Genomic DNA, 91435 nt, shown 5'->3' with positions numbered 1-91435 from the left:
ATGATCAGAGAGATAGATAATTAACGCGTCCTTGTCTTCAAAGAGTTTAAAGATTTCTTCTAAAACATGATCGGTGTAGTAAAGTGAATTGACATAATCAGCTACGATCTGTTTGTCTTTCTCATCTTTGATGTGCAAGCCTTGGTAAGGAATATCTGCCGGGGTGAACTTGGCATAAGCTTTGGGGAAGCGTCTATTGTAGATGGCATGGCTGCCAAAGAGGTGGAATACAATAAAATTTTTAGCGGTGAGTTGGGGTTGCACATGATCTTTAAAGACCTCTAAAGTCCACCCATCTTGGGTGCTGTTTTGGATATCAAAAGTGCCATTTGCCCAGTATTTGTGGGTAAATGGGTGGGCTACAAAGGCAAAGACATTGTTTCTGCTTAAATCATCTTGCGCGTCAATCCAAAAAGTTTTATAGCCTGCCAAATTAAAAATCCTGCCTAGGTTTTTTTGTTGGAACCAAGGGATGGAATGATGCTCCATGTCGGCGTAATTGAGCAGTGTTTCAAACACACTATAGGTGTTAGCAAAGGCTGAGATCACATCATCAAAGACAAATAAATTTTGTGATCTCTCTCTCTTTGCTCTTTTTTTTTACTAAGGCACTCAAAAAGGGCGTGTTGGGCACGCCATAGCCATAAACCCCCATAAAATTCCTAGACGCGCCTTCGCCGATGATTAAGACGATATTAGGCACGCTACTAGAATCTATACCCAAGTAGTCCTTAGGGTAGCGTTGTTTAAAACTCTGGTAAATGGCTCTGCTTTGCTGGTTTTTGAGATTTTCAACAATGGCAGAAATCTCTCTGACTATAGGAATGACTCGTGTTGTGATATTGGGATCGATAAAAACCCCATGCAAGCCTTGTAGGTAGTAATTGCTCAAAATATGCGCCCAAAATAACACAAAAAGGGTTACAAGTGTTTTGAGGTGTTGGCGCATGGATAACACCCATTCAAAGCGCACAAAATACAAGAAACCCACACAAACAACTAAATACCCCACAATAAAGCCCATGCGAGGCAAGACCATGCTAGATAAAAACTCTTGGCTTTCTCTGATATTAGTGGCTAATAGCGTGCCCACTAGAGAGGGGGTAAAGCCCATGTGGAAGTAGTAAGAGGCAAAGAAATCTATAAAGTTAAGACTCAAGCCCAAAACCAACAGCATGTTTTTTAGCCATTTAGCCAAACTTTGAGGCTTGATAAAACTCAAGAAAAAATAAAATCCATAGAACACCAAAAACCCATAAAAGGCTACTTTGAGCGCGTGCCAAAGGAGCTCTCCCCATGTTTGCGCCTCTGCAGAGAAACAACTCGCCACCACCGGGGCTAGCCACATCAAAAAGAAGCGGTTATCTAAGCGCATGTCTACACCTCAAAGCGTCTATCATTTTCATAAGCGTGATCCATCATATTGCTCAGTTGCAAGATTTGGCATGAACCCTCCAAGAGATCGAAAATCCTAAGCAAACCATGCAATTCGCGGTGATAAGCCACAACTCCACACCCCCTGATAAAGATATAGGGTTGCGCGCTCTCTTGCAAATAACGCAGAATATCCGTAGCAGCGCGCCCCTGCCAATCCTTGTAATTCTTAGGATCGTAAATTTCTATTTTTTGTCCCAAGAAGGCACACCCCAAGTAATCTAGGGGGATTAAATGCGTGTGGGTGAGAGAGTAGGCGATAGCATAGGGGGGGCGCGCGTAGGCGATAAAGCGGGCTTCATCAAAGTGTTGGTAAATGCGCGCGTGGATGGGCGTATCATTGCTGGCTTCTTGCCAGCGGTAATCTGGAATATCTTGACAAACCACTAGAGAATCCGCGTCTAAATTGTCCAAAATGGCATCGCGCTTGTTGATCACAAAACGCCGCGCGCTCACCCGCGCAGAGATAGAGCCCTTGAAGATGCCAAATAGCCCCTGCCTAAACATGGACAGCGACATCTTATGCAGTTGCTTCAATAACAAGCCATCCACTTCGCGCACTAATACATTCACGCCAAACCTTTAAAATACAGCCAAGCTACATCGCCCGGGTTAACCCCAAGCGGAGCGCGCAAGGCTAGAGTTAAGGTGTGCGCGTCTTTAGCCAGCACTGTGGTTAAAGAGCCCTGCACATGGAGCTGATCTAAGAGCATCTCAAAAGTGCCCACCTCACAGCGGTGCACCCCTTGATGGGCGCGTATGAGCAAGATGTGATCGGCTAGGCTGTAGGTTTCATGCAAATCGTGGGTAACTAATAAAGTGGTCAGCTTGAAATGCACGCTTAGGTGTTTGAGTTCATGTTGTAACTTGGCACGCGTGGGGATGTCTAGCGCGCTCAAGGGTTCATCTAAGAGCAATAGCGCGTTGGGGGTTTTCAAGGCGCGCACCAAAGCGCGTGCCAGAGAAACGCGCTGGATTTGCCCGCCTGAAAGGGTGTTTATAGAGCGTTGCAACAAGCCTCCAAGCCCCATTAAACCCACCACTTCCTTAAAAATGCGCGGATCGTCATTCCCAAAACAAATATTGGCGCGCACATCAAGATGGGGGAAGAGCGCGCCATCTTGGAACACAAAGCCCAAGGGGCGTTGCTGGGCGCTTAGACAGAATTTGTTTTGGGTATCTAGCCATAGCTGACCCTTAAAGCGCAAAACTCCCACATCGGGCAACTCTAGCCCAGCAATGAGGCGCAAAAGCGTGCTTTTTCCCACTCCAGATGCCCCAAAGAGCACGCTAATTTGCCCGCAAGGCAGACTGGCGCGCACATCTAGGCAAAAGGGACCTTGCGCGCCCATGAGCTCTTTTTGTAGCTGGATTTCTAGCACTTGGCAGGCTTGATCAAACTAGCAAGCACCCCCGCGCCCAGCACGCCCAGCACCACATAGAGGCTAGCGCTAGGACCAATCTCCAAACCCACCCCAAAGAGATGTTTGCTTGCCCCTAAAATGAGCTTGAGGCTAATAAAGCCCAGCACCACGATCACACTCTTTTCTAAATACACCAAATAGCCCTTCAACACTTCTAGAACAAAATACAGACTACGCAAGCCCAAAATGGCAAACATCATCGCGCTGTAGATGATCAAAGGTTCTTTACTCACCGCGATCACGGCAGGCACGCTATCAAAGGCAAACATCACATCGCTCAACTCAATCACAGCCAAACATAAGAACAGGGGTGTGGCGATGTATTTAGCTTTGGCATAGGCACTTTGGTGGTGCAAGTCGCTCACTTCCTGTCCCTTTAAACCGCGCTCTAGTGCCCCCAAGCGTTTTCTGTGGATGAAAAAATCATGCCCGACTAGCTTGGGGTAGACCGGGAAAAATTTATAAACCAGCTTGTAAGCTAGGTGTTCTGAGTAGTCCTCTATCTTTTCTTCCTCTTGGGCTTGGTTTTTGAGCATCACCACACAGCTATAGCCCACCAGCACCCCAAAGAGAATTTCCACATAGGCAGAAAGATGCAAGAGCCCACTTCCGATCAACACAAAAATGAGCCTAAAGATAACCGCGCCTAAGATGCCATAGTAAAGCACGCGGTGGCGATAAATTTCAGGCACATTAAACCACGCAAAGATCGCCATCATCACAAAGAGGTTATCCACAGAGAGGGCTTTTTCTAACACATAGCCGGTTAAAAAGAGCGACATGCTCGCTTTGCCATCATGCCAGAGTAAATAAAGCGCAAAGGCTAAAGCCGTGCCCACCCAAAAGAGCGACCACAGCCCCGCGCTTTTCAAGGTGATCTCTTGATCGTTTTGGTGTGCCTTGAAGTCAATGATTAACGCGGTAAGCATAAAGGCTAAAAACACCAACACATCTAAGCCCATTTTAGGCCCCCTGTGCGTCCAAAAACGCCCCATCGCTAAAGCTATTGGCGTGCAGATTGCAAAAGGCGTTTTTGAGTGAAGTGAAGAGAGTGGGGTTATCCCTCTCCATTTCTTGTAAAAAATGTTTAGTGGCTAATCTAGCAATGGGGGGTTTGTCTGAATCGGGCTGTTTAGCCGGGCAGTTGCAATCCGGGGCGGTGGGGATATTTTGGGAGCGCACAAAGTCAATACTCTGGCGTTCTCTAATGTGAATCAGCGGGCGGATCACAAATAACCCATTTTGGGCCTTGTAAATGGGGGGCATGCTACGCAAGCTCCCATTGTAAGTAAAATTCATAAAGAAACTCTCCACCGCGTCATCTAGGTGGTGGGCGATGGCTAGCTTATTATAACCCTGTTCCAAAGCGTAGTTGTAAAGCACCCCTCTACGCATGCGTGAGCAAAAACTACAATAAGAGCTTTTTTCGCGCCGTTTTTCTCTAATGGTTTGGGCGATATTGGTGTAGAGAATCTCATGAGGAATTTTTTGTTCCACACACAGATCACTAAGCCATGCTAAATCTTCTTTCAAGCCATAATGCACCGTGGCAGCCTTGAAGTCAAAAGAAAAAGGCGCATGGGCTTTCATGCGCGCGAGCAAGCAAGAGAGCAAAATCGAATCCTTGCCTCCGCTCAAACCCACTAAAACGCGATCACCTTCATTAATCAAATTGTAAGTGGCGTTAGTGCGCCCCACAATGTTTAAAATTTTTTTGCTAATGCTATAAACCATTCTAGCCCTTTAAAGCGGAGTGAAACCCCCTCCCACGCCCACAAGATTATAGCAAAACTCCAACAAAATGGGGATTTGTCGTTTGTTTAGCCTTAAAATCCACAGCTTCGATCGCCATAGTGGCAACGCCATCCAAGGCTAGGGCTTTCTAAAGGCTACGGACGCATCTATGATCTCTTCTTGGCTGAGTAAAGAGGCATCGTATTTGACAATGATGGTGTTTTGGGTTTCATTGACATACCACTCAATGATGCCCGGTATTTCTTCCAAGGCGTTGAATTTTTCGCGATCAAAGGCATCTAGAGGGAAGTAGACATTTTGTTGTTTGTTGGGGTTGTTCAAAGCCAACACCAATGCTCCCCAAAGCACGCACACCCCTATGACAATGCAAGCGGACATCTTCACGCCTAGGTAAGTATAACCCATGCCCCCAAGTAACCCCCCAATAAAAGACCCCACATAGCCATAAGTTACAAAGAGTCCCAAGACTAGTCCGCGTTGGTGCGCTCTAGCAAATTTGCTAGCTAGAGATTGCATGATGGGCTCTAGTGTGCCAAAGCCCGCAAAAAAGACCATGATCCCCACAATAAATAGCCATTTTGTGGGGGATTGGGGGTTGTGATCGGCATAGCCCAAGCATGCATAAGCGATCAAAAACAAGAGCACCCCGGCCAAAAGCACCCCCTTAGCCTTGCCAAATTTTTCAGCGATGATGGCCGCTGGAGCCATGCTCAACATGCCCAAAAACGCCCCAGCGGTGTAAATCTTCCAAAGCGCGCTTTTATCCATTTTAAATTCATGCACAACTGCCAAGGGGATCAACACAAAGATCAAGGTCATCAAGCACTTCTCAAAGAAGGAACAGCTACTGATGATGAAAATATTCTTATCTTGGAGCACGGCTTGCAAACTGGGCTTTTCTTTGAGAGCGTAGAGGATTTTGGGCGCGTTGGGCACTTTTAGCATCAAAGCCATCGCCCCCAAGCTCAATAGCGCGGTGAGTAAGAATAGCCACTTAACCCCAAAAGCCATACCCACACTAGGACCTATCACCATCGCAACCGTGAAGCTCATAAAAATCCCCGCGCCCATCAAAGCCATCGCATGCGTGCGCTGTTCCTCAGCCACCTCATCAGCCACCATCGCGCTCAATACCCCCCCCATCGCCCCCATCCCCTGTACTAACCTACCTGCCACCAGCCAAGTGATATTGGAGGCAAAAAAGCAGATTAAAGAACCTAGCACAAAAACCCCCAAGCATCCTAACACCACCGCCTTACGGCTATAGGTGTCGCTTAACATCCCTATAGGGGTTTGAAAGAGGATCTGGGTGAAATACGCTCCTCCCACAGCCAAACCCATCATGAAGGCACTGGCTTGGAAATGTGTAGCATAAAGGGCGATCACGGGCAAGACGATGAACAACCCTAGAAAACGCAAGGAAGACACAAGGACTAAGGGCAGAATCTGTTTTAACATAGTAAACCTTCACATCAAGGACTCGGGCTAAAGACTTGTTGGCATGCGTCCTTTTTATGCTCAAACACACAGGCGCGCTGGAGTTGTTCAAAAGCCTTAGCGCGCTGGGCGTGGCTGTTTTGTTCTATTTGGCGCATTTGGTAGCTATAAACCCCATAAAAGGCTATCCCCGCCACCACAACAAATAAGAGATCACTCCCTCTAATCTTAGGACAAAATTTACACGCCATGCGCCCCCTTTTTTGCTACTATAACATAATCAAATGACTATAAGGAGTGTTTTGTGTTTAAAATCATCACCGCCCCCTTGGATTTCATCACCAAGTATTTTAAAAGCCTAGTGTTTTTAAGCGTGTTAGTCTTTTTGCTTTGGGGGGGCAAGCACGAGGTCCAACCCCCCCCTAACTTAGCTGCCATCCACCTCTATGGACCCATTTTTGAAAGTGGGAGTTTTCAAGAACAAATAGAGGCGATCCTAGATAACCCGCATATTAAGGGCGCGCTCTTGGTGATCGATTCGCCCGGGGGGAGCATTAGCGCGAGCGTAGAATTGAGCGACTTGATCGCGCGTTTGAACAAAGAAATCCCGGTGGTGGCTTATGTGCGCGGGGTGATGGCTAGTGGGAGCTATTATGCGGGCATGATGGCGCGTAAGCTCTACGCTAATAGGGGCGCGCTCATTGGTTCCATTGGGGTGATCTTTGAGGGCGCGGACATTTCAGCCTTAATGGATAAACTGGGGATCAAAACCCAAGGGATCGCCAAAGGGCAATACAAAGAGGTGGGCACTTTTACGCGCCCTTGGACTCCCCAAGAGAAGCAATACCTAAGTAACTTGCTAGAGGCGCAATACCAAATGTTTGTGAGCGATGTAGCAAAAACTAGGCATTTAGACCCCAAGGACGCGCCTAAATTTGCTGAGGGGAAAATCTTTAGCGCTAAACAAGCCCTAGATCTCAAGCTCATTGATCAAATTGGCACTTACCAGCAGGCAGTAGCGGAGTTGCAAACTCTTAGCGGGGTTAAAAAACCTCTTTGGTTACAAAAGGACAAGTGGGAGGTGTTTATGGACAAGGTGTTAAAATCCACCAGCCAAGCGCTAATCCAAGCCTTGGGCTACCAAGTGCGCTAAAAGCTATAGATGTAGCGCAAATACATGGAGTATTGCCGTCTAAAGGTTTCGCTCAGAGTGTAGAGGTCGCCATTTTTGTTAGCGCTCCCCTTGTAGTAGAGATTGGGGAGTGTAGGGATTTTGATTCCAAACTCCACCCCGTGGTGCTGGATAATATTGGTGCGAATCCCCACATTAACCAGAAATTGGAAATGCGTGCTGTTGACATGGCTTTTAAGCGGACCGGTGGTGATCAAACTGGCCGGATTGATAGCGCCATTGGTGCCCACTGCAGGTCCGTTGTAATTGGCTTGGCAGGGATTACCACTATCGGGGATATACGCACATTCACCATCCACTGTGCCGATTAAATAGCCCTGATTGAGCCGGCTTACCTTATTGGTCGTCCAAGAATTGCCCGCAAACTGCACCCCCACAAAAAAGCCCAGATCCAATTTGTCCTTATTGATGATGTTGAAGAGCATGTCCGTGCCCACGCCATAGGTATACATGTCCACCTTGTCGTGGTTGAGGTAAAACACGCTGGTGTAGTTAGAGGCGGTGGCGTTGGAGAAATTGCTATGCCCGTAGTCAAAAAAGCCGTAATAACGCAACCCAAACCATTTTTTCTTCCCAAAGAATTGTTTATAGCCCGCAATCACACCCAAGCCAAACATGGGCTGGTTGCGTCCGGAGTTAGTGGCGTTGTTACTGAGCATGGTCAAGTCCGTCCACTCCGCCTTACAATTCCCCGGGTTACAATCATTGGCTCCCACTGTGGGCACGCCATTATCATACCCCGTATCTGGTTTAGCTGCGCTGAGTTTCACTGTGCCCTGGGGCACTTGGAAAAGATGCCCGTTTTTTTCTCCCACTAGCTTTTTATCTGCCCGCCCCACTTCTAGACTAATCCCTACAAAGGGCGCGTTTTTCTCGGCATGCCCCAACGCGCACAGCCCCAAAAATAGCCACATTCCATAGGGCATGCTCGTTGATAATACTTGTAAAGGTTTTTTAACTACCAAAATCACTACTATTCCTTAAATAAGTATTACAATAAAGTATTTTTTATTATAGCAAAACTTTCTGTGGGGATCAAGTTCAAGGGGTTTTTAGGCTATAATGGTGTTTATTTCAATGATGGGGTTGTGTTATGGAAGCGCTTTATCCTTACGCCTTGTTGGTGCATTTATTTTGCGCCATTATTTTTTTAGGCTATCTCTTCTTTGATGTGGTGATCCTCTCGCGCGCTTTGAAGTTCTTTGCGCCTGAGTTAGCCAGCAAGATCGAACAAGCGATTGGATCGCGTGCGATCAAGATCATGCCCATTTGTGTGTTGCTCCTCTTGCTGACAGGGGGGATGATGTTGAGCAACTATGTGGGGGGAGAAAAAGGGTGGCTAGAAACCCCTTTCCAGCAACTCCTGCTCTCTAAAGTCGCCCTAGCTTGTGTGATCTTCACTTTAGTGATCTTCTCTTTGGCGTGTAAATTCCTCAACAAGCCCAATCCCCTAGCCCCCATTATCCACCCCCTTGTGTTGATCTTGGGTGTGGGGATTGTCGTTTGCGCGAAATGGATGTGGTTTGTTTAATTTTGTGCTTGGTTATGGCTTTAAGGCGTATTGGATAGGCATCTACAGGCTTGGTTATCCTATTTGGTGGTTGTTTGCCCCTTTGCCCGTGGGGTTAAAGACTACCCAAGGAAGGCTTGCTCGATGCGATCGCATAATAGGTGGATGAGCAAAATGTGCATCTCTTGGATTCTAGGCGTGTCGTTACTGGGCACAACCAAATGGCAATCGCACAGCGCGCGCATTTTACCCCCCTGATTCCCGCTTAAACCCACAGTGCCCAAGCCCAACTCTTGAGCCTTCTGCAAGGCTAGTAGCACATTGTCTGAATTGCCACTTGTAGAAATCCCCACCAAGTAATCCCCCTTTCTACCCAAGGCTTCCACTTGGCGCGCAAAGACCGCGCTGTAACTATAGTCGTTGGCAATGGCGGTGAGCGCGGAAGTGTCCGTGCTCAGGGCGATGGCTGCTAGCCCCTGTCTTTGGGCTTTATAACGCCCCGTTAACTCCGCGGCAAAGTGTTGTGCGTCCGCTGCGCTCCCCCCATTTCCACAGATCAAGATCTTATTGCCCCCCTTGAGGGCTTCTATGAGCAAGAGCACAGCCCCCTCTATCTCTGCGCCTAGCGCGTTTAAAGTGTCTTGGGCGGTTTGGATATGGGCTAGGAATTGGGTTTGGATGAAGGTTTGCATACAAGTCCTTGGATTTTTTGCATAAGGCGGCTACTAGACCTGCCCTCCAGCGTATCGATCAACACCACCTCATCAACTAGATCGCTCCCCACGACTTCTTTGCCTTGGTAATCCCCCCCCTTAACTAGGATGTGGGGCTTTAAAGCTCGAATCAACTCCAAGGGGGTTTTCTCTTCAAAGATCACCACAAAGTCCACGCATTCTAGACCGGCCAACACAAAGGCGCGATCTTCTTGGCGTTGGATGGGGCGCTTGGGACCTTTGAGCGCGCGCACAGAGGAGTCGCTATTCAAGCCCACCACTAGAATGTCCCCTAGTTTCTTGGCTTCTTGCAAGTAATACACATGCCCACGGTGCAATAGATCAAAACACCCATTGGTGAACACCACGCGCTTGGGCTGTGCGCCATGCAAAATATGCCCTAGCGTGGCGCGATCTAAGATCTTTTGCCCCTGGTAGTAGTGGCGTTGCAAGAATTCTAGCACTTGCGCGTAGGTGGCATGCGCGCTCCCCACCTTGCCCACCACCACCGCCGCGCTCGCGTTAGCAAAGGCGCAAGCTTGGTGCAGATCAAAACCTAGTGCCAAACAAAAGGCTAGAGCAGCGATCACGCTATCCCCTGCCCCACTCACATCATAGACTTCTTTGGCAATGGTGGGGATTTTAACTAAATTGCCATGATCTAAAAAAGCCATGCCCTGCTCGCTTAGGGTGATAAGCGGGATGGTGATGTGGAAAGTCTGTTTAAAATGCTCTAGGGCTTGTTGCAGGCGCGCGTCATTGTTGATCTCTAAACCCGTGGCGATCTGGGCTTCCCTTTTATTGGGGGTGATGAGAGTGGCGTGGCTGTATTTGGAATAATCCTTGCCCTTAGGATCGCACAAAACGGGCTTGTGGGCTTGGTTGGCTAGCGCGATGAGGGTTTGGCACAAGCGCGCGCTGAGCATGCCCTTGTTGTAGTCAGAGAGCACCAACGCGTCCGCTTGGTCTAAAAGCGCAGTGGCGATTTCTAAAATCTCCTGCTCTAAAGCGGGGCTAATGGCATGCCTGCTTTCTCGATCCACGCGCAACACTTGTTGCTTGGAAATCATCACCCGGCTTTTTTTACAAGTGGGGCGCTCAGGATCAACTAACACCCCTTGGGCGTGGATATTAAGCTGGGCTAAACGGGCTAGCAACCACACTTGGGCTTCATCAGCCCCCACCACCCCACACACACTCACACGCGCGCCCAAAGCGACCAAATTGTCTGCTACATTGCCCGCCCCGCCCAAACGATAATTCTCTTCGCACACCTCCACCACTTGCACGGGGGCTTCAGGAGAGAGTCGCTCGCTAACCCCCCACACATAGTGATCCACAATAATATCCCCAACCACCACAATATGGGGGATTTTAGAGGGTTGGAAACGCAGGTTTAACATGCGTGTTGCGCCAACGCGCGAATTGTAGGGATATAAGCCTTAATTCCGGTTTGCAAATTGTAGGCGGGCTGGTAGTCTAAAATCTGCTTGGTGGTGCTAATGTCTGCGCAGGTATGCGCTTGGAAAAAGGCGTAGGGGTTTTTGATATAGCGCACCTTGAAGTGGCCTAATTCTTGTTGGAGTAGGTGGACGACTTCATTATAGCTATGGCTATTCCCATAACCCACATTGTAAACCCCGCTAGTCAAGGCGCACATCGCCTTGACATTGGCTTGAATCACATCTTCAATATAGACAAAATCGCGTTGCTGTTCTCCAAATTCAAAGAGTTTCACCTCTTGGTGTTTGAGGGCTTGCAAACCTAATTGCAAGATCATGGACGCGCTCTTATGCTTGTAAAACTCCCCAGGACCATAGACATTGAAATAACGCAGACCCACAATGGGGGCACCAAGCCCACAACGCCCGCTTAACACATGCCTATCCATGCACAGCTTGGAAAACCCATAGACATTCTCGGGCTCTTGACCCTGCCCAACCACATTGGGCGCGGGAGTGTTGCCATAAACTCCTGCTGAAGAGGCGTAGATCACGCGCGCGTTCTTGCTCTTGGCGATCTCTAGCAAGTCTAAAAAGGCTTGGTAATTGGTGCGCAAGATCAAACTCTGGTTAATATTTGTGGTGTCAGAAATGGCAGCTTGGTGGAAGAGATAATCAAAGTCTAGCTTGGCTATGCGATCTAAATCGCTTGTGATGTCCGCGCTTAGCACCTCCCCTTTAAAATGCACCAAATTTTTAAAATGCCCTAGACTCGTGCTAGGGGGTGTGTGTTCTCTAAATCTATCTAGCACCACCACTTGCGCCTTGGGGTGGTGTTGCTGGAAATAAAGGGCTAGATTGCTCCCTATAAAGCCCCCCCCGCCCGTGATGAGAATGCGCGCCCCCGCCAGAGTGTCAGAAATATAAGCCATGCTAATCCTTTGATTCCATTATAACATGCAAACACCACCAAAAAGACACCAAGATTTTTCCCATGTCCGCCCTAAACTGTTCACATGTTTTCACATGTGTTCTCATAAACGCCACCTAAACAGCCAAAATACACCCCAAAAAGCCCTCTAAAATCCCCTAAAATTTCTTTTTTTGTGCCAACATGTGAATATTCTAGCCTTGTTTCATCCCATGCCAAAGTGCCTAAATTACGCGCTTACAAGGACTTTTTCACATATTCACGCCCTCTACTACTACGACTATGTTAAATAATATCTAGGCTTTTTGCAACTACTAAAGCCAGCGCAAAGCCGCCATCATGGCTGATGCTCACATGCAAGCTTGATACCCCAAAGGCGCGCATTTTCTCAGAACTCAAAGAGATGCGTGGCGCGCCCCTATGATCCTTGTCAAGATGGATGTCTAGAAAGCCTAGCTGGGCTCCAATCCCCACGCCTAGAGCTTTTGCGCAAGCTTCTTTAGCCGCCCATGCTCCAGCCAAAGAAGCGGGTTTTAAAAAAAGGCTTTGTTCGCTAGGGGAGAGGAATCGGTTTAAAAAGCGTTGTTGGTGGCGCGCTAGGGCTTGGCTAACACGCGCAATGGAGATGAGATCGATACCTATCACTGGATCACAAAATCGGTAAAAAAGACATTTTTCACAAAACCATCAATGAGGAAGCTGTTGAGGTTGCTACGGATTTCTTCTTTAAGTTTGTTCTTGCCCTTCAAGGTAGAAATTTCCTCCATGGACTTAGAGGAGAGAATCTCTATGATCGTGTCCTTAATAGCGGTTTCTTTCACCTTCACCTCTTCTAGCAATTTGGGATCGTTGAGCTCTAAAGAGATGCTAGCCTTGAGATAACGCCGTCCATTTTGGCTGATTAAATTCACCACAAAGGGTCCACTCAAAGGATAGAGCGGACCTAGGGAAAGATAATCTGAGGAGCGCACCATTAAGTTATTCCCTCCCTCAGCCTCCCCACCCATGGGTGTGTTATGCATTTGTTTGTTCCCCTGTATGGGGGATTGAGCAGGGGGTTGTTCTGCGCTCTTGCCCATAAATAAGATCACAATCACGCCCACCAAAATGAGCATGACCAACACCGCGCCCATCACCACAAACAACATCGCCTTGCTTTTCTTAGGCGCTTTTGCTTCTTCTGCCATGCCAATCCTTTCTAATTGTAATAACTCAAAGTGGTTCGCCCAAACTTACAAGACTTGATTATACTCAAGCTAGCCAGTTTTGCAGGCACATCCGCGCCACTTTGGTGTTCCAAGATCACTAACGCCCCCCTCAGGGCTAAATGCGCTAGATTATCCAAACAAGCTTGGAGCGCGCCAAAAGGGGGGTCTAAATAGATAATGATCTGGGGCGCGCTCAAATGCGCTAAAGAAGAGCCTAGAAGAGCCAACCCATCGCCCCGGATTGCGCGCGCCTTGAGGGGCTGTTTATAGCGTTGTTTAAAAGCGCGCAAATTGGCTTGCAAGAGGGCAAACACTTGCATGTCTTGCTCAAAAAATAGCGCCTCTTGTGCCCCGCAACTCAGAGCCTCCAAACCCACGCTCCCACTCCCTCCAAAGACTTCCACAAAAGCGCTAGAGGCAATGCAGGGGCGCAAGACATTCAAGAGCGAAGATCGCACTAGGGCTTTAGTGGGACGGCTAATGCTCTTGGGGGGCAATAACAAGGGCATGCCCTTACACACCCCGCTTAAAATTCTAAAAGCAGGCATTAGGGGCGGTACTCTTGGATCAAATCCAAAAGCTTATGGGTGTATTCCCCTAACAAGGCTTGCACCCTGCTCTCCAAACTCTGGGCTTGGGCTTTTTGGGTGTAGAGTTCTTGCAAGGATTCTAGCAGACTCTCGCGCGTGAAAGGCACACTGACATGCGCGCCCTCTAGCGAACTGATCAAAAAAGTCGTCTTCACCGGTTTATCCACAGGGTGATCGCTCAAAATGAAGTCGCAATGCTCTGGGGCGCACAAGAAATCCTGCAAATAGGATTTAAGCACACAGCCTAAGAGCAAAGAATGGCAATCCAGGGCTATTTTCATCTCTCTTCTTTTACGCGCGTTGTGCTATTATTGCATATCTTGAGTTTGAAAATGCTTACCAAAGGCAAAGCGCGTGCAAGAACACATCCGCAATTTCTCCATCATCGCCCACATCGACCATGGCAAGAGCACCTTAGCTGATTGCCTCATTAGCGCGTGCAACGCCCTAGATGCGCGTGAGATGACCCACCAAGTGCTAGACACCATGGAGATTGAAAAAGAGCGCGGGATCACGATCAAAGCCCAATCGGTGCGCTTGCGCTATTTCTTCCAAGGCGTTAATTACATCTTAAATCTCATAGACACCCCCGGGCATGTGGATTTTAGCTATGAAGTTTCGCGTTCCTTGCACGCATGCGAGGGGGCTTTATTGGTCGTGGATGCCACCCAAGGGGTGCAAGCCCAAACGATTGCCAATGTCTACATCGCCCTGGACAACCACCTAGAAATTCTACCCGTGCTCAATAAAATTGATCTGCCTAATGCCGATGTGGAGGCGATCAAGCAGGACATTGAGGACACGATCGCGCTAGATTGCGCGCAGGCGTGCTGTGTGAGCGCCAAAAATGCCATAGGCATTGAGGCGTTGCTAGAACAAATCATCAAGCTAATCCCCCCCCCAAATGGGGACCCTAGCGCGCCCACAAAGGCTCTCATTTACGATTCGTGGTTTGATAATTACTTGGGCGCGTTAGCTTTGGTGCGCTTAAAAGAGGGGCGTTTGGAAGTGGGGCAGGAGGTTTTAGTGATGGGCGCGCAAAAACGCCACAGCGTGCTAGGGCTTTACTACCCCCACCCCCTGCACAAAACCCAGAGCCCTAGTTTGGAGTGCGGAGAAATTGGCATTGTCGCTTTGGGTTCTAAGAATCTCACAGACATCGCCGTGGGGGACACCATCACGGACGCTAACAACCCCACTGCTAGCCCCATAGAAGGTTTTATACCCGCTAAACCCTTTGTCTTTGCCGGGCTTTACCCCATTGAGAGCGATCAATTTGAGAACTTGAGAGAAGCCCTTTATAAACTCCAACTCAACGATGCAGCCTTGCAGTTTGAGCCAGAGAGTAGCGCGGCTTTAGGCTTTGGCTTTAGGGTGGGCTTTTTGGGCTTATTGCACATGGAGGTGATCAAAGAACGCTTGGAGCGCGAGTTCAAATTGGATTTGATCGCCACAGCGCCCACGGTGCTCTATGAGGTGCATTTGCAAAACTCTCAGGTGTTGCTGGTGCAAAACCCTAGCCAACTGCCCCCTGAGGGGAGTATTGTCTGCATTAAAGAACCCTTTGTGCGCGCCCATATCATCACGCCCAGTCTTTATTTGGGCAATCTCATCAACCTTCTTAGTCAAAGACGCGGGGTGCAAGAAAAAATGGAATACCTGAATCAAGAACGCGTCTTGCTCACCTATTTGATCCCCAGCAATGAGATCGTGATGGATTTTTATGACAAACTCAAGTCTTGCACAAAGGGCTATGCGAGCTTTGACTACGAGGCTGCGCCCTACCAAGAAGGGGACTTGATCAAGCTAGACATCCGCGTGGGGGGGCAGGTGGTGGACGCGCTCTGTAGCATTGTAGAGAGAAGTAGGGCTTATGAAAAGGGCAAGGCTTTAGTGCAGAGCATTAAAAACCTCATCCCCAGACAACTCTTTGAAGTCGCTCTGCAGGCTAGCATTGGCAATAAGATCATCGCGCGCGAAACGATCAAGTCTGTAGGTAAAAATGTAACAGCTAAGTGCTATGGGGGGGACATTAGCCGCAAGCGCAAGCTATTAGAAAAGCAAAAAGAAGGTAAAAAACGCATGAAAGCCATCGGAAAAGTGCATCTTCCCCAAGAGGCGTTTTTGGCGATCTTGAAAATTGATTAAAGGAGTTTTTGATGTGGCGTTATCTTCTCTTATGCGCGCCTTTGAGCCTATGGGCTGCTGAATCACACCATTGGAGCTACCAGCACCCTAGTGCCCCCAGCCAATGGGGGCATCTGCACAAGGATTACGAATTGTGCAAAAGCGGGAAAAACCAATCCCCCATTGACATAGAACACTATTACAACGCCCCAGATAAGGAGAATTTGGGGGTGTTTTACCAAGCGGACGCTAGCCCTATCTCTTTGGATTACTCACACCACACCTTCGTAGCCAAATTCAACTCTCCTAAAAACCATGTGATTTATCGCGACCATGTCTACAACTTGGTGAATCTGCACTTCCACACCCCGATGGAATTTAGCATCCACAAACAACGCCAACCTTTGAGCATGCATTTGGTGCACAAAGACAGCAGTGGGCTCTTATTGGTGCTAGGGATTGGCTTTGAGATTGGACAACCCAATGACTTGATCGCCCGGTTACTGGAGGCTTACGCGCACAAGCAAGTCCCTAGCGATTTAGATTTAGAAACTCTATTGCCCCCCAGCATTAGTTACTACCACTTCAATGGCTCGCTAACCACTCCCCCCTGCACGGAGGGCGTGGCATGGTTCATCATTGAAGAAACCTTGAGCGTGTCCCAAGAACAGCTAGAAGAGTTGCAAAAGATCATGCACTACATCAAAAACCGTCGCCCTCCCCAAAAGGATTACAATAGCGTGATTGTCAAAAGCTCGGCGATCTTGCGCGAACCCTAAGATCTTTGCAGGCGCGCATGCGCGGTGCTTGTGTTCCAAGCGGTAGCGCGTTTTGGTGATCGTTTAATAGATGTGCTAGTCAACAAAACCCCTATTTAGCATAACAACTCTAGGGATTCATTCCTACTAACAAGGCTTAAGTCCTTAAATTTATTTATATTATAATGCCAAGTTTGATCGGCTCAAAAAGGGAAAGAATGCTAAGAGGGATTGTGTTACTCTTGTGTGTGGCTGTGTTCTCCTATGCAAAAGGGTTCAAGGATTACATGCGCTATGATTTGGGCTTTCATCTCTTCATCATGGATCACGAGGGTTCCACCACCTATTGGCCCAACACCAACACCACTTTAAGCACCCGCCTAACCCCTGAAGTCGGGTTCGCCTTTGATTTGGGGCGTGTGGAGCAAAAACTCATGGTTGGGGCGTTCCTCTTCCAAAATATCCACACCTACCAGATGAACTTCCCTAGCAAATGGGGACCTACCATCTACTACCAAGCCCGCGCCAAGTCTTTTAATTTCTATGGGGGGATTTTCCCTAGAAAATACCTCATTGGGCATTACCCCTTAAATGTCTTTGCGCCTTACTACTGGTTCTCTGATCCCAACGCGCGTGGATTTGCCCTGCAATACAACCCCCCCTCCAACCCCTATAAAGACACCCGCATAGAGGCGGAGTTTTTACTAGATTGGTTTGGGGGGAATTGCTACACCTGTAAATACGGGCGCAACGCGCTAGGCAATGGCATGGATCGCTTCAGTTTTATGGGAGCTAGTGAGCTCTCCACTTTGCAGGGGTTTTTGAAAATTGGGGCTAATGCGGAGTATTTCCATGTAGAAGATCAATTCTTGCTCAACTGGCCCCACCCTGTGAGCGGGATTAGGCATGGTTCTATCTACTTGCTGGATCGACTCTACTACCAAGCCTATGCTAAAAGCGATCTGCTCAATAGCGCCCCCTTTATGGAGGCATTGAACTTCTCTGTGGGCGTGTTGGGTAATTTAGAACGCCTGCGCCGCATCGGTATAGCCGAGCCCTTTAGAATCAGCACGGGTTTATTTGTGGAGAGTCATATCCAATTTAAGGGCTTTGGGATAAGCGATCTCTTCTTTGCTAGTAAGCATGGGGAGGATTTCTACTATAGCAAATACGCCCATGTGAATCTCATCTGTTCGAAAGACTATTGCCCCACCCCCATTTATCGTGGCGTGCCTTTTTTTCAAGCCCCCCTTTACAATCGTCTGGATATTTACTACGAGTTTAAAAGCTCTTTTGCTAAAATCCGCACCCAATTTGTCTACAATCTGATGAGCGACTATGCCACCACCCAAGATTCCTACCAAGTTTACTTCACCGTGGCACTAGATAGCTACGATCTGCTCAATTTCATCTTATCCAAGGTGCATAAATAAAGCTTATCAATAGAAGCGCATTAACGCCGATTTAGAGTCAAAGTAAGGAGGCGTGCATGTCCTATGTTACCGGCAATGTTACCCATGTCAACCAGAATGCCCCCTTTGGCTCCATTGTCTACCAGAACGCTTTGCCTAAATCCGATCAAGAAAACCACAAGGAGTTTTTAGAACGCTTGCAGGTGGTGCAAGAAACCCGTGCCTTAGAAAAGAATAAGGCAATCCATCGCGACAAGGATCAAAGCCCCCCCCAAGAGCACAACCCCCCACCCCAACAACAGAGCGATTCGCGTTGTATGGGCGACAAACAGCATTGCTACCACGGGCATTACTATAGCGATCGCGCTTTGGAGCGCGCCTTGCAAAACACTCAGGAGCTAGAGGGCTTTTTAGAGCCCCATGTCTTAGATGTCATTATCTAAACGCGCGTGCCTTAAGTTAAGATTTGTTACAATGGCGCGCGCATGGGCGGTGGTTGCTTTGGGTGAAACCAAAGAGGAAAGTCCGAGCTACCTAAGACGAGATTCCATTTAACAAATGGCTAGCGTGAGCTAAGGGAAAGTGCCACAGAAACAAACCGCTCTTTTAGAGTAAGGGTGAAAAGGTGGGGTAAGAGCCCACCGCACCCCAAGTAATTGGGGCTGGTCTAGGTAAACCCAATCTGTAGCAAGAAGTGCATGGTAATAGTCTTAAACAAAGCACTTCGCATGAGGTGGGTTGTAAAACCCATCCTAGATAAATAACCACCCACGACAGAACTCGGCTTATGCCCATGCCCTTTTAAGAAGGATCGCATGCACCAAAGCGTTTTACTCCAAGAAGTGATTCACGCCTTCGCCCCCCTAGGGCGCGTTGAAAACCCCCTTTTGATCGACTGCACCTTGGGTCTGGGCGGACACACTCTAGGGCTATTGCAAGCCTACCCGCATTTGCGCGTGGTGGGCATAGATCGCGATTTAGAAGCCCTGGATTTAGCCAAAGAACGCCTAGCAGATTATACTCCCCGTTTTACATACCGCTATGGTGCTTATAAAGACATCATCGCCACCTTGATCCAAGAGGGGGTGTGGGCGCGCTGTGATGGGGTGTTAGCCGATTTGGGGGTGAGTTCTTTACAGCTGGAGAGCAACACGCGGGGTTTTGGTTTTAACGCGCCCACTTTAGACATGCGCATGGACACTAACGCCTCTTTGAGCGCGCGCCAAGTGATCAACCACTACAGCCCCTATGAGTTGGAATGCGTGCTAGAGCGCGCGCAGGTGCGTGGGGCTAAAAAGATCGCCTCTCTCATCGTCCAAAGACGGCACAAACGCCCCTTTGAAGAAGCCAAAGACTTAGCCAGCTTTTTAAGCGCGCACCTAAAACGCCACAAACACCACCCCGCCACTCTCGTGTTCCAAGCTATCCGCCTAGAAGTCAATGACGAAATGGGGAATTTGTGCGCGCTCTTAGAATATGCCAAAGGCTTACAACACGCATTACTAGCCATTATCTCTTTCCACTCCTTAGAAGATGGGCAAGTCAAGCACGCCTTTAAAAAATTCGCGCTAGAGTGCGGGACAAATTTAACCAAAAAGCCCATCACCCCCAGCGCGCTAGAATTGCAACAAAACCCCAGAGCCCGGAGCGCCAAAATGCGTATTTTTCATTTTCAAGGTTATCCATGGAAGCCCTAGAACATACAGAAGAGAGGCGTTTGCGCGCTAGCGCACAAGAGAGAGACGCGCTATTTAGCGATCAAATCCGCGAACACCAAGGTATTCCCATCGCGTGGTTGCTCATAGCGATCGTGGGGTTGATCTTATCCCTAGTGCTGTTCGCGCCCAAGATTTACCTGACTAACAACATCTACTACACCAGTCGCGCGATTCAAAAGCTCAAGGGTCAAGAAAACCTTCTGCAAGAAGAAAAACGCCAACTCCAGCTGGAGTTAGAACAACAACGCTACAAATACACCATAGAGAACATGCCCTAGCCCCCCCCCAAAGGGGTTTAGACTTTATAAGGTCTAAAATCCCTGTAAAGATCGCTGGCTTTGTCAAAAAAGCGCGCGTTTAAGGGGTGTAACTCGGCTCTGATCTCTGCAGAGGTTGCCTTGTCCAAATTGTCCTTATTGCTTTTAAACACCACGCTATAGCCAAAGAAATCCAGCATGGGCTTGAGCTCAAAATTAGCGGTGATCTTTTTTAAGTTGCTCGCAAAGACGATGAAGTGCTGTTCATTGTCCATCGCCAATTCTAAAAACGCCTGCCATTTGGCTAGACCGATTTTTTTGCTATGCAAGTCCTGTGCCTCATCTAAGGAGTCAATGAGGATGAAACTCCCCGGGGCGATATTTTCCTCAAAGAGTTGCGCGCTGGTGTGGGTGGCTACAATGCCATAATCTTGCAATTCTGCCATGCGCACGGCAATTTGCTTGCTGGCGTTGTAGTAATAAAGTTTCTTGCCAGTTGTTTGCAAATTTTTACCTAGAATTTTTAGCCAAGTCATTTGGGCTTCTAGGTCATGGCTTACCATGAGTAAGTGCGCTTGGCTGGTGTTAGCAAACTCGAGCATAAATTCTTTTTGCTCATAATCCACATCTACGCCAAGTTGCAATGCCCACCCCTGCACTTTTAAATCTGTGGGCATGCTAATGGGAGTTTCCCCATTGTAAAGCTTGTGGGGCACTTTTTGCGTGCCTTGTTCTAGAGCGGCTTGGTTGGTTTTTTGGATGAAAGCGGGCAATTTTTCATTAGCCGCATAGGGGATTGTCATAGACACATGGTAAATAGGATGCCCGCCATTGTCATTGTAAATCCCCTCTGGGCTTCCTTTAAGCGCGCAAGCGGCATCATTGGCTAAAACCGATAGGCTATCCTCTGCGTCCATCGCTAAAGCCACGCGGTTACCTATTTGGGCTTTCATAGATGTTGGGATCGTGGTCCCGCGCATGGTTTGGGTGGAAAAGATCAAATGGATACCATAGCTACGCCCCTTTTTGAGCAAGGCGTTGAGCAATTGCCCCACCCGGTCGCTTTCCTTACCCATGCCCTCTGCAAAGAGCACTTGGAATTCATCAATGATAACGACCATTCTTGGCATGGATTGCTTGGCGTTGTGGCGGTAGCCCTTAAAATCCTTGACTCCGCTTGTCTTAAACAATTCCGATCGCGCGTCATCTCTGCATTGAGCCACTCTAAAAAAGTGATCCCATAGGGCACAGAAGATTGCACACTCACTAACATGGCATGTTCTAAAATGGGGTTAGCATAGGCGCTAAATTCCACGCCCTCTTTGTAGTCCAACAAGAAGAGGCGCAATTCATCCGGGGAGTAATAATAGGCTAAGTTTTGGATTAGCACATTCAAAAAGTTAGACTTCCCGCTCCCACTACGCCCACACACCAAAGTGTGATGCTGGGTTTGATCGCCCCCAATCTCAAAGAGCACTTCTCTATGATCGCTATCCCAGCCAATAGGCACACTCACAATAAAGGTGCTTTCTTTGCTCCAAAACTCTTGGGGTCTTTGCAACGCGTCTATCTCGCGCTTCACTTGCTTGCGCTCAATGTAGTATTGTTGCACGGCGTGCGCAAAAGCGTTTAAATGTTCTTGTGCCACGCTAAAATCATGCACCACTTGCAAATTGAGTTGTTCTAAGTGGGGGGGCAGGGCTTGGAAATTCTGCGCGTAGTCGTGCAAATATTGTTGCAAGGCTTTTAGCCCTACAGAGGCTTCGCCCTCTTGCGCGCTGTAGATAAAGCATAGCACCCCATTAGAGGGTCCATAACGCACAATCTTTTGCAAATAGTGCAAACTCTGGCTATCTAGGGCATCTACTCCGCTTAAAAACAAGGCGCGCACTTCTAAAATGTCCGGATTATTGCGGTTAAAATGCATGAAGTCCTTGTAGTTGGCTAATTTTTCTTGTAAATTGGCTTTCAAGTAGCTATAAAGACTTTTTAAAGCCTCTTTGATCTCATCGCCCTCTGTGAGAATCTTTTGTTTGTAGATAAAATCGTTGTCTTTTTTGAGCAGTCTGCGCGCCAGCGCGAACAGCCCTCCTAGACTGAGCGCGTCCACTAGCACCACTTCTAAATGCGTGAGGGGCACAGCTGAGATCAAGCGCATCAACGCCTCGCGCATGAAACGCGGGGTTTGTTCGCTATCTCCATAGAGGGTGGGGGGTGGGAAGGCATAGGATTTGGGCACATAAAAGGGTTCAAAACTCTCATGGGCATGCCCATCGCGCACTTCATACAAGCCCACGGCTAAAAAATCTGGGTATTGCTTGCCATGGTTGGCGTGCAATTCTCCGCCTAGCTGGGGCTGGATCGCGCGGATTTCTTTAATGCGATCTTGCACCTTGTGTAAATTCTCCTGAATCCTAGACATGGGCGCGTTTTCAAAGCGCACGCTTTTAAGAGCTAGGTCCAAATCTTGTAAGAGAGTGTCCATGTTAATCCTTATGGGTTGATGCTTTGGGCGCGTTTGACCAAATCCCTAGCTTCCTCTAGGCAATTTTCAATGATCTGTTTGGTGTTGCGAATCTCATATTCCAAATTTTCCAAGTGGTTTGTCAGGTTGCACATGGGATGAAAGACTTCCACACTCAGCTTATGCCCTAACTCATCGTTCATCGCCTCTAAAAATTGACTCTCCAAACTCTGTAAAAACAAAGTGATGCCATCATAATGCATGGATGCCTCCTAGCTCTCTAGCTTTTTGACAAACATTTCAAAGACCAATAGGGGGGTTTTGGTGTAAGTGTCTGTGTCTAAGAACAAGACCTTTTGGGTGTTGTTGTCTAGCAGATAATACCCCCCATACCCATCGCTCCCAAAGACGATCTCGCCCTCTTGCAAATGCTCCTTGAGCGCGTCCATGAAAAACACAAACAGACATTTTCCCTCCGTGTTGAAGTCCAGCACATTTTTGAATTGGTAAGTTTCTTTGCCAATAGAAAAACTGCGCTTGGGGGGGATCGCGTTGTTAGTTTGCTTGAGGAATTCTATAAATTCCGGGCTAAAGCTCTGGTGGCAAAACTCCTGCGCGGCTTGCAAACCCTCCTCTTGCAAGGGGATCACAAAATCCCAATTTAGGTATTGAGCTGTGTTGCTATTTGTTGCCATAGGGGGTATCCTTTCGTGTGGGGGACTTTGAGTAAAATTTCTTCGCGCACTAATTGCATCGTGCCTAAAGGCGGGTTGCCATCAAAATGCCATAAATAACCCTTAGGGGTGATGCCCTTGTTGATTTGTAATTGTTCTTCCTCATTAAAGAGTTCTTGTAAAGAAGAGCGTTCCTCTAGGGCTTTTTGCAAGGCTTTAAGCGCGCGAAAGACCAGCATAGGTTTTTCCTCGCTCAAGTGATCTAAACCTATGGTGGTAGAAAACACCGCAGGGAATAAAGGCAGATTTAGTTCGCTAAAGCCAACTTGGAGGGTATTATCAGGGCTTGTGATAAACTCCTGCTTGTGCTCCTCTAAAAATTCTTGATACTTGGCATTGGCTTCTTGGATTTTGGCTTCTTGCAAAGCGGGTTCTAGCTGTTGGTGCAATTCTGCCAAACGATCCAAAAGGGGTTGTAATTGGGGCGGGGGGATATTGTATTGCTCCTCTATAATGCTAGCTGCCTCATTGGAACGCCGACACAGCTCATTGTGTTCCTCATCATAGGCAAGCAATAGATTCTTGCTTTGCTGGTAAGCCTCCTCTAAGATTTGGCTCTCGATGCGCTTGATCTGCTCGGTGTAGATTTCTAAAGCCTGCTCTAAAAGGGCGACTTTTTCCTCCCATTGTTTGCGTTTATTGGTGGCTATGGTTAGGGCGACTGTGGCTGCGGCTACAGCCGCCATAGTCCAAGGTTCTGGAGTTAGCCAAGCCAAGCCAAGCAAATATTTGCGATACTCCTCAGTTTTTCTAGCATCGGCTAGCCCCGCCCTAGCCTCCTCTAAAAGCTTTTTAGTTTCCAAGCACTCCTTACAGATCGCCTCGTAATACTCTTGCAATTCCTGCAAGAAGTTACGGGTTTTTTGGTGTAACCCGTCCCTAAAAAAGCGCACCTGCGTGATGACTTGGCGCACCTCTTGGGTATTGACTTGGACTGGCATGCTAGCGTCCTAGATAATCTCTGGCTTCTTGAATTTTGCGTCTAAGCCAGCGCACCTGTTCGGTCGCCTCCGCATCAAAGCGTTTTAAAAACACCTCCAAATCCTTAAGCACTTCCTCAAACTCCAAATATTTGGGATCAGCCCAAGTATCCCCTAGCGCGCGGAAATGCGCGTTGAGATCATTAACCATGTCGTTGAGATCGTCCATGAATCGTTGCAGATGGTTGGTAAAATCCTCTGTTTCCTCAGGGTTGATAACCGCTTGTGCCATTGTGTTCCTTTGTTTTAAAATTTTCTTATCCCGCCCAACCGCCCACTTATTTATAGATTGTCCTCAGATCCGTGGGGCTTGGTGTCCCCCTGAGTGCTAAACTTCCTGTCCACTTGGCGCGCAGGTTGCACCGGTGTTTCTGGTTTGGGCGCGCGCTTGCCTTTTAACGCGTTCTCATAGGGTTTGAGATTCTCTTGGTGGAATCTTTGGATGCCACTAAGGTCTTTGGGCTCTTCTTCTGGCTCCTCTAAAGGGGCTTGGGGCGCGTTCTGTTTGCTTAAATCCACATTGGTAGAAAGCCACAAAGCACCATCTTCTAGTTTGTTGCCCGCAAAATCCTCTACACTGCATGCCAAATGGCAATCCATGTTCAAGAGGTCTAGCACCACGCGCACACTCTTAGCGTCCCATAGACTTTCTTCCAAGCGTTCTTTAAAATGGGGACTTTCAAGCACGATGGCGTGTTTGCCCACTTGGTTGAGCCAAGCAAAGGCGTAATCTTTGGGCACGCGCGGGTCAGTAATGTTGTAGTCCTCCTCGAAGGTTGCCCAAAAATTGGGCTCAATGTCCTCAAAATGCGCTTTTTGGCGGTTGAGACTCACGATGCCCTTGTTGGTGTGTCTAAAGACACACACGCGGTTATCCACCAATACAAACATATAAGCGTATGGCATGGTCGCTCCTTAATCTAAATGGATGTCTGGGCTTTCAAAAAGCAACTCCCCATCGCCAGAGAAAATGCCCACCTTGAGCGTGCTCGCGTTCAGCGCACAAATTTTCACCCGATGGGTTTCATCGTAGTAGCGATCGAGGCGCACAGAACGCCGTTTAGCCTCGTGAATGGGGAAATCGCTAGAAAAGGCTTTGGGTTTGTCGGTGTAATTAAATTCCAAAGTGTCCGCCATGACATAGTCTAAAAAGTCCACCCACTCGCCCACCTTAATGCGATCACGGCTGATTTCCACCTTGAACAAGCCGTAATCATCAATGCCCAAGTGGAATTTGAACTTAGGTCCTTCCTCTGCCTCTCTTTCTTGCAAGACGCGAATCCCCCTTGGACGCGGGCGGCTATCCAGCAGTCCAAAAACCACACCGGTTTTACAAGTGGGTTTGAAGTGGCTTTTTTGCTCTGGAGCTCGACCGGTGAGTTGCTTGATTTTTTCATCAGCTTCAAGCGTGCCTAAGGGTGGGTAGAGCTCAAATTCCATTTCTTCGCTTTCTTGTGTGCCTACCACGCTTGCTTGGTATTCCTTGTAGCGCGCCTTTTCCTTTTCAATGTGTTCTAAAAACAGCTCTTTGACAATGGGCGAACGGCTCGCATTCCCGCCTAAGAAAATGTGCAATTTGTTCAATTTTTTCATCTTTTTGGAGGCAAGCTCTAGGGCGTGGAAGAAGTTATCCACTCCCTTGCCAATCTCCTCTTTGAGAATGTGGAGCAATTTGGTGTAGTCAATTTTGAGATCGATCACATCTCTAGCCCCATTTTTGTTTAAGAGTTGGATTTTTTTGACCTCCTCCTCTTGTTCGTCGTCCAAATGATCCTCTTGCAAGCTCTCTACAAAGACACGCAAATGTTCCACCAAGTCTTGTAAATTGCGCTTGCCCTCGCGCGAATTGTCTAGTAACCCCCTGAGTGCTGCGCTATCCACGCCCTCGTAATTGGGGGTGGCAATTGCGATCTGCTTGTTTAGCAATTGTGAAAAGTTTTCGGGTTCTTCAAAGACCTTAGAAGCAAGCAATTCTAAGAGATTTTCCCCACCTAGGTATTTCATCCCCTCTGCTCCAAAGTGGGAGATGTCAAAACCAAAGGCTTTTTCTGCGCTTCTCTCCCAAGTGCCAAAGTCAAAATCTGTTGTCCCGCCCCCAAAGTCAAAGACTCCGTAATTGACAATACCACAATCTGGGCGCGCAAACCCAAAGGCTTGTAAGGCAGTGATCGCATAGGCAGCTGGCTCACTAGCCCTAAGCTCCACGCTCAATTGGTTGGTGTTTTCATCAAATACCCCTTTTGGCAAGGATTTCCTCAAGCCCTTTTCAAAACTTTGGCGGATTTTTTCGGCTTGCTCCTTCTCGTATTTAACCGGGTAGGAGAGGAAGTATTTCAAATGCACCCCGCTGTTCATGTTGTTGATGTAGCGCCCCAAAATGTAGGCGTAAAACTCAATGGGGTTGTTATTTGTGCACGCCATAAAGCTCCCTAAATCCCATGTGCGCCCATCGTTAAGATACTCCAAATCTTTTAGGCGGATTTCATAATGCGCCGTGCCCGCCCATTGTTTGAGCTTGTAGAAAAAGCGGTAGTAGTCATTCCCCGCTGCACGCTTAAACTCGTTAAAGGCGGTGTGGGCGGTGGTAAGGTCTTCTACCTCTGTAAAGGGGCGGTGTTCGAGCGCGCCATAGTCGCCTAAGAATTTTTGGTGGTGGCGGAACTCAATGATGGTGGGGTTTTCAAAATCCTTATCGCCCACTTCTTTAAAGGCTTCTTGCGTGCCAATAGAGATAAGGGTTTTTCTGCCCGAATCGTCCAAAAACGCCGCTGTGGTGCTCTTGGTGCCAAAGTCAATGGCGACTTCGCTATGTTTGATATCCACGCTAGGGTGGCGCGCGTTGAGCTCTTTATCCAGCTCAAAGTTAATCGCCTTGTTTTTCTTGTTCTCTTGTTCAAAGGGGTAAATGTCCCAATGCCCTTGGTTGGGGTCTTCTAACAAGGATGGGGAGTAGGGGTGCATCCCAATGGCGCGCCAATCCACCTCTAAAAGCCACTTATTAAAATCTTGGGTGGGGATGTGGATAGTGGCGTAGTGGGTGATTTGCTCTAGCGTGTCTACAAATTTCTTGGAGATAAAGGGGGTTTTGCCCCTCTCCCATGTTTGCATTTCCTTGATGTAGCTCAAAAACTCAGGCGATCCCACACAATCGTCCTCAGGCTTGACGCTGGAGATGAGTTTTACTAAGCGCACAAAGCGTTCTCGCTCCTCATCGCTCAAGTCCGCTTGAAACTTGATATAGCCCTCTTTTAAATCCTGCACTTTTCTTTGTGCCTCGGCTAACGCGTTTTTCAAGTCCTGATTATGCGCTTTGGCGATTTTCCTAAATTCCTTAGCTAGGGGGTGGTTGCTGGGCAGTGCTAGATTTTTAACACTCACTCTTGTTTTTATGCTCATGGTTGTCCTTTGTGTGTTGTTTTTATCGTGCCACGCTCACTAAGCTAGTGTGCTTGACCTTGCCTTTTTGCTTATAGCCCTGAAAATGCACCTTAGTGATATTGCCTTGGGTGGGCATACTCTGATCGACTTTGCCACATTGCTCGGAATTATAACGATCCCCCTCTTGCACCCTCAGGCGTTCCAAACCCATTTGCTCGCCCACTAATTCAAAGAGAATGTCAAAAAAATCTTGGAGCTGGGGATTATCCAAATGCCCCTTATTCTTGCTGTATTGATCCTCGATCTGAGTAGCCAGCATATCTAGGGTAAAACCCAAATCCTTACAAACCTCGTAGAGAAATTCCTTAAAATGGCGCGCCACTAGGGAGGGGATGGAGCTTTGCTTGGCGATTTCAAAGAGATTTTTGAGGGGCTCAAAATCCTTATACGCCTCTGCTAGCGCGCGCGCGTTGGCGACTTCTTTTTCTTTGGCTTTGAGATCTTGTGTTTTCTGATCTAGTTGGGTTTGCAGGGTGTTTTTGTCGCCCTCTAGGGTTTTATAGTCGCGATCGCGTTGCTTTTTTTGCTCTTCCCAGCCATCGCGCTGGCGTTCTGCTTCCCTTTTTTGCGCCTCTAGCGTGCTGTAGTCGGTTTTGGCGGTTTTGATTTGCTCTTGAAGTGTCTTAATCTTGCTAGCGCGCTCATCCAAATCACCCTCTAGCCTTTTTACCTCATCGCGTGCGTCTTTTAGTTCTTGTGTCAGTGCGCTAACCTTATCCCCTTTTTCCTTCCAATCCTTGCACTCCCCCTTGAGATCCTTGATCTCTTTCTTGAGATCTTTGATCTTGTCCTTGAGTTTGCGCTTTTTGTTTGCCATCTCTTCCTCCTCTTGATAGGACACCTCTAGCTCTGAGGCTAGCTCCCCCAACGCCTCTTCTAGTGCCTTTTGGTGCCTGCGCGCCTGCTCGCTCTTTTGGTATTTAAACGCCTCTTGAATCTGCTCGTTTAAATCCTTTTTTTTTAGCTCCTCGTCCAACCCTAAGTCTGCTAAGATGTCTCCAATGGCGTTATAAGCGCTTTGGAGTTGTTTAGAGAGAGCCCCAGAGCGTTCATTAGCGCGCTCCAAGTCTTTTTGCAGCTGTGTGTTCTGCGTAACCGCGTTTTGGTGTTGGGGGTTATGCAGAATGTCTTTTCCCATAGCCTGCGTGTCTATTGAGTGTTTTGACTCGGGTGTTTTCTCATTGCCATTGTAAAGTTTGCTGGTCTTATGCACGGTGGCATCTAAAAAACCTTGTCCATCATCAATATGTAAAACCACTTCGTAGGTAGCCATTTGTTTCCTTTCAAATTGAAGTTTTGCCTTTGCGTGTTGCTGTGTTCTAATTCATGGATTCTCCTTATTGGCGCGGAGTTTGCGCGCAAGTAAGATCAAAGGACCACACCGGTGATCGGGGATTTTCTCTCCCTTAATGTCTTTAGGGATTTCTAGGGCGTTGCGCTTGAGCGCGGGGTTTGTTGGGTGCGTGTGCAATTGCAAAGACGCGGGGATTGCCTTAGCAAAGAAGTAAGCTAAGGCTTGGTTAAGCTCCTCTAGCTTGAGATCAAAACGGGGCGCAATGGCTAAGTGGCTAGGGACTTCTAGGGCTTGATCGCTTAAGATCACAAAAGCATGCGCCTTTTCAAGCTCTAAGCGCGCCTTTTCTGCCAACCACTCCCAAAAATAGGGCTTGAAGTCCTGCCACAAACTGTCGTGCCGACTCAACGCCTCAAACCCCTCTGGATTAAACACCCCTGCTGCGATCCTGGCATTTTCACACACGATTAACAAATTTGCCATGTGTTCTCCTTCAATAAGCTATTCACAACTCCACCCTTTTACACGCGCTGAGATACTTCCCACTCTCTAATCCCTCTTGTGTAGCGACCACAAATTCCAAAGCGCTAGGGCTCACCACACGCACAAATATAAAGGCTTGCGCGTTAGCGACATCTGTTTCTAGGCTCTTTTTAGAGATCGCCCCATCGTTGATACTCAGACTTTGCGCGCTCGCGCTGGCTTGGGAGGTGTAGTAGAGTTCAAAGTGGCTCTCAGACGCGTCTAAGAATTTCACCCATGTTTTATACGCCTGTTTTCTATCCAGCAGAATTTCAAATTTCTCTTTGCGCGCCCGACCCACATAGTATTTAAAAGCGATGTTTTCTTGGACATTGTTGTCAATAACTTGGATTGCCCCGCCTTTGCGCGCCCTAATAAGCCCAAAGGCGACACCCGTTTTGCCATTGGGTTTGTCTAAATCCGCGCTCTCTAGAGGTTTATGCAAGATAAAGCTAAAACCATCTTGGGAGAGTTGTGCGATCTTTTTCAAAAAGAGTTCCTCCACAAAAATAGATTTGCTGGAATTGCCCGCCAAAAAGATGTGTAAAGCGTCGATGTCCATCGCCCCATCGCCCCCTTGTTCAAAATACGCCTCCACCGCAGCCACAAAGTCGTAAAAGAAGTTCTCCACCCCTTTTCTAATGCGCTCTTTAAATAGGGCTAGCACCTCTGGCGCGCTGAAGTCTAGGCGCACTCCTGCGCTTTGTTGCCCGTAGCGATCAAAGAGATTTAAGGACAATTCGCCCTCATCCTCAAAGTCTTTGCCCTCCCAAAGGGGGCGTAATTTCTCCATAAGGCTCTTGGTGTTGGTGTGCGCTTCTTGGGAATGGTTGATCAACACTTCAGCGCCCAAAAACCCCTCTCCCTCTGCAGGTTTTCTAAAGGGAATTTGTTTCTCTAGCAATAAATCTTTATTGCGTTTAAACACCTCAAAGCTGGCTAACTCCAGCAAGTTTTCCCCACCCAAGTAGCGATCTCCTCCACCTCCAAAATGCTCCAAAGTGTAGTCATAGCGGCTATGTGCGTCCGTGCCTTGGAACAAACCAAAGTCAAAATCTGTAGTCCCGCCTCCAAAGTCAAAGACTCCATAGAAAATACGCTCATTTTCACTTGGATCAAAGCCATAACCCTCTAAAGCCATGATCGCATAGGCGGCTGGCTCACTCGCGCCCGCCTCTACTTTAAGTTGCTTGGCTATGCCTTGATTGTGCAGGGCATTAGGCAAGGATTTGGCTAGCCCTCTTTTAAAGCTTTGCAAAATCATGTTGCGCACTTCTAGCTCGTAAGTTACGGGGAAAGAAAGCAGGTAATTTAAAAAAATCCCATGGTGTTGGTTGTTGATATAAAGCCCTAGATAGTAGGCGTAAATCTCAATAGGGTTTAAATCCTCTCCCTTGATCTGCAAACTCCCCTTCACTTCAAAATGCGCCTTTTGTTTGTCTAGAATCTGGAGTTTCTCATATTTATCGCCCGCCCATTGTTTGAGCTCGCTTAGATAAGCGTTATATTCATTAGACCCACTCCCCAAAAACGCGCTATAGGCTGTGTGTGAGATATTGACATCGCTCCATTGGGTTTTAGGGCGACCCGCTTGGGATTTGTAGCTTTTAAGAAAAGCGCTTAAATTGTTAAAGCTAATGATGGTGGGGTTTTCATACTGGTTTTTCTCAACCCTAGCAGAAAAATCCCCCAAGCCCACGCGCATAGGCAGGCTTTGGTTTTGACTTTGGCAAACCACCACACTGCTAGTTGTCCCAAAATCAATCCCCACCACACCTTCTTTAATATCTGCTTTGGGGTTTCTAGCCATCAAGGGGGGTTCAAGGTTGAGGCGCACCTTACCCCCCTGCAACAAATACGCCATATCCCAAAGCTCCCAAGAACCCCGATTGGCATCGCTTAGTATTCTGGGGTCGTATTCTTGGATATCCGCGCGGCGTGTATCCGCGTTGGTGAGCGCGCGCACAAAAGTATCAATCTCCCCCCTTGCTAGGGGATCGTTTTCATCTACACAGAGGGTTTTAATCGCCCTAATGGTTTTCTTGGCATCCTTGCGCCTTTTGTAAAACTCCGCCCCCATGCCTAGCACAATTAATGCCCCCAACACCCCTATCACGATTGTCCAAAGTTTGAAGATGAGGGTTAGGATAATCGCTACACTGGATAAGCCCACTAAGGCTGTTGCGACTAGCAAAAAAATCTGTTCCCCTGATGAACCGCCGCTCTGTTTACTATCTCTAAGCGCCTCTATAAAAACCGCCTTAAGTCTTTGTTGCAAATTCCCCCTCTTTGTCTTGGCTAATTTGAGCGCCACCATCACCGTTGCAACACCCAAGATTAATGTTAAAATGAATAGTATCCACATGCGCTCTCCTCATACTCTCACTACAGAAGCCCTTTTGACTTCTCCACTTCTAGAGTGCCTAAAGCCCCGCAGCAGCACTTCCACGACCGCCCCGCTGGCGTTGGTGCTAGAGTGGTGGCGTTGGTGCTTGGTGGGGTCGTAAGCTTGCCCCACTTCCAAAGGATCTAGCTGGTAGGGGGTGGCTTGTGCGTAGTAAGCAAAGAGGGCATAAAAGATTTCTACGAGAGTGTGCGCGCCCTCTGTGCTTTCTTTAAGCGCGTTATTGGTGTAATCCCAAAGCATTTCAATGTTTTTACCCTGAGTGCCAATGACTAGAAAAGCAAGCGGATCGCCCTCATTGAAGAGATTGCTAAGTCCTTGTTTGAGCGGAGCGGGCAAGGTCAAAAAGAGTCCGTAGGCTTGGATTTTGTGTTTTTCTAACTCTGCGTGGGCTTGATCTAATGCCTCCTTAGTGCGCTCTAATTGCGCTTGGGCTTGATCTAACGCCTCTTGCATGTTTTCTAATTGCGCTTGTTTTTGTCTGTGCGCTTCTTGCAGGGTGAGCAAGTCTTTTTCTAAAGTGGCTAGCTGGGTTTTATAGCCTTGTAATTCCTCTTGCACCTTGTGTATCTCTTGGCGCGCTCTTTGCTCTTGTTCTGCCATGTGTGTTGCATTGGTTTTTTCTTGGCTTGAAAATAGATTTTTAAAACATTGGATAAAACATTGAAACATCGCTTCTTGCACCTCTTGATCTTGGAGTAGGTCTAACACTTGGGTTTTTAGGGGGTTTTGCATGCTTATCCTTTATTGATGATGCGGATGCCATTAAACACTTCTTTGGGCTTACCCGGGGTGTTGTGGCGCGCAGGGGTGGGGGGCGTGGATTTGAGATCTTCTCTAAAGGCGATCATCGCCTTTAGAATGCTGGTTCTTTTAATGCCTAGAATCTGGTGGCGCAGTTGTTGCGCGTCGTCTAGGGAAGCGCGTTTATTGCCATGCGCGCTCTCGTTGCGGATACTTTGGAAAGTGCTAATGGTGTCTACAAAGGTTTTAGAGAGAAAGAATTTCAAGGGCACGGGCAGATTAGCGATCAAATTCCTCATCTTGTGTTGAGTCAAGATGAATTTATAGGTCCCCAGATTGGGTTTATGGTGTTTCAAGTCGCTAAGGATGTAGGTCGTGCTTTGCACCTGGTAACCCAAGCCCAAAACCCCTGAATCCACAGATGCCAAAAATTCTACTAACTCCTTAAAAAAGGCGTAGATCTCTTGCTCCAAGACTTTGGAATACTTGAGGGTGATCGTGCTAAAGTCATATAGGGGGTCTTGCTTATTGCCCTGAAACTCTAGCTCAGCGTAGATGATATTATCCAAGCTAGCATGGTGGAGTTTGTAGGCGCAATCCCCAAAATTGAGCGCGATTAGGTGATTTTTCAGGGTTAAAAACTCCTGACTCTTAAAGACATTGGGGTAAAACTTCTGGGGGCTCTCAAAATAGTTTCTCTCTTGTTTCATCTCTATGGACAAGGGGTAATCATAGTCATTGCCATAGATTCTAAAGGTGTGGTTGCCGTAGTTGGGGGTGGTAAAATTGGGTAAATACGCATCGCGGATGGTGATAAAATCGTTGCGTTCTAGTTCGCATAAATCCGTGATGATGAACCACGCCTCCACAGCGTAATTTTTCTCTTTATAGTAGTTTGGGGCGCGCACCTGCCCTAATTGCCTTTGCACCGCCTCCACCTTAGCCACAAACAAGCTCGCGTAATTCGTCAAGAAGAGCTGTAAAACATTGCTAGGGCTGGTGTTTTGGTAAATGCGCTGTAGGGTTTGGGGGAATTTGTGTTCCTTGTCCTTGGATTTAGGGCGAATCTTGCCAAAGGCAACCTTGCCATCTTGCTTGAGAATATCCAAGTGCAATTTAATCACATCGTTTTGGTAATAGTCATTGTAGAGAATGAGAAGATTTTGCATCAAAAATCCTAATAGCCAGTGTTTGCTAGATGATACCTAAGTGCTGCGACAGCTTATGTCGCTAGAATAGCTTTTTGTGGAGGAAAAGAATGAAAGACCATGACAAATTAGCCACGCGCCTCTCCCAAATTTTACTCAAGATCAACCAGGGCGAAGTCTTGCATGTGCGATCGCTCGCCCAAGAGTTTGGCGTGAGTGTGCGCACGATCCAGCGCGATCTCAACCGGTTTGCGCCCTTGATCGTTGGGGGGGGGGGGGAAGTACCTTTCTTGTGATAAATTAGGCAGACTTCCCCATAATGCCATGTTATCCCTCATCACGCTCAGTGGGGCGCAATCGCTCTACCCCAGCCTAGAACCCCAATTTTTAAACGATCTTCTGCAAACCCCCCAAACCCTTGTTGTGCGCACGGATTTTGAAGAGATCGCCAGCGCGCAGCAAAGCTTTATGGCGATCAAAGAAGCGATTTTGCAACACAGAGTGCTATCCTTTAGCTACAAAAACAAGCCCCGCCAAGCCAATCCTTACAAACTCCTCAATAAACATGGCATTTGGTATTTGCTAGCGGAGGAGCAAGGTTGTTTAAAGACCTTCACCCTCAAAAAGATCAGCGCGTTAGAGGTGTTGGACGCGCGTTTTAGCCCCCAAGCGCACACCCTAGCCCAGCTTGACAAACACCCCGGTTGGTTTTGCCAACACCCTATCAAGGCGACTTTGCGTATCCAAAAAGCCGGCGTGCCTTATTTTTTACGCAAATGCTTTTTTGCCCACCAAGAAACATGTCTCTTAGACAATGGCGATTTAGAAGTGTCTGTGCGTTGCGCGTATGAAGATGAAATCCTCAATTTCATTAGGGCTTGGATTCCCTACGCCAAGCTCTTAACCCCCAAATGCCTGCAAGCCAAGCTGAAAGCCCAATTACAAGCCTATTTACAAGAATTAGACCCCTAGGATTTCAGGCGTTTGATCTTGGCTCCCAAAGCGCGCATTTTGGATTCTAGATTCTCATAGCCTCGATCCAAGTGGTAGATGCGGTGCACCCTAGTTTTGCCCTTAGCCACCAACCCAGCCAACACCAGCGCGCAAGAAGCCCTCAGATCGGTCGCCATCACATCAGCCCCCATGAGTGTGCTCCCCCCCTTGATACGCGCTAGCGAACCCTTTAAACTAATTTGTGCGCCCATGCGCTGTAATTCGCTCACATGCATAAAGCGGTTTTCAAAGAGTCGTTCTTCAATCAAACTCCCCCCATTGCACTGCGTGGCTAGTGCCATAAATTGGGCTTGTAAATCGGTGGGGAAACCGGGGTATTCGGTGGTGATGATCTCAAAGGGGGCGCGTGTGGGAGCGGGAGATATGCTAATGCTGTGCTGGTTGGGGCTTAATTCTTGGACATCTAGTTTAAAGCCAATTTCGCTAAGTTTGCCCAAAATGGCTTCTAGATGGTGGGCGTTGGCGTGCGCGCAACACATGCTAGAATTGGTGATCGCCGCTGCGCATAAATAAGTCCCGCATTCAATGCGATCGGGGATGATTTCTATGGGTTTAAAGCTTAGATTCTCTTGCTGTGTGCCCTGTATACTAATTTCGCTACTCCCCGCCCCGCTAATCTCCACCCCTGCGCTTTGCAAGAACGCACAAAGTTGCACCACTTCGGGTTCTTTAGCCGCGTTGATGATCTTGCTCTCTCCTTTGGCTAGCGCGGCAGCCATCACAATATTTTCTGTGCCCGTAACGCTGATCTTATCAAAGATAACATCGCAACCCTTGAGCCCGCCCTTTGCCTTGGCTACAATATAGCCCTGTTCGATATGGATGTGCGCGCCCATTTTTTCTAGGGCTTTCAAGTGTAAGTCCACAGGACGCGCCCCAATGGCACACCCCCCGGGCAAACTCACCTTGCACTTCCCAAAACGCGCTAAGAGCGGACCTAAGACCAAAATAGAAGCGCGCATTTTGCGCACAATGTCATAGGGGGCTTCTAGGTGAGAGATATGGCTAGCGTCTAGCTTGAGGCTGTGCAAATCCTCCCAATGCGTTTGCACGCCCAAGTGTTCTAAAAGACTCACCATCGCGCGCACATCGGCTACGGCGGGCAGATTTGTAATGTGGGTATGCGCCCCGCCTAGTAGAGCGCAGGCTAAGATAGGCAAAGCGGCGTTTTTAGCCCCTGAGATCGCCACACTACCGCTTAAGGGTTCTTGCCCCTTGATTTCTAAGTAGTCCATTTAGTCCCTTTTCTTGTGTTTGAGCGCAAGACCTATGGTGTTGGCGATGGATTTAGCCAGCTTGGGGTTGGCATTTTCTAGATCATGCCCGAATTTGATCGTGCGATCGATGTCTAGGTATTCGCTCCCTGCAATGTCTTCTACAAAACCTAGCCAATCTCCCTCTTTGACATTTTTAGGCAGAGTGTTGTAGTAGCGCGTAAAATTCTCTAAGAGCACCTCAAAATCCCCCTTGGTTTTTAACATTCTAAAATTGCTAATGAGCTCGCTTAAAGAGGGGAGCTTGGCGCGGGGGGGTGGGGGTTGAGAATAGGTGTAAACCAGCCCGATAATAAAGACGGGAAAAGCCAGAAAAAACCCCGCACTCCAATAGATCGCATAAAACCACAGATCGCCCATTAGGCTTTCACCCATTGGTAAAAATCATTCGTGGCTTGCACAAAGCCATCCATGCTCCCACAGTCGTAGCGCGCGCCCTGAAACTTGTAGGCTAAGACTTGTTTGCGTTGGGATTGCTCCAAGAGCGCGTCTGTGATTTGGATTTCTTGGTTTTTACCCGGCTTGGTGTTTTTAAGCACACTAAAAATATCCGGGGTTAAGATGTAACGCCCGATGATGGCTAAATTGCTGGGGGCTTCTTGGGCTTTGGGTTTTTCTACCATGTCCATCACTTGGTAAACCCCATGGGCGATCTCCTGCCCCTTGATAACCCCGTATTTATGCACCTCTTCTAGGGGCACCTCCTCAATGGCGACAATACAGCATTGGTATTTGGCATAGAGTTCTACCATTTGGCGCAACACGCCCGGACCTTGGGAGTTGATGCATAGATCGTCTGCTAGCACCACACAAAAGGGCTCATTGCCAATGAGGGTTTGGGCTGTGTAGATGGCATGCCCTAGCCCCTTCATTTCGTGTTGGCGGGTGTAGGAAAACTTGCAGGCTTGCATGATCGCGCGGATACTCTTTAGGTATTCTTCTTTATTTGTGCCATTGATCTGGTGTTCTAATTCGTAACTGATGTCAAAGTGATCTTCAATGGCGCGTTTGCCCCTCCCGGTTACAATCGCCATCGTGTCGCACCCTGCCTCTAGGGCTTCTTCTACGCCATATTGGATCAAGGGTTTATTCACAATGGGCAACATCTCCTTAGGCATAGCCTTTGTGGCGGGTAAAAAGCGCGTGCCATAGCCCGCAGCAGGAAACAGACATTTTTTAATCATGGTTATCCTTGTGTTGGAGTGTGTCTTGGAAAAAGGCGTTGAGATCAAGGGGCTTGGCATGGGGAGCAAAAATGCGCTGGTAGATGATGTAATTAGCCATCACCTTTTGCCCGTAAATGCGTGTTTCTTCATAGGGGATTAATTCCATACTCAGCCATGGTTCAAACTTGCCGGGTTCAAAAAAATGCCTTTGATTCAAAAGCCGTCTGAAAAACCCGGGACCGGCGTTGTAGCAATAAGCCACAAAGAGAGGGTGTTTAAATTCGGCTTTCAGATAATTGAGGTAGTAATTGCCAAAGGGAAGGGCGATCTTGGGGTTAAACATGTCGGTGAGCTTAGTGGGACCCACACCCATTTTCTGGGCAAAATTGGGCACATTGAAGGGCATGATCTGCATTAAACCTAGAGCATAAGATCGCGAAATCAGCGCGGGCAAGAGCAAACTCTCTTGGCGCGCGATGGCGTAGGCTAGCGCTCTCTCTTGCAGAGAGCCCCAAGTAATAATGTGTTCGTAGGGAGCTAAAAAGTAATGCTGTTTGGGGTTGTAACGCCCTAAGAAATAAGCTAAATGGGGGAGGGTTTGGGGGGTTTTTAGACTCTCTAGTCTTTGATTGCGCGCGGGACCCTCTGGCATCGCCAAAGTCTTGTCCTTAAAAATTTGCCAAGCAAAGGGGTCGCTGATGTCAAAGGGGGGCTTTTTATGGCGGGCTTGCAGGGTGGTTACTAGCTGGTAGACTGGGGTTTTGTGGAGCTTGAAGTTAGCATAGAGGCTAAAGAGATTGGGATTATCGCTTTGGCTCAAACTCTCTAAAAGCGCGGAGTCTTGGCTGACTAGGTATTGCCAAAAGAGGGCTTTATCTTTGAGAAAGGGGTTAGTAGCCAAGTAGGCGGTGCGTTTGAAATAATCCAGCGCGCGCTCTTCTTTGTGTTGCACAAGCGCGTTGATCCCTAGCACAAAAAAGGTTTTGTCATCACTATTAGTGATATGGGCTTTGGCTAGAGATTTTTTAAAGCGCAAAAAGCGCGCGTCCATCACGATGCGCTGGATAATTTGGTTGAGTTTGGGGTCGTTTTGGTTGATGAAAGATTCGAGCCATTCGGGGCTAATGTGGTGGTCTAAGAGTTGGAGGCGTTGTTTGTAGGGCAGGGCGTTGTAAATGAACACCAAAGTGGAAACACTGCTTTTAAACAGGGCTTTTAAAATGTCATGCTGGAGTAAAATGCCAATGGAGGTGTTGAGTTTGGGGTAGTCTTTGGCAAGCTTGCCTTGCATGAGTTGCAATAGCGCGTGTTGGGATTGATCTTTGGCGTTGCTAAAGATTTTAGAAACACTCAAACCCAAGGCGATGCAAGAGGCATCCTTTAGGGCAAGCTCTTTGAAAGACAAGAGACTACACAAATTGGGCACACCTAAGCTTAGCGCTTTTTTAGCGCGCATGGCTTCTTGGATCGTTGCACTCTTGTAGGTAACCAACTTGTAAGCCACCTTGGCTTCTTGGGTCGTGGTGCTCTCTTCTTTAAGAAACATCCAAATGTAAAAATCGCGCGCGATGCCCGCTGGTTTGTTTTTAAGAAACTCTAGGCTTAGAGTTTGCGCGCCTAAACAGCCACACACACAACACACACACAGGACTCTAAGCACGCTCACCCCCGCGCGTAAAGGAACAGGACTTTTACCACAGTCATGTCGATAAATTGCAAGGCGATGACCACGGCTAAGGGCGAAAGATCGATTCCATTGAAGAGCAAAAAGGGCAACCACGATCGCACCTTAGCAAAGAGGGGTTCAGTGAGGCGGTAGAGAATCTGCACTAGGGGGTTATTGGGATCGGGTTTGATGAAACTCAAAATCGAAGCGATGATCACCACCCAAGTATAAATGGTGATCAGGCTGTGCAAGATGGTAGCCAGCGCGCCTAAGATAGTGTCCACAACCATTAAGAATCCTTTAAGATCAAAATTTCGGAGGCAAAGGCGCGCACAAAGGGGTAGAGCAAGCGCAACTCCAAGCCACAGGCTTGACCGGTGAATAAGATACGCAAGGGTTTGAAAAAATCCTTGCCCTTAAGTTGGCTAGCCTGCATAGCCACTTGCTTAAAGTGGGCAAAATCCTCTAGCTGCGCCAAGCTTAAAGTTTGCAAGGCTTTATAAAGCTTTAAGCAGGGATCATAAAAATTCTCCCCCTCATAGTCTTTTTGGATGTCTTTAGGGCTAAACATGGCTTCCAGCTTGCTTTGCAATTCGCCCACAGTGCTCGAATCCTCTAAAAAAAGGCGGGCTAATTGGGCTTTATTGGGGTGGTTGAGTTTTAATAGGGTTTGGAGTTCTTGGAGGTCTAGGTTAGCTAGGTGCTTGTGGTTAAGGTGGCGCAGATAGGACAAATCAAAGCGCGCGTTTGTTTTACTCAGTTTGCCTAGTTCAAACCATGCGCAACTCTCATTAAGGCTAAAGATGTCTTTAGGGGGGCTATAGCCTAGCGCAATGAGATAATTGGCTACACTTTGGGGCAAAAAACCCTGTTGCAAGAGCCACACCACGCTAGAGGCGGCATCGCGCTTACTCATCTTTTTGCCCGTTTCGTGGTTGAGAATGAGGGGCAAATGCGCGTAGGCGATCTGCGTGTAAGCAACCCCTAAGACTTGGGCTAGGGCTTGTTGGATGAGGATTTGCTTAGGGGTGTTGCTAATGTGATCTTCGCCTCGAATGATGTAGCTAATCTTGTAAGTGAAATCATCGCACGCGCAGGCGAAATTGTAAGTGGGGGTCTTATTAGCGCGCAGGATCACAAAGCTGTCCAATTCATGGGGTTCAAAGCTAATCACGCCCTTGATTTGGTCTGTAAATTTGAGCGCGCGCATGCTCCCCCTCAAGCGCACCACTGGGTGGGGGTTACTTTTTGCTTGCAAGAGCGCCCATGCGTCATGGTAGCGAAAGGGGCGTTTTTCTTGTATGGCGCGCTGTTTTTGATCCTCTAAAAACTCTGGGGTGCAGTGGCAATAAAAAGCCAAGCCATGTTCTAAGAGTCTTTGGGCGTAGTCTAAATGTGTGGGCAAGTTTGCGCTCTGGTAGATGAGTTGATCCCAAGAAATCCCCATAGCCCTTAAGAGATCTAAGATTTCTTGGTCCTTATGGGGGATATTGCGCGCGGTGTCGGTGTCTTCAATGCGCACCATCAAGGGGCGCTGGAGTCGTTTAGCGGTGATAAAGTTGAGCAAGGCGGCGCGCAAATTGCCAATATGCATGTCCCCAGTGGGCGAAGGCGCGAAACGGAGCATTAAAAGCCTTTTTTGCGTAGAATTATAGCCACTCTTGTTTATTACAAACTTGAGAAAACCTACAGCTTGAGATTTTTACTCGCTAGATTAAAAGGAAGATCATGTTTTTAGAACGCATGCACCCGCAAAATTTTGCCTTAGAGTTAGAGCATATCGGTCCACACCCCACCGGGCAAGCCATCATGGCGCAAAAAGCCCAGCTCTTGGCGTTCAAAATCACTAATTTGCCCTTGAGCGCTGCTCTGAGCTTGAAACAAGAAGCCTTGCGCGTGGGCGCGGAATTAGCCACCCCCAAAGATTGCATCTTGGCTAAAAAGAGTCATTACACTTGCTTATTAGTTGGCACTACCGATCAGTTAGAACGCTTGCGCGCCAAGTGCGCCACCCAAGCCTTTGGGCTCAAACGCCTAGCGCATGCGCTCCAAACCCATTTGCAGGCTAGTTATCCTAAAACGCCCGCGCTCATGGGTGTGATCAACCTCACTCCCGATAGCTTTTACCCCCATAGCCGCCACAACACGCGCCAAGCCCTAGAAACAATCTACAAGTATCTAGAACAAGAAATCCCCTACATTGACATCGGAGCGGCTAGCTCACGCCCCTTTAGCGCGCGTGTGAGCCCCCAAGAGGAGATCGCGCGCTTGAAAGACATTTGTCTAGAAATTAAAACCCAAAATCTCACCCAGCGCGCTCTATTTAGCCTAGACACCTACAACCCTAAAAGCGCGGATTTCGCGCTTGGTTGTGGATTCCAACTCCTCAACGATGTCAATGGTTTTAGAGACGAAGAGATGTGCTTGGTGGCGCAACGCTATGGCGCTAAGGTGATCTTGATGCACTCTTTGGGTGTGCCCATGGATATGGATTGCTTTGCCCCCTATACCCATCTGTTTGAAGAGATGGACGCGTTCTTTAGCGCGCAACTAGCGCGTTTGCAGGAATATGGAATTGAGGACATTATCTTAGATGTGGGGATTGGCTTTAATAAAACCACCGCGCATAATGTAGCGCTCATTGGGCATTTGGAACATTTCTTGCGCTTTGGTTACCCCCTACTCGTGGGGGCGAGTCGCAAAAAATGTGTGGGAGAAATTTGCGCTAGGGAGGTGGAACAAAGATTGGCAGGTAGCCTAGCCTTGCACCTAGTGGCTTTGCAACATGGGGCTAGCCTTTTGCGCGTGCATGACACCCAAGCCCATTTGGACATGCTCAAAATCTACCAAGCCTTGCAAACAACCAAGTTACCATAATAAGCATTGGGCGCGCACAAGGGGGGATCGCACGCAATTTTGCATGGGACTTAGGCAAAATCTGTTAGCATGCCACTATCTATTTTAAAGGATTATGATGGCAGAGCAAAAGGGCAAATCGCTCAATTTATTTGACATCCGTTGGATGTGGTCTATGTTTGGCACCGCCATCGGGGCGGGGATTTTATTCCTACCCATTAAGGCGGGCGCGCATGGCTTTTGGCCTGTGGTGGTGATGGCGATCCTAAGTTTCCCAATGACTTGGCTTAGCCACCGGGCACTAGCGCGCTTTGTCAACGCCATAGGCAACCACGACATCACCCATGCTGCTACTTATCTAGGCAAGAATGCCGGCTTTGTCATCACCTTCATCTACTTTTTTACCTTTTACCCGATCTGCCTAGCCTATGGGGTGGGGATCACCAACACCGCCGAATCCTTTTTTTCCCACCAGCTTGGTTTGCACTACTTTGAGCACAACCGCTTTTTTCTAGCCGAACATTTGGTGAGTGGCATGATCTTTGTGATGATCTTTAGCACCACTGTGGTAACGCGCATCGCCAATATCTTAGTCTACCCGATGGCTCTGATTTTGCTCTTGTTTTCCTTTTATCTCATCCCCTATTGGAAAAGCGCGATGCTAAAGGAAATTCCGGGTTTTGGGGGCTTTTTTGCAGCGCTGTGGTTCACTTTACCCGTCCTAGTCTTTTCTTTTAACCACAGCGCGATCATCTCCACTTTCGCCCAAGCTATAGAACGCCGTTATGGGGAGCTCAAGCACTTTAAAACCAACCAAATAGAATTACTCAACACTTCCTTTTTGCTCTTTTTTGTGATGTTCTTTGTCTTTTCTTGTATTCTCTGTCTAGAACCCGCCGACTTCATCAAGGCTAGAGAGCAAAATATCCCCATTTTGAGCTATTTTGCTAACACCCTAGATAACCCCATTGTGGGCTACACCGGTCCCATCGTGGCGTTTTTAGCCATTAGCACTTCTTTTTTTGGGCATTACTATGGGGCTAAAGAGGGGCTTAAGGGGCTGGTGGTGCAAAGCTTTTTTAAGCAGAAACTTAGCCCTAGCCGCCACAAGCAAATTGATGTCAGCGTAACTTTGTTTCTATGGATTAGCATTATTCTAGTTTCTTACTACAACCCAAGCATTTTAGGTTTCATCGAGAGTTTAGGCGGGCCGGCGTTAGCGACCATCACCTTTATCCTACCCATTGTGGCGATGTATAAATTGCCTTCCATGGAATCTTTTAGGAATCCTTGGGTAGATGGTTTTTTATTGATCGTGGGGGTGTTGACCGTGCTCAACGCGATCATCGGTCTTATAGTTAAGTGATCAAAGGAGAACAGATGGATATCCAAACCCAACAAGGGCTCTATGCCCAATCTATGACCTCTATCTTTAAAATTGGCATTGGTCCTAGCTCTTCGCACACCATAGGACCTATGGACGCGTGCGTGCGTTTTTGTGCGCTTTTGCAAGATCGAGGCTTGTTGGAACGCGTGGCGCGCGTCCAAGTTACCTTGCATGGTTCTTTGGCTTTGACGGGTAAGGGGCACTTGACAGATTTAGCTTGTTTAGTGGGTTTGAGTGGGATTAGCGCTAGAAAAGTGAGCGTGGCGCAACGCCAGCAGATCGTCCAAAGAGTGCTTAAAGAACAAAAACTCTATTTAGCCCAGCACCATGATATTCCCTTTGACTTCGGGCGTGATATTCTCTTTGAGAACAAGGCGTTAGCCTTGCATGAAAATGGCATGGTGGTGCGCGCCTTTGATGCGCAGGGGCAGGAGTCGATCCAAGAAACCTACTACTCCACAGGGGGGGGGTTTATTTACACCCAAGAGGAATTGAGCCATAGAAAATCCAGCCCCGCCCACGCCAAACACACCCCTTTTGACTTCAATAGCGCTAAGGAATTAGAAGCCCTATGCGCCACGCACCATTGCCATATCGCCCATATCGTAGCCCAGCATGAAAGCGCGCTATTTGGTCTAGACTACGCGCGTGGTTATTGCCTAGAAGTCTATGAAGCCATGTTAGCCTGTTATGAAAGTGGGGTGCATGCTAAGGACAAACGCCTCCCTGGGTGCATTGGCATGGAACGCTTGGCACCTAATATCCAAGAGCGCATGGCTAAACGCGCCGATGTTAAAGACCCTCTAGCCGTGATGGATTACATGACCATGTATGCGCGCGCCATTAGCGAAGAAAACGCCTGTGGTAATAAAGTCGTTACCGCGCCCACCAATGGCTCTTGTGGGGTTGTGCCTGCTGTGTTACTCTATTGCCAAAACCACATCAAACCCTTGAGCCAAGAAGAGATTGTCAATTTCTTGCTCACATGCTGTGCGGTGGGTTATCTTTACAAAAAAAATGGCTCTATTAGTGGGGCGGAAGCAGGGTGTCAGGCTGAGGTGGGGGCGGCTTCTTCTATGGCGGCTGCTGGATTTGCCTTTGTGATGGGGGGTGGAGTGCACCAAGTCTTAAGCGCAGCCGAAATTGCGATGGAACACCATTTGGGACTCACTTGCGATCCAGTGGGGGGGTTGGTGCAAATCCCTTGCATTGAAAGAAATGTCGTAGGGGCGATCAAAGCCGTAGCAGCCGCGCGCTTGGCTCTAGAAGATGGTTACCAAGCCAAAGTAGGTCTTGATGAAGTGATCTTAACCATGTTGCAGGTGGGTAAGTCTATCGACTCCAAATACCGCGAAACCTCACTAGGGGGTTTAGCGGTGAATGTGCACATCCCTAGATGCTAGGGGAGGGGGTGTGCTAACCTTGTTTAAAGATGGCTGACACCAAAGATTTTTTGGGCGGAGGGAGTCCCTTTGATTTCTGTCTTGGCGACCACGATGGGGTGCATACTAAAGATTTGGAAATCTTTAACTTGGGGCTCTTGATGGGATGAATGGGAAGTCTTGAAGCTGGACACCGCGCTCACGATTTGGTTGAGAATCTTGGCATCAAAGAGCATGGGGCTAGGTTTTCCGCTTTTGAGAGCCTGCATAGTGGGGGCATTCACCAAAACATTGTCAACAACAGAAACAAAGTTCGGCATTTGGTTAATAAAGCAAGGATCGCTAGCCACATTGTTAGCCGATACCCCTTTGTGCTCGTGTTTGGGTTTTTTCCCTGCTTCTTGCCAAGCGATCACCATTTTTGACATGTTAGGAGTCATGTCAGAAACAATTTGGTAAACACCATGCAAAGCTGTGCCTTTTTTGATGAGCACCGTTCCACGCGCGTCTTTGACATTCTGCGCCACCACACAAGAGATTTGCCCGTTCACCTCTGGAATGGCTTTATCGCCAAAATGGCAACTAAAGCTTGCGCCCTGCGCGACCACAAAGTCTTTAGGGCTGTGGCTAGGCGCTGCCAAGCAAAGAGAGCCAAGCAAAGAGAGAGCTAAGATAGATTTTTTCATCGTGTTTTTCCTTATTTTATTGTCGGGATGGCATACCGACATCATCGCCACCCCTTCTTGCGAGTGCGCCAGCGCACAGAGCGTTGAACCAATGCCTAGTCAAGGCAAAAAAGCCAAGAAGCACCAAAGCCTCTTGACAAAAAGAAACCCCCAAAAACGCGCCCCCATCTTTGGAGCGCAAAAGCCACTTGTTCTAAAAAGGCTCACAAATATCATAGCACACAAAGATTAATGGATTTATAGATTAATTTAAGAGATTTTGAGATATTTCTATACATGCCTAAAATCTCACTTGTGAATCTTACACTCATTATTATGTTAACATGCAATAGTCCCGCAAGAGTGCCAAAAAAAAACGCGCACGCAAACGCGTGGGGCAACCAAAGAGGCTTGAGATACCAGTGCCCTTAATCAGCAAGCAGAGAAAAATCAGCCCCCAATGATCAACTTGGTTAATGTTTTGTGAAAACCCCCGCGCACTTTAGCGGTAGTAGCGCGTAAACCCAACGCTTATCTGCCCACTTTTTAAGGAGGACTAGAGTGCGCCTAGGCGCGCTTAGTGTCCATTATGGCGAGTGCATTAGCGCGCTGAGCAAAATCGACACTCTAGTGGCCTACCAAAGCGCGCTTTCAAAAGCCCTAGCTAAGGGGCAAAGTTACGCGCAATTTCTCAAGGCTAACCCCAACTTGTTAAGCGACTTGGATAAAAAGCGCAAAGAGCGCATTTTTAACTACAATTTGATTTACGCCAATACCAAGGGGAAAATGTTGCGCTATGAGAGCGCGCCGCCCATTGAAGACTCTAGCGATGGGGATGGGTGGTATTATGAGTTTCATAGCCGCCATGACGATAGAGCGCGGCATTTAGAGTTTGATAAGATCATTCTGCCCCGCAAGCATCCTTTTTGGCAAACCCACACCCCCCCGCTAGACTGGGGATGCCGCTGTGAGTTGCAAATGTGGAGTGAAAGACAATTAGAGAGAAAAGGCTTGAAGGTGAGCTCTAAAGAGAAGATAGAGAAACTCATGATGGACGCTACGCGTCCAGCGCGCACGCTGGGGCAAAAACGCGGGGCTTTAAGCCCACGCCAACAAGACTTACCACATGGGCGCGCGGGATACGAGGCTAATGTCTACCATTTCCTAGCCCAATTCTTCAACACCAAATTACAAAAATACGCCCACAACCCCCAAGCCACTAGCTTGCTAAAAAATCTCTTAAAAGACATCAGTGCCAAAAAAGCGCGCTTTAAGGCCTTGATCAGACTATCTAAAAACCCTAATGCTAGTATGAATTTTGCAACACTTAGCCCCCAAATAGCTAAGATAGTCGGGGCGACTTCCCCCACAGCGCGCCTTAGCGGGGCACAGATGTTAGGGCACTTAGAAAAACACAAACACACCGATCTATTTGACTACTACCTAGCCCAATACATCTTAGAAGCGCCTACTTTTTTGACAGACCCCAAATACCAGACAAATATAGCCTTTGGCGTGAAATTTGGGCGCTGGTATAAGATCGCCATCAAAGTTTTAGAGGGGGAGAACTGGGTTAGTTCGCTTATGTGGAGCGCAGATGTGAAAAAGATTAAAGATAACTTGGAAAATAAACATTTTCTTTACCGGGATTTAAATTTTAAATGGGAGTAAATGTACCACCCCGGGGGATTATCTCTAAAGAGGACGAGCAGGACCCCGCGCTTAAAGCTACCCCCGTGAGTATCCTAGCCAAATGGCATTTTAAAGGCCTTTAAGCAGGAGGTAGCCCCCACCCGCACGGACTTTCAATCAACAGATCAGCCCTAGATGCGTTGCCTTAGGGGGCACGAGTCATATCCCTGTCGCCGCCGACTATGGAGCCCGCGTATCCCACTTTAAATTTGGCTAGTTTAACATACTTTGCTTAAACCCCGCTTTCAACAAGACGCAAAATTAGCGCGGATGTTTCCACACCAAAGGCGCGCTGGGTGCGTAGCACCCAAATAACTTTTAAGCCCCCAAGAACACGCAGCGCGCTAGCCCAAATAGTGCTAGTGAAAGCGCGCGCGTTTACCCCAATCTGTGCGCTTTCGCGCGTAGCGTCCAAATAGTGTTAGTGGTGGATGGGGTGTATTCCCCCTACGCAAGACACACAAGTTTTTAAGCATACGCACCCTGCCTACTTTACTCGTAATGATGTGAGCAAAAATCCCCAAATTGAACAATATCCCAAGGACATGGCGCGTATGTGCAGAAAATCTTTAAGCATCTCTAAAGCTCCACACCGCAGGTTTTGCGCCAAAAGCCATCTAAACCTAACCCCCTCATTCTTTGGGCAAATCATAAACCGGGCATGTAGCTACACCCACACTAGAGCGGGTGAATTTCTCTACATTCTCTTGGGCTTTTTTGGGATCATTGACCCAAGTTTTATAAAATTCAAAGGGGCATTCTACCACGCCCTTATCCCCATCCCCGCTAGCAAAGACTCCGCTATAACCGCGGTGCAAGAGTTTGAAGAGTTGGTTTTGGCTTTGATCGTATTTTCTAGCATCGCGGATTTGTTGCACAGAGAGTTGGGCATATTGGAGTCCATTTTCTTCTTCTCCGCATTCGCCCAAAGTGCGCCCATCAAAACCGATGATACTAGAGTGTCCAAAATAGGAATACACCCCATCAAAACCGGTGGCATTCGCCACTGCCACATAGCACTGATTAGCCCACGCCATCGCTTTTACCATTGTGATCTGCTGTTCTTTGGCTGGATACATATAACCTTGACAGCGCACAATAAGCTCGGCACCCCTCATCGCACAATCACGCCAAATCTCGGGGTAATTGCCATCATCGCAGATAATCAAAGAAACTTTTAGCCCCTTAGGTCCCTCAACCACATAGGTTTTATCTCCCGGATACCAGCATTCAATGGGGCACCAAGGCAAAATCTTGCGGTATTTTTGCACGATCTCGCCCTTATCATTGATGAGGATCAGAGTGTTATAAGGATTCTTTTGGGCTTGTTCGTGCTTTTCACCCGTGAGCGAAAACACGCCCCAAACTTTGTTTTTCTTGCAAGCCTCAGAAAAAATAGCGGTTTCTTCGCCCGGAACACTGGCTGCTGTGTCAAACATCTCTTGTTTGTCATACATAATCCCCTGCGTGCTGTATTCAGGGAAAATAATCAGATCCAACCCGGGCAAGCCCTGTTTGACCCCACCAATCACCTGAGCGATGTTGTGGCAATTTTCTAACACCTGCGCTTTGGTGTGCAATCTAGGCATTTTGTAATTGATCACCGCTACGCCCACAGTATCAGGGCTACTGCTAATATCTCCATGTCTCATATCATCTCCTTGTAATGCGTTTATTGAGGAGTCTTGAAAAACCCCAAGGGGGCTTTTACAATAGTTGCGTAAACAAAATTGCAACACAAACAAAAACAATTATGATAATTCTTAGCGCGCAATAAAAGCGTTTCAGGGATTGTTGGGGGAGTTTGCGCAATAGCCAGCGGAGATGACAACAAGAGGCTTAGAACCTAGCAAGTTAGCAGAAAAATTCGATCATGTTTTGTCTGATCTCAACTGTCAAAGTGGCTAGAGTATCCAAGAGGTTTTCATCTTGCTATAGGCAGGTTTGTCAAGGCAAGCAGGTTAGCGTGCCAAAAGTTTCTAATTTATAAAAAGATTTTGAGGGGCATAATCCCGAATATGGAATTTATGCTAACATAGAGGACGCGCTAGAAGAGATCGCTGATCATTTCAGAGGACTTTAAGGAAGTGTTATGGAAAAGCTAGAATGGAATGCAGAACAAAAAGCAGAGTTTTTAGGGTTATTGCAGGAGTTTGTGGATTTAGTGGATAAGATTGCAGAGGAAAAGGCGCAAACTAGAACAGCATTAGAAAGTGCGTTCCAAGATGAGCTGAATCTCTTTTTAAAGAGGTGGGGTTATGAATGTCTTGTTAGGATATCTGGTCGTAAGAAACCAGTAATTTCCTTTTTCCGCAAAGAGATTTTAAAAAAAGTGGCTCGTCAATTCTGAGAAAGCCACCCTTAATCGAGGCTTTGATATTTGGTTTGAGTATTCTCCCCTTAGGCGCAATGGATTTATTTGTATAGGTTGCTCCACCGCAACAAAGGTGCAGGGAGGGAGCGAGGAATGCAAAAAATGTTTAGCGCATACTAAGCTCTTTTCTAAACAAGGACAGAAAGTAGAGGCAATACATAAATACGATTACAAGGATTTCAAAGCCGAAATTGAAGAGATCACCAACAAGTTTTTAGATTATGTTAAGATATTTAACGCAATCCCACTAGGAGATTTTGAACCGAAAAACCCCACACAAAAGGAGCTTTCCATGAGCAATTCCCCCAAAACCCCCCTAAACCAAATCCTCTATGGACCTCCGGGCACGGGCAAGACTTATAACACCATTAACAAGGCGTTAGAGATTTTGCTAGGCAAGCAAGGGCAAGAACTAGAGGCAGAAATTCAAAACACACTTGAGGCGTTAGAGTTGGAAATTCCTCAATCCCTCCAAGCTGAGATCGAGAGAGAAGTTGATGACGAGATTAAGGCAGAAAAAACAAACAGAGCCCGCGCTAAAACTTTGTTTGATTATTACAAAGATCAAGGCTACATTGGCTTTGTAACCTTCCACCAAAGCTATGGCTATGAGGAGTTTGTAGAGGGGATTAAGCCGGAAATGGAGAGCGAGCAGGTGTCTTACAAAGTTGAGGCGGGGATTTTTAAACAAATGTGCCAAAGGGCGCAAGAAGCCTTAGAAAATACGGATGCGCATGTACCTAAAGAAATGGTACAGATTGATGCGCATTGGCATGCTTTGTTGGAAGCTTTTACGGCTTCTTTGAGGCAAGAACAAGAGGTTAAGGGACAATGTTACATTGAGCTTTATCAAGGGGAGCAAAAAGAACTCACATGGAGTAAAACAGCAGAAGGGTTCAAGTTTGCAATCACTTACAACCAAGAAAAAGAACCGGTTTCTATTGAGGAGAGCAAATTAAGGGAGTTGTATCAAGCAGACAAGACGAGGGGCATTCAAAAACCTAAGGACATCCATGTTTCTAATACCTCTTACCATTATGCACTCCTTAGAAAACTCACGGCATTTGCGGCTGAATATCTTAAGGAGCAAAATTTAACCAAACCGCCTCTTGAGGTGCGCGAAGAGTCCCCACAAAACTCCGACAAACCCCCCTACATCCTCATCATTGACGAGATCAATCGGGGCAATATTTCTAAGATTTTTGGCGAGCTCATTACACTTATCGAACCTAGCAAACGCATAGGCAGTAGCGAGGAATTGCGGGTAACTCTGCCCTACAGCAAAAAGCCTCCTTTTGGCGTTCCCGACAATCTTTACATCATCGGCACGATGAACACCGCCGATCGCTCTATCGCCTTGCTAGATACGGCTTTGCGCCGTCGATTCGTCTTTGAGGAAATCATGCCTAATCCTGCGTTGCTGAGCGCGAATTGCGTGGGGGTGGATTTGCAAAAACTCTTAGAGGCGATAAACGCACGCATAGAGTTTTTGCTAGATAAAGATCACACGATCGGGCATAGCTACTTTTTGGGGCTAAAAGACTTAGAAGATTTGCAAGATTGTTTTAAAAACAAGATCATCCCGCTTTTGCAAGAGTATTTTTATGACGATCACGCCAAAGTGAATGTCGTGTTGAATGACAATACTATGTTGTCGCCTAAAACAATGCAGAAATTTAAAGAGGGGCATAAAGCCTTAGAAAACATCAATCTAGAGGAATCTCTTAAAGATTTTGTAGACTCTGATAAAAAGGTTTATCACATCAAACCGGGTCCATGGGAAGTTGCCATGTTTGAAAAAATATATAATGATAAAGTGAAGGTAAACAACGAGGCAGGAGAAGGGTCGGCAGGTGAGAATGTGTCCGCTGAATCTTCTAATGAAAACGCATGAAAACCACACCCACGCTCTATTTAGCCGAGTACCAAGCTTTCAGCCAAACAAACATTGAAGAACGCTTAGGAGATCGTAAAGATAAAGCCCCCAAAATATGGGAAGCCCTTGAAAATTTTACTAGACAAGAAGGTAACCATCAATTTTTAAGATTTAGTGGCAACAGCCTCAAAACCCAAAATTATGTGGGTTTGATCCAAGTGCAGGGCTTTTGTATCGAGATTTTGCCTAAAATTTGTGGGCGGGATTTAAGGGATCACGCCCCCGAGTGCCAGCAGCAAATAAGCAAACTTAATCGCGCAGAGTTTCAAGATCGGGTCAAAGAATTTATCAAGCCACAAACCAACTTAGAACCCCTACAAAAGCCCGATTGCTCCCTCTGTTATGCAAAACAAGTTTTATATAACTGCCTAGCCACCCTTAAAGACACGCCCTTTAAACAGAGTCAATTTTCCAAGCTTAGTAGCGCACACTTGCCCTTGCTAGATGTCTTTATCCAAATGTTTTTGGACGCGTGTGCCCAACTCATTAAGCGGGGGTTGAAACGAGATTATCTAAGCATCTCGCAAAATCGCCCCTATCTTAAGGGCAAGCTAGAGTTTGTTCACCATCTCAAATATAATATAATTCACAAGGAACGCTTTTACACGATCAGCGATGAATATAGCCTAGATAACCCGCCTAATCGCCTCATTAAATCCACGCTGGAGATGTTTAAAACCTTGAGCTTAAGTCCTAAAAGCCAAGAGAAGTTAAATAGCGTGCGCTTTGTCTTTGATGAGGTAAGCCCGAGTAAAAACATAGATGCGGACTTTGCCAAAAGCAAGCACGCTAGCCGTTTTAAGGAGTATGAAAATCTTTTGGCATGGTGCGATCTTTTCTTGCGTAAAAAATCTCTCACCCCCTATAAGGGAGTAAATCGGGCGTATGCGTTGTTATTCTCTATGGAAAGACTTTTTGAATCTTTTGTGGGGCATTGGTTGCAAAGAAGTTTAGAAGGGTGTAGCGTGGGTCTGCAAAAACAAAACCGCAAATATCTAATGTTGGATCAACAAAATAGAAAGTGTTTTGAAATGCGCCCAGATATTGTGCTAAGAAAAGATGGAAGAATCCACATTTTAGACACCAAATGGAAAACCCCTGAAAATCCTAGAGATATTTCTCCTGCCGATCGTTACCAAATGTGGGCGTATGCTAGTAAATACGCCTTTATTGAATCAGAATCAAAAAGCAGACAAAGGTGCGTAGGCGTGTGGTTGGTTTATCCTTACCAGAACAGAATGGAATTTGCGATCTACACCTTCAAAGCCAACGAGGGTATTGAGCTCCAAATCAAGTATTTTCCATTGGGCAACTAGGTTAGTCTCATTGGTAGAAAAAAATGCCACTTAGAACAAGGTTTGGTTGTGGGCATTAGCATTTAAATAGCTGGGCGTGTGCTTACAAGCTTTTTATCTCCTATTCCACCAAATTTATATTATAATCTTAAAAAGAACATAGTTTGATCTTGAAGGGGTTAGCTTGTTTAGTGGCGTGATTCACCAAATGGCGCAAGTCAAAACCTTTAACCGCAATGTGTTAGAAGTGTCAAGTGCTTATCGTCCCGCTTTGGGCGATAGCATCGCTGTAAATGGGGCGTGTTTGACGGTTATTGGGCTGTTGAAAGGGGGTTTTGTCTTAGAGTTAAGCGCACACACCCAAGAGTCGATCGCCCTAGAGAATTATGCCCCCGGGGCGCGTGTGCATATGGAGCCGGCTTTACGGCTTGATTCGCGTCTAGATGGGCATTTCGTACAGGGGCATGTTGATGGCATTGGCACCATTGTGGCTATTGAGCCCCATGCGAACCAAGTCAATTTAGAAGTCCAAGCCCCTAACGATTTTTTGCGGCTTTGTATCCCCAAGGGCTCGATTGCGCTAGATGGGGTGAGTCTCACCCTTAGTGAAGTGCATGTCCATAGCTTCAGTCTAACCATTATCCCCTACACCTTTGCTAATACTCTATTTTCTAGCTACAAGAAAGGGCAACGAGTCAATTTAGAAAGCGATCTGTTGGTGCGCGCCTTGGCGCGTTTGTTGCAACGATCCCCACAAGCCAAACCCACTTGGCAGGATGTGGATCGCATTGTGATGGGGTATTGATGGCACTCCCTAAAGCGGTCGCGCTGGCTTATAATGTGGGGCAGGATAGCGCGCCTAAGGTGGTGGCTAGTGGAGTGGGGGAGATCGCGCGCGCGATCGTGAAGAAGGCTAAAGCCTTTGATGTGCCCTTATTTTGCAATGAAGCCCTGGTGGAGTCTTTATTAGATGTGCGTTTGGATACGCCCATCCCACCCGAGCTCTATTCTAGTGTGGTAGAAGTCTTTATTTGGTTGCAGAATGTGGAGAGTCAATCGGAGTTGAGTTCTTAAGTTTTTGTGCATTTTAAGTAGCTTGTTATGTGTAATTTAGCATTTAAATGTTAGGATCGCACTTCTATTTAGTCGTGTCAATCAAGGAGTTTTGATGTCCAAGATGGTAGCTCCTCAGGGTGTGCCCGTTTGGGTGAATGAGGCGCGTTGTAAGGGTTGCGATTTGTGTGTATCTGTGTGTCCGGCTGGGGTGCTGGGTATGGGCGTGAAATTAGATCACATTTTAGGCAAGGTCGCTAAGGTGGCTTACCCAGAAAGCTGTATTGGGTGTTGCAAATGCGAGCTAGGTTGCCCGGATTTTGCCATTTATGTTGCGGAGAAAAAAGAATTTAAATTTGCCAAAGTGTCTAAAGAGGCAGAGCAGAGAGGTGAGCGAGTGCGGGCCAACCATTACATGTTATTGCAAGAGAGTGTGGCTGAGGGGAGAGGACAATGAGAGAGGTGATTTCTGATGGCAATGATTTAGTCGCTAAAGCCGCCATTGAAGCGGGTTGTCGTTTTTTTGGAGGCTATCCCATCACCCCTAGCTCAGATATTATGCATGCCATGAGCGAGCTCTTGCCCGCGCACGGGGGGCATTTTATCCAAATGGAGGATGAGATTGGGGGGGTGTGTGTGTCTTTGGGAGCGAGCATGAGTGGGGTCAAGGCGATGACGGCTAGCTCAGGGCCGGGGATTTCTTTAAAAGTGGAGCAGATTGGCTATGCCTTCATGACAGAAACCCCTCTTGTGATCGTAGATGTCATGCGCTCAGGTCCCTCCACAGGGATGCCCACAAGAGTCGCACAAGGCGATGTTAATTTTTTAAAACACCCCTCGCATGGAGATTTTAAATCTGTAACCTTAGCCCCGGGTAATTTAGAAGAAATCTATAGTGAAACAATCCGCGCTTTTAACTTAGCTGAAATGCTCATGAGTCCCGTCTTTTTGCTTTTAGATGAAACCATTGGACACATGTATGGCAGGGTGTCTTTGCCCGACTTACAAGCAGTGCAGCAAAGCGTGGTGAATCGGCGTGTCTTTGAGGGCGATCCTAAGGACTATAAGCCTTACGGTGTGCCCCAAGACGAGTCAGCTATTCTCAATCCCTTTTTTAAGGGGTATCGTTACCACATTACGGGCTTACACCACGGACCCATTGGCTTCCCCACAGAGGATGCCCAAATTGGGGGCGCGCTCATCGATCGCCTCTTTCATAAGATCGACTCTAAAAGCGACATTGTGTGCAAAAATGAAGAGATGGATTTAGAAGGTGCGGATGTGCTTGTGATTGGCTATGGTTCTAGCGCGTTAGCTATTAAAGAAGCCCTAAGAGATTTAAAAGCGCAAGGGTATCCTAAAAAAATTGGCTTTTTTCGCCCTCTCACTCTGTGGCCCAGCCCGCGTGCCAAACTTGCAGAATTAGGCAAGAGGTTTGAGAAAATCCTCATGGTCGAGCTCAATAAGGGGCAATATGTTTTAGAAATTGAGCATGCCATGGGGCGCAGAGTAGAAGCGTTGTTGCAAGCTGATGGCAGACCTTTCACTCCTAGGCAGATCGCGCTAAAAATAAAGGAGCTCTAAATGGCATTTGATTATGATGAGTATTTACGCGTGGATAAGACCCCTACACTTTGGTGTTGGGGCTGTGGGGATGGGGTGATCTTAAAATGCATTATCCGCGCCATTGATAGCTTGGGCTGGAATATGGATGATGTGTGCTTGGTGAGTGGGATTGGGTGCAGTGGGCGCATGAGTTCGTATGTGAATTGTAATACCGTGCATACCACACATGGGCGCGCGCTAGCTTATGCCACCGGGATCAAGTTAGCCAATGCTAAAAAACATGTCATCGTGGTGTCTGGAGATGGCGATAGCTTTGCTATTGGGGGCAATCACACCATCCATGCTTGCAGGCGTAATATTGATCTTAACTTAGTGTTGGTCAATAACTTCATCTATGGCTTGACTAATTCGCAAACCTCCCCCACAACCCCTAATGGGATGTGGACGGTTACTGCCCAAAGTGGCAATATTGACAACCACTTTGACCCTTGTGAGATCACTATGGCAGCTGGGGCGAGTTTTGTCGCCCGTGAGAGCGTGTTAGACCCCAAGAGATTGGAGCGCACATTAGCAGAGGGCTTTAGCCATAAGGGTTTTAGCTTTGTGGATGTGCATAGCAATTGCCATATCAATTTGGGGCGCAAAAACAAAATGGGCGAGGCAGCCCAAACTCTAGCGTGGATTCAATCCCGTTTGTTGAGCAAACGCCAATACGAAGCCTTGAGCCCAGAGGAGAGGGAGGGCAAGTATCCCACTGGAGTGCTCAAACATGACACTTCTAAGATGGAGTATTGTGAGGCTTACGAGAGTGTGATTGAAAAAGCTTCTAAGAAAGAGAGGAGCTAGCCATGAGTTTAGAATTACGCTTTACAGGTGTAGGCGGGCAGGGGGTCTTGCTAGCCGGAGAAATCTTAGCAGAGGCAAAGATTGCCAGCGGGGGATTTGGCACAAAAACTTCTACCTACACCAGCCAAGTGCGCGGTGGTCCTACTAAGGTAGATATTATCTTAAGTGCTGAAGAGATCATCTACCCCTATGCCAAACAAGGCGAGATCGATTTTATGCTCTCAGTAGCCCAAAGCAGTTACAGCATTTTTAAGGGCGATGTCAAGCAGGGGGGTGTGGTGGTAGTCGATCCTAACTTGGTGTACCCCACCCTAGAAGATGAAGCCAAGTTTCAACTCTACAAAATCCCCATTATTAGCATCGCTAAGAATGAAGTGGGCAATATCATCACCCAGTCCGTGGTCGCGCTAGCAATCACCACTACTCTAATGGATTGCGTGGATCGCGCCCAAGTGATTGAAACGATGATCTCCAAAGTGCCTGCTAAAGTGGCAGAGTTGAATAAAAAAGCCTTTGAAATTGGAGAAGCACACGCACTCAAGGCATTGGAAGCCAAAAAAATCTCTTGAATAAAGACAGCATTGCGCGCATTGCGAGCGCGCACCCTACCCCCTTTTACCTTTACGATTTTGACCAGATCAAAGAGGCGTTTTTAGAGTTTAAAAACGCCTTTAGCGGGGGTAAATCTCTGATTTGTTACGCCTTGAAAGCCAATTCTAATTTAAGTTTATTAGCCCATTTGGCGCGCTTGGGGGCGGGAGCTGATTGCGTGTCTATTTACGAGGTGCGTCGCGCCCTTTTAGCGGGCATCCCCCCCTATAAAATCCTCTTTAGCGGGGTAGGCAAATTGGAGAGTGAGATTATAGAAGCCCTAGAGAGCAAGATTTTATTTTTAAATGTGGAATCTTTTGAAGAGCTTCGGCTGGTTGAGCGCATCGCTACTGATTTAAACACCCCAGCGCGTGTGAGTGTGCGTATCAATCCTAATATTGACCCCCAAACCCACCCCCATATTTCTACGGGTTTATGGGAAAATAAATTTGGAGTAGAGGAAAAAGAAGCGGTGCAGATGTTTATGTTTGCCAAGCAATCCTCCTTTTTAGAACCCGTGGGTCTGCATTGTCATATTGGCTCTCAACTCATCGAGCTAGAACCTATCAAGGAAGCGGGCGAAAAAATGCACGCGCTCGCGCGCTTTTTAATAGCTAGCGGGGTAGAACTCAAGTTTTTAGACATGGGCGGAGGCTTGGGCGTGGATGAGGGCAAGGGTGCTATTAGTATTACTGATTACGCCCAGCCCCTTAAAAGTATCGCGCAAAAACTAGACCTGACTTTAATTTGTGAGCCCGGGCGCAGAATTGTGGCAGATAGCGGGGTGTTGGTCAGTCGCGTGCAATATGTCAAACCCGGTGCCAAGAAAAACTTTGTGGTGGTGGATGCGGGGATGAATGATTTTATACGCCCCGCCTTGTATGGGGCGCGCCATCGTGTAGAAGTGCTCAAACCCCAAGAGGGTAAGGAGGCGATCTATGACATTGTGGGTCCGGTGTGTGAGAGCGCGGATTGCTTTTTAAAGGGGGTGGCTTTAAGGGGGGTGGCTAGGGGGGATTTGCTGGTCTTTAAGCAGGTGGGGGCTTATGGGGCGAGCATGGCTAGCCATTATAATAGCCGTCCTAAGATTTTAGAGCTTGCTCTTGAGGGGGGCGTACTAAGGGTGATTAAACCCAGAGAGGAGTTTTCTAGCCTCATTGCTGGCGAGCGCGCTTGTTTGCAAGAGAGCAGCCTAGAGAGCCAACGCGCCCAGATTGACGCGCTGGACACACAAATTAGTGCCCTACTTACAAAACGCTTTGAGGTGGCTAGCCAAATTGCTAAACAAAAACGCGCACAAGGGCTACCCATCTACAACCCCGCCAGAGAAGCCCAGATTTACACCCAAGTGGGGGGGCAATTAGAGAGCATTTATACAGAGATTTTAGGTGTTTCAAGGGGGCTAGTGATCCCTGAGAGGGTGGGGGTTAGCACGCGCACAAACACAGCTAGAAGGCTTTTAGGGCAGAAATTTAAACTAAAACTCTACAACCCTCTAACGCTTTTTGATGCGATTTTGCTTAAAAGCGTGGATTATGGGCTCTTAGAGGTGCGAAGTAGTCATGCCTACGCTCAAGGGCTCAAAGCCTTAACAGAACTCATCACGCAACAACGCCTAGAGATCGCCCATAGCTTTAAAATCGCGGATGTGTGGTGTTTGCTCGTGGGGCGTTTTGGCTTTTTAGCGCAAGATAACCCCACACGGCGGGCATGGTGGTTTGCTCCCACACACACAAGCCAAGTGCAAACCCTCTTGAGCGCATGCATAGACCCCTATTTTTTAGCCACACCGCTAGGATGCTTGCTAGAAGCCAACGCAGACCTAGAGTTAAGCACCCATTTAGAGCCCCTATGTTTAGGCACTTATTCTACTACGCGGAGAAAAAGTGGAGTTTAAACCCTTAAATTTAGAGCTAAAAGGGCTATTAGACACGCATTTACAGGCGGATAATTTTAGCGTGTCAGATGTGAATTTTACCAATTTGTATTTATGGCGACGCGCTAGGGACATTCGCCTAGCCCTTGTGTGTGGTTGTGTGGTGATTCGCACACAATACCCCAAGCAAGCTCCCTTTTATTTTTACCCCATTGGGGCGGGGGATAAAAAGGGCGCGCTTGCAGAGCTTTTAGCCCACACAAAGGCGCATAACGAAGTCTTAGAGTTTAGAGCCTTGCAAACAGATCAAAGGGCGCAACTAGAGAGTTTTTACCCCAATACCTTTAGTGTTGAAGCCAAGCGAGATCGCTTTGATTATGTCTACCACACCGCCGAGCTCATTGCCTTACAAGGCAAAAAATACCATAAAAAGAAAAACCACCTCAACGCCTTTTTAAAGCAATACCCCCATTTTATCTACGAACCTATCAGCGCGCACAAGCGCGATCAGATTGTGAGTGCCCTTGTAGAGTGGCGCGCTTTAGGGCAAGCAGATCAGGCTTTGGATTACGAACACCAAGGCATTTTAGACGCGTTAGAAGTCTTTGAAGAGTTGCAATTACAAGGGGGGCTTATTTGCATAGAGGAGCGCGTAGTGGGCTTGAGTTTTGGGGAGAGAATTAATGCAGAGATGGCGGTGATCCACATTGAAAAGGCAGACCCACGCGTGCGCGGGGCTTATCAGATGATCAACCAACAACTCCTAGCCCATGCCTTTAAAGATTGCCCCCTAGTCAATAGAGAAGAAGATTTGGGCATTGAGGGCTTGCGCCAAGCCAAAATGGGCTACCATCCTGCCTTTTTGCTTGAAAAATTTCATGCCACCTATAAGGATTGATATGCAAGAAGCCATCTTTGGAGAGTTTCACTACAGCCAACCCCTGCAGAGTTTTCAGGCTTTTCATCACGCCCAATTACAAGATTTATTAGAACGCATTGACGAGCAACGCCACACAGGCTATTTTGTGGGCTATCTGCACTACAACGCCTTAAGCGCGACCGCCTCTAAAACCCCCATTGCCTACTTTACTCAGTTTGCCCATAAGCAACCCTACACGCCCACACCCCCAAAATACATGCCCTTTCACCCCCAAATCAGTACCCCCATAGATTTTAACACCTACGCCCATCAATTTAACGCGATTCAAGAGAGCTTTAGCAAGGGAGAATGCGCGCAGGTGAATTTAACTCTGCCCTTGCATTTAAAAACCCATGCTACACCCCGCGCCATTTTTGAACAAGTGTTGTTAAACCAGCACACCCCCTATTGCGCTTTTTTGCCAAGCCCTTTTGAAACTATTTTAAGCTTTTCACCCGAGTTATTCTTTGATCTAGATTATGCCGCACAGACCATACGCGTCAAACCCATGAAAGGCACAATCGCGCGCGGAACTACCCCTGAGCAAGACGCACACAACCGGGAGTTTTTACAAAACGATCCCAAAAACCGCAATGAAAACACGATGGTAGTGGATTTATTCGCCCAAGAACTCGCCCATATTGCCCACAAGGTGGAGGTTACTAAGTTATGTGAAGTGGAAGCCCACCCGACCCTTTTTCAAATGACTTCTACTTTGGAAGGCACTCTCAAAAGCCCCCAGCTTTTCCCCATTTTAGAGGCGATCTTTCCCTCTAGCTCGGTTACCGGGGAGCCCAAAGCCAAAAGCATGCAACTCATACAAGATTTAGAGCAACACCAGCGGGGGGTGTATTGTGGGGCGATTGGGATTATCGATTCTGAGCATGCTCTCTTTAATGTACCCATCCGCACCATGTGCGCACCTCAAAAGAGCCAAACCCATACCCTCTGTGTGGGCAGCGGGGTAACGCAGGCGAGCCAGCTAGAATCTGAATACCAAGAGTGTTATTTAAAGAGTTTCTTTATTCTACCTAAAATTGAATTTAGCCTCATAGAAACCATGCTAGTGCGCCATTTAGAAATTTGCCATAGAGATTTGCACGCGCAGCGTCTAAAAAATAGCGCGCGCTATTTTAACTTTGCCTATGAAAATTGGCTAGAGACTTATCAGCCCGCTCAAGATGGCATTTTACGCCTTTTATGGCATAGGGACGGCAGTTATGACCTAGAATACAGCCCCCTAGAACCCCCTAAGAGTGTTAAACTCCTCTTAGCCCAAAAACCCCTAGACCCGCGCAACGATTTTTTAACCCACAAGAGCACCTACACCCCGTGGTATGAAGAGGCGCGCGCCCAAATTAAAGAGGGGCTTTGTTTTGATGTGTTGCATTATACTCCTGATGGGCAACTTAGCGAGGGGGCGCGCTCCAATGTCATTTTAGAGATAGAGGGGCAACTCTACACCCCCGCTTTTGACACAGGACTTTTAAAGGGGGTGGGCATTACACACTTGGTTGAGACGGGGCGTTGTGCTCCTAAAGAGTTGGGTTTAGAGGACTTGAGGCGGGCGGATAAGATTTATGCTACCAATGCCATTAGGGGGGTGGTGGAGGTCAAGCTAGATACGCCCATGTTATAATTTCCACACCACATACAAAGGGGTTTTATGCGCTATATCAAATTCTACAAAGAGATCAATAACAGAGATGTTAATTTAGTCGGAGGCAAGAATGCCAGCATTGGGGAGATGTTTCAAGAGCTTGTGCCCAGCGGGATTAAAGTGCCCAATGGTTTTGCGATCACTAGCGATGCCTATTGGTATCTCTTAGAAAAGGGGGGTATTAAAGCCCAAATTGTAGCCTTACTAGAGGGCGTGGATGCGACCGAATTAGATGTGCTCAAAATGCGCTCAAAACAGATTCGCGATCTCATCTTTGGCACGCCTCTGCCTGCTGATCTGCGCGATGAAATCCTGCAAGCCTACAAAATGCTCAGTGAGCAATACCACATGCGCGAAGCCGATGTCGCGGTGCGTAGCTCGGCTACGGCAGAAGACCTGCCCGATGCCTCCTTTGCTGGGCAACAAGACACTTATTTGAATATCAAGGGCAAAACCGAGCTCATCCACTATATCAAGGCGTGTTTAGCCTCACTCTTTACCGATCGCGCTATTAGTTACCGCGCCTCTAGGGGCTTTGATCACTTAAAAGTGGCGCTGAGTGTAGGGGTGCAAAAAATGGTGCGTGCGGACAAAGCCAGCGCGGGGGTGATGTTTTCTATTGACACAGAAACCGGTTTTAAAGACGCGATCTTTATCACTTCTTCTTGGGGCTTGGGGGAGAGCGTGGTGGGGGGGCTAGTCAATCCGGATGAATTTTATGTCTTTAAACCCACTCTAGCCCAGGGCAAAGAACCCATTATCAAACGCCAGCTGGGCGACAAAATTAATAAAATTGTGTATGCCTCTCGGGGGAGCGAACACCCCACTAAAACCATCCCCACCACCCCCAAAGAACAACAAAGCTTTTCTTTGAGCGATAGCGATATTTTAAACCTCGCGCGCGATGCGGCTATCATTGAAGCGCATTACACCAAAGAAGCCGGGCAATACCGCCCCATGGACATTGAATGGGCAAAGGATGGGGATAGTGGAGAGATTTTCATTGTGCAAGCCCGTCCTGAGACCGTGCAAAGCCAAAGTCTTAAGCAGAGCGCTAAGGTGTATGAAAAATACCATTTTAAAAGCGCGCCCCCTGAAGAGGTTTTGCTTACGGGTAAGGCGATTGGGGGCAAGATTGGCATAGGTAAGGTGCGCGTGATCAATAGCTTAGATCACATGAATATTTTCAAAGAGGGGGAGATTCTAGTAACAGATAATACCGATCCCGATTGGGAGCCCATTATGAAAAAGGCGAGCGCGGTGGTAACCAATCGGGGCGGGCGCACCTGCCATGCTGCCATTGTGGCGCGCGAAATTGGCGTGCCCACCATTGTGGGGGCTTTGGGGGCGACCGAATCGCTTTATACGGGCATGGAGGTTACGATCTCGTGTGCACAAGGGGAAACGGGCTATATCTATGCGGGCGCGCATGCCTTTGAGGTGGAGCGCATTGCTTTGGATGCCATGCAAGAGCCTAAAACTAAGATCTATCTTAACATTGGCAACCCGGAGAAGGCGTTTAAGTTTTCGCAATTACCTAATCACGGCGTGGGATTGGCGCGCATGGAGCTTATCATGCTCAACCAGATCAAAGCCCACCCCCTAGCTTTAGTGGATTTGCACCATAATAAAGAAGTGCCCGAGCGCGAGCAGTTGGAAAATTTGATTGCCGGGTATGAAAGCCCTAAAGATTTCTTTGTCAAAAAATCGCTGAGGGGATGGGTATGATTAGTGCTGCCTTTTATCCTAAACCAGTCATTGTGCGCACCAGCGATTTTAAATCCAATGAATACATGCGCATGCTAGGGGGTAGCGCGTATGAACCCCATGAAGAAAACCCCATGCTAGGTTTCAGGGGAGCTAGTCGCTATTATTCAGACCTTTATAAAGAAGCCTTTGGCTGGGAGTGCGAGGCTTTATGCTTGGTGCGTGAAAAAATGGGGCTAACCAACATGAAAATTATGATCCCTTTCTTGCGCACCATTGAGGAGGCTAAAAAGGTCCTAGAGATTTTGCGTAAAAACGGGCTAGAATCGGGCAAAAATGGACTAGAACTCTACATTATGTGCGAATTACCCGTGAATGTGATCTTGGCTGATGACTTCTTAAATCTCTTTGATGGTTTCTCCATTGGCTCTAATGATCTAACCCAGCTCACTTTGGGTGTGGATCGCGATGGGCAGTTGGTCAGCCATGTCTTTGATGAGCGCAACCCGGTGATGTTGGAGATGTTTAAGCGCGCCATTGAGGTGTGCCAAAGGCATGGCAAGTATTGTGGGATTTGCGGGCAAGCCCCCAGTGATTACATTGAAGTAGCGGAGTTTTTGGTTAAGCAGGGCATTAGCTCCCTCTCACTCAATCCGGACTCAGTGATCGCCACTTGGAATAGAATTGTGCAATTAGAAAAGTAAGCATGAATTTACTCTTACTCTCCGGCGCGCTCTATCAGGGCAAGTTTTTAGAATATGCCCTATCTTGGATTGAGGCGTTCTTTCAAACCCACCAGCTTAAAGGAAAACAGCTCGCTTTGATCGCCTATGGGAGTGTGCTTAGAAGTCAAGAAGAATGCGAGGCGAATTTACGCGCGCTCTTAAAGGGTTTTGGTGTGGAGGTGGTGGGCGTGCATAGGGGCTTAGAGATTATCCACACTTGCGCGGGCTTTGTGATGAATGGGGGGAATAGTTTTAAGCTCTTAGAGGGCTTGTACCAACATAACTTATTAGAAGTGATCAGAGCACGCGTGAAAGCGGGCGTGCCTTATTTGGGTTGGTCAGCAGGCTCTAATGTGGCAACTCCAAGTATCCACACCACCAATGACATGCCCATCACTTACCCCCCAAGCTTGCAGGCTTTAGATTTAGTGCCCTACCAAATTAACCCGCATTTTCCCACCGGCTCAGCGCACCATGAGGGCGAGAGTCGTCAAGAGAGAATTGCCGAGTTTTTAGCCCTCAACCCTCAAGCGGTCGTTTATGGCATGCCCGATGGTATGGCATTTAAAGTTGATGGGCACTATGTTCAGATACTCCATCCTTGTAGGGCATTTTTATTCAAGTTTACATACCCTAACCAGATTGCACAGATTGCTTCTGGTAGCGTTTTTGGAATGTAGTAACAAAAGTTGCTACTTTGTGCGCAGGACTGAAGGATTGGGTGGTTTACGCCACCGCATATTAGAGTAGAAACGCCAAGAAAACAAGCCCCGCTCTTACGCGCCCAAAACCCGTAAACTTAAAGGGCGATGGGAGGAGAAAATGCTATAATCCTCGCAGACATAGATGGAACTTTTCTAAAATAAGGCTAGTGATGCACTCTTACATGGGCGATAAAATTAAGGTTCTCAAAGGGCTAGAAGCGGTTAGAAAACGCCCGGGGATGTATATTGGCGACACGGGGGCTAATGGTTTGCACCACATGGTGTATGAAGTGGTGGATAACGCAGTCGATGAGAGCATGGCGGGCTTTTGCGATCACATCAAAGTAACCTTAAGTCAATATGGATCATGCATTGTGGAGGACAATGGGCGGGGTATCCCTGTAGATATTCACCCCACAGAGGGTATCCCAGCTGCTACTGTGGTGCTCACCATTTTACACGCCGGGGGCAAATTCGATCAAGAGAGTTATAAAGTCTCTGGAGGCTTGCATGGCGTGGGGGTGAGTGTGGTCAATGCGCTCTCTATTAAGCTCATTATGACCATTTATAGAGAGGGGCAGATTTATCGCCAAGAATTTGAAAAGGGAATCCCCACCACTCCCCTAGAAGTCATCGGCACCACTAAAAAGCGCGGGACGACCATTGAGTTTTTCCCCGATCCCCAAATTATGGAAGTGGTCGCCTTTGATGGCGCGACCTTAAAACGCCGTTTTCAAGAAATGGCGTATCTGAACAACAAAATCACCCTAGAGTTTCACGACCAACCCGCCCAAATCCATGAAAGCTACCACTATCAAGACGGCTTGAAACAATTCATTATGGACAGCCAAACAACCCCGCTCATCTCTGAGATCATCGCCTTTAGCGCGCAAGTGGAGGGTATGGAGGTAGAAGTCGCACTGGCTTATAATGAAAGCTATGAAGAGCAAACCTTTAGCTTTGTCAATAACATCCGCACGATTGAGGGGGGCACGCATGAAAGCGGGTTTAAAATGGGTTTGAGCAAGGCACTTTTAAATTATATCCAAGAGAACAATGCCTCTAGGGAGGGGGCTAGCGTGGTGCAAGAGGATGTTAGGGAGGGCTTGAGCGCGATCATTAGTCTGAAACTCTTAGACCCCCAATTTGAGGGGCAGACCAAAGCCAAGCTAGGAAGCTCCTTTGTGCGCCCCATTGTGGCTAAACTGGTCTATGAAAAAGTGGCTAAATATTTTGAGGAGAATCCTAGCATCGCTAAGGCGATCGTGCAAAAGGTGCTCTTAGCCGCACGCGGGCGTGAGGCAGCCAAAAGGGCGCGTGAAATCACACGCAAGAAAGACACTTTAAGTGTGGGCACTCTGCCGGGCAAACTGGCTGATTGCCAAAGCAAAGACCCCAGAGAGTGCGAAATCTACTTGGTAGAGGGAGATAGTGCGGGGGGCTCAGCTAAACAGGGTAGAGATCGCGCCTTTCAGGCAATCTTGCCCTTGCGGGGTAAAATCCTCAATGTAGAAAAGGCGCATTTGGGCAAGATTCTCAAGTCTGAAGAGATTAAAAACATGATCACCGCCTTTGGGTGCGGGGTGGGCAAAGAATTTAACTTAGAGAAATTGCGCTACCACAAGATCATCATTATGACCGATGCGGATGTGGATGGGAGTCATATCCAAACTTTGCTGATGACCTTCTTCTTTCGCCATTTAAAACCCTTGATCGAGCATGGGCATGTCTATATCGCCCAACCTCCTTTGTATCGCTTTAAAAAGAAGAAAGTCGAGCGTTATTTGCGCGATGAGCGCGAACTCAACCACTTCTTGATCGAGCATGGGATTGATAGCATGGAAATTGAAGGGATAGGGCGCAATGACTTACTGGATTTGCTCAAAACTCTAAGCGCGTATCGATCTGTGTTGCAGGAATTAGCAAAACGCTCTGTGTTGATCGAAGTATTGCGCGATTTGGTGGAGCACAAGATAGAGGGCTTGGGCTTTGAAGCCATTGCTAAACGCATGGAAAGTCTTTTAAAAAGATTGGATTATCGTGTCTTAACCCAACAAGTTTCAGAACAGGGCGCGCATTTCTTTGTGCAAACCCCCTTAGGGCTTGTAGAGGTAGGGGTTGATCAAGCCTTATTGCAAGACCCGCTATTTTTAGAGGCAAAAACTTTATTTGCGCGTATCGCTGAGATCGACATGGGGGCTTTGGGCATGGATGCGTTAGACTTTTTAGACAAGGTCGAGCAGAATGCTAAAGTGGGGGCGTATATCCAACGCTATAAGGGCTTGGGCGAGATGAATCCCGATCAACTCTGGGAAACTACAATGGCATTAGAAAATCGCGCCCTTTTGCGTGTGGCTTTAGAAGATGAGGCAAAAGCGGATGAAGCCTTTAACTTGCTCATGGGCGATGAGGTTGAACCTAGACGCGAATACATCTACGCGCACGCTAAAGATGTCAAACATTTAGATGTGTAAAGATAGCCCCGATCAAAGTTGCGCCTGTGAATTATACCGGCTCTGCGTTGAGCCTTGCGCTTTTCACTAGAAAGCATAGAGAGGGTGTTTCAAGTGCACGGGGTGGAGTTGTCAAATTGGATCTTTGTGGATGCCCCCCAAAACTACGGCTGGATACTTGTATGCCCTAAAAAATCTAGTGTGGAGAGACAATTTGTAGAGCTAGACACATGGTATTTTGTGTCTTGAGAGCTTTTAACTTGTCTTGAGAATCTCTATACAAGCAGGGTGTGCTATCTATATTCACTAAAGCCAGCTCACTCAAAGCACTCTGCAACGCGCTGGGGCTGTAGGTGTGATCTTTAAAAATATTCAAACACGCTTGCTGGAGTTTTTGGCGCAAGTATTTGGGCTTGAGGCAGAGTTGGGGGTGTCTTTGCAGGGTGAGAATATCCAACCCCTCAGAGAGAGGATCATCAAAGGTATAATAATAACTCTCAAAAAATAATTCAAAGAATCGATCCCCATATTGGGTAAAAAAGGGGGCAAAGGTGCGCATCAAGGCATCCTTATCTAGGATCGGATCGACAGCACTATCGCTTAAATGCCATTTCCATATCGCATAAGTCTCTGCATAGTCCCGCTCAATGTATTCGCCCAAGAGGGTGTAAGAGAGTTCTGGATTGACTAATCTATACGCCAGCTCCGCGATTTTGAAATCTTTAAAGAAAGCTTGCACGGGTAACATGGGTTTGGGGCTTTTTTGTTCGTGTTCTGAAAAGTACTTGATCACATCGTAAAAACTGGAGGGGTAGAGGGGGTGGGCTTGCAGGGCGTTCATATAGGTGTGCAGATTCATACCCTGCTGGTGCGCGTCAATCAAGGGAGAGTAGATAAAATCTAGGACCTTGAGATAATCTTGTACCACCTGTTTAAGGGGGGTGTGTCTTGGATGCTCCTTTTCATCATCTAAGAGCGAGCCAAAGAGCAAGGTAAAGAGGTGCATGAGCTCAAATTTTTTTAATTCTGCAATGAAGTGCTCTTCTTGCTCATCTCTAGGCTTTAATCTCTGCAAAAGAGGGATTTGGTTGATAAATCTATATCCTAGTTTCTCTAAAGTAGGAAGGTCGTCTAGCACAACTTGGCTTGTGATGAGATCACGCCCCGGATCATGCGCATGATGACCCTTGTCCATGAGCTTTTTGATTTGCTTAGCAGTTTGGATCAAGCGATCAAGAGGGGTAGGCTTGTAGCTGAAAGCCAAGTCCATCCAAATACGCGTGTCAAAGTCTTGTTGCAAGCGTTGTTGCAGGGCTTGACAGAGGGCATTTTTTGAGGGGAATGTCTGGAGTTTGTTTTGCGGGTTTAAATACGCGCATGGGTTGTCATGCACAGAGAATAGGCGCAGGCGTTGGAGTTGGGTTTTTAAAATCTGGCTGTCTTTTGGCAAGGAATTAAGTGCTACCACACATTCTTGTTGGAGTTTGGGGGTTAGATACTTGGGGTGTAGGCAAATGGCGGGGCGATCTTGCAAAAGTTGGGGGGTGATGTCTTGCAAATCCACATAGGCATCTATATTTGTGATGAGTTCTCGCGCGCGCACAAAATGCAGGACTTTGAGATGCTCAAACTCTTGTAATGCCTGCGCGCGTGTGCTCACATCAGTAAATAGGCGTTGCCTATCCCAATAACCCAAAGTAATCTCAGACCACACATGATCATAGACAGACACCAAAAACCCATTATAGAGGCGATCAACCCCCTCTAGATCGCTTGGCAGGGGGGCTAAAATCCCCTCTTTATTGAAATCCACATAATATTCTATGGCACTTGCGTAATTGCTCACTTCGCGCTTGATGCACCTTTTTTCAAAATTCTCTTGGCAGCGTTTTAGTTGGTAGGGCAAGTCCTCTTCAAAACTTACAGCAAGATTTTTTAAATACTCCACAGGATTTAGCCCTGCTTTGTGAGCGTTGAAAAGCGGGGTGTAGAGGAGATGGAAGTCGCTTAAAAACATTTGCGCGATGGCTTCGCGCTTATCCTTCATGTGATTTTGAATCAAGATCACTAAATAAAAAGCTTCTAGGGTTTTGAGCGTTTGTAAAAAGCGCGCTTCTGGCTCGTCCTTGGGTTTAAAATCCTGAATCAGGGGCACTTGATCTAGGACATTTTGGGCTAGATTCATTTCAATGTCCCTTGCTTTTAAGGGGTCTTTCTCCTGTGGGTTTTTGATGTATTCTTGGAGAGCTTGGAGGGCTTGGAGTAGGGGTGGGTGCTTGGGCATGCACGCACACACCACAAACAAACAGATCACAACCAACAAGCGCGCCATCTAAAACTCCTTGACTAAGTTTCTTTGCAATACCACACAGATCGCATTATTGGACTTAAAAATTTGGAGTTTATCCTTAGGGTCTAGATACACACAGGGACTATCATCAATAGAGATCAGACGCACAAGGTGTAATTGCTCTTGAAGGTCCTTCGTGTTATAGGTGTTAGCTTTAAAGAGTTGTTGGCAAATTTGCTTAGATTTGGGGCTTAAGTATTTGGGGCTTAGGCACATGGTGGGGTGCTCTTTTAAAATGGGGGTGGGGTTGTTTTGTAAATGCGTGTAAAAGGGGGCATTGTGGCTTAGCACAAGGAGGCGGGCGAGATAGAGGGTAGAGAGGTGGCTGGGGTCTATGCGTTGCTTGTGTTGTTGCAACATCTCTTTATAGGTATCATCATCGACATAAGCGGAGGGGGGGATCTCTTCTTGCTTGCCATCGTCGGCAACAAAATATTTATCTTCATCATCGCCAAAGATGTTGAGGATCGTTAGGCGTTCCCATAAATTGCGGGAGCCGATCTCTTGTTGGAAAAACCCATAAGAGCCCGCCATGTTTTTGATGTCTGTATGCAGTTGTTCTAAGAATTTATCGTTAGAAATGTCTTCATCATAGGCGTTTGCAATGATGTCATAAACACAGCCCGCACAGGTGCTGTTATCATTGCAATAATCATTAGGGGCAAAGGGGGCAGGATCGCACTTCTTTTCATTGACCAATATATGTCGGAGCTCTTTAATATAGGCAATAGGGTCTAAACCCATCTTATGGGCGTTGAAAAGCGGGGCATAGAGGAAGTTGGCGGTGTCTAAGAAGGCTTGGGCTAGTGCGGCACTTTTAGGATGATCGGCATACGCATTGTACACCCCGATACTATCTAGCGCGCGCAACATCTCCCGTTGTTTCAAATGCGCCAAAAACTGCGTTTCTGCTTTATTCTTGGGCTTAAACTCTTGGATTAAGGGCATGTGTTGGATCGCTATTTGGGCTAGAGGGATGACACCCTTGATGTATTTTGAAATGTCCCACGCAATGCTCATGTAGTCCCATCTCTCATCTTCTTCAGGGTCGCCCACGGCGTCTTGATTGCCTTTATCCATGTGGTCATAGAGTGCCTTAAACGCCCTAAAAAAGGGGGCGTTTTTGGATTCTTGAGGTTTTTCCATGGGAATCATGATAGTCAATACATTTTCTTTAGCCTGCAGATTTAAGAGCAAGAGAGCTAAAAGCAGGAGGCGGATCATTGAAATTCCTTTTTTAGGTTGGTTTGCAAGGCTAGGCATAGGGCGTTGCTGGGTTTAAAAAGTTGGAGTTTGTCGCTGGCGTTGAGATACACGCATGGGGCGTTGTTTGTGGAGACTAAACGCAAGGATTTTAAATACTTTTGCAAGGGTTTGGGGTTGTAGGTGTGTTGCTGGAAGATATCTAGGCAAGTGGCTTTAGCCTCGCTGTTAAGGTATTTGGGTTGCAGGCAGGCGGTGGGGTGGGCGCGCAAGCGATCGGCAGAGACTTTTTCGGGGTGTAATAGCGTGTCTGTGTAAATGTCTTGGTTGGTGAAAAACGCCTCAATGCGGTTTTGGTAGTGCAAATCCCATAGCGGGGCCTCTTTAGGAGTCCACCATTTGGCTAAATCCCTATAAAATAAGAACCCGCGCTTTTCATCCCATGCCGCCGTCCATAGGGGTAGAGTCCATTTGATAGAGATAAAATCTCTAGAAGAGAGATTAAACTCATACCTCTTTAAAAAGTAACTGCCTGATTTGGCACTTCTAAAATCTTCAAGCCATAGGCTCTTTGGGGTGTTTTTAGGGCGTGTGCAAAAATCGTCTTTTGTGCATGGGTAGGTGTTGTGTGGGGCGGATTGTTTGAGATTTTGTAAATACATGCTAGGGTCTAAGCCAAGTTGCACGGCTTTGATTAAGGGGGTGTAGAAGAAATCAATCCTGTGGAGGTAATTATAAGCCAACATGGGGGCGGAAACGGAGTCAGGATAGTATATATCCACATCAAAATCCGTAAAGTACAAAGAGCCTAGCAACAGGGCTAAAAGATGGAGGCGTTCGTAATCAAACACATGATGCCACTTGGGACCCTGCAAAGAGGCTAGGGGCGTGGCTTGCAAAATGGCTTGTAGGCGTTCTTTAAAGGGTTTGAGGTCGTGGGGGGGTGTATTGATCATGTGGATCAAGGCATCTTGTGCCTCTTGAAAGGCTTTAGCCACATGAGAGGGGACAACCATACCCATTTGGGGCGGATTTGCCTGTAGGGTCTTACAAAGGGGGTCTTTAGAGGGGAAATTTTGGATCGTGTTTTGGGGGGTGAGATAGAGGCAGGGTTGATTATCAAAGGCGATGAGGCGGGTATTGCGGAAGTAATTGTAAAAATCCATATCGGGATTCTTCAACAAGGCTTGGCATGCTAGGGTGTCTGTTTTAGAGTCCTTAAGACATGCATAGAAACCCACGCGATCCAAAGGGGCGGGGGGTTGAGAGGGGCTAAGCGTGCGCACACCTTTTAGCCATATGTCAAAGCGGTAAGCATAATAATCTTTCAAAAGCTGCATATCATACAGACTCACGCCTAAAATGGTTTGGAGCTGTTTGTAGTAGCCTTCGCTTTCTTGCAAGGCAATATCATAATCGTGATTGAATAAGAAATTATCTAAACCCGCCATTAGAGTTTTAAGGCGTAAGATAGTGGGCGAAGAGTCTTTAGCTAGCATGTTCTCTAAGGCTTTGAATTTAGTGTCATAGTCCTTTGAGGAGAAGTTTAGGTGGTTGATCAGGGTGTTTTGATAATCAAAAGAAGAGCCAAACCAAATTAAATCGTTTAAGAAAGATTCTAGGGGCAAGCCCTGTTTGGAGATATTGATTAAAAGGGAGTAGAAAAATTTTAGGTTATATTGCAAGGCGTTGAAGAGTTTTTGGGCTTCAAGGGGTTTTGGAGGGGGTGCGCCATTTTCTAGCGCATCCTCACAATCCACCTCGCCACTGATTTTAGCGCGCACCAAGCCAAAGGCATGCAAGGCTTCAAAGCCCCGAATTTGCGGGTAAAGCGGGAGACTTTTTAGGCGTTGCATAAAGGGCACATGGTCTATCATTTGGATAGCTAGACTCATCCATGTTTTATAACGCCGTGCTACGACTTGTGGGGTCATAAAGGATCGATCCATTCTGCTTGGATCACACTCCGCTTTAAGGGCAACTTGCAAAGCGCTGTTGTGGGCATTTACGAGCGAATCATAGAGGCTCTTAGCCGCCTTGAGAAAGGGGGCGTTTTGGGATTCTTGGGGGTCGTCTATTTGGACAACGATAGTCGGTGCATGGTCTTTAGCCTGTAGATTTAAGAGCAAGAGGACTAAGAGAAATAACCGGATCATTTTTATTCCTTTGTTAGGTGTTTTTGCAACGCCAAGCATAGCACATCACTAGACTTAAAAGTTTGGAGTTTGTCCTTAGGATCTAAATACACACAGGGGCTCTCATCAATAGAGACAAGGCGCACAAGATGTAATTGTTCTTGAATGTCTTTAGCGTTGTAGGTTTTAGTTTGAAAGAGTTGTTGGCAAATTTGCTGTGATTTGGGGCTTAAGTATTTGGGGCTTAAACACATGGTGGGGTGGTCTTTTAGCGTGTCTTTTAAAATCTTGGGGTCGTCGTTTCGCAAGAGGTCGTAAAAGGGGGCGTTGCGCTCTAAGGGGATCACCCGTGCTGTGTAGAGATCAAAGAGATGTTCGGGGTCTATGCGTTGGGTATTTTTATCCATGAAGTCCCAAAATGTACATCTGAATACATCTGTGTTAGTTACCCGGTCCCAAGATATCCCCCCCTCAAAGATGGTGTCCAAAACTAGCGCAACCCAATAACTATAGTCTGCATGGTGGGCGAAGATTTCCATAGGTATATCCGCTTCATGCATATCTTGGGCTAAGCGTTTTCTAAAAGGCTTATGAGGGACAATGTTTTTTCTGTCTGCTTCATATACCCTTGTTCTGTTAAAATCAAGGATATTTCTGATGCGACGCAAATCAGTATTTTTAGAAAAGATGCGATGGAGTTGCTCTAAATAGGCGATCCCATCTAGCCCTAGCTTGTGGGCGTTAAAAAGTGGGGCATAGAGCCATGCGTTGATGTGTAAAAATTCGCGGGCAGCAAATGTAATCTTTTCATCAAACGAAATCTCTGTGAAGTCAAGGGCATGGAGCATTGCCATATTTTTAACATGGGCTAAGAATTGCGCTTCTCTTTTGTTTTTGGGCTTAAACTCTTGAAACAAGGGGACTTGCTTAGCTACAGCTTTGGCTAGGGGGATGGAGGCATCTGTATAATGTCTTGTAGCCCGAAACAGGGCGGGCAGGTATTCGGTATATGAGATATTCGGGTCGAGATCATCGTCTATCTTGGCAGAGGATTTTTGCTTGTAAGTATAGAGTGCCTTAAATGCCTTGAAAAATTGTTGGGCGTTTTTGAATTCTTGGAGATTGCCTATTGGAATAAGGATAGTCAATACATGTTCTTTAGCCTGTAGGTTTAACACCAAGAGGGCTAAGAAAAGTAGGCGGATCATTTTTATTCCTTTGTCAAGTGCTTTTGTAACGCCACACAGATCGCGTTGTTAGATTTAAAAACTTGGAGCTTGTCCTTAGGGTCTAAATACATGCAAGGAATGGTATCGATAGAAATGAAGCGCATCGCTTTAAGATAGTCGTTTAAATCCGCCTGCTTGTAGGTTTGGGTTTTGAAGACTTGCAGGCAGGCTTGTTGGTGTTTAGCAGAAAGGTATCTAGGGTTTAGACAAATGGTGGGGTTTTCTTGGAATTCTTTGGTGTATTGATCCGTATCTTTAGCGTCTATGTAGAACTCATAGGCATGCAAAAGCAAAAAGATTGTGCGTGCTAGGTAGTGGGTGGAGAAAAGCGTGTAGGGGTCATCTTTTGATCCCACCAATTCATCCGTGTGCCCGTCCCTTAGGGCTAGATTAGCCCACATAATCGTGCCTTCTCTTAGAGCTTGCCAAAATTCGATAGCTGAAACCATCGATTCGCTGTCGTGCTTTAAATGCCCTAAAAATGCCTTTATCGGTTCTCTGCATGAAAGAGTAGAAATGAGAGTGTTTAGATCGCGTTGGAAGATGTCTAGATCTGTTGTCGTGTTTGCATGGTGGCACTTTGGGCAAAGGAGTTGCAACAACGCATCAGCATTAAGAGAGTGCATGTAAGCTATGGGGTCTAAGCCCATTTGGTAGGCTTGGATTAGGGGCGTGTAGATGAAGTTAACGCTATCTAGGAAATCTTGGGCGACCTGCTTGGGCGTGGCTTCAAATTTGACCACAGGGCTACAAGGATCTGAGATAGAATTTTCAACCAAATATAAGAGGTGGAGGGCTTCAAATTGCTTGAAATTTTTTAAAAATTTCTCTTGTGTAGCGCTATAGGGTTTGAGTTTTTGTAGCAATCCTTGAGGGGTGTATTTGAGCAAACCTTTTCCAAAATCCACTAAAGCAATTGCCGGATGAGACAAATATTTCGCATATTGGTGTGTGGTGCCACACGCTTTGCCACCAAACTGCTTTAAGGCATCTAGTTGGGCGGCGACCATCTTAGCGCGCATTTTTGCAATACCCTGAATGAGAGCGGGGGGTATTTGCTGATCCTTTACCTTAAGCTTTGCCTGAAGAGTTGGTGTCTCTTGGGCAAAATCTAGGACAAACAAGACCAACAAAATCAAACCACGCATGAAAATTCTTAATTTATAAAAATTTATGCAATTTTGGAATGTAGCTGTGTGCCATGCGCTCTAGGCGTGCGCGCCATATAACGCGTCAAGGACAAATTGCAAGCTAAAGAGGATCATAAAGACATACAAAAGGGGATGGACTTCTTTAAACTTACCCCGACAGATTTTAATGAGGGGATAGAGGATCAGCCCTGCGCCCACCCCGCTAGTGATGCTATAAGAGAGGGGAATCCAAAAGAGCACAAAAAAGGCAGGCAGGGATTCTTCTAGGTCATGCCAATCAATGGCACTCAAATGACTCATCATCAAAAACCCCACAACAATTAAAGCAGGGGAGGTGATAGCAGGCACGCTGGCTAACATTTTAGCGATGGGCGCAAAAAAGAGCATACAAGCAAATAGCAAGGCGATCACCACGCAAGTAAAGCCCGTGCGCCCGCCCACGCTCACCCCCGCACCCGATTCGATGTAAGCAGAGGTGGGCGAAGTGCCCACAAGCGCGCCCAAAGTGCTAGCAAGCGCATCGGCAGACAACGCCGCTTTAGCGTTGGGGAAATGCCCGTTTTCAAGCAAGTTAGCTTGTTTGGCAACACCGATCATCGTGGCGGTGGTGTCAAAGAGCATGATCAAAAAGAAGGTGAAGATCACCGCGCTTAAATCAGGTTTGAATGCGCTTAAAATATCTAGCTTAAAAAAGGTGGTGCTGGTGTGTGTGGGGAGTTCTAAGAGGTGATCGGGGAGTTGGATATGCCCTAAGAAAAAGCTAAGTAGGGCGGTGATGAGCATGCCCAAAAAGATCGCCGCTTTGATGTTGTAAATCATTAAAACAAGGGTAACTAGCAAACCCAGTAAAGACATGTAAGCAATGGGGTGGGTAAAATTGCCTAAAGTAACCAAAGTTGCGGGTGAGGCGACAATCAAATGGGCATTTTGCATGCCAATGAAAGCAATAAAAAGCCCAATGCCCGCGCTCATGCCTGCTTTTAAGGGGTTGGGGATCGCCTTGATCAAGGCTTGCCTAAACCCACTCAAAGAGAGGGCTAAAAAAATGAGCGAGGCTAAAAACACACTCCCCAAAGCACTCTGCCAAGAAATCCCCATACTCAGCACGATCACAAAGGTGAAGTAAGCGTTCATGCCCATGCCCGGGGCAATGGCGATGGGATAATTAGCCAGCAAGCCCATAATGAGCGTGCCCACCACCGAAACTAAAATGGTAGCCACAAACACCCCTCCAAAATCCATGCCCGCTTTTTGCAAAATGGCTGGATTGACAACAAGGATATAAGCCATCGTGATGAAAGTACTCAACCCGGCTAAAATTTCGGTGCGTAAATTTGTGTGGCGTTCGTTAAATTGGAAAAAGCGCGCTAAGGCTTGCATGGCTTGCTCCTTATGGATTTAGTGGCTTTCATGTTAGAATGGAGCAAAAAGGCAAATTCTAATGGGTTTTGCTTGAGATAGGGCTTAAATGATCGCCTTAGAGGGCTTGGAGTATTTGTTAAAGAATCGGTGTTTATTGGGCTTTTCAGGCGGGGGGGATAGTGTGGCGTTGTTCTATCTTTTATTAGAACAGGGCGTGCGTTTTGATATGGCGATCGTGCATTATGCTCTGCGCGATCAAGCCCATTTAGAGGTGCAATACGCCCTAGAATTGGGGCGCAAACACGCCAAAAGCGTGCATGTGCTCTATGCGCCTTTAAGGGAGGGCAATATTGAGGCGCGCGCGCGCGCGCGCCGCCATGCTTTTTTTGATCGCTTGAGCGCGCAATTTGGCTATACCTGCGTGATTCTAGCCCACCACCTCAATGACAAATTAGAGTGGTTTTTGATGCAATTAGCTAAGGGGGCAAGTTTGCAAACCCTCTTGGGCTTTGAAGCCTTAGAAAATAGAGGGCATTACAGCCTAGCGCGCCCCCTGATTTACACCCCTAAAAGCGCGCTTACAAAATATTTACACGCCAAGCATTACCGCTATTTTGAGGATTGTAGCAATGCGGATCCACGCTTTAGGCGCAATGTCTTTAGGCAGGCTTTAAGCGATGTGTTCTTGGGTATGCAAGGCGCGCACAAGGGCTTAAAGCGCAGTTTTCAGGCTTTGGGTGTGGAGAAACACCAGCTCTACCCCCCTATTAAGATGGTTTGTGTGGCTAGGGTGTGGGTGTTTAAAGAGAATAGGCAAAAATTATATTACATTGATATTTTGTTAAAACGCTTGGGCTATGTGTTAAGCCAGCCCCAACGCCTAGAGTTAGAACGCCAAGGCTTTAATACACTCTTTAGCACGCGCGCTAGGGTGTATTGTGTGGGGGTTTTGGGGGGCTTTGTCTTTGTGGGCGCAAGAAAACACGCGATCAAAGCCATGCCCAAAGCCTATAAAATACAATGCCAACTTTTGCAAATCCCCCCCACCTTGCGCCCCGCACTTTTTAGCCCAAAATGGCAAGAACATTTGGAGGCAATTAAACAGGCTAAATCCACTCTGTGCGCGCCATCAAACTAGGGGGCAGGTTGAAGTGTTTGATGATCTCTTGTTCTAGGGCGCGTTGTTGCCCTTGATCGCATTCGTGATCGTAGCCTAGTAGGTGCAAATAGCCATGCACAAATAATAAGGTGATTTCCTCTAAAAGCGCATGCCCGCGCGCTTGGCTCTCCTGCAGGGCTAAATCCACATTGATTACCACGCTCCCCAAAAGCGCATGCCCGGGGATTTCTATGGGGAAACTCAGCACATCGGTGCTTTTGGGGATATTTCTAAACTCTAGGTTTAATCTAGCCATCTGTGCGCTAGAGACTAACACCAACTCCACACAATGATCGCCATTAAGATACTCCATAATGGGCAAAAGTTTGGGGGTTAGCCAACCTTGCAAATCTGGGGGCAGATTCTCTTGGTTAGCCTCGCAAATGATCTCAATAGCACAAGCAGACAAGGGCTTAGGCTTTGAGTGCGGGGAGTTCGTAGAAAGTTGCATTACCATTATTGCCCAAGTAATATTTTTCATAAAAATCTGGTGGGATATTGAGCCAGCCATCACTAAGTTTTATCCTTGCAAAATCAAGCGAATAATCACCCGCACACACAAGTATTTTATCGGATTTTGGTGTGTAATAGTTGCCTTCGGGTTTAATTTGATAACTGGCTAAAAAAGTTCCAAAATCCGCTTGTGAAAAAGAATAGCGACCCCCAGAACAATCAAGTTCTTCGTCCTCCTGAAAAATAGGACACGCAAAAAAATAAAGCAAAAGGGCTGGGTAGTGTTTTGGCTCGCCTTTCCAAAGAGATTTTTTATGCTTAACTGCAAGCCCCCTAAGCACTTCTTTTCTATCTTTTTCCAACGCCTCAAAATGCTGATCGAGCAATTCCACCAAGATTGCCTTGCCACTCTCTAAATTAGGGGCATTAAGCAACTGGCTTTTAAGGGCTTCATAAGATTTGAGTTTGCTTTTGTTGCTAGGCATAATTCCCACTCTAGGCTTGATCGCCTCTTGGATCAATTTCCTAATAAGTTTCTCTAATTCTGTTTGTTGCCCTTGATACTTCTCTAGCTGGGCTTGTTTGTTGGCTAGGGCTTGTTGGCTCTTTAGCACCGCCTCAATATCCTCTTTTTCCACGCCCACGCTAAAGATTTGGCACAGCGCAAGGATGATCTCCACATCGCTAGTGGCATTAATGGCTAGGACTTGCTCTAACTCACTTTGGAGCGCACGGGAGCGCAACCAGCGTTGTAAAGTGTTGCTTTTATAGTGCTCCAACACATCTAAGATGTCAAAATGCTCTCTAAGTTCCTCCAAACTACCCACGCGATGGTTATCACAATGCAAAACAAATTTAGCTAATTTCATGGTTGCTCCTTAAAAAATAATTACAGCCCCCATTATAGCTAAACTCGCATAGGCGCGTAACTTAAACCTTGACAATCAAGCTAAGACACGCTAGAATCTTTGGTCTATTTTATTGACAAAGAAAGGTTACTATGCTACACTCACAAGCCACAAGCCACAAGCCACAAGCCACAAGCCACAAGCCACAAGCCACAAGCCACAAGCATTAAGCTTTAAATCCTCTCTTTTAGCCCTCAGTGCTCTTGGCCTCTTTTCTCTAGCTCCTTTAAGCGCGGAAGAAAACGGCGCGTTTATAGAGGCTGGGTTTCAATACTCTAATTTCACCCAAACCCAAAAGGTGAGCAAACCCGTTTTAGAACAAGTGCTAGGCAAATCGCCCCCCTACAATGGGAATCTCTTTGGCGCAGACATCCAAATCGGTTACAAACAATTCTTTGGGGCTAAAAAACGCTTTGGCTTGCGCTATTATGGCTTTTTTAGCGGTCAGGGGGGGAGCTATTACAACACAATGGGCAGGTTTAGCCAACCCTCTGCCAATCTCTTTTATGGCGTAGGGATGGACGCGCTCTTAAATTTTTATGAGAAGAAAGATCGCACTTTTGGCATGTTTGTCGGGGTGATGATCGGGGGGAGTTCTTGGCTTATGGGCAAGGCTTATGATCAAGGGCAGTGCGTGTATAGCAATGATGACGGGCAGTGTATGAGCATGAATAACTATTATAGCGATCGCGCCCGCGATTTTAACAGCGAAGAGGGTTTCCAAGCCAAGTTTTCGCCCACCTTCGTGCAGTTCCTCGTCAATATCGGCTTTAGGGCTAATTTCACCAAGCATCAGGGCTTTGAGCTAGGCGTGCGCATCCCCACCATCAACGACCCCTATCTCACTATCACGCGCACGCAGGATTACGAGGAGTATGGGGTTAAAAAGGGCGATTTTATCAGTTTCAATCTCAGACGCAACATAGCTATCTTTGCTAACTATGTCTACAATTTCTAAAAAAGCAGGTTGACAAAGTGGACTAGGAGTAAAGCGCACAGCCCGCCTAGCAAACCCGCCAAAGCGTCATCGCCCACCACCCCAAGCCCGTTTGTTACCTTTGTGTCGATTGTGCCAATTAAAGAGGGCTTGTAAATATCAAAGAGTCTAAAGAAGACAAAGCTAGCTATTAGACTCAACCAACCCCACCCAGCTACCGCCATCGCAATCCACATCCCCACCAACTCATCGATCACAATGTGTTTAGGATCATGGGTGTTGTGCTCTTGTTCGTAAATGTCGATTTGCTTGATCGCGATCAACCCAATGAGCAACGCGCTTAAAAACAAGGTATTGGGCGAGGCGTATAAAATAGGCAAACCCAGTAACAAAGCGACTACACTCCCAGCCGTGCCTGGACCCTTGGGGAACTTGCCCGCGTAAAATACAGTTAAAAAGCACTCTCTTGCATCCATGAGCACATTATAACAAAATTGGCTAGAATAGGGGTTTTTAAGGAGCGATATGAAATTGGCTGTCTTTGATTTTGATTCTACTTTAGTGGATGCCGAAACGCTAGAGGCACTAGGGGAGGCATACGGGGTGGGCACAGAGATCCAAGCGTGCACCACTGAGGCGATGGAGGGCAGGGCAGATTTCTACACCAGTTTGCTTAGTCGGGTGGCTTTACTCAAGGGTATGGATGTGCGCGTGGCTAGGGCTGTGTGTGAGGGCTTACCCCTACACAAGGGGGCTAAGGAAGCAATAGAGGGTCTACAGGCGCGCGGTTATAAGGTGGTGTGTTTTAGTGGGGGGTTCAAACTAGCGACCGCATTTTTTAAGGAAAAATTAGGCTTGGATGCAGATTTTAGCAACACCTTGCATGCGCGCGCTGGGGTATTAGAGGGTTTGGTGAGCGGACCTATGATGCGCGGGGATTCCAAAAGAGAGATGTTATTGGGTTTGCAACAACTCTTAAGAGCGCGCCACACTGTGGTGGTGGGCGATGGGGCTAATGATATTTGTATGTTTGACTTAGCTGATGTGAGCGTGGCGTTCAACGCTAAAGAGATTGTCAAGGAGCGCGCCAGTGCCATAGCGCGCTCGCTAGATTTGCGTGAGGTGTTAGATCACCTCAAGGCTTGATATAGCCTAGCTCTAAAAGCGTGTTAGCCATTTCCTTGAGCAGGGGACCATTCTTGCTCCCCCCCTCTCCATGTTCTACTAAGATGGTGATGACATACTGGGGGTTTTCATAGGGTAAAAACGCCGTGATCCATGCATGCGATCGCTGGGAGTATTCCATTTGGCTTTCCCTTATCCGTGTGGTGGTATTTTGATCGATGCTCACCACCTGCGCCGTGCCCGTCTTGCATGCCAAACTCACCTTAGCCCCGCGCGTGCTTTTATACGCCGTTCCCCCCTGCTGGTCGCATGCCTCATGCATGCCCTTGCGCAAAATAGGCAATTTGGATTTTTCAAACGCGTCCAAAACATCTTTGGACTTGAAATCCCCATGCTGGTGGAAGTGGGGAGTGGGGAGTTTGCCTGAGGCTAAAAGGGCGGTGTAATTAGCCACTTGCAGGGGTGTGGTGAGAAAAGAACCCTGTCCGATGGCTGTAATAAGCGTGTCGCCCACATTCCAAACACTCCCAAAACGCTTCATCTTCCAGCTAGGATCGGGCAAAATGCCCACAAACTCATTGGGCAAATCCACCCCGCTTTTTTTCCCAAAACCCATTTGCGAGAAAGTTTTGGTGAGTTTCTCAATGGGAAGGTCTAGAGCGAACTTGTAGAAGTAAACATCTACGGACTCCTTAATGGCTTTGTAGAGATTGGAGTCTTGATGCCCCCCGGGTTTCCAGTCCCTAAACTTGCGCTTGCCCACTTCAATATAGCCGGGTGTGGGGATGGTGGTGTTTTCGTTCATGGGTAAATTCTCTAAAAAACTCAAAGCGCTCCCCATTTTCACCACAGACCCCGGGGGGTAAAGCCCATTGACGATCCGATTTAGCAAGGGATTGCCCGGATTGTCCTGCAAGCTCTTCCAATCTGCTAGGCTAATCCCCCCGATAAAATCATTGAGGTTGTATTCTGGGTAACTCCCAGCCACTAAAATTTCCCCATTGCGCGCGTCCATCACAATGATCGCCCCGCGTTTGTCTGCAAAGAGGGTATCTGCCTTGCGTTGTAAGCGTTTGTCCAAACTCAAAATGAGATCGTTATTGGTTTTGGGTTCTTTGACCTCTAGCACTTCTAATTCTTGGTTGAGCGCGTTCACACTCACCAATTTATATCCTAACGCGCCTTGTAAAAGAGCGTTATACTCTTTTTCTAGTCCAGTTTTGCCGATGGTGTGGGTGTATTGGCTGGGGGGGTTTTTAGCGATGTCATTGCTATCAGCCGCGCCTAAATAGCCAATGACATGGGAGGCTAGAGCGCCATTGGGGTAGTGGCGTTTGTTAGCCGGGGTGATGACGATGTCTGGGATTTGCAAGAGTTTGGCATAGAGAGTTTGCATGGTGGCATAGGGGACAAAATCTAAAATAGGGATCGCGTTGTGGTTGTAGCGTGAATTTTGTTTTTGGTAGTTGTCTAGCGCGTCATCTTGGTTTAAATTAGGGAAGTAACGCCTCAAAAGCGCAATTCTGGCTTGCAACACGGAGTTTTTTAGCGCGGGGGAAAGCGCGATACTAAAACCTAGCTGGTTGATGGCGAGCAATTCGTGGTGGCGATCCATGATGATCCCCCGTGTGGGCACTAAAATCTCTTTTTTTGTCATGTTGCGCAAGGCGAGTTGCTCAAAGTAGTCATTGGTCTTGATGGTGAGAATAAAGATTTTAAACACCAGCACCGCCCACACCAAACCCAATAAGCCCAACACAAAGCGCATTCTAAACCCTAGCATACACTCTCCAAAGCAAAAACTCTAGCACGCTGTAACTCAGTGCTTCCTTCCAAAAGGGGGCGTAATTGTGATTCCAAAGCGCTAAAAAGCCCAAATACAGCCCATAAACACAAAAGCCATGCACCAAATCCCCCAGCACATTGTCTTGAAAAGCGCGCAATAAATTGCGCACAACCAGCTTTTCATAAAAGATGAAGAGCAAGATAAGCACCCCTAAAGGTTGGGTGTAAATGAGTTCCACACTCACAAGGCAGGCAAAGATCCACCACAGCACTTCTGCGCGCGGATTCTCTAAAGTGTGGCGGTAAAATGCAAAGAGGAAAGCTAGCATGGGGGGTAGCCAAGTGTAGATGTCGGCGATATTGCTGTAGAGATAAAAACCCAGCCAAGCTAGCACTAAGCCAATGGGGAACTTGGTTTTAAACATCAAGGCTCTTGGCGAACAAATTCTTGATGATGGCGCGCTGGAGGTCTAAAAGCGTCCCAAACTTAGAATCGAGCGCGCCTTGTGCGCTAATTAGGGGGGCATTGTGGGATTTATAGAGGGCATGCTGGGCGTTCTTATTGAGCTTGTCAAATTTAGTAAAAACGCGCTCTAGGCTTTGATCGGGGCGTAAGATATGTTGTAAAAAGGCGCGCACTTGCTGGTCTAATTCTAGGTTTACATGCCTAGAATCGATCAAGTGTAGGATGAGTTTGATAGAGGGGCGTTGTGCCAAAAGCGCGCTTAAAAAGACTTCCCACTCCCTTTTAACCTGCTTAGAAACCTTGGCGTATCCAAAACCAGGCAAGTCAATGCAACCAAAACTTAGAGTTTCTTGGGGAGCAATGCGCCATGTTGTGCTAAAGAAATTCGCGTTCTTGGTCTTGCCCGGGGTGGTCGAACTCTTGGCGATTTGGCGTTGTAAAATGCGGTTGATCAGTGTGCTTTTGCCCACATTACTACGCCCCACGAACGCCACCTCTGGCGCGCACGCCGGAGGGCATTGGGCTAAATTGCTCGCTGTGATCAAAAAACGACTCTGGACAACATTAATGGGATTCATGGGCTTCTTGTTTGGGGGTGCTTTGGGTAGCTTGTTTGGTGGCTTGGGCTTTTTTTTGCTTTTGCTTTTTTTGTTCTTGCTGGATGTCGTCCATGTCAAAGACAAATCTAGCGGGCTTGTCCTTGCCCCCTAGCACATCGGCATACCCGCGTTCTTTGCTCAAAATGATCTCCTCGCCCTTGATGGAATTGATCTTACCCACTTCGTTCACCACCGCATTTTGCAACAAGCGGTATTCTTGTTTGATCGCATCGTAAATGAGGCGATCAGAATGCCCCTCTACTTCGCGCCCATCTTGGGTTACTAAGTGGAACTGCACCGCGCCCATCGCCTCGTATTTGACCGGTTTGCGCTTGGCGTTGGTGTAGATAATAACCTTATTGGCGTTGAGGGTGTCTTTGCCCTTTTTGATGTGCACATGACCCTCTATAGTGGTGATGTGCTTTTTATCATCGGCTAGGAATTTATCGGCGATCACCTCTAAGGTTTCTCTAATGGGCGCGCTTTGCAAAAGCGCTAGCGCTAGGAATAACACCCCCCATTTCACAATTTCAAGCCCTTCGCGTTAGGGACATGGGGTTTGGATTGTTTGGCGCTTTGCAAATCGATGAGCGCGTGGACGCGTTTAGCGCGTAAGAGCCCACTGACATGGTTGTAGGAAATATCCTCCCCGTCCACATTGCCCTCAGGTCCACGCATCTTAAAGGGTCCCTTGCCTTGAAACATCTGCTTGCTGTGATCGTAAATCCCGTATTGACTCCAGAAACTCTGCCCACTGCTGGTGGTGTAAAACACCCCCTTAGGGAAACTGTAGAGTTCTTTTTTATGCACCATCACCTCCCCCTTTGCTTGTTCTTGCACCTTGTCTTGGGGGTCGTATTTACTCAAGATGAAGTCATAGAGCACTTCGCGATCGCTATATTGCAACGCCCTAGCCCCTTGTATACTCAAATCCGTGCCTTTAGGATTGGTTTGGAACGCTTCAAAACCACGCACTTCAATTTTGGCAAAATCCTTGCTAACCAATGGGGGGGTAGGACGGGGTTGCAAGAAAAAGACAATCAAAGCACCCATCGCCACACTCACCCCTATGAAAAACACCCATAGCGTATTGAGACGCACCTACTCGCGCACCAAAAAAGCAGGCTTACCCATGCTCTTAGCAAAATCGTTTGCCTCCGCTTCGCTTTGAAACCCTTGAATAAACACCCGGTAAATGGGTTGGTTGCCCTTAGTGCCTTGCACAATGCTGGCATGGTAGGGGGCTTTAAGCAGTGGTTTTAAATCTTGTTGGGCTTTTTGCGCGCCCTCATGGCTTCTAAAAGCCCCCATTTGCAAGGAAAAACGCCCTCCGCTCACGCTTTTTTGACTCTCGCCCACTTTGAATTCCTGTTTGAGTGCGTGCGCTTGGGGGGCTTTCTCTAAAGTTTTTTCGTATTGCTTGGCAATCACCCCCCCAAAGCCCAACACCTCCAGCCTGACGGGCGCGACCCCCTTACTCACCATCGCGATGTCGTGCGCGGCGATATTGGAGAGATCGATGATCCGATTAGCCACGAAGGGTCCGCGATCGTTGATACGCACAATGGTGCTCTTGTTATTGTCCTTATTGGTAACCTTAACTATGGTGTTCATGGGCAGGGTTTTATTAGCCGCTGTGTGGGCATACATGTTGTAAGTCTCCCCATTGCTGGTGCGCTTGGCATGGAAATTGGGTCCATACCAGCTAGCATAACCATCAAAGGTCTGCCCTACATTGACTTTTGTGGGGTAATACATCTTGCTTCCTACCCGATAAGGGCGCATGGTCGCTCGCTGAATCGCCTCTGAATCGCGCATGCCCGCTGTCAAGCTATTGGCCGGGACATTTGCCATGCTCTCAGGGGCGTTAGATGGCTTGGGGTTTTTAGATTTGTGTTTGTGCCAGGACCAAAAGGAGTGTTTGCGTGGCTGGGGCGCGCCAAACTCCCTAGCGTCATCATAGGCGCGCAAACTCTCATGCTTGGAGAGCAAGGGACGGCTACTCTTGTTCTGGTTGGGTCCACAGCCCCACAGCACGTACAAGACCAGCAAGACCTTAAAACGCCACATCATTTTGCGCGACTTTTTTCAAGCCCTTAGTGGGGTGTTGCTTGAGAATGGGGATGAGAAGAGTTTGGCGGGTGCTTAAAAAAGAACCCTTCAAATTGTTCATAGCCTTCAACATTGCCACACTGGTGTGGAATTTGCGCGCGATAGAGTAAAGCGTTTCTCTAGGCTTGACCTTGTGGGTTACAAAGGCGTGTAGGGGGTTACCCGGCTTGTAATGTTGCTTGAAGTGGGCGAGATTCTCATAGGGGATATAGACGGTGTAGGCTTTATCGGGGGGGAGAAAATTGTAGTGGAATTGGTGGTTATAGGACTTGAGTTGGCTTAAAGGGATATGCGCGCCTTTGGCAATAGAAGAGAGTAAAGTGCCCCCTTGGATTTTCAAGCTGGCTAAACTGGTGTATGCCCCGCGGTTGAGTAGATATTCCTTGTGTTGCAAGGCATCTAGATTATTGAAGGCGATGGCTAAACTCAAAATGGATCGAATATAACCGCGCGTTTCTTTGGGAAGGAATCTCTTGCTATCGTCCAACAAGACATTAATATCATCGCTACCGGCTTCTTGAATGGCTTCTAGCACCCTTCTTGGTCCATAGTTGTAAGCCATCGCCACTAGATACCATTGCTTGGTTTGTTTGTAAAGCATGTGCAAGTAAGTGATAGCCGCCCGTGTGCTTTTGATAGGATCACGCCGTTCATCTACATAATTATCCACCTGCAAACCCAACATTCTAGCCGTGTCGGGCATGAGTTGCCAAATCCCCACAGCCTTTTTGACACTGTAGGCGTTGGTGGAAAAATTCGACTCCGCCATTGCCATGAATAAAAACTCCACAGGAATATCCGCTTGGGCTAGCATGCTCTTGATAGTGGGGATAAACACCCCATTGCGATCGTAGCGTTGCACGAAGTGATCCCAAGCCTCCTGCACACTTTGCAGACTCTGCGAATTGTCCACACTGGCTAGAAACTCCGCGTTGACTCCAAAGCTATTCAAGGGCTTGAGATTGAGGGCGGTGCTGATGGGCTGGGCGCAAGCTAGAGTGTGCCCCACAAAGAAAGTTGCCAAGAGTTTTAAAGGGCGCGCCATTAAGACACCTTAGCCAAAGGGGCAAGCCCAAAGAGAGTTAGCGCGTTGGTGTTGGTGGTGTGGGCTAGGTGGGCGGGTTCTATGTTGAGAATCTGGGCGACCTGTTGGGCGATTAAGGCGGTGTATTTGGGTTCGTTACGCGTGCCTCTGAAAGGATGGGGGGTTAGATAGGGCGCGTCTGTTTCTAGCACTAGGCGTTCTAGCGGGATCTGCGCAAGGGTTTTTTGTAGGTGCTTGGCGTTTTTAAAGGTCGCCACCCCCCCGATGCCATAGTAGAAGTTTTCGCGCAGATTTAGCAAGATACCATCCCCATTAAAGCAATGCAACACCCCGCGCGCGTGGGGGTAGCTCTTCAAAATGGCGTAAGCGTCATCGCTAGCTTCTCTAATGTGCACGATCAAGGGCTTGTTGTAAGCTAAAGCCAACTCAATCTGGGCACAAAAAACTTCCTTTTGGCGCGCCTTGTCTATGGACACCCCTTGGCGTTGGAAGTAATCTAGCCCGCATTCCCCCACAGCCACGCATTTAGGGTGTTGGATATGCCTCTGTAAAAACGCATGATCAAAGCGATGCGCATCTAAGGGGTGCACCCCACAGCGAAATACAACTCCTCATGGTGCGCGCACAGTTGCAAAGCCCTGTCTAAATCCCTAGGGTCTGCGCCCGGAATCACCATGCGCGCGATTCCTGCCCGCTTGGCGTCCTCTAAAACCTGTTTGACATCGGCATGGTAAAGACGATGATCCAAATGGCAATGCGTGTCTATCCATTGCAACATCAATTCCTCCGCGTTTGGCTTTTTAGAAGTATTATATTATATTTTTAAAAACTTTACCTCCCCACCTCAGCAAACTTGAGCAAAAACTCCGCTAATTAGCCCGCTTATGCTATGATCCTCAAATAAAATGCAAGGAGCGTGTGTTGGGAGCGATCTTTACACTCTCTAAGCCCAGAAAATGGCTAATTAAGTGGCAGACTAGGCGTTTAGGCAAGCAACTCAACACCCAAATTCTGCTTTTTAGCGTGTTGATCTTTTCTGATCAAAGCGATCTGGATTGCCAATTAGAGAAGCTCAAGACCTATTTAGCCCAAAAACTCCCCGCGCGCATCGCCTCTAAAGTCTTTGAGCGCGTGTTATTGCACATTTCTAATTATGGTCTAGATGAGGCGTTGTACCTTAGGGATCGCGCCCGTGTCTTCGAACTCTTGGTGCAAAATATCCAGCTTTACGCGCTGGTGTTAGACATGTGGGATGAGCCTTTGTATGCCAACCAGCGCGATATTTTAAAGATCGCCGTGCAAAACGCCTACGACAAACGCTACCAACTAGACACCCAAAGCCAGCGCGCGCTAGCCTACCAAATGCGCCAGCACAACCCCACCAAAACACTTTAAGCGCGCAGCAACACGGATTGGCTATGATAACCCATTTTCATAAAGGATAAAACATGCCAGCTTTAGTGATCTTTGCCCACCCTAATTTTGCTACCTCGCGTATCAATAAGGCGCTAAAGAACGCGCTTGAGGGTGAATCTGTAGTTTTTAGCGATCTTTACAGCAAATACCCGGATTTTAAAATCGATGTTTTAGCCGAGCAAGAACTCTTGTTGCAACACCAGCACATTGTCTTCCAATTCCCCATTTGCTGGTATTCCTACCCGCCCTTACTCAAGCAATACCTAGATGATGTGTTGACTTATGGCTTTGCTTTTGGCGCATCGAACAAGGCTTTGGCGGGGAAATCCTTTTATCTGTGCACGAGCTTTGGGGCGCAGGAGAGCGCGTATTTAGCCCCGGGTAGCTATAGTGTAGAGACATTACTCAGCCCTTTTAAGGCGACTACGAAGTTTGTAGGGGCAACACTCCAAGGGCATTTTAAAGTCTTTGGTAGCGCTGAAATTAGCGATGCCAACTTGGCGCAAATATGCCAAGAATACCGACAATTCTTAGCCAACACAAAATGAGGGCGTTGCGTTATCTCTTTGTGTGTTTTGCGCTGATCCAAGCTGCTTTTAGCCAACCCTCTAAGGCGTTGATCCAAGGCATGCAAGATATGCGCGCGCTCACGGTGCGCATGTATGAGGAGGATTTGATCAAGGATTTTACGGGGGCAGAGGATTGTAAAGACTATTATTTTTATAGGGATGCGATGGAGAGGCATGCTTCCTTGTTTTTCTCTTTGGCTTTAGATTTTATGGATCAGATTCCCCTGCTAAAAAACCTCCAGCCAAAAACCCCCCAAGATAAAGAATTTGTTAAGATTTTGAAAGTCTATGAGTCCTTCCAACTCTTTGCGCTTTTGCGTAGCTATATCCCCGATATTGACTGCTATACTTATGTTTCGCCCCCCGATGCCTTTGATGCCACCCAAGTAACCCAAGCTTTTTTAGATGGTTTCAATCTATTTTTTGCCCCCGTGTTTCAAGCCCAAAAGGAGGGTGTAAGCCTATGGGATACCCTAGTCAGTCAAACTACAAAGGTGGGAGAATGCGATTATGATGTATGTAACACATACCAAAAAATTCAAGACAGCCTAGATAGCATGTCAGAGAGACAAAAAAATGATCCTGCCATCAAGTCCTTTTTGCGCACCTTTAAACAGCTAGATTTGCTCTCTAGTGGATTTGAAAATGATGCCTTTGACAGCTATGAACAAGAAAGCTATTACAAGTTCATTAAAGCCTTCTTGGGCGTGGATTTGCAACAAAACCCTGCTATTCTCTTAGATGCCTATTATGACTCAAGGCTTAAGGTCCTTTTGCAAGACATCTATACACATTTGCCTTAAGGAGTTTTATGCGTGCTTTCGTGTGGATTTGGCTCTTATGCTTGGCGTTGCTAGGGGCTAAGGTCTCAGACAAGGATAAAGCCTTTGAGGCGTGGTATAAGTCCTTTTTCCCTCCAGATGCATGGAGAAATCAGATGCAAGCCTTGAAATTGGAGATGATTGATAAAGATGTTACCTATACGCGCCTGCTTTTGGATCGTAGTGTGGATAAAGAAATACGCCAAAAAACGCCTCCAAGCTTTTGAAAAACAAAGGGCTCAGGATTTCTACAAAAAAGCTTGGTCCCTTTTGGATATATTCCCCATCTTTAAAGATCACAAACTCCCCGCGCGCACGCATAAAGCCTTTAAAAGCATTACCTTACTCTTGTTATGGGAGTATTTGGAGGACACCCGCTTAACTAATATAGATTTTGACCCGGACGACTCTGTATATCCTGACCCACTTGATCCCTACTTCTTTCTCAAAAATACCCTCCTCCCCTTTTTCTTCTCGCCTCTGCTTGCTTCTCAACTAGACCCTCTAGCCTATATCCAAAGCCTACCCTCCATCAAGCACACTTGCACACAAGACAAATGCGCCTATTTAAATGACTTGACCGCTGCTATGGGGTTTTTCTTTTGGGTTTATTCCACTGACGCTTACGACGAAGCGGATCCCATAAATATTTGGACTCGTTTCAATCCCGACCCCTTGCGTGAGAATCTTAAGGCTGCGTGGTATCTAGCCCAACTTGCCAAAAACCACAACCCTTTTTTAGAAGAAATCATCAAAAGCGATTCTGACAGCTTTTTAGAGGCGTTTAAAAATTATGCCTTGATTCGAAGTCTATTCTACCTACACAACACCAAATTTTATATCCAAAGCTTGTTTCAAGACTACTTTCCAGATTTTGAGAAGTCTTTTAGCATCTCTGAATACGCTATTCGCTATAAAAACGCGCGCACACGCATTTTAAAACAGCCCCAACTCTGTTTGCTCCCTAAATATCTCAGTGATAAAGCCAAGAGAGCTTGTTTAGGGGTTTTAAAAAACCCGCCTAAAAGCGTGCTTGACTCTCTGCGCGCCCTATTCAAACAAACACGCCTTTTAAGTGTGGATGACATTCCCTGTGTGTATTTAAACCCACAGGGGGCGATTCAACATTTTAAAACTAAAAGCGCGATCTGCAGGGCTTTGCTAAAGCTGGATTTTGGAGTCCTTAGCGCGCGCTAGTTTTATGGAGGCTGAGGTTAAGGACACTATCTTCTAGCCCGCCTAGACTATGGGGGGTGTTGGCATCTAGGGCAATGCAATCCCCCATTTCTAGGGTGTGCCTTGTGCCCCCTACTTCAAACCAAATGCGCCCCTTTAAAACGCGCACCACGATTTGCCCGGGGGCTTGGTGTTCGCGCATCTCTTGTCCCTTAGGCATACAAATGCGAATCTCTTTACTGCTGGGCGTTTCTAACAACACTTGCAGGTGCAAGGAATTGAAATTCACACCCTCTAAAAAACGCAATATTGGCATCACAAACTCCTTAAGGCTTAAAAAATTTGGGTGAAATTCATGAATAATGAAGAGCTTTTATAGCTGTCTAGCAGGGTTAAACTCTCATAACCATTGATACTTGTGGGTGCCATGAGAGTGCGAGTTTGGGGGATCAAGGCACGCGCGCGCCCAAGCTCCATTTGAAGCGATCCACGCGCACGCTAATCCCAAAGACCGCGTCAATATTGGCATTATTGCTCACCTGCGCCTGTGTAATATTAGAAAATTGTGCCGTCCAAATATGGGCGATTCCTAAGAGTCCCCCAAAAAAGCCATAGGCTTGAATCTTAGCCCGCCCGCCTGCCCTAGGCTTTCTGATCTTGCTATAGACATTGAATAGCAAATTAGCCCCTATGCCAAGACTATAGCGGTTGACATTATTAGCCCGAATCGCCGCGCTCAAAGCTTTATCCATGTAAAGGTAGCGATAGCCAAAGTAACCATAGTAGGCGATGCCCATAAAGGGCGTGAAATACTTTTGATACCCCCCCTCTAATTGCACCCCAAATTGCAAAGAACGGCTTGATAGGTTTTTGTTGGTGATGGTGATCATTGGGCGCGTGGGGGCGTTGATGGTGGGCAGAGGGGTGGGGGTGGTGGAGATGGTGGGCACACTCACATGGGTGGGAGTGGGGAGGGTGGAGCTAGGGGTGG

The 91435-nt window shown here is 47.3% G+C and carries 89 protein-coding genes, 1 other RNA gene and 3 pseudogenes; 38 read left to right on the top strand and 55 right to left on the bottom strand.

Going from position 1 to position 91435, the window contains the following annotated elements; translation table 11 throughout:
• The 8 genes from EAO37_RS09605 to EAO37_RS04825 all read right to left on the bottom strand — a co-directional run.
• The coding region (locus EAO37_RS09605; protein WP_240451728.1) for a sulfatase-like hydrolase/transferase at positions 1-549 on the bottom strand (549 nt) is incomplete at its 3' end.
• 4 nt (positions 550-553) lie between these two features.
• Positions 554-1375: a sulfatase-like hydrolase/transferase gene (locus EAO37_RS09600; RefSeq protein ID WP_240451727.1), complete on the bottom strand. Its 822-nt coding sequence runs from the start codon at positions 1373-1375 to the stop codon at positions 554-556.
• Between the two features lie 2 nt (positions 1376-1377).
• Positions 1378-2007: a class II aldolase and adducin N-terminal domain-containing protein gene (locus EAO37_RS04850; protein ID WP_205589491.1), complete on the bottom strand. Its 630-nt coding sequence runs from the start codon at positions 2005-2007 to the stop codon at positions 1378-1380.
• On the bottom strand, positions 2004-2816 hold the full coding sequence (locus tag EAO37_RS04845; protein ID WP_120945020.1) for an ATP-binding cassette domain-containing protein: 813 nt from the start codon (positions 2814-2816) through the stop codon (positions 2004-2006). Before EAO37_RS04845 ends, EAO37_RS04850 begins: the two co-directional genes overlap by 4 nt.
• A complete protein-coding gene (locus EAO37_RS04840; protein ID WP_120945022.1) occupies positions 2810-3820 on the bottom strand; it encodes a TerC/Alx family metal homeostasis membrane protein in 1011 nt (336 codons plus the stop codon). Before EAO37_RS04840 ends, EAO37_RS04845 begins: the two co-directional genes overlap by 7 nt.
• Before the next feature lies 1 nt (position 3821).
• Positions 3822-4592 carry an ATP-binding protein gene (locus tag EAO37_RS04835; RefSeq protein ID WP_120951923.1) on the bottom strand — a complete coding sequence of 257 codons (771 nt, stop codon included), beginning with the start codon at positions 4590-4592 and terminating at the stop codon, positions 3822-3824.
• Positions 4593-4730: 138 nt separating this feature from the next.
• Positions 4731-6071, bottom strand: a complete 1341-nt coding sequence (locus EAO37_RS04830) for an MFS transporter (RefSeq protein ID WP_120951920.1) — start codon at positions 6069-6071, stop codon at positions 4731-4733.
• 14 nt (positions 6072-6085) lie between these two features.
• The gene (locus tag EAO37_RS04825) at positions 6086-6301 is read right to left on the bottom strand and encodes a hypothetical protein (protein ID WP_120945026.1); all 216 of its coding nucleotides are present in this window, start codon (positions 6299-6301) and stop codon (positions 6086-6088) included.
• A gap of 53 nt (positions 6302-6354) precedes the next feature.
• Here EAO37_RS04825 and sppA point away from each other — a divergent pair, with 53 nt between their 5' ends.
• The gene (gene sppA, locus EAO37_RS04820) at positions 6355-7203 is read left to right on the top strand and encodes a signal peptide peptidase SppA (protein ID WP_120945028.1); all 849 of its coding nucleotides are present in this window, start codon (positions 6355-6357) and stop codon (positions 7201-7203) included.
• Here the strand turns inward: sppA and EAO37_RS04815 are convergent.
• Positions 7200-8213 (bottom strand): outer membrane protein, encoded by a 1014-nt coding sequence (locus tag EAO37_RS04815; protein WP_240451726.1) that lies wholly within the window; start codon positions 8211-8213, stop codon positions 7200-7202. The genes sppA and EAO37_RS04815 overlap by 4 nt on opposite strands.
• 122 nt (positions 8214-8335) lie before the next feature.
• Between EAO37_RS04815 and EAO37_RS04810 the strand changes: the two genes are divergently transcribed.
• Complete coding sequence (locus EAO37_RS04810; protein WP_120945030.1) at positions 8336-8773, top strand: copper resistance protein CopD; 438 nt, start codon at positions 8336-8338, stop codon at positions 8771-8773.
• Positions 8774-8874: 101 nt separating this feature from the next.
• On the opposite strand, the gene gmhA is transcribed toward EAO37_RS04810, so the two are convergent.
• The 7 genes from gmhA to EAO37_RS04775 all read right to left on the bottom strand — a co-directional run bounded on the left by gmhA (position 8875) and on the right by EAO37_RS04775 (position 13917).
• Entirely contained in the window at positions 8875-9444 is a 570-nt protein-coding gene (gmhA, locus tag EAO37_RS04805) for a D-sedoheptulose 7-phosphate isomerase (protein ID WP_120951917.1), read from the bottom strand.
• On the bottom strand, positions 9414-10868 hold the full coding sequence (gene rfaE1, locus EAO37_RS04800; protein WP_120951914.1) for a D-glycero-beta-D-manno-heptose-7-phosphate kinase: 1455 nt from the start codon (positions 10866-10868) through the stop codon (positions 9414-9416). Before rfaE1 ends, gmhA begins: the two co-directional genes overlap by 31 nt.
• Complete coding sequence (gene rfaD, locus EAO37_RS04795; RefSeq protein WP_120945036.1) at positions 10862-11839, bottom strand: ADP-glyceromanno-heptose 6-epimerase; 978 nt, start codon at positions 11837-11839, stop codon at positions 10862-10864. Before rfaD ends, rfaE1 begins: the two co-directional genes overlap by 7 nt.
• Before the next feature lie 284 nt (positions 11840-12123).
• Entirely contained in the window at positions 12124-12483 is a 360-nt protein-coding gene (gene acpS, locus EAO37_RS04790) for a holo-ACP synthase (protein WP_120945038.1), read from the bottom strand.
• A complete protein-coding gene (gene fliL / locus EAO37_RS04785) occupies positions 12480-13025 on the bottom strand; it encodes a flagellar basal body-associated protein FliL (RefSeq protein WP_120945040.1) in 546 nt (181 codons plus the stop codon). The genes acpS and fliL overlap by 4 nt, the downstream gene beginning before the upstream one ends.
• Before the next feature lie 11 nt (positions 13026-13036).
• A complete protein-coding gene (gene rsmD / locus EAO37_RS04780) occupies positions 13037-13594 on the bottom strand; it encodes a 16S rRNA (guanine(966)-N(2))-methyltransferase RsmD (protein WP_120945042.1) in 558 nt (185 codons plus the stop codon).
• Positions 13594-13917, bottom strand: coding sequence for a hypothetical protein (locus tag EAO37_RS04775; protein ID WP_120945044.1), 324 nt, complete (start codon positions 13915-13917; stop codon positions 13594-13596). The genes rsmD and EAO37_RS04775 overlap by 1 nt, the downstream gene beginning before the upstream one ends.
• 73 nt (positions 13918-13990) lie before the next feature.
• On the opposite strand from EAO37_RS04775, the gene lepA reads away from it, so the two are divergent.
• The 7 genes from lepA (at position 13991) to EAO37_RS04740 (ending at position 19929) form a co-directional block, all read left to right on the top strand.
• Entirely contained in the window at positions 13991-15784 is a 1794-nt protein-coding gene (gene lepA / locus EAO37_RS04770; RefSeq protein ID WP_120951911.1) for a translation elongation factor 4, read from the top strand.
• 11 nt (positions 15785-15795) lie between these two features.
• On the top strand, positions 15796-16542 hold the full coding sequence (locus EAO37_RS04765) for a carbonic anhydrase family protein (RefSeq protein ID WP_120945048.1): 747 nt from the start codon (positions 15796-15798) through the stop codon (positions 16540-16542).
• Between the two features lie 197 nt (positions 16543-16739).
• On the top strand, positions 16740-17954 hold the full coding sequence (locus EAO37_RS04760) for a hypothetical protein (RefSeq protein WP_120951907.1): 1215 nt from the start codon (positions 16740-16742) through the stop codon (positions 17952-17954).
• Between the two features lie 56 nt (positions 17955-18010).
• Complete coding sequence (locus tag EAO37_RS04755) at positions 18011-18376, top strand: hypothetical protein (RefSeq protein ID WP_120945052.1); 366 nt, start codon at positions 18011-18013, stop codon at positions 18374-18376.
• Positions 18377-18414: 38 nt separating this feature from the next.
• An RNA gene (gene rnpB / locus EAO37_RS04750) (RNase P RNA component class A) lies at positions 18415-18736 on the top strand.
• Between the two features lie 12 nt (positions 18737-18748).
• Complete coding sequence (gene rsmH, locus EAO37_RS04745) at positions 18749-19630, top strand: 16S rRNA (cytosine(1402)-N(4))-methyltransferase RsmH (RefSeq protein ID WP_120945054.1); 882 nt, start codon at positions 18749-18751, stop codon at positions 19628-19630.
• Entirely contained in the window at positions 19618-19929 is a 312-nt protein-coding gene (locus EAO37_RS04740) for a hypothetical protein (protein WP_120945056.1), read from the top strand. Before rsmH ends, EAO37_RS04740 begins: the two co-directional genes overlap by 13 nt.
• A gap of 17 nt (positions 19930-19946) precedes the next feature.
• Here EAO37_RS04740 and EAO37_RS04735 read toward each other — a convergent pair.
• The 12 genes and pseudogenes from EAO37_RS04735 to EAO37_RS04680 all read right to left on the bottom strand — a co-directional run bounded on the left by EAO37_RS04735 (position 19947) and on the right by EAO37_RS04680 (position 33657).
• A pseudogene (locus EAO37_RS04735) lies at positions 19947-21835 on the bottom strand (FtsK/SpoIIIE domain-containing protein).
• 566 nt (positions 21836-22401) lie between these two features.
• On the bottom strand, positions 22402-22635 hold the full coding sequence (locus EAO37_RS04730; protein ID WP_120945063.1) for a hypothetical protein: 234 nt from the start codon (positions 22633-22635) through the stop codon (positions 22402-22404).
• Between the two features lie 9 nt (positions 22636-22644).
• A complete protein-coding gene (locus EAO37_RS04725; RefSeq protein WP_120945065.1) occupies positions 22645-23067 on the bottom strand; it encodes an SMI1/KNR4 family protein in 423 nt (140 codons plus the stop codon).
• Positions 23034-24047, bottom strand: a complete 1014-nt coding sequence (locus tag EAO37_RS04720) for an HNH endonuclease (protein ID WP_120945067.1) — start codon at positions 24045-24047, stop codon at positions 23034-23036. The genes EAO37_RS04725 and EAO37_RS04720 overlap by 34 nt, the downstream gene beginning before the upstream one ends.
• A gap of 1 nt (position 24048) precedes the next feature.
• Positions 24049-24318 carry a hypothetical protein gene (locus EAO37_RS04715; protein ID WP_120945069.1) on the bottom strand — a complete coding sequence of 90 codons (270 nt, stop codon included), beginning with the start codon at positions 24316-24318 and terminating at the stop codon, positions 24049-24051.
• A 50-nt stretch (positions 24319-24368) separates the two neighbouring features.
• Positions 24369-24992: a hypothetical protein gene (locus EAO37_RS04710; protein ID WP_120945071.1), complete on the bottom strand. Its 624-nt coding sequence runs from the start codon at positions 24990-24992 to the stop codon at positions 24369-24371.
• 9 nt (positions 24993-25001) lie between these two features.
• Positions 25002-27482, bottom strand: a complete 2481-nt coding sequence (locus EAO37_RS04705; protein WP_120945073.1) for a hypothetical protein — start codon at positions 27480-27482, stop codon at positions 25002-25004.
• 22 nt (positions 27483-27504) lie between these two features.
• Entirely contained in the window at positions 27505-28797 is a 1293-nt protein-coding gene (locus EAO37_RS04700; protein WP_162982962.1) for a hypothetical protein, read from the bottom strand.
• A 51-nt stretch (positions 28798-28848) separates the two neighbouring features.
• Positions 28849-29301, bottom strand: a complete 453-nt coding sequence (locus EAO37_RS04695; RefSeq protein WP_120945075.1) for a hypothetical protein — start codon at positions 29299-29301, stop codon at positions 28849-28851.
• A gap of 22 nt (positions 29302-29323) precedes the next feature.
• Positions 29324-31705: a molecular chaperone DnaK gene (locus EAO37_RS04690; protein ID WP_240451725.1), complete on the bottom strand. Its 2382-nt coding sequence runs from the start codon at positions 31703-31705 to the stop codon at positions 29324-29326.
• 9 nt (positions 31706-31714) lie between these two features.
• Positions 31715-32479 carry a hypothetical protein gene (locus tag EAO37_RS04685; protein WP_120951902.1) on the bottom strand — a complete coding sequence of 255 codons (765 nt, stop codon included), beginning with the start codon at positions 32477-32479 and terminating at the stop codon, positions 31715-31717.
• A gap of 2 nt (positions 32480-32481) precedes the next feature.
• Entirely contained in the window at positions 32482-33657 is a 1176-nt protein-coding gene (locus EAO37_RS04680; RefSeq protein WP_205589492.1) for an HP0729 family protein, read from the bottom strand.
• A gap of 89 nt (positions 33658-33746) precedes the next feature.
• On the opposite strand from EAO37_RS04680, the gene EAO37_RS04675 reads away from it, so the two are divergent.
• A complete protein-coding gene (locus tag EAO37_RS04675; protein WP_120951899.1) occupies positions 33747-33932 on the top strand; it encodes a DeoR family transcriptional regulator in 186 nt (61 codons plus the stop codon).
• 28 nt (positions 33933-33960) lie between these two features.
• Positions 33961-34608: a WYL domain-containing protein gene (locus tag EAO37_RS04670; RefSeq protein ID WP_120945081.1), complete on the top strand. Its 648-nt coding sequence runs from the start codon at positions 33961-33963 to the stop codon at positions 34606-34608.
• Here EAO37_RS04670 and murA read toward each other — a convergent pair.
• Genes murA through gltX form a run of 6 tightly spaced genes read right to left on the bottom strand, consistent with a single transcriptional unit; the run spans position 34605 to position 40383 of the window.
• Complete coding sequence (murA, locus tag EAO37_RS04665) at positions 34605-35885, bottom strand: UDP-N-acetylglucosamine 1-carboxyvinyltransferase (RefSeq protein WP_120945084.1); 1281 nt, start codon at positions 35883-35885, stop codon at positions 34605-34607. The two genes, EAO37_RS04670 and murA, sit on opposite strands and share 4 nt — an antisense overlap.
• Positions 35886-36299 carry a hypothetical protein gene (locus EAO37_RS04660; protein WP_235853037.1) on the bottom strand — a complete coding sequence of 138 codons (414 nt, stop codon included), beginning with the start codon at positions 36297-36299 and terminating at the stop codon, positions 35886-35888.
• On the bottom strand, positions 36284-37108 hold the full coding sequence (gene galU / locus EAO37_RS04655; protein WP_120945088.1) for a UTP--glucose-1-phosphate uridylyltransferase GalU: 825 nt from the start codon (positions 37106-37108) through the stop codon (positions 36284-36286). Before galU ends, EAO37_RS04660 begins: the two co-directional genes overlap by 16 nt.
• On the bottom strand, positions 37101-38750 hold the full coding sequence (locus tag EAO37_RS04650; RefSeq protein ID WP_120945133.1) for a lytic transglycosylase domain-containing protein: 1650 nt from the start codon (positions 38748-38750) through the stop codon (positions 37101-37103). Before EAO37_RS04650 ends, galU begins: the two co-directional genes overlap by 8 nt.
• Before the next feature lie 2 nt (positions 38751-38752).
• Positions 38753-39046 (bottom strand): YggT family protein, encoded by a 294-nt coding sequence (locus EAO37_RS04645; protein ID WP_120945091.1) that lies wholly within the window; start codon positions 39044-39046, stop codon positions 38753-38755.
• A complete protein-coding gene (gene gltX / locus EAO37_RS04640; protein WP_120951896.1) occupies positions 39046-40383 on the bottom strand; it encodes a glutamate--tRNA ligase in 1338 nt (445 codons plus the stop codon). The genes EAO37_RS04645 and gltX overlap by 1 nt, the downstream gene beginning before the upstream one ends.
• Positions 40384-40484: 101 nt before the next feature.
• On the opposite strand from gltX, the gene folP reads away from it, so the two are divergent.
• From folP to EAO37_RS04625, 3 genes are all read left to right on the top strand, one after another.
• Positions 40485-41633 carry a dihydropteroate synthase gene (folP, locus tag EAO37_RS04635; RefSeq protein ID WP_120951893.1) on the top strand — a complete coding sequence of 383 codons (1149 nt, stop codon included), beginning with the start codon at positions 40485-40487 and terminating at the stop codon, positions 41631-41633.
• Positions 41634-41730: 97 nt separating this feature from the next.
• On the top strand, positions 41731-42978 hold the full coding sequence (locus tag EAO37_RS04630) for an aromatic amino acid transport family protein (RefSeq protein ID WP_120951891.1): 1248 nt from the start codon (positions 41731-41733) through the stop codon (positions 42976-42978).
• 14 nt (positions 42979-42992) lie between these two features.
• Entirely contained in the window at positions 42993-44402 is a 1410-nt protein-coding gene (locus tag EAO37_RS04625) for an L-serine ammonia-lyase (protein ID WP_120951888.1), read from the top strand.
• Positions 44403-44425: 23 nt separating this feature from the next.
• Here EAO37_RS04625 and EAO37_RS04620 read toward each other — a convergent pair whose 3' ends face one another.
• Positions 44426-45067, bottom strand: a complete 642-nt coding sequence (locus EAO37_RS04620) for a hypothetical protein (RefSeq protein WP_120945098.1) — start codon at positions 45065-45067, stop codon at positions 44426-44428.
• A 540-nt stretch (positions 45068-45607) separates the two neighbouring features.
• Here EAO37_RS04620 and EAO37_RS04615 point away from each other — a divergent pair.
• A complete protein-coding gene (locus EAO37_RS04615; protein ID WP_120951884.1) occupies positions 45608-46717 on the top strand; it encodes a phage minor head protein in 1110 nt (369 codons plus the stop codon).
• A gap of 653 nt (positions 46718-47370) precedes the next feature.
• On the opposite strand, the gene EAO37_RS04605 is transcribed toward EAO37_RS04615, so the two are convergent.
• Positions 47371-48390: an aliphatic amidase gene (locus EAO37_RS04605; RefSeq protein ID WP_120951878.1), complete on the bottom strand. Its 1020-nt coding sequence runs from the start codon at positions 48388-48390 to the stop codon at positions 47371-47373.
• Positions 48391-48830: 440 nt separating this feature from the next.
• On the opposite strand from EAO37_RS04605, the gene EAO37_RS04600 reads away from it, so the two are divergent.
• The 15 genes and pseudogenes from EAO37_RS04600 (at position 48831) to gyrB (ending at position 66464) form a co-directional block, all read left to right on the top strand.
• Positions 48831-49088: a hypothetical protein gene (locus EAO37_RS04600; protein WP_120951875.1), complete on the top strand. Its 258-nt coding sequence runs from the start codon at positions 48831-48833 to the stop codon at positions 49086-49088.
• A 316-nt stretch (positions 49089-49404) separates the two neighbouring features.
• On the top strand, positions 49405-51006 hold the full coding sequence (locus EAO37_RS09815) for an AAA family ATPase (protein WP_205589742.1): 1602 nt from the start codon (positions 49405-49407) through the stop codon (positions 51004-51006).
• On the top strand, positions 51003-52364 hold the full coding sequence (locus tag EAO37_RS04590; RefSeq protein ID WP_120951872.1) for an McrC family protein: 1362 nt from the start codon (positions 51003-51005) through the stop codon (positions 52362-52364). The genes EAO37_RS09815 and EAO37_RS04590 overlap by 4 nt, the downstream gene beginning before the upstream one ends.
• Before the next feature lie 163 nt (positions 52365-52527).
• The gene (gene ribE / locus EAO37_RS04585) at positions 52528-53148 is read left to right on the top strand and encodes a riboflavin synthase (protein WP_120944793.1); all 621 of its coding nucleotides are present in this window, start codon (positions 52528-52530) and stop codon (positions 53146-53148) included.
• A complete protein-coding gene (locus tag EAO37_RS04580) occupies positions 53148-53417 on the top strand; it encodes an EscU/YscU/HrcU family type III secretion system export apparatus switch protein (RefSeq protein ID WP_120944791.1) in 270 nt (89 codons plus the stop codon). Before ribE ends, EAO37_RS04580 begins: the two co-directional genes overlap by 1 nt.
• 94 nt (positions 53418-53511) lie before the next feature.
• A complete protein-coding gene (locus EAO37_RS04575; RefSeq protein ID WP_120944788.1) occupies positions 53512-53853 on the top strand; it encodes a 4Fe-4S binding protein in 342 nt (113 codons plus the stop codon).
• Positions 53850-54980 (top strand): 2-oxoglutarate synthase subunit alpha, encoded by a 1131-nt coding sequence (locus EAO37_RS04570; RefSeq protein ID WP_120951869.1) that lies wholly within the window; start codon positions 53850-53852, stop codon positions 54978-54980. The genes EAO37_RS04575 and EAO37_RS04570 overlap by 4 nt, the downstream gene beginning before the upstream one ends.
• Positions 54981-55808, top strand: coding sequence for a 2-oxoglutarate ferredoxin oxidoreductase subunit beta (locus tag EAO37_RS04565; protein WP_120944784.1), 828 nt, complete (start codon positions 54981-54983; stop codon positions 55806-55808). It abuts the gene before it with no gap.
• Between the two features lie 2 nt (positions 55809-55810).
• On the top strand, positions 55811-56377 hold the full coding sequence (locus tag EAO37_RS04560; RefSeq protein ID WP_120951866.1) for a 2-oxoacid:acceptor oxidoreductase family protein: 567 nt from the start codon (positions 55811-55813) through the stop codon (positions 56375-56377).
• Positions 56374-58296, top strand: a complete 1923-nt coding sequence (lysA, locus tag EAO37_RS04555; protein WP_120951863.1) for a diaminopimelate decarboxylase — start codon at positions 56374-56376, stop codon at positions 58294-58296. Before EAO37_RS04560 ends, lysA begins: the two co-directional genes overlap by 4 nt.
• The gene (locus EAO37_RS04550) at positions 58286-59173 is read left to right on the top strand and encodes a phosphatidylglycerol lysyltransferase domain-containing protein (RefSeq protein ID WP_120951860.1); all 888 of its coding nucleotides are present in this window, start codon (positions 58286-58288) and stop codon (positions 59171-59173) included. Before lysA ends, EAO37_RS04550 begins: the two co-directional genes overlap by 11 nt.
• A 1-nt stretch (position 59174) precedes the next feature.
• The gene (locus EAO37_RS04545; RefSeq protein WP_162982961.1) at positions 59175-60833 is read left to right on the top strand and encodes a chorismate-binding protein; all 1659 of its coding nucleotides are present in this window, start codon (positions 59175-59177) and stop codon (positions 60831-60833) included.
• Positions 60834-60860: 27 nt separating this feature from the next.
• Positions 60861-63265 (top strand): annotated as a pseudogene (ppsA, locus tag EAO37_RS04540) (pyruvate, water dikinase).
• A 2-nt stretch (positions 63266-63267) separates the two neighbouring features.
• Entirely contained in the window at positions 63268-63966 is a 699-nt protein-coding gene (gene pepE / locus EAO37_RS04535; protein ID WP_120951854.1) for a dipeptidase PepE, read from the top strand.
• 194 nt (positions 63967-64160) lie between these two features.
• A complete protein-coding gene (gene gyrB, locus EAO37_RS04530; RefSeq protein WP_120951851.1) occupies positions 64161-66464 on the top strand; it encodes a DNA topoisomerase (ATP-hydrolyzing) subunit B in 2304 nt (767 codons plus the stop codon).
• Positions 66465-66639: 175 nt separating this feature from the next.
• Here gyrB and EAO37_RS04525 read toward each other — a convergent pair whose 3' ends face one another.
• The 6 genes from EAO37_RS04525 to EAO37_RS04500 are packed head-to-tail and all read right to left on the bottom strand — an operon-like array spanning position 66640 to position 75891.
• The gene (locus tag EAO37_RS04525) at positions 66640-68775 is read right to left on the bottom strand and encodes a hypothetical protein (RefSeq protein ID WP_120951848.1); all 2136 of its coding nucleotides are present in this window, start codon (positions 68773-68775) and stop codon (positions 66640-66642) included.
• Entirely contained in the window at positions 68776-70017 is a 1242-nt protein-coding gene (locus EAO37_RS09590) for a tRNA methyltransferase (RefSeq protein ID WP_240451724.1), read from the bottom strand. It abuts the gene before it with no gap.
• Positions 70014-72152: a glycoside hydrolase gene (locus EAO37_RS04515; protein ID WP_120951845.1), complete on the bottom strand. Its 2139-nt coding sequence runs from the start codon at positions 72150-72152 to the stop codon at positions 70014-70016. Before EAO37_RS04515 ends, EAO37_RS09590 begins: the two co-directional genes overlap by 4 nt.
• Before the next feature lie 2 nt (positions 72153-72154).
• The gene (locus EAO37_RS09240; RefSeq protein WP_162982960.1) at positions 72155-73339 is read right to left on the bottom strand and encodes a tRNA methyltransferase; all 1185 of its coding nucleotides are present in this window, start codon (positions 73337-73339) and stop codon (positions 72155-72157) included.
• Between the two features lie 2 nt (positions 73340-73341).
• The gene (locus EAO37_RS09585) at positions 73342-74508 is read right to left on the bottom strand and encodes a hypothetical protein (RefSeq protein ID WP_240451723.1); all 1167 of its coding nucleotides are present in this window, start codon (positions 74506-74508) and stop codon (positions 73342-73344) included.
• 60 nt (positions 74509-74568) lie between these two features.
• Positions 74569-75891, bottom strand: a complete 1323-nt coding sequence (locus EAO37_RS04500; RefSeq protein WP_120951842.1) for an NCS2 family permease — start codon at positions 75889-75891, stop codon at positions 74569-74571.
• A gap of 88 nt (positions 75892-75979) precedes the next feature.
• Here EAO37_RS04500 and tilS point away from each other — a divergent pair, with 88 nt between their 5' ends.
• Positions 75980-77011 carry a tRNA lysidine(34) synthetase TilS gene (gene tilS / locus EAO37_RS04495; RefSeq protein ID WP_120951839.1) on the top strand — a complete coding sequence of 344 codons (1032 nt, stop codon included), beginning with the start codon at positions 75980-75982 and terminating at the stop codon, positions 77009-77011.
• Here the strand turns inward: tilS and ybeY are convergent.
• Together ybeY and EAO37_RS04485 are read right to left on the bottom strand one after the other, a co-directional pair.
• Entirely contained in the window at positions 76980-77345 is a 366-nt protein-coding gene (ybeY, locus tag EAO37_RS04490; protein WP_240451729.1) for an rRNA maturation RNase YbeY, read from the bottom strand. The two genes, tilS and ybeY, sit on opposite strands and share 32 nt — an antisense overlap.
• Positions 77346-77445: 100 nt before the next feature.
• Complete coding sequence (locus EAO37_RS04485) at positions 77446-78354, bottom strand: hypothetical protein (protein WP_120951833.1); 909 nt, start codon at positions 78352-78354, stop codon at positions 77446-77448.
• A gap of 112 nt (positions 78355-78466) precedes the next feature.
• Between EAO37_RS04485 and EAO37_RS04480 the strand changes: the two genes are divergently transcribed.
• The gene (locus tag EAO37_RS04480) at positions 78467-79351 is read left to right on the top strand and encodes an outer membrane protein (protein ID WP_162982959.1); all 885 of its coding nucleotides are present in this window, start codon (positions 78467-78469) and stop codon (positions 79349-79351) included.
• On the opposite strand, the gene EAO37_RS04475 is transcribed toward EAO37_RS04480, so the two are convergent.
• Positions 79348-79806 carry a phosphatidylglycerophosphatase A gene (locus EAO37_RS04475; protein WP_120951830.1) on the bottom strand — a complete coding sequence of 153 codons (459 nt, stop codon included), beginning with the start codon at positions 79804-79806 and terminating at the stop codon, positions 79348-79350. The genes EAO37_RS04480 and EAO37_RS04475 overlap by 4 nt on opposite strands.
• 49 nt (positions 79807-79855) lie before the next feature.
• Between EAO37_RS04475 and serB the strand changes: the two genes are divergently transcribed.
• The gene (gene serB, locus EAO37_RS04470) at positions 79856-80476 is read left to right on the top strand and encodes a phosphoserine phosphatase SerB (RefSeq protein WP_120951827.1); all 621 of its coding nucleotides are present in this window, start codon (positions 79856-79858) and stop codon (positions 80474-80476) included.
• Here serB and mrdA read toward each other — a convergent pair.
• The 8 genes and pseudogenes from mrdA to EAO37_RS04430 all read right to left on the bottom strand — a co-directional run bounded on the left by mrdA (position 80466) and on the right by EAO37_RS04430 (position 87240).
• Entirely contained in the window at positions 80466-82238 is a 1773-nt protein-coding gene (mrdA, locus tag EAO37_RS04465; protein ID WP_120944751.1) for a penicillin-binding protein 2, read from the bottom strand. The genes serB and mrdA overlap by 11 nt on opposite strands.
• On the bottom strand, positions 82225-82665 hold the full coding sequence (locus tag EAO37_RS04460; protein WP_120944849.1) for a hypothetical protein: 441 nt from the start codon (positions 82663-82665) through the stop codon (positions 82225-82227). The genes mrdA and EAO37_RS04460 overlap by 14 nt, the downstream gene beginning before the upstream one ends.
• Positions 82658-83284 carry a ribosome biogenesis GTP-binding protein YihA/YsxC gene (yihA, locus tag EAO37_RS04455; protein ID WP_120944749.1) on the bottom strand — a complete coding sequence of 209 codons (627 nt, stop codon included), beginning with the start codon at positions 83282-83284 and terminating at the stop codon, positions 82658-82660. Before yihA ends, EAO37_RS04460 begins: the two co-directional genes overlap by 8 nt.
• A complete protein-coding gene (gene lptA / locus EAO37_RS04450; protein WP_120944747.1) occupies positions 83271-83834 on the bottom strand; it encodes a lipopolysaccharide transport periplasmic protein LptA in 564 nt (187 codons plus the stop codon). Before lptA ends, yihA begins: the two co-directional genes overlap by 14 nt.
• Positions 83828-84406: a hypothetical protein gene (locus EAO37_RS04445; protein ID WP_120951825.1), complete on the bottom strand. Its 579-nt coding sequence runs from the start codon at positions 84404-84406 to the stop codon at positions 83828-83830. Before EAO37_RS04445 ends, lptA begins: the two co-directional genes overlap by 7 nt.
• Entirely contained in the window at positions 84407-85375 is a 969-nt protein-coding gene (locus EAO37_RS04440; RefSeq protein WP_120951926.1) for a septal ring lytic transglycosylase RlpA family protein, read from the bottom strand. It abuts the gene before it with no gap.
• The gene (locus EAO37_RS04435) at positions 85362-86462 is read right to left on the bottom strand and encodes a lytic transglycosylase domain-containing protein (protein ID WP_120944743.1); all 1101 of its coding nucleotides are present in this window, start codon (positions 86460-86462) and stop codon (positions 85362-85364) included. Before EAO37_RS04435 ends, EAO37_RS04440 begins: the two co-directional genes overlap by 14 nt.
• Positions 86462-87240 (bottom strand): annotated as a pseudogene (locus EAO37_RS04430) (TatD family hydrolase). Before EAO37_RS04430 ends, EAO37_RS04435 begins: the two are co-directional and overlap by 1 nt.
• Positions 87241-87383: 143 nt before the next feature.
• On the opposite strand from EAO37_RS04430, the gene EAO37_RS04425 reads away from it, so the two are divergent.
• From EAO37_RS04425 to EAO37_RS04405, 5 genes are read left to right on the top strand one after another with little or no spacing between them, the layout of a single operon-like run.
• Positions 87384-87857 (top strand): hypothetical protein, encoded by a 474-nt coding sequence (locus EAO37_RS04425; RefSeq protein ID WP_205589740.1) that lies wholly within the window; start codon positions 87384-87386, stop codon positions 87855-87857.
• A 53-nt stretch (positions 87858-87910) separates the two neighbouring features.
• The gene (locus tag EAO37_RS04420) at positions 87911-88426 is read left to right on the top strand and encodes an NAD(P)H-dependent oxidoreductase (protein ID WP_120951819.1); all 516 of its coding nucleotides are present in this window, start codon (positions 87911-87913) and stop codon (positions 88424-88426) included.
• A 5-nt stretch (positions 88427-88431) separates the two neighbouring features.
• Positions 88432-89250: a hypothetical protein gene (locus EAO37_RS04415; protein ID WP_162982958.1), complete on the top strand. Its 819-nt coding sequence runs from the start codon at positions 88432-88434 to the stop codon at positions 89248-89250.
• A gap of 8 nt (positions 89251-89258) precedes the next feature.
• Positions 89259-89495: a hypothetical protein gene (locus tag EAO37_RS04410; protein ID WP_120951813.1), complete on the top strand. Its 237-nt coding sequence runs from the start codon at positions 89259-89261 to the stop codon at positions 89493-89495.
• Positions 89496-89538: 43 nt separating this feature from the next.
• Entirely contained in the window at positions 89539-90465 is a 927-nt protein-coding gene (locus tag EAO37_RS04405) for a hypothetical protein (protein WP_162982957.1), read from the top strand.
• Here the strand turns inward: EAO37_RS04405 and EAO37_RS04400 are convergent.
• Together EAO37_RS04400 and EAO37_RS04395 are read right to left on the bottom strand one after the other, a co-directional pair.
• Complete coding sequence (locus tag EAO37_RS04400) at positions 90452-90760, bottom strand: cupin domain-containing protein (RefSeq protein ID WP_120951807.1); 309 nt, start codon at positions 90758-90760, stop codon at positions 90452-90454. The genes EAO37_RS04405 and EAO37_RS04400 overlap by 14 nt on opposite strands.
• A gap of 133 nt (positions 90761-90893) precedes the next feature.
• Positions 90894-91435: outer membrane beta-barrel protein (locus tag EAO37_RS04395; protein ID WP_240451722.1), on the bottom strand; the 542-nt coding region annotated here is incomplete at its 5' end.

The organism is Helicobacter sp. L8 (assembly GCF_003660355.1).
Classification (GTDB): Bacteria; Campylobacterota; Campylobacteria; order Campylobacterales; family Helicobacteraceae; genus Helicobacter; species Helicobacter labacensis.
This window is presented reverse-complemented; position numbering and strand designations above follow the sequence as displayed.

Coding starts and splice junctions, on each gene's coding strand:
- EAO37_RS04680 (WP_205589492.1), bottom strand. CDS start 33,657: ATGCAAAATCTTCTCATTCTCTACAATGACTATTACCAAAACGATGTG.
- EAO37_RS04710 (WP_120945071.1), bottom strand. CDS start 24,992: ATGCCATACGCTTATATGTTTGTATTGGTGGATAACCGCGTGTGTGTC.
- EAO37_RS04725 (WP_120945065.1), bottom strand. CDS start 23,067: ATGGCAACAAATAGCAACACAGCTCAATACCTAAATTGGGATTTTGTG.
- EAO37_RS04720 (WP_120945067.1), bottom strand. CDS start 24,047: ATGCCAGTCCAAGTCAATACCCAAGAGGTGCGCCAAGTCATCACGCAG.
- EAO37_RS09815 (WP_205589742.1), top strand. CDS start 49,405: ATGAGCAATTCCCCCAAAACCCCCCTAAACCAAATCCTCTATGGACCT.
- EAO37_RS04760 (WP_120951907.1), top strand. CDS start 16,740: ATGCTAAGAGGGATTGTGTTACTCTTGTGTGTGGCTGTGTTCTCCTAT.
- EAO37_RS04560 (WP_120951866.1), top strand. CDS start 55,811: ATGAGTTTAGAATTACGCTTTACAGGTGTAGGCGGGCAGGGGGTCTTG.
- EAO37_RS04400 (WP_120951807.1), bottom strand. CDS start 90,760: ATGCCAATATTGCGTTTTTTAGAGGGTGTGAATTTCAATTCCTTGCAC.
- EAO37_RS09240 (WP_162982960.1), bottom strand. CDS start 73,339: ATGATCCGCCTACTTTTCTTAGCCCTCTTGGTGTTAAACCTACAGGCT.
- gltX (WP_120951896.1), bottom strand. CDS start 40,383: ATGCTCCGTTTCGCGCCTTCGCCCACTGGGGACATGCATATTGGCAAT.
- EAO37_RS04645 (WP_120945091.1), bottom strand. CDS start 39,046: ATGGTTGTGGACACTATCTTAGGCGCGCTGGCTACCATCTTGCACAGC.
- EAO37_RS04830 (WP_120951920.1), bottom strand. CDS start 6,071: ATGTTAAAACAGATTCTGCCCTTAGTCCTTGTGTCTTCCTTGCGTTTT.
- rfaE1 (WP_120951914.1), bottom strand. CDS start 10,868: ATGTTAAACCTGCGTTTCCAACCCTCTAAAATCCCCCATATTGTGGTG.
- EAO37_RS04420 (WP_120951819.1), top strand. CDS start 87,911: ATGCCAGCTTTAGTGATCTTTGCCCACCCTAATTTTGCTACCTCGCGT.
- gyrB (WP_120951851.1), top strand. CDS start 64,161: ATGCACTCTTACATGGGCGATAAAATTAAGGTTCTCAAAGGGCTAGAA.
- rsmH (WP_120945054.1), top strand. CDS start 18,749: ATGCACCAAAGCGTTTTACTCCAAGAAGTGATTCACGCCTTCGCCCCC.
- EAO37_RS09585 (WP_240451723.1), bottom strand. CDS start 74,508: ATGCGTGGTTTGATTTTGTTGGTCTTGTTTGTCCTAGATTTTGCCCAA.
- murA (WP_120945084.1), bottom strand. CDS start 35,885: ATGGACTACTTAGAAATCAAGGGGCAAGAACCCTTAAGCGGTAGTGTG.
- EAO37_RS04700 (WP_162982962.1), bottom strand. CDS start 28,797: ATGGCTACCTACGAAGTGGTTTTACATATTGATGATGGACAAGGTTTT.
- ybeY (WP_240451729.1), bottom strand. CDS start 77,345: ATGGAGTATCTTAATGGCGATCATTGTGTGGAGTTGGTGTTAGTCTCT.
- fliL (WP_120945040.1), bottom strand. CDS start 13,025: ATGGCAGAAGAAGCAAAAGCGCCTAAGAAAAGCAAGGCGATGTTGTTT.
- mrdA (WP_120944751.1), bottom strand. CDS start 82,238: ATGCTAGGGTTTAGAATGCGCTTTGTGTTGGGCTTATTGGGTTTGGTG.
- EAO37_RS04565 (WP_120944784.1), top strand. CDS start 54,981: ATGGCATTTGATTATGATGAGTATTTACGCGTGGATAAGACCCCTACA.
- EAO37_RS04840 (WP_120945022.1), bottom strand. CDS start 3,820: ATGGGCTTAGATGTGTTGGTGTTTTTAGCCTTTATGCTTACCGCGTTA.
- EAO37_RS04440 (WP_120951926.1), bottom strand. CDS start 85,375: ATGTGGCGTTTTAAGGTCTTGCTGGTCTTGTACGTGCTGTGGGGCTGT.
- EAO37_RS04525 (WP_120951848.1), bottom strand. CDS start 68,775: ATGGCGCGCTTGTTGGTTGTGATCTGTTTGTTTGTGGTGTGTGCGTGC.
- EAO37_RS04695 (WP_120945075.1), bottom strand. CDS start 29,301: ATGGCAAATTTGTTAATCGTGTGTGAAAATGCCAGGATCGCAGCAGGG.
- pepE (WP_120951854.1), top strand. CDS start 63,268: ATGAATTTACTCTTACTCTCCGGCGCGCTCTATCAGGGCAAGTTTTTA.
- EAO37_RS04775 (WP_120945044.1), bottom strand. CDS start 13,917: ATGAAAATAGCCCTGGATTGCCATTCTTTGCTCTTAGGCTGTGTGCTT.
- EAO37_RS04630 (WP_120951891.1), top strand. CDS start 41,731: ATGGCAGAGCAAAAGGGCAAATCGCTCAATTTATTTGACATCCGTTGG.
- EAO37_RS04625 (WP_120951888.1), top strand. CDS start 42,993: ATGGATATCCAAACCCAACAAGGGCTCTATGCCCAATCTATGACCTCT.
- EAO37_RS04620 (WP_120945098.1), bottom strand. CDS start 45,067: ATGAAAAAATCTATCTTAGCTCTCTCTTTGCTTGGCTCTCTTTGCTTG.
- EAO37_RS04500 (WP_120951842.1), bottom strand. CDS start 75,891: ATGCAAGCCTTAGCGCGCTTTTTCCAATTTAACGAACGCCACACAAAT.
- EAO37_RS04575 (WP_120944788.1), top strand. CDS start 53,512: ATGTCCAAGATGGTAGCTCCTCAGGGTGTGCCCGTTTGGGTGAATGAG.
- EAO37_RS04810 (WP_120945030.1), top strand. CDS start 8,336: ATGGAAGCGCTTTATCCTTACGCCTTGTTGGTGCATTTATTTTGCGCC.
- EAO37_RS04435 (WP_120944743.1), bottom strand. CDS start 86,462: ATGGCGCGCCCTTTAAAACTCTTGGCAACTTTCTTTGTGGGGCACACT.
- gmhA (WP_120951917.1), bottom strand. CDS start 9,444: ATGCAAACCTTCATCCAAACCCAATTCCTAGCCCATATCCAAACCGCC.
- EAO37_RS04410 (WP_120951813.1), top strand. CDS start 89,259: ATGCGTGCTTTCGTGTGGATTTGGCTCTTATGCTTGGCGTTGCTAGGG.
- EAO37_RS04605 (WP_120951878.1), bottom strand. CDS start 48,390: ATGAGACATGGAGATATTAGCAGTAGCCCTGATACTGTGGGCGTAGCG.
- EAO37_RS04485 (WP_120951833.1), bottom strand. CDS start 78,354: ATGAAATTAGCTAAATTTGTTTTGCATTGTGATAACCATCGCGTGGGT.
- EAO37_RS04690 (WP_240451725.1), bottom strand. CDS start 31,705: ATGTGGATACTATTCATTTTAACATTAATCTTGGGTGTTGCAACGGTG.
- EAO37_RS04670 (WP_120945081.1), top strand. CDS start 33,961: ATGTTATCCCTCATCACGCTCAGTGGGGCGCAATCGCTCTACCCCAGC.
- EAO37_RS04570 (WP_120951869.1), top strand. CDS start 53,850: ATGAGAGAGGTGATTTCTGATGGCAATGATTTAGTCGCTAAAGCCGCC.
- EAO37_RS04515 (WP_120951845.1), bottom strand. CDS start 72,152: ATGATCCGGTTATTTCTCTTAGTCCTCTTGCTCTTAAATCTACAGGCT.
- folP (WP_120951893.1), top strand. CDS start 40,485: ATGTTTTTAGAACGCATGCACCCGCAAAATTTTGCCTTAGAGTTAGAG.
- EAO37_RS04685 (WP_120951902.1), bottom strand. CDS start 32,479: ATGCAAAACCCCCTAAAAACCCAAGTGTTAGACCTACTCCAAGATCAA.
- EAO37_RS09590 (WP_240451724.1), bottom strand. CDS start 70,017: ATGATCCGCCTCCTGCTTTTAGCTCTCTTGCTCTTAAATCTGCAGGCT.
- EAO37_RS04590 (WP_120951872.1), top strand. CDS start 51,003: ATGAAAACCACACCCACGCTCTATTTAGCCGAGTACCAAGCTTTCAGC.
- EAO37_RS04475 (WP_120951830.1), bottom strand. CDS start 79,806: ATGGATGCAAGAGAGTGCTTTTTAACTGTATTTTACGCGGGCAAGTTC.
- tilS (WP_120951839.1), top strand. CDS start 75,980: ATGATCGCCTTAGAGGGCTTGGAGTATTTGTTAAAGAATCGGTGTTTA.
- EAO37_RS09600 (WP_240451727.1), bottom strand. CDS start 1,375: ATGCGCTTAGATAACCGCTTCTTTTTGATGTGGCTAGCCCCGGTGGTG.
- EAO37_RS04460 (WP_120944849.1), bottom strand. CDS start 82,665: ATGTTTAAAACCAAGTTCCCCATTGGCTTAGTGCTAGCTTGGCTGGGT.
- EAO37_RS04660 (WP_235853037.1), bottom strand. CDS start 36,299: ATGGGTGAAAGCCTAATGGGCGATCTGTGGTTTTATGCGATCTATTGG.
- rfaD (WP_120945036.1), bottom strand. CDS start 11,839: ATGGCTTATATTTCTGACACTCTGGCGGGGGCGCGCATTCTCATCACG.
- EAO37_RS04765 (WP_120945048.1), top strand. CDS start 15,796: ATGTGGCGTTATCTTCTCTTATGCGCGCCTTTGAGCCTATGGGCTGCT.
- yihA (WP_120944749.1), bottom strand. CDS start 83,284: ATGAATCCCATTAATGTTGTCCAGAGTCGTTTTTTGATCACAGCGAGC.
- galU (WP_120945088.1), bottom strand. CDS start 37,108: ATGATTAAAAAATGTCTGTTTCCTGCTGCGGGCTATGGCACGCGCTTT.
- EAO37_RS04755 (WP_120945052.1), top strand. CDS start 18,011: ATGTCCTATGTTACCGGCAATGTTACCCATGTCAACCAGAATGCCCCC.
- EAO37_RS04825 (WP_120945026.1), bottom strand. CDS start 6,301: ATGGCGTGTAAATTTTGTCCTAAGATTAGAGGGAGTGATCTCTTATTT.
- EAO37_RS04675 (WP_120951899.1), top strand. CDS start 33,747: ATGAAAGACCATGACAAATTAGCCACGCGCCTCTCCCAAATTTTACTC.
- EAO37_RS04715 (WP_120945069.1), bottom strand. CDS start 24,318: ATGGCACAAGCGGTTATCAACCCTGAGGAAACAGAGGATTTTACCAAC.
- EAO37_RS04600 (WP_120951875.1), top strand. CDS start 48,831: ATGGAAAAGCTAGAATGGAATGCAGAACAAAAAGCAGAGTTTTTAGGG.
- EAO37_RS04740 (WP_120945056.1), top strand. CDS start 19,618: ATGGAAGCCCTAGAACATACAGAAGAGAGGCGTTTGCGCGCTAGCGCA.
- EAO37_RS04705 (WP_120945073.1), bottom strand. CDS start 27,482: ATGAGCATAAAAACAAGAGTGAGTGTTAAAAATCTAGCACTGCCCAGC.
- serB (WP_120951827.1), top strand. CDS start 79,856: ATGAAATTGGCTGTCTTTGATTTTGATTCTACTTTAGTGGATGCCGAA.
- EAO37_RS04730 (WP_120945063.1), bottom strand. CDS start 22,635: ATGCATTATGATGGCATCACTTTGTTTTTACAGAGTTTGGAGAGTCAA.
- EAO37_RS04580 (WP_120944791.1), top strand. CDS start 53,148: ATGGCACTCCCTAAAGCGGTCGCGCTGGCTTATAATGTGGGGCAGGAT.
- EAO37_RS04545 (WP_162982961.1), top strand. CDS start 59,175: ATGCAAGAAGCCATCTTTGGAGAGTTTCACTACAGCCAACCCCTGCAG.
- EAO37_RS04835 (WP_120951923.1), bottom strand. CDS start 4,592: ATGGTTTATAGCATTAGCAAAAAAATTTTAAACATTGTGGGGCGCACT.
- rsmD (WP_120945042.1), bottom strand. CDS start 13,594: ATGCCTGCTTTTAGAATTTTAAGCGGGGTGTGTAAGGGCATGCCCTTG.